The 94,558-nt window shown below is 75.1% G+C and carries 86 protein-coding genes and 1 pseudogene; 44 read left to right on the forward strand and 43 right to left on the reverse strand.

The genetic code is table 11. The features are described from left to right. The first annotated feature begins 143 nt into the window (after window positions 1-143). Genes RM780_RS16775 through RM780_RS16785 form a run of 3 tightly spaced genes read left to right on the forward strand, consistent with a single transcriptional unit; the run spans window position 144 to window position 4,660 of the window. Window positions 144-2,291 (forward strand): MMPL family transporter, encoded by a 2,148-nt coding sequence (locus RM780_RS16775; RefSeq protein WP_311631540.1) that lies wholly within the window; start codon window positions 144-146, stop codon window positions 2,289-2,291. 7 nt (window positions 2,292-2,298) lie between these two features. Next, entirely contained in the window at window positions 2,299-3,885 is a 1,587-nt protein-coding gene (locus RM780_RS16780; protein WP_311631542.1) for a histidine kinase, read from the forward strand. 31 nt (window positions 3,886-3,916) lie between these two features. Next, window positions 3,917-4,660 (forward strand): response regulator transcription factor, encoded by a 744-nt coding sequence (locus tag RM780_RS16785; protein ID WP_311631543.1) that lies wholly within the window; start codon window positions 3,917-3,919, stop codon window positions 4,658-4,660. Here RM780_RS16785 and RM780_RS16790 read toward each other — a convergent pair. Next, complete coding sequence (locus tag RM780_RS16790) at window positions 4,579-5,823, reverse strand: PP2C family protein-serine/threonine phosphatase (RefSeq protein WP_311631544.1); 1,245 nt, start codon at window positions 5,821-5,823, stop codon at window positions 4,579-4,581. The genes RM780_RS16785 and RM780_RS16790 overlap by 82 nt on opposite strands. Before the next feature lie 104 nt (window positions 5,824-5,927). Between RM780_RS16790 and recO the strand changes: the two genes are divergently transcribed. Then, window positions 5,928-6,677, forward strand: coding sequence for a DNA repair protein RecO (gene recO / locus RM780_RS16795; protein WP_311631545.1), 750 nt, complete (start codon window positions 5,928-5,930; stop codon window positions 6,675-6,677). 67 nt (window positions 6,678-6,744) lie between these two features. Here the strand turns inward: recO and RM780_RS16800 are convergent, their stop codons facing one another. Next, a complete protein-coding gene (locus RM780_RS16800; RefSeq protein WP_311631546.1) occupies window positions 6,745-7,965 on the reverse strand; it encodes a PP2C family protein-serine/threonine phosphatase in 1,221 nt (406 codons plus the stop codon). A gap of 197 nt (window positions 7,966-8,162) precedes the next feature. On the opposite strand from RM780_RS16800, the gene RM780_RS16805 reads away from it, so the two are divergent. From RM780_RS16805 to RM780_RS16830, 6 genes are all read left to right on the forward strand, one after another. After that, entirely contained in the window at window positions 8,163-9,008 is an 846-nt protein-coding gene (locus RM780_RS16805; protein ID WP_311631547.1) for an isoprenyl transferase, read from the forward strand. 22 nt (window positions 9,009-9,030) lie between these two features. Further along, complete coding sequence (locus RM780_RS16810; RefSeq protein ID WP_311631548.1) at window positions 9,031-10,350, forward strand: DUF7224 domain-containing protein; 1,320 nt, start codon at window positions 9,031-9,033, stop codon at window positions 10,348-10,350. Next, complete coding sequence (locus RM780_RS16815) at window positions 10,347-10,952, forward strand: hypothetical protein (RefSeq protein ID WP_311631549.1); 606 nt, start codon at window positions 10,347-10,349, stop codon at window positions 10,950-10,952. The genes RM780_RS16810 and RM780_RS16815 overlap by 4 nt, the downstream gene beginning before the upstream one ends. Then, window positions 10,942-11,682: an ABC transporter ATP-binding protein gene (locus RM780_RS16820; RefSeq protein ID WP_311631550.1), complete on the forward strand. Its 741-nt coding sequence runs from the start codon at window positions 10,942-10,944 to the stop codon at window positions 11,680-11,682. Before RM780_RS16815 ends, RM780_RS16820 begins: the two co-directional genes overlap by 11 nt. A 116-nt stretch (window positions 11,683-11,798) precedes the next feature. After that, the gene (locus RM780_RS16825) at window positions 11,799-13,259 is read left to right on the forward strand and encodes an AAA family ATPase (protein WP_311631624.1); all 1,461 of its coding nucleotides are present in this window, start codon (window positions 11,799-11,801) and stop codon (window positions 13,257-13,259) included. 103 nt (window positions 13,260-13,362) lie between these two features. Continuing rightward, complete coding sequence (locus RM780_RS16830; RefSeq protein WP_311631551.1) at window positions 13,363-14,136, forward strand: DUF899 family protein; 774 nt, start codon at window positions 13,363-13,365, stop codon at window positions 14,134-14,136. A gap of 13 nt (window positions 14,137-14,149) precedes the next feature. Here RM780_RS16830 and RM780_RS16835 read toward each other — a convergent pair whose 3' ends face one another. From RM780_RS16835 to RM780_RS16845, 3 genes are all read right to left on the reverse strand, one after another. Then, window positions 14,150-14,380: a hypothetical protein gene (locus tag RM780_RS16835; protein ID WP_311631552.1), complete on the reverse strand. Its 231-nt coding sequence runs from the start codon at window positions 14,378-14,380 to the stop codon at window positions 14,150-14,152. Between the two features lie 90 nt (window positions 14,381-14,470). Next, a complete protein-coding gene (locus RM780_RS16840) occupies window positions 14,471-14,635 on the reverse strand; it encodes a hypothetical protein (protein WP_311631553.1) in 165 nt (54 codons plus the stop codon). After that, the gene (locus RM780_RS16845; protein WP_311631554.1) at window positions 14,587-14,871 is read right to left on the reverse strand and encodes a hypothetical protein; all 285 of its coding nucleotides are present in this window, start codon (window positions 14,869-14,871) and stop codon (window positions 14,587-14,589) included. The genes RM780_RS16840 and RM780_RS16845 overlap by 49 nt, the downstream gene beginning before the upstream one ends. 189 nt (window positions 14,872-15,060) lie before the next feature. Here RM780_RS16845 and RM780_RS16850 point away from each other — a divergent pair, with 189 nt between their 5' ends. The 5 genes from RM780_RS16850 (at window position 15,061) to RM780_RS16870 (ending at window position 18,828) form a co-directional block, all read left to right on the forward strand. Continuing rightward, window positions 15,061-15,879, forward strand: coding sequence for a helix-turn-helix domain-containing protein (locus RM780_RS16850; protein ID WP_311631555.1), 819 nt, complete (start codon window positions 15,061-15,063; stop codon window positions 15,877-15,879). Next, window positions 15,861-16,136: a DUF397 domain-containing protein gene (locus RM780_RS16855; protein WP_311631556.1), complete on the forward strand. Its 276-nt coding sequence runs from the start codon at window positions 15,861-15,863 to the stop codon at window positions 16,134-16,136. The genes RM780_RS16850 and RM780_RS16855 overlap by 19 nt, the downstream gene beginning before the upstream one ends. Before the next feature lie 201 nt (window positions 16,137-16,337). Continuing rightward, window positions 16,338-16,610 carry a hypothetical protein gene (locus RM780_RS16860; RefSeq protein WP_311631557.1) on the forward strand — a complete coding sequence of 91 codons (273 nt, stop codon included), beginning with the start codon at window positions 16,338-16,340 and terminating at the stop codon, window positions 16,608-16,610. Next, window positions 16,607-17,014, forward strand: coding sequence for a hypothetical protein (locus RM780_RS16865; RefSeq protein WP_311631558.1), 408 nt, complete (start codon window positions 16,607-16,609; stop codon window positions 17,012-17,014). Before RM780_RS16860 ends, RM780_RS16865 begins: the two co-directional genes overlap by 4 nt. 191 nt (window positions 17,015-17,205) lie before the next feature. Continuing rightward, window positions 17,206-18,828: a serine/threonine-protein kinase gene (locus RM780_RS16870; RefSeq protein WP_311631625.1), complete on the forward strand. Its 1,623-nt coding sequence runs from the start codon at window positions 17,206-17,208 to the stop codon at window positions 18,826-18,828. Here RM780_RS16870 and aztA read toward each other — a convergent pair. Then, window positions 18,744-19,553, reverse strand: a complete 810-nt coding sequence (aztA, locus tag RM780_RS16875; protein ID WP_311631559.1) for a zinc ABC transporter ATP-binding protein AztA — start codon at window positions 19,551-19,553, stop codon at window positions 18,744-18,746. The genes RM780_RS16870 and aztA overlap by 85 nt on opposite strands. An 82-nt stretch (window positions 19,554-19,635) precedes the next feature. On the opposite strand from aztA, the gene aztB reads away from it, so the two are divergent. The 5 genes from aztB to RM780_RS16900 all read left to right on the forward strand — a co-directional run bounded on the left by aztB (window position 19,636) and on the right by RM780_RS16900 (window position 27,200). Next, on the forward strand, window positions 19,636-20,448 hold the full coding sequence (gene aztB / locus RM780_RS16880; RefSeq protein WP_311631626.1) for a zinc ABC transporter permease AztB: 813 nt from the start codon (window positions 19,636-19,638) through the stop codon (window positions 20,446-20,448). Continuing rightward, on the forward strand, window positions 20,448-21,680 hold the full coding sequence (locus RM780_RS16885) for a WD40 repeat domain-containing protein (RefSeq protein WP_311631560.1): 1,233 nt from the start codon (window positions 20,448-20,450) through the stop codon (window positions 21,678-21,680). Before aztB ends, RM780_RS16885 begins: the two co-directional genes overlap by 1 nt. After that, window positions 21,677-22,672, forward strand: coding sequence for a zinc ABC transporter substrate-binding protein AztC (aztC, locus tag RM780_RS16890; RefSeq protein ID WP_394812994.1), 996 nt, complete (start codon window positions 21,677-21,679; stop codon window positions 22,670-22,672). Before RM780_RS16885 ends, aztC begins: the two co-directional genes overlap by 4 nt. A 110-nt stretch (window positions 22,673-22,782) precedes the next feature. After that, a complete protein-coding gene (gene aztD, locus RM780_RS16895) occupies window positions 22,783-24,009 on the forward strand; it encodes a zinc metallochaperone AztD (protein ID WP_394812995.1) in 1,227 nt (408 codons plus the stop codon). 65 nt (window positions 24,010-24,074) lie between these two features. Beyond that, a complete protein-coding gene (locus RM780_RS16900) occupies window positions 24,075-27,200 on the forward strand; it encodes an ATP-binding protein (protein WP_311631562.1) in 3,126 nt (1,041 codons plus the stop codon). Here RM780_RS16900 and RM780_RS16905 read toward each other — a convergent pair. The 5 genes from RM780_RS16905 to RM780_RS16925 form a co-directional block, all read right to left on the reverse strand. Further along, entirely contained in the window at window positions 27,181-27,972 is a 792-nt protein-coding gene (locus RM780_RS16905) for an ABC transporter permease (protein ID WP_311631563.1), read from the reverse strand. The genes RM780_RS16900 and RM780_RS16905 overlap by 20 nt on opposite strands. Continuing rightward, entirely contained in the window at window positions 27,969-28,931 is a 963-nt protein-coding gene (locus RM780_RS16910; RefSeq protein WP_311631564.1) for an ATP-binding cassette domain-containing protein, read from the reverse strand. The genes RM780_RS16905 and RM780_RS16910 overlap by 4 nt, the downstream gene beginning before the upstream one ends. A 77-nt stretch (window positions 28,932-29,008) precedes the next feature. Further along, window positions 29,009-29,587, reverse strand: a complete 579-nt coding sequence (locus tag RM780_RS16915; RefSeq protein WP_311631565.1) for a hypothetical protein — start codon at window positions 29,585-29,587, stop codon at window positions 29,009-29,011. A 17-nt stretch (window positions 29,588-29,604) separates the two neighbouring features. Then, on the reverse strand, window positions 29,605-31,944 hold the full coding sequence (locus RM780_RS16920; RefSeq protein ID WP_311631566.1) for a hypothetical protein: 2,340 nt from the start codon (window positions 31,942-31,944) through the stop codon (window positions 29,605-29,607). After that, entirely contained in the window at window positions 31,944-32,369 is a 426-nt protein-coding gene (locus RM780_RS16925; protein WP_311631568.1) for a hypothetical protein, read from the reverse strand. The genes RM780_RS16920 and RM780_RS16925 overlap by 1 nt, the downstream gene beginning before the upstream one ends. A gap of 452 nt (window positions 32,370-32,821) precedes the next feature. On the opposite strand from RM780_RS16925, the gene RM780_RS16930 reads away from it, so the two are divergent. From RM780_RS16930 to RM780_RS16940, 3 genes are all read left to right on the forward strand, one after another. Further along, on the forward strand, window positions 32,822-34,303 hold the full coding sequence (locus tag RM780_RS16930; RefSeq protein WP_311631569.1) for a WXG100 family type VII secretion target: 1,482 nt from the start codon (window positions 32,822-32,824) through the stop codon (window positions 34,301-34,303). 82 nt (window positions 34,304-34,385) lie between these two features. Further along, window positions 34,386-35,528 (forward strand): S8 family serine peptidase, encoded by a 1,143-nt coding sequence (locus RM780_RS16935; RefSeq protein WP_311631570.1) that lies wholly within the window; start codon window positions 34,386-34,388, stop codon window positions 35,526-35,528. 294 nt (window positions 35,529-35,822) lie between these two features. Next, window positions 35,823-36,347 (forward strand): hypothetical protein, encoded by a 525-nt coding sequence (locus tag RM780_RS16940; RefSeq protein ID WP_311631571.1) that lies wholly within the window; start codon window positions 35,823-35,825, stop codon window positions 36,345-36,347. Window positions 36,348-36,372: 25 nt separating this feature from the next. On the opposite strand, the gene RM780_RS16945 is transcribed toward RM780_RS16940, so the two are convergent. From RM780_RS16945 to RM780_RS16960, 4 genes are all read right to left on the reverse strand, one after another. Then, window positions 36,373-36,798: a Fur family transcriptional regulator gene (locus RM780_RS16945; RefSeq protein WP_311631572.1), complete on the reverse strand. Its 426-nt coding sequence runs from the start codon at window positions 36,796-36,798 to the stop codon at window positions 36,373-36,375. 63 nt (window positions 36,799-36,861) lie between these two features. Beyond that, complete coding sequence (locus RM780_RS16950) at window positions 36,862-37,731, reverse strand: metal ABC transporter permease (protein WP_311631573.1); 870 nt, start codon at window positions 37,729-37,731, stop codon at window positions 36,862-36,864. Continuing rightward, on the reverse strand, window positions 37,731-38,537 hold the full coding sequence (locus RM780_RS16955; protein WP_311631575.1) for a metal ABC transporter ATP-binding protein: 807 nt from the start codon (window positions 38,535-38,537) through the stop codon (window positions 37,731-37,733). Before RM780_RS16955 ends, RM780_RS16950 begins: the two co-directional genes overlap by 1 nt. Before the next feature lie 46 nt (window positions 38,538-38,583). Beyond that, window positions 38,584-39,567, reverse strand: a complete 984-nt coding sequence (locus RM780_RS16960; protein WP_394812996.1) for a metal ABC transporter substrate-binding protein — start codon at window positions 39,565-39,567, stop codon at window positions 38,584-38,586. A gap of 220 nt (window positions 39,568-39,787) precedes the next feature. Between RM780_RS16960 and RM780_RS16965 the strand changes: the two genes are divergently transcribed. Continuing rightward, window positions 39,788-41,170: a glycine--tRNA ligase gene (locus RM780_RS16965; RefSeq protein ID WP_311631577.1), complete on the forward strand. Its 1,383-nt coding sequence runs from the start codon at window positions 39,788-39,790 to the stop codon at window positions 41,168-41,170. A gap of 87 nt (window positions 41,171-41,257) precedes the next feature. On the opposite strand, the gene RM780_RS16970 is transcribed toward RM780_RS16965, so the two are convergent. Further along, the gene (locus tag RM780_RS16970; RefSeq protein WP_311631578.1) at window positions 41,258-42,709 is read right to left on the reverse strand and encodes an MFS transporter; all 1,452 of its coding nucleotides are present in this window, start codon (window positions 42,707-42,709) and stop codon (window positions 41,258-41,260) included. A 102-nt stretch (window positions 42,710-42,811) separates the two neighbouring features. Between RM780_RS16970 and RM780_RS16975 the strand changes: the two genes are divergently transcribed. Then, complete coding sequence (locus RM780_RS16975; protein ID WP_311631579.1) at window positions 42,812-43,780, forward strand: helix-turn-helix transcriptional regulator; 969 nt, start codon at window positions 42,812-42,814, stop codon at window positions 43,778-43,780. Then, window positions 43,777-44,961, forward strand: coding sequence for a tRNA dihydrouridine synthase DusB (dusB, locus tag RM780_RS16980; protein ID WP_311631580.1), 1,185 nt, complete (start codon window positions 43,777-43,779; stop codon window positions 44,959-44,961). Before RM780_RS16975 ends, dusB begins: the two co-directional genes overlap by 4 nt. Before the next feature lie 231 nt (window positions 44,962-45,192). Here the strand turns inward: dusB and RM780_RS16985 are convergent, their stop codons facing one another. Together RM780_RS16985 and RM780_RS16990 are read right to left on the reverse strand one after the other, a co-directional pair. Beyond that, on the reverse strand, window positions 45,193-47,127 hold the full coding sequence (locus tag RM780_RS16985) for an amylo-alpha-1,6-glucosidase (protein WP_311631581.1): 1,935 nt from the start codon (window positions 47,125-47,127) through the stop codon (window positions 45,193-45,195). Continuing rightward, window positions 47,124-48,503 carry an MGH1-like glycoside hydrolase domain-containing protein gene (locus tag RM780_RS16990; RefSeq protein WP_311631628.1) on the reverse strand — a complete coding sequence of 460 codons (1,380 nt, stop codon included), beginning with the start codon at window positions 48,501-48,503 and terminating at the stop codon, window positions 47,124-47,126. Before RM780_RS16990 ends, RM780_RS16985 begins: the two co-directional genes overlap by 4 nt. A gap of 208 nt (window positions 48,504-48,711) precedes the next feature. Here RM780_RS16990 and RM780_RS16995 point away from each other — a divergent pair, with 208 nt between their 5' ends. Together RM780_RS16995 and ppdK are read left to right on the forward strand one after the other, a co-directional pair. Beyond that, on the forward strand, window positions 48,712-49,998 hold the full coding sequence (locus tag RM780_RS16995) for an ROK family transcriptional regulator (protein WP_311631582.1): 1,287 nt from the start codon (window positions 48,712-48,714) through the stop codon (window positions 49,996-49,998). A gap of 339 nt (window positions 49,999-50,337) precedes the next feature. Further along, window positions 50,338-53,004 (forward strand): pyruvate, phosphate dikinase, encoded by a 2,667-nt coding sequence (gene ppdK / locus RM780_RS17000; RefSeq protein WP_394812997.1) that lies wholly within the window; start codon window positions 50,338-50,340, stop codon window positions 53,002-53,004. A gap of 208 nt (window positions 53,005-53,212) precedes the next feature. On the opposite strand, the gene RM780_RS17005 is transcribed toward ppdK, so the two are convergent. From RM780_RS17005 to RM780_RS17040, 8 genes are all read right to left on the reverse strand, one after another. Next, window positions 53,213-54,778 (reverse strand): polyamine aminopropyltransferase, encoded by a 1,566-nt coding sequence (locus tag RM780_RS17005; protein WP_311631583.1) that lies wholly within the window; start codon window positions 54,776-54,778, stop codon window positions 53,213-53,215. 4 nt (window positions 54,779-54,782) lie between these two features. Further along, window positions 54,783-55,223: a DUF350 domain-containing protein gene (locus RM780_RS17010; protein WP_311631585.1), complete on the reverse strand. Its 441-nt coding sequence runs from the start codon at window positions 55,221-55,223 to the stop codon at window positions 54,783-54,785. 72 nt (window positions 55,224-55,295) lie between these two features. After that, window positions 55,296-55,784, reverse strand: a complete 489-nt coding sequence (locus RM780_RS17015) for a DUF4247 domain-containing protein (RefSeq protein ID WP_311631586.1) — start codon at window positions 55,782-55,784, stop codon at window positions 55,296-55,298. After that, window positions 55,781-56,311, reverse strand: a complete 531-nt coding sequence (locus RM780_RS17020) for a DUF2617 family protein (protein WP_311631587.1) — start codon at window positions 56,309-56,311, stop codon at window positions 55,781-55,783. Before RM780_RS17020 ends, RM780_RS17015 begins: the two co-directional genes overlap by 4 nt. Window positions 56,312-56,742: 431 nt before the next feature. Then, complete coding sequence (locus RM780_RS17025) at window positions 56,743-57,678, reverse strand: oxidoreductase (RefSeq protein ID WP_311631588.1); 936 nt, start codon at window positions 57,676-57,678, stop codon at window positions 56,743-56,745. 34 nt (window positions 57,679-57,712) lie between these two features. Beyond that, complete coding sequence (locus RM780_RS17030) at window positions 57,713-60,799, reverse strand: DUF6531 domain-containing protein (protein ID WP_311631589.1); 3,087 nt, start codon at window positions 60,797-60,799, stop codon at window positions 57,713-57,715. Between the two features lie 100 nt (window positions 60,800-60,899). Then, window positions 60,900-61,295 (reverse strand): hypothetical protein, encoded by a 396-nt coding sequence (locus tag RM780_RS17035; protein WP_311631590.1) that lies wholly within the window; start codon window positions 61,293-61,295, stop codon window positions 60,900-60,902. Then, entirely contained in the window at window positions 61,292-61,603 is a 312-nt protein-coding gene (locus tag RM780_RS17040) for a ribbon-helix-helix domain-containing protein (protein ID WP_311631591.1), read from the reverse strand. The genes RM780_RS17035 and RM780_RS17040 overlap by 4 nt, the downstream gene beginning before the upstream one ends. A gap of 422 nt (window positions 61,604-62,025) precedes the next feature. On the opposite strand from RM780_RS17040, the gene RM780_RS17045 reads away from it, so the two are divergent. The 4 genes from RM780_RS17045 (at window position 62,026) to RM780_RS17060 (ending at window position 66,741) form a co-directional block, all read left to right on the forward strand. Continuing rightward, window positions 62,026-62,748: a helix-turn-helix domain-containing protein gene (locus tag RM780_RS17045; protein ID WP_311631592.1), complete on the forward strand. Its 723-nt coding sequence runs from the start codon at window positions 62,026-62,028 to the stop codon at window positions 62,746-62,748. 86 nt (window positions 62,749-62,834) lie between these two features. Next, the gene (locus RM780_RS17050; RefSeq protein WP_311631593.1) at window positions 62,835-63,629 is read left to right on the forward strand and encodes an HAD family hydrolase; all 795 of its coding nucleotides are present in this window, start codon (window positions 62,835-62,837) and stop codon (window positions 63,627-63,629) included. Beyond that, window positions 63,626-66,064, forward strand: a complete 2,439-nt coding sequence (locus tag RM780_RS17055; protein ID WP_311631594.1) for a glycoside hydrolase family 65 protein — start codon at window positions 63,626-63,628, stop codon at window positions 66,062-66,064. Before RM780_RS17050 ends, RM780_RS17055 begins: the two co-directional genes overlap by 4 nt. 26 nt (window positions 66,065-66,090) lie before the next feature. Beyond that, on the forward strand, window positions 66,091-66,741 hold the full coding sequence (locus tag RM780_RS17060) for a hypothetical protein (protein WP_311631595.1): 651 nt from the start codon (window positions 66,091-66,093) through the stop codon (window positions 66,739-66,741). Window positions 66,742-66,758: 17 nt separating this feature from the next. On the opposite strand, the gene RM780_RS17065 is transcribed toward RM780_RS17060, so the two are convergent. Next, window positions 66,759-66,968 carry a hypothetical protein gene (locus RM780_RS17065; RefSeq protein WP_311631596.1) on the reverse strand — a complete coding sequence of 70 codons (210 nt, stop codon included), beginning with the start codon at window positions 66,966-66,968 and terminating at the stop codon, window positions 66,759-66,761. Window positions 66,969-67,048: 80 nt separating this feature from the next. Here RM780_RS17065 and RM780_RS17070 point away from each other — a divergent pair, with 80 nt between their 5' ends. Next, window positions 67,049-67,327 (forward strand): ASCH domain-containing protein, encoded by a 279-nt coding sequence (locus RM780_RS17070; RefSeq protein ID WP_311631597.1) that lies wholly within the window; start codon window positions 67,049-67,051, stop codon window positions 67,325-67,327. Between the two features lie 45 nt (window positions 67,328-67,372). After that, window positions 67,373-68,239 (forward strand): GNAT family N-acetyltransferase, encoded by an 867-nt coding sequence (locus RM780_RS17075; protein ID WP_311631598.1) that lies wholly within the window; start codon window positions 67,373-67,375, stop codon window positions 68,237-68,239. A gap of 21 nt (window positions 68,240-68,260) precedes the next feature. Here the strand turns inward: RM780_RS17075 and RM780_RS17080 are convergent, their stop codons facing one another. Next, complete coding sequence (locus tag RM780_RS17080) at window positions 68,261-69,706, reverse strand: FAD-dependent monooxygenase (RefSeq protein ID WP_311631599.1); 1,446 nt, start codon at window positions 69,704-69,706, stop codon at window positions 68,261-68,263. Window positions 69,707-69,794: 88 nt separating this feature from the next. Between RM780_RS17080 and RM780_RS17085 the strand changes: the two genes are divergently transcribed. The 3 genes from RM780_RS17085 to RM780_RS17095 are packed head-to-tail and all read left to right on the forward strand — an operon-like array spanning window position 69,795 to window position 71,626. Then, window positions 69,795-70,394, forward strand: coding sequence for a TetR/AcrR family transcriptional regulator (locus RM780_RS17085; RefSeq protein ID WP_311631600.1), 600 nt, complete (start codon window positions 69,795-69,797; stop codon window positions 70,392-70,394). A gap of 58 nt (window positions 70,395-70,452) precedes the next feature. Beyond that, window positions 70,453-71,094 carry a helix-turn-helix transcriptional regulator gene (locus tag RM780_RS17090; protein WP_311631601.1) on the forward strand — a complete coding sequence of 214 codons (642 nt, stop codon included), beginning with the start codon at window positions 70,453-70,455 and terminating at the stop codon, window positions 71,092-71,094. Window positions 71,095-71,125: 31 nt separating this feature from the next. After that, entirely contained in the window at window positions 71,126-71,626 is a 501-nt protein-coding gene (locus tag RM780_RS17095; RefSeq protein WP_311631602.1) for a DUF3291 domain-containing protein, read from the forward strand. 25 nt (window positions 71,627-71,651) lie between these two features. Here the strand turns inward: RM780_RS17095 and RM780_RS17100 are convergent, their stop codons facing one another. The 3 genes from RM780_RS17100 to RM780_RS17110 are packed head-to-tail and all read right to left on the reverse strand — an operon-like array spanning window position 71,652 to window position 73,312. Next, window positions 71,652-72,029, reverse strand: coding sequence for a nuclear transport factor 2 family protein (locus tag RM780_RS17100; RefSeq protein ID WP_311631603.1), 378 nt, complete (start codon window positions 72,027-72,029; stop codon window positions 71,652-71,654). A gap of 55 nt (window positions 72,030-72,084) precedes the next feature. Beyond that, window positions 72,085-72,612: a GNAT family N-acetyltransferase gene (locus RM780_RS17105; RefSeq protein WP_311631604.1), complete on the reverse strand. Its 528-nt coding sequence runs from the start codon at window positions 72,610-72,612 to the stop codon at window positions 72,085-72,087. A gap of 10 nt (window positions 72,613-72,622) precedes the next feature. Beyond that, entirely contained in the window at window positions 72,623-73,312 is a 690-nt protein-coding gene (locus RM780_RS17110; protein WP_311631605.1) for a GyrI-like domain-containing protein, read from the reverse strand. Between the two features lie 115 nt (window positions 73,313-73,427). Here RM780_RS17110 and RM780_RS17115 point away from each other — a divergent pair, with 115 nt between their 5' ends. Beyond that, the gene (locus RM780_RS17115) at window positions 73,428-74,333 is read left to right on the forward strand and encodes an aminoglycoside phosphotransferase family protein (protein ID WP_311631606.1); all 906 of its coding nucleotides are present in this window, start codon (window positions 73,428-73,430) and stop codon (window positions 74,331-74,333) included. Between the two features lie 113 nt (window positions 74,334-74,446). On the opposite strand, the gene RM780_RS17120 is transcribed toward RM780_RS17115, so the two are convergent. Then, window positions 74,447-74,830: a tautomerase family protein gene (locus RM780_RS17120; RefSeq protein ID WP_311631607.1), complete on the reverse strand. Its 384-nt coding sequence runs from the start codon at window positions 74,828-74,830 to the stop codon at window positions 74,447-74,449. A gap of 108 nt (window positions 74,831-74,938) precedes the next feature. Between RM780_RS17120 and RM780_RS17125 the strand changes: the two genes are divergently transcribed. Continuing rightward, on the forward strand, window positions 74,939-75,418 hold the full coding sequence (locus tag RM780_RS17125) for a MarR family winged helix-turn-helix transcriptional regulator (RefSeq protein ID WP_311631608.1): 480 nt from the start codon (window positions 74,939-74,941) through the stop codon (window positions 75,416-75,418). 109 nt (window positions 75,419-75,527) lie between these two features. Here the strand turns inward: RM780_RS17125 and RM780_RS17130 are convergent, their stop codons facing one another. The 5 genes from RM780_RS17130 to RM780_RS17150 form a co-directional block, all read right to left on the reverse strand. Then, a complete protein-coding gene (locus RM780_RS17130; RefSeq protein WP_311631609.1) occupies window positions 75,528-76,493 on the reverse strand; it encodes a DUF5996 family protein in 966 nt (321 codons plus the stop codon). Window positions 76,494-76,567: 74 nt separating this feature from the next. Next, entirely contained in the window at window positions 76,568-77,452 is an 885-nt protein-coding gene (locus RM780_RS17135) for a universal stress protein (RefSeq protein WP_311631610.1), read from the reverse strand. Window positions 77,453-77,619: 167 nt separating this feature from the next. After that, window positions 77,620-78,021 carry a nitrite reductase (NAD(P)H) small subunit gene (locus tag RM780_RS17140; protein WP_311631611.1) on the reverse strand — a complete coding sequence of 134 codons (402 nt, stop codon included), beginning with the start codon at window positions 78,019-78,021 and terminating at the stop codon, window positions 77,620-77,622. Beyond that, the gene (nirB, locus tag RM780_RS17145; protein WP_311631612.1) at window positions 78,018-80,654 is read right to left on the reverse strand and encodes a nitrite reductase large subunit NirB; all 2,637 of its coding nucleotides are present in this window, start codon (window positions 80,652-80,654) and stop codon (window positions 78,018-78,020) included. Before nirB ends, RM780_RS17140 begins: the two co-directional genes overlap by 4 nt. Before the next feature lie 4 nt (window positions 80,655-80,658). After that, window positions 80,659-81,915: an NAD(P)/FAD-dependent oxidoreductase gene (locus RM780_RS17150; protein WP_311631613.1), complete on the reverse strand. Its 1,257-nt coding sequence runs from the start codon at window positions 81,913-81,915 to the stop codon at window positions 80,659-80,661. 179 nt (window positions 81,916-82,094) lie between these two features. Here RM780_RS17150 and RM780_RS17155 point away from each other — a divergent pair, with 179 nt between their 5' ends. Next, window positions 82,095-82,628 carry a GNAT family N-acetyltransferase gene (locus tag RM780_RS17155; RefSeq protein WP_311631614.1) on the forward strand — a complete coding sequence of 178 codons (534 nt, stop codon included), beginning with the start codon at window positions 82,095-82,097 and terminating at the stop codon, window positions 82,626-82,628. A gap of 10 nt (window positions 82,629-82,638) precedes the next feature. On the opposite strand, the gene RM780_RS17160 is transcribed toward RM780_RS17155, so the two are convergent. The 3 genes from RM780_RS17160 to tnpA form a co-directional block, all read right to left on the reverse strand. Next, entirely contained in the window at window positions 82,639-83,457 is an 819-nt protein-coding gene (locus RM780_RS17160) for a Rossmann-fold NAD(P)-binding domain-containing protein (protein ID WP_311631615.1), read from the reverse strand. 128 nt (window positions 83,458-83,585) lie between these two features. Then, entirely contained in the window at window positions 83,586-84,806 is a 1,221-nt protein-coding gene (locus RM780_RS17165) for an RNA-guided endonuclease InsQ/TnpB family protein (RefSeq protein ID WP_311631616.1), read from the reverse strand. Continuing rightward, complete coding sequence (gene tnpA / locus RM780_RS17170; RefSeq protein ID WP_311631617.1) at window positions 84,803-85,237, reverse strand: IS200/IS605 family transposase; 435 nt, start codon at window positions 85,235-85,237, stop codon at window positions 84,803-84,805. The genes RM780_RS17165 and tnpA overlap by 4 nt, the downstream gene beginning before the upstream one ends. Window positions 85,238-85,391: 154 nt before the next feature. On the opposite strand from tnpA, the gene RM780_RS17175 reads away from it, so the two are divergent. Continuing rightward, a complete protein-coding gene (locus RM780_RS17175) occupies window positions 85,392-86,351 on the forward strand; it encodes an AraC family transcriptional regulator (RefSeq protein WP_311631618.1) in 960 nt (319 codons plus the stop codon). Here the strand turns inward: RM780_RS17175 and RM780_RS17180 are convergent. The 3 genes from RM780_RS17180 to RM780_RS17190 form a co-directional block, all read right to left on the reverse strand. Further along, window positions 86,308-88,008 carry a bifunctional phosphatase PAP2/diacylglycerol kinase family protein gene (locus tag RM780_RS17180; protein WP_311631619.1) on the reverse strand — a complete coding sequence of 567 codons (1,701 nt, stop codon included), beginning with the start codon at window positions 88,006-88,008 and terminating at the stop codon, window positions 86,308-86,310. The two genes, RM780_RS17175 and RM780_RS17180, sit on opposite strands and share 44 nt — an antisense overlap. Before the next feature lie 221 nt (window positions 88,009-88,229). After that, a complete protein-coding gene (locus RM780_RS17185; RefSeq protein WP_311631620.1) occupies window positions 88,230-88,601 on the reverse strand; it encodes a cupin domain-containing protein in 372 nt (123 codons plus the stop codon). Between the two features lie 140 nt (window positions 88,602-88,741). Then, window positions 88,742-90,964, reverse strand: coding sequence for a molybdopterin oxidoreductase family protein (locus tag RM780_RS17190; RefSeq protein ID WP_311631621.1), 2,223 nt, complete (start codon window positions 90,962-90,964; stop codon window positions 88,742-88,744). Between the two features lie 162 nt (window positions 90,965-91,126). Here RM780_RS17190 and RM780_RS17195 point away from each other — a divergent pair, with 162 nt between their 5' ends. From RM780_RS17195 to RM780_RS17205, 3 genes and pseudogenes are all read left to right on the forward strand, one after another. Next, a complete protein-coding gene (locus RM780_RS17195; protein ID WP_311631622.1) occupies window positions 91,127-91,876 on the forward strand; it encodes a sirohydrochlorin chelatase in 750 nt (249 codons plus the stop codon). A gap of 665 nt (window positions 91,877-92,541) precedes the next feature. Continuing rightward, window positions 92,542-93,831, forward strand: a complete 1,290-nt coding sequence (locus RM780_RS17200) for a deoxyguanosinetriphosphate triphosphohydrolase (protein WP_311631623.1) — start codon at window positions 92,542-92,544, stop codon at window positions 93,829-93,831. Window positions 93,832-93,900: 69 nt separating this feature from the next. Beyond that, window positions 93,901-94,558 (forward strand): annotated as a pseudogene (locus RM780_RS17205) (Acg family FMN-binding oxidoreductase); the annotation flags it as partial.

The raw sequence follows: 94,558 nt of genomic DNA on the forward strand, positions 1-94,558 counted from the left end.
GCGTACTCCCCCGGGAGTAACGCCCGCCCCGCGCCGCCGTCCGCAGTACGGCCCGTCTCGGCCCGGCGGGCGACGCGGCGGGCCCCGCCCGCCGGAAGCCTGGGAGGCGACATCAGGCCATCCCACGCGAGGAGTTGACGACCATGGCCGCCGTAGCCGTGAACAGTCCGCCGGGCCACGCGGACCCCCCGCCCGAGGGCCGGAAACGCCCGCCCGGGCGCCGCCGGATCATCCCCTGGGCCGTCCTGGCCCTGTGGATCGCCGTCCTCGCTGCGGCCGTGCCGCTGGCCGGGCAGCTCGAGGACGCCCAGCGCGACGAGAGCGTCTCCTACCTGCCCGACAGCGCCGACTCCACCCGCGTCGTCCGGCTCCAGGAGGCGCTGCCCGGCGGCGAGGCCACCGAGCTGCTGATCGTCTTCTCCCGCGACGGCGGCCTCACCGACGCCGACCGCCGGGCCGCCGCCGAGCGCGTGGCCGCCATCGCCGGGGCCCACGACCCCGCGGGCGGCGCGCCCCGGGGCGTCCCGTCCGAGGACGGCGGCACCGAGCTGTACCCGCTGACCCTCACCGGCCTGGACGAGGAGGAGCAGGCCGCGGCCGTGGAGGACGTGCGCGCCCTGGCCGCCGAGGGCCTGCCCGAGGGCCTGACCGCTCAGGTCGGCGGCCCCGGCGCCCTCCAGTACGACCAGGAGGAGGTCTTCGGCTCCGTCGACGCCACGCTGATGCTGGCCACCGTCGCCGTCGTCGCCATCCTGCTGATCCTCACCTACCGCAGCCCCGTGCTGTGGCTGCTGCCCCTGCTCTCGGTCGGCGTCGCCACCGTCTGCGCCCAGGCCGTGGTCTACGCGCTGGTGCAGGCGTTCGACCTGACCGTCACCACCATGGCCGCCTCGGTGATGACCGTGCTGATCTTCGGCGCGGGCACCGACTACGCCCTCCTGCTGGTCGCCCGCTACCGCGAGGAGCTGCGCCGCCACCCCCACCCGCTGGACGCGATGCTGCGCGCCCTGCGCGGCTGCGGCCCGGCCCTGCTGGCCTCCTCGGGAACGGTCGCGGCCGGACTGATCTGCCTGCTGGCCGCCGACGACAACAGCGCCAGCGGCCTCGGCCCGGTCGGCGCGGTGGGCATCCTGTGCTCGCTGCTGGTGATGACCACGCTGCTCCCGGCGCTGCTGGTGATGTGCGGGCGGCGGGTGTTCTGGCCGCTGATCCCCGCCCACGGCAGCGAGCCGCGCGCCGGGCGCGGCTGGTTCGGGCGGATGGGCGCCTCGGTCAGCCGCCGCCCGGTGGCGATCCTGGCCGGCGGCGTCGTGCTGCTCGGCGCCCTGTCCCTGGGCGCGCTGGCCCTGCCCGGCCAGCTCAAGAGCGAGGACTCCTTCCGCGACACCCCCGAGTCCGTGCAGGCCATGGAACGCCTCACCGACGCCTTCCCCGAGCGGAACGCCCAGCCCATCCTCGTCATGGCCCGCGACGCCGCCGTGCCCGAGGTGGTCGCGGCGGCCGAGTCCACCGCGGGCGTCGCGGACGCCGAGCCGGCCCGCAGCGGCGGCGGCTGGACCGAGATCGCCGTCCACGCCACCGACCCGCCCGAGTCCGAGGGCGAGGAGGCCGCCATCGAGGCGCTGCGCGACCGGCTGGCCGCCGTGCCCGGCGCGGACGCGGCCGTCGGCGGCCCGACCGCCCAGCAGATGGACCTGGGCGAGACCAGCCGCAACGACCGCATGCTGGTGATCCCGCTGGTCCTGGGCGTCGTCCTGCTGATCCTCATCGCCCTGCTGCGCGGCGCGCTGGCGCCCGCGATCCTGCTGGCCGCGGTCGTCGCCTCCTGGGGCGCGGCCCTGGGCCTGGCCGGGCTGGTCTTCGGGCCGGTGCTGGGGCTCGAGGGCCTGGACCCGTCCGTTCCGCTGCTGACGTTCGTCTTCGGCGTGGCGCTGGGCGTGGACTACGGGATCTTCCTGATGCACCGGATGCGGGAGGAGGCGCTGGGGGGCCTGCCGACCCGGCAGGCCGCGCTGACCGCGCTGCGCACCACGGGCGGGGTGATCGCCTCGGCCGGGCTGGTGCTGGCGGCCACGTTCACCGTGCTGATGACGCTGCCGGTGGTGACGCTGACGGAGATCGGGTTCGTGGTCGCGGTCGGGGTGCTGCTGGACACGTTCCTGGTGCGCACGTACATCGTCACGGCGGCGAGCTGGCTGCTGGGCCGCCGGGTGTGGTGGCCGGGGCCGCTCTCGCGCCGCCCGGAGCCGGCGGAGACCTCCCCGGCCCCGGCGGCGGGGGATGGCCGATGATGGCCGCGTGCCGCGCTCTTCCCGCTCCGCCGCCCGCGCCCCTCGCGCGCCCCGCGCCGTGCCGCGCCTGAACGCGGCCTCGCTCCGGGCGTTCCTGCTGCGGGACCCGGCCTCGCGCCGGGTCCTGCGGCAGGACGCGGTCGTGGCGGCGGCCGTCGCGGCGGTGTGCGCCACGGCCGCCTCGCTGGGCGGGCTCGACGGCCGTTCCCCGGACGCGCTGGGCTGGCCGCTGCTGGCCGTGGCCGTGCTGCCGCTGGTGTGGCGGCGCTGGTTCCCGATGGCCGTGCTGCTGGCCCACCTGGGGTTCGTCGCCGCCTACCACGCGATGGACTACGACCACCTGGCGCCGTTCACCGCCTCCGCGCTCGCCATGTACACCGTCGCCTCGGCCGGGCCGCGCCGCCGCAGCCTGGCCATGGCCGGGGCGGTGCTGCTGATGGTCACCGCGCTGTGGACGGTCTCGGGCAACGACGTGGGCGCGGAGACGCTGCGCACCTCGGGCTGGATCCTGGCGGTCATCGCGCTGGGCGAGGCGGTCCGGCTGCACGGCCAGTACCTGGCCGCGCTGCGGGAACGGGCCCAGCGCGAGGCCGCGCGCCGCATCGCCGAGGAGCGGGTGCGGATCGCCCGGGACCTGCACGACCTGCTCGCGCACAGCATCACGCTGATCGGGGTGCGCTCCTCGGTCGCCTCCCACCTGCTGATCGCGGACCCCGAACGGCTGGACCGGGCGGCGCTGGCCGAGGCCCTGGACGGCATCGCGGAGACCTGCCGCTCCGCCCGCGCGGATCTGCGCACCACGCTCCAGGCCCTGCGCGAGGACGGGGCCCCGGCGGACGGCGAGGACGGCCCGCTGCCGGGCCTGGCCGGCCTGCCCGACCTCGCCCGCACCGCGGAGGCGGCCGGCGCCCGCGTCGACCTGACCGTCGACCCCGACCCGCCCACCGCCCCACCCGTCATCGGCGCGGCGGCCTACCGCATCGTCCAGGAGGCCCTGACCAACGCGGTCCGCCACGCGGGCCCGCAGGTCCACGTCCAGGTCACGGTCCGCCGCACCCCCGACGACCTCCTGGTCACGGTCGAGGACGGCGGCCCAGCGCGAGCGGGCGCCGAGCGTGCCGGGGCCGGGGACACTCCGGCTCCTGCCCGCCCCGCGCCCGCGGGCCGACCTGGCACGGGACTGCCCGGCGGCGCCGAGCCGTTCGGGGAGCGCGAGGCACCCGGCGGAGCCGTGCCCCTCGGCTCGGGCGGAGCCCGTCCCGAACTGCCTGGCGGCGCTGAGTCGTCCGGGGGGCCCGAAGCCTCGGGCCAGTCCGGGGCGGAACTGCCCGGCGGGGCCGGGCGGTCCCGGCTGCCCAGCCAGCCCACCGCGCCCGGCCGGGCCGCGCCCTCCGGGCGGCGCGGGCCCCGCCCGGCCGCCCCCGGTGCCGAGCAGGCTGGGCCGAACGGCCAGGCCGCGCCCGCCGGCTACGGCCTCGCCGGGATGCGGGAGCGGGCGCGCAGCGTCGGCGGCTCGCTGGAGGCCGGCCCGCCGGACGGGCGGCCCGGGTTCGCCGTGACCGCCCGCCTGCCCATCGAGGAGGGGCCCCGATGAGCACGCCGCCGCCCAGGCCGGGAGGTCACCGATGAGCACGCCGCAGGCGAGTGAACGGCCCATCAGGGTCCTGCTCGCCGACGATCAGACGCTCGTCAGGGAAGCGTTCGCGCTGCTGATCGAGTCCGCGCCGGGGATGGACGTCGTCGGGCAGGCCGGGAGTGGGCGGGAGGCCGTCGCGCTGGCCAGGTCCGCGCGGGCGGACCTGGTCGTGATGGACATCCGGATGCCCGACCTGGACGGGATCGAGGCCACCCGCCGCATCGCCGCCGAGGAGGACCTGGCCGGGGTGCGCGTGCTGATCCTGACCACCTACGACACCGACGAGCACGTCGTCGAGGCCCTGCGCGCCGGCGCCTCCGGGTTCCTCGTCAAGGACACCCGCCCCGCCGACCTGCTGGACGCCATCCGCCTGGTCGCCGCCGGGGAGGCGCTGCTCTCGCCCGGCCCCACCGCCCGCCTGATCGCCCGCGCCCTGCGCGCGCCCGAGGCGCCCGCCCGCCGCCCCGCGCCCCCCTCGCTGGCCGGCCTCTCGGACCGCGAGCGCCAGGTCCTCGCCCTCGTGGCGCGCGGCCTGAACAACGCCGAGGCCGCCGACACCCTGGGCCTGTCCCCGCTGACCGCCAAGACGCACGTCAGCCGCATCATGGGCAAGCTCGGCGCCCGCGACCGGGCCCAACTGGTCATCGCCGCCTACGAGTCCGGCCTCGTCGCCCCGGGCGCGGGCGCAGCCGCAGGCGAAGCCGGCAGCGGCACCGCCGGCTCGTCCCGGTAGGGCTCCTCCCCGGCTCCCGCCGGCAGCCGCCGCACCGCGAGCATCGCCGTGTCGTCCTCAAGGCGCCCCTCTGTGTGCGCCTGCACGGCCGCCTGCACGAGCCGCACCACCTCCGCCGGCGAGCCGTCCGTCCCGCCCCGGGCCAGGCGTTCCGCCAGCGGCAGGAACGTCCCCTCCCGGTCGCGCGCCTCGGTCACCCCGTCCGTCACCATCAGCAGCGTCTCCGACGGGTCGAGCGGCACCCGCAGCACCGCCGGCAGCTCGCCCGTCAGCCCCGTCAGTCCCAGCGGCGTGCCCGCGCCCTCCGGCAGCGCCCGCACCTGCCCGTCCGGCCCGATCGCCAGCGGCCCGGCGTGCCCGAAGTTGACCAGCTCCACCCACCCCTCGTCCCGCGGCGGGAACCCCACCAGCACCGCCGTGGCGAACCGCTCCTCCGTCTGCCCCAGCTCCCCGGCGTACACGTTGTGCCGCCGCATCCGGCTCTCCAGCCGCTGCGCGACCACGGCCAGCGCCGCCTCGTAGAACGCGGCCTCGCGGAACGACCCCAGCAGCGCCGCCGCCGCGTCAACCGCCGAGGTGCCCTTGCCCTGCACGTCCCCCAGCAGCACCCGCGTGCCGTGCGGCGAGGGCTGCACGTCGAAGAAGTCCCCGCCCACCCGCGTCTCCACGTCCGCCGCGAGGTAGGCGCTCGCGGACTCAAGGCCCCCCGAGCCCGGCGGGATCGGCCGCAGCACCGCGAGCCGGGTGGCCTCCGCCGCGTCCACCACCCGCCCCAGCAGCGCCTGGGCCCGGCCCCGCAGCCAGGAGGCGATCACGGCCAGGCCCCCGCCCGCGACCACCAGCCAGAAGTCGCCCGCGCCCTCCTCGTACCCGGAGGCGTCCGCGCTGTCGATCAGCTCGTAGACGACCGCCGAGGCCACCGCGTACAGCGCGGTGACCGGCACCCCCGACAGCGCCGCCGCGATGCCCGGCACCAGCACGATCCAGGTGATCACCCGGATGCCGCCCGAGGTCGTGGTGTCGACGAAGGCGATCGCCACCAGCAGAACGGCCGGCAGCAGCCAGCCGACGTTCCACCGGCCCAGGCGCAGCACCGGCTCCCCGGGGAAGAGCAGGCGCCGCCGCCAGGCGGACACCCGGCGCGGCCTCTCGATGCGGTTCACGCCTCCACCTTCCCGAAGCGGGCCCGGCCCCGCCCGGCGGGAACGGCGGGGCTGGGCCGAACGGGGCAACGCCACTGCGGGGCGCATCGGCCAGAATGAACCCCATGAGCCTCTTCCGCGACGACGGCATCGTGCTGCGCACCCAGAAGCTGGGCGAGGCGGACCGGATCATCACCCTGCTCACCCGCGCCCACGGCCGGGTGCGGGCGGTGGCCCGGGGCGTGCGGCGCACCAAGTCGCGCTTCGGCGCGCGCCTGGAGCCGTTCTCGCACGTGGACGTGCAGTTCTTCGCGCGGGGGAGCGCCCTCATCGGCCGGGGCCTGCCGCTGTGCACCCAGACCGAGACCATCGCCCCCTACGGCCGGGACATCGTCGGGGACTACGGCCGGTACACGGCGGGCACCGCGATGCTGGAGACGGCCGAGCGGTTCACCGACCACGAGGGCGAGCCGAACGTCCAGCAGTACCTGCTGCTCATCGGCGGCCTGCGGACGCTGGCCGCCGGGGCGCACGCGCCGGGGCTGGTGCTGGACGCGTTCCTGCTGCGCTCCCTGGCGGTGGGCGGGTACGCCCCGAGCTTCGCGGACTGCGCCCGCTGCGGCCTCCCCGGGCCGAATCGCTTCTTCTCGGTGTCGGCGGGCGGCTGCGTGTGCGTGGACTGCCGCGTCCCCGGCAGCGTGGTCCCCTCGCCGGAGGCCCTGCTGCTGCTGGGCGCCCTGCTGACCGGCGACTGGCCCACGGCCGACGCGGCCGAGTCGCGGCACGTGCGGGAGGGCTCGGGCCTGGTCTCGGCCTACCTGCACTGGCACTTGGAGCGCGGCCTGCGCTCGCTGCGCTTCGTCGAGAAGACGTAGCCTTCCCGGCTGGGTGCGGCCACCGCCGGTCCGCCCGGCTCGCCGGGCACGCCTCCGTCGCGAGGCCCTAGTCCACGCGCTGGTCCATGCCCCGCCGCCCCACCACCGGTCCGCCGAAGCTGTCCGGGGGCGCCCGCAGTGCCGCCGGAGGCAGCCGCACCGCCAGGATCGCCGTGTCGTCCGCGAGCCGGTCCCCGGTGTGCCGCAGCACCGCCCGCCGCACGTGGTCCACCACCGCGCCCGGCTCCGGCTCGCCCCGGAACGCCGCCAGCCGCTCGCCCAGCGGCAGGAACGTCCCCTCCCCGTCGCGCGCCTCGGTCACCCCGTCCGTGAACATCAGCAGCGTCTCCTCCGGCGCCAGCCGCACCCGCCGCACCGGCGGCAGCCCGCCCGCCAGCGCCGCCAGTCCCAGCGGCGGCCCCGTGGCCTCCGGCAGCGTCCGCACCCGGCCGCCCGGCCCGAGCACCAGCGGCCCCGGATGGCCGAAGTTGACCAGGTCCGCCCAGCCGTCCTCCCCGGCCCCGGGGAACGACAGCAGCACGGCCGTCGCGAACCGCTCGTCGTGCTGCCCGGTGGCCGCCGCGTACGCGTTGTGCCGCCGCATCCGGCTCTCCAGCCGCCGCGCCACCTCCGCCGGGTCCCGCTCGTAGTACGCCGCCTCGCGGAACGCGCTGAGCACCGCCGCCGCGGCGTCGACGGCCGAGGTGCCCTTGCCCTGCACGTCCCCCAGCAGCACGCGCGGCCCGTGCGGCGAGGGCTGCACGTCGTAGAAGTCCCCACCCACCCGCGCGGCCACGTCCGCCGCCAGGTACACCGCCGCCGTCTCCAGCCCCCCGGCCCCCGGCGGAACGGGCCGCAGCAGCGCCAGCCGCGTGGCGTCGGCGGCCCGTTCCACCCGCATCATCAAATCCCGGGCCCGCACCCGCAGCCAGCAGGCCGGCACCGCGAGGATTCCGCCGGCCAGCACCAGCCAGCCGTCGGCCGGGCCCTCCCGGTACTGCCAGTCCCAGGAGGTGTCCAGCAGCACGTACGCAACGTCCGTGGCCAGCGCGAACAGCACGGTGGCCGCCACCCCGCACACCGCCGCCGCCAGGCCCGGGACCAGCACCAGCCAGGTGATGATCCGGAAGTCCTGCGGGGCGTTCCAGTCCCCGGCGGAGATGCCCAGCAGCAGCGCGGCCGGCAGCAGCCAGGACACGTTCCGCCCGCGCACGCGCAGCGCCGGCTCGCCCCCGCGCAGGGCGCCGCGCATCCAGGCCGCGCGGCGGGGGGAGACGGGGCGGTCCATGCCTCCACGATCCGGCCGGGCCCGCGCCCCCGCGCGCCGGGCGTGCGCCGAATGGGCCGCGCGGGCGCTCCCGGGCGCTCCCGGCGGTTCGTCCCCCACCCCGCGGCGGCGCTACGCTCGGAGCGGCGCCGCGCTGGGTCTGCGCCGCGCCCCGTCCCTCGTGACGCCCTCACCTCGTCGACTCGGGAGTTCTTGCCATGGCCGTCCGCCGCGCCCTGCTGCCCACCGCACGGCAGCGCCGCGAGTACCGCCCGCCGGACCCGCACCCCTCCGGCGCCCGCCCGCCCAAGCTCCCCGGCGAGCTGGTCCCCCGGCACGTGGCGATCGTGATGGACGGCAACGGCCGCTGGGCCAAGGAGCGCGGCCTGCCCCGCACCGAGGGGCACAAGGTCGGCGAGAGCGTGGTCCTCGACGTGGTCAAGGGCTGCCTGGAGATCGGCGTGCGCCACCTCTCCCTCTACGCCTTCTCCACGGAGAACTGGAAGCGCTCCCCGGACGAGGTCCGCTTCCTGATGGGCTTCAACCGCGACGTCATCGACCGCCGCACCGACGAGCTGGACGCGATGGGCGTGCGCATCCGCTGGGCCGGCCGCGAGCCGAGGCTGTGGAAGTCCGTGGTCCGCAAGCTCCAGACGGCCCAGGAGCGCACCCGCGACAACGACGCGATGACCCTCTACATGTGCGTCAACTACGGCGGCCGAGCGGAGATCGCGGACGCCGCCGCCCGCCTCGCGGAGGACGTGCGGGCCGGCCGGATAGCGCCGGAGAAGGTGACCGAGAAGACCTTCGCCCGCTACCTCTACTTCCCCGACATGCCCGACGTGGACCTCTTCCTGCGCCCCTCCGGCGAGCAGCGCACCTCCAACTACCTGCTCTGGCAGAGCGCTTACGCCGAGATGGTCTACCAGGACGTCCTCTGGCCCGACTTCGACCGCCGCCACCTCTGGGCCGCCTGCCTCGAATACGCCTCCCGCGACCGCCGCTTCGGCGGCGCGATCCCCAACGAGGCCCCGCAACCCCCGGAGGAGGAGGCCACGCCGTAAGCTCCCTCCCGGGGGGATCGCATTGACATTACTGACGCGCTTACGCGCGAGCAGCGCCCTGTGGGCGGCGCCTGTCGCCCTGGGGCTCGTGCTGCTGTACTTCTTCGGGGCCTTCGCCGAGAACTTCCGTTACGTGGCCGGCCAGCCCGACTACGCGCCCATGGTCGCCTCGTACGCCCTGACCAACATATATGCGCTGCTCTACGCCACGGCGTCCTGCCTGGCGGCATGGGAGAGCGGAAGGCTCAAGCGGGACGGCGTGTGGCAGCTCGCGCCGGCGCGCAGCCGGATGCGGATCGCCGCCCAGGCCCTGCTGCCCGTGCTGGGCCTGGCGTGGGCCATGGCGCTGCTGCCCGTGGCGATGGCGCTGATCAGGGAAGGCGTGGCGCCGACGCCCGGCAGCGCGATCCTGCCGCTGCTCGCGATGACCGTCGCCTGCGCGCACCTGGCGATCGGCTTCGCCGTCGGCCTGGTCGTCCCCCGGCTGTTCGCAACGCCCGTGCTGGCGTTGGTCGTCTTCTACGCGGTCGCCGTGTCCTGGTCCCAGGAACCGTTCTGGCACCGGCACGTCTCCGGCCAGTTCCCCGTCGATCTGGGCTACGCCGAGCTGCCGACGCCGGAAGCGCTGGTTCCCCACGTGCTGTTCGCGGGCACCATCGCCCTCGGCGCGATCCTGCTGTGCCTGCCGCTGCGACGCCCGCTCCTGCGGGCCGCGGTGGCGCTCGCCGCCGTCGGGATCGCCCTCGCGGGCACCCTGACCGCCCGGGGAATCGTCGAGGACTGGGGCCCCGTCCCGCCGCTGTCCACGGGCAACGTCGCCGTGGAATGCATGGGGCGGACCCCTCGGATATGCCTCCCCGCTGGCGCCGCCGCCGACGAGTCCGCCATCGCCGCGCACGTCACGGACGTTTTCGAGGGCCTGCGGCACGCGGGCGTACCCGTCCGGGCTCCCGAGACCATCACCGACAGCATGCTTCGGTGGCGCGAAGCGCCCGCGTCGACGGAGAGCGAGTGGTGGGTGCCCCTGACCGAGTCCTTCGGGGACGACAGACTCGCCCTCGCGCTCGTCAGCCGCGTCGTCGACTTCCCCTGCCGGGACGCGGACGCGGACCCGGTCGCCGGACGCAGCGCGATGCTGTGGGCCGCGGGGGCCGTTGGCGCGGACCAGGCTTACCTGGAGTGGCAACGAGGCGAGGTGCAGCAGTTCGGCGACGGCCAGGAGCTGCTCGAACAGGTTGTCAGCCGAGTCGCCGAGGTGCGCACCCTGCCCGCGGCCGAACAGGCCGACTGGTACGCGGCGGAGACCGAGCGCGCCTGCCGGAGCGGAGGTGACGCCCCGTGATCTGGTGGCTGAAGGCCCGCCGCGTCCGCTCGGTGGTGCTCGGCGGGCTGGGCCTGTTCCTCGTCGCGCTCGCCGTCCTCCAGGACGCCGTCGTGGATCTGCCGTCGTTCGTCACCAGCTCCGCCAACCCGGTGCTGTTCGTGCTGATGGCGCCGGTGCCGGTGTGCGCGGCGCTGATGACCGCGCTGGAGTCCCGGCTGGCCGAGGCCGAGGAGACCGGGACGCGGAACGTTCCGCTGCTGGACGCGGCCCTGATCCTCGCCACCGTCGCCTCCGCCGTCGCGGTGGGCGGGGTCCTCGGGCTGGCGGTGGACTCCGGCGCCGCGCAGGCGGCGGGCCGCAACGTGGCGTTCCTGACCGGGCTCATGCTCTGCGTGCGGACCGTCGCCGGGTCAACGGCCGTCATGGCGCCGGTCGGCTGGATCTTCGCCGTCATCTTCCTCGCCCTTCCCGGCCAGGGCCGCGCGGACCTCTGGGCCGTCCTCCCCGAGCCCGCCGGCCACGCCCCGGCCGCCGTCGCCTCCGCGACGGCCCTCGCGGCGGGGCTCGCCCTCCACCTCACCCTCGGCTCCCGGAACGGAGAGCGCCCCCATGTCCCTTGAGCTCCACAACTGCACCTACGCGTACCGCCCCTGGGCCCCGCCGGTGATCGAGAACCTGGACTACGCGCTGCCGCCCGGCCTGACGATCCTCCTCGGCCCCAACGGCGCCGGAAAGTCCACCCTGCTGAGGCTCGCCGCCTCCGTCACCCGCCCCCGCGCGGGCACCGTCACCGTGGGCGGCCTGCGCGCCGGGAGCCGGGCCTACCGCCGCGCCGTCGCCTGGATGCCGCAGCAGATCACCGCCATGACCGCCCTGACGGCCCGCGAACAGGTCGCCTACACCGGCTGGCTGAAAGGCATGAACCGCCGCGAAGCCTGGGACGCCGCCGCCCGTGCCCTCGACCGCGTCGGCCTCGCCGCCAAGGCCGGCACGAAGGCCCACCGCCTCTCGGGAGGCGAGCTGCGCCGCGTCGGCGTGGCCTCCGCCCTCGTGCACGAGGCCCGCCTGCTCCTCCTCGACGAGCCCACGGCCGGCATGGACCCCCGCCAGCGCCGCGTCTTCCGCGACATCCTCCGCACCCTCACCGACGACATCCCCGTCCTCCTCTCGACCCACGACGTCGCGGACCTCGCCGAGGAGTCCGACAACGTCACCGTCGTCGAACACGGCCGCATCATCTACCACGGCACCACCCCCGGCTTCCTCGCCCACGCCCCCGCCGACGTCGCCCCGGGAAGGCTCGCGGAGGCCGCCTACACGGCTCTCAGCGAGTCCGGCGGCCACCTCTGAGAACGGGCCCGGCTTCGCCGCGCGCCCAATGAGAAGTCGATGCATAATAAGTACGCTTCTCATTGATGCGAGGCGAAGCAAGGAGGCGAGGCGCGGTGCCGGACAAGCCCCCGGAGATGTTCGACCGGGACTTCGAGTGGTCGGAGCTGGTCAGGTTCGCCTCCTACCCCGGACCGGAGGCGACGCTCGGCGTCGTGTCCGGGCGTCGGCGCCAGGGCAAGACCTTCCTCCTCGACGCCCTCTGCCGCGCCACGGGCGGCTTCTTCTTCGCCGCGAGCGAGGCCACGGAGACCGAGTCGCTGCGGCAGTTCGGCGCGGCGCTCGCCCGCTTCGAGCAGCGGCCCGTGCCGTATCGCTTCGCGCACTGGGAGGAGGCCGTCGAGGCCCTGATGGCCGTGGCAGCGCCGGGCGGGCCGCCCGTGGTCGTGGTGCTGGACGAGTTCCCCTTCCTCGCCCGGACCTCGCCCGAGCTGCCCTCGCTGCTCCAGCGCGCCCTCGGCCCGCAGGCCCGGCGTGAGGTCGGCCCGGTCCGTCTGCTCCTGTGCGGCTCGGCCCTGTCGTTCATGGGCGCCCTGCTCGCCGGAACGGCCCCTCTGCGCGGCCGGGCCAGCCTCGAACTGATCGTCCCCACCCTCGACTTCCGGCTCGCTGCCGGCTTCTGGGGCATTGAGGACCCCCGCTTGGCGCTCCTGGTCAACTCCGTCCTCGGCGGCACCCCCGCCTACGGGCGCGAGTTCGTGCTCGGAGATGCCCCCGCCGACCTGGACGACTTCGGGCCCTGGGTGGTGCGCAACGTCCTCAACCCCGGCCGGCCGCTCTTCCGCGAGGCCCGGTTCCTGCTCGCCGAGGAGCCCGACCTGCGGGACACCGCCCTCTACCACGGCGTGCTGGCCGCCATCGCCCAGGGCAATCACACCCGGGGCGGCATCGCCGGCTTCCTGGGGCGCAAGTCCACCGACCTCGGCCACGCCCTGACCGTGCTGGAGGACACCGGCATGATCCTGCGCGAGCCCGACGCGTTCCACAGGAAGCGCTCCGCCTACCGCGTCGCCGAGCCGATCCTGACCTTCTACCACGCGCTGATGCGCCCGGAGTGGAGCGACCTCGAACGCCCCGGGCAGGGCACCGCCGTCTGGGAGCGGTCCGGCACGACCTTCCGCAGCAAGGTCGTCGGCCCCCACTTCGAGCAGGTCTGCCGCACCTGGGCCCGCTGGTACGCCGGCCCCGAGACGCTCGGCGGCCTGCGCGGCCGCATCGGCTCGGGCACCGTCCCCGACCCGGCGGCCAGGACCGGCCACGAGCTGGACCTCGCCGTCTTCGGCCGGGACGACCAGGGCCGGGAATCGCTGCTTGCCATCGGCGAGGCCAAGTGGAACGACGTCATGGGCCGGGCCCACCTCCGGCGGCTGGAGCACATCCGCGACCTGCTCCGGGCCCGCGAGGGCGTCACGCTCGCCGAGCGCCCGAGGCTGCTCTGCTTCAGTGGCGCGGGCTTCACCGACGAGCTGCGCGCCCTGGCCGAGAAGGACCCGGCCGTGCAACTCGTCGGCCTCGACCGGCTCTACGCCGGGACCTGAGACCGGCAAGCGATGAGTTCCGGCGCGAGCGGGAGTCTCCACTGGTGACCGTCGCGGGGCGCCCCGCGACGGTGGCCCGTAACGAGCGATCGCGGAGGACTCCATGACGAGCACGCCGGACGACACCCAAGCCGGGCGGCCGGAGGTCGTTGAGATGGGCGCGTGGCAGGCCGCGCGGGATGAGTTGCTGGTGCGGGAGAAGGCGCACACGCGGGCGGGGGACGCGCTGGCCGCGGAGCGGCGGCGGTTGCCGATGGTCGAGTTCGACGGGACGGTGGAGGTCGTCGGGCCCGACGGCCCGGTCCCGTTCCTGGACCTGTTCCAGGGCCGCGACGAGCTGGTGGTCTATAAGCACATGTGGTGGGACGGCGCGCCCCACCAGGGCCAGTGCGAGGGCTGCACCACCACGGCCTGGCACCTGAAGGACGCGGTGTACCTCAACGCTCGCGGCGTCTCGTTCGCCGTCCTGACCACGGGCGCGTGGGAGGAGGTAGCCGCCTACACCGCGTTCATGGGCTACACCCAGCCGTGGTACTCGGTGCGCGGCGTGGAGGGCCCGGCCGGCGGCGAGATGGGGTACCTCACCTGCTACCTGCGCGAGGGCGACCGCGCCTTCCTCACCTACGCAACGACCGGCCGGGGCACCGAGCGGGTCAACGGCTCCATGGGCCTGCTCGACATGACCCCCTACGGCCGCGGCGAGGCCTGGGAGGACAAGCCCGAGGGCTGGCCCGAGGGGCACCACCCCTGCTGGACGTGGCGCACGGACGCGCAGGGCACCCCCACCTGGGGCCCGACCAGCCGCCCCGTCCCCCAGTGGACCCGCCCCGGCGCCACCCCCGAGGACACCCTCGGCCGCCACGGCGCACACCACTGACGCGCCCGCCGCGCTACCGGAACCGGCGGGCCGGGACGCGGCGCATCGCGTAGAGGACGGTGGTGCTCCGCATGAGGAACGCCTCGCCGCTCTCGAACGCCAGCCGCCGCCCGCCGCCGGGCAGCACGGTCAGGTCCGCGACCGTGAACGCCTGGCCGGCGAAGAGCATTTGGTCACCGACCCGGACCGTGCCCGGGTCCACCGTGACGCCGACCACCGTGCCGGGCTGCTCCTTCGCGTGCATCGTCCGCTCTCTCCTTCTTCTTCCGTCGGAAAAGGGGGGCCCGCCCGCGCCGGGTGCAGTCGGCGCGGGCGGGCCGGTTCGTGGGGCGGGTCACCGCAGGGGGAGGCAGAGGGCCGTCACGGCGCCCGCCGCGTAGGCCACCCCGATGACCGCCAGGGTTTCGGCGTGCCCGGCCAGGAAACGCCCGGCGCCGCCGAGCGCGTCGATCAGCGACGCGCCGGGTCCGGAACGGCCACGATGCCGGCCGCCGGGCACGCCTCCGCCTCCCCGTCGTCGTACCGCTCCAACAGCGCGAGGAGCTGCCCGCACAGCCGCTCCACCTCCGTGCGCCCCAACGCCATGGCGGTGTCCGCCATCGACAGCTCCGGCGCGTGATGCAGGCCGTAGACCGCCACGGGGATGAGGAACTGCCCGTCGGTTTCCCGCACTTCCGGTCGGCGGTTGGGGATCATTTCGACGCGCAGATGAGGCTGCGTCAATCCGATGGTCATCTGGTGTCCTTCTGGGGGGTGGCTGGATCGCTGAACCACTGCCAGCATGGCGGGCGTTCACCTATGGTGACCAGGAGGTAGCTGTAGGCAGCCGAGGTGGGGCGTTGGCGTCTTCCCGAAGGGGCGTTGCCAGGCCGCGTCGGCCGAAAAACGACGAAGAGGTGTGCCATGCCGGAGGGAAAGGGACCCGTGCGCGAGCGGTCGCCGCGCAGGGCGTTCGCGGAGGAAATGGCCCGGCTGCGGGCCGAGTCGGGGCTGTCCCTGCGGGACCTGGGCGAGAAGGTCCGCTGGGACTTCACCCACCTGCACAACATGGAACGAGGCCACACGCTTGGCGGCCCGGACGTGGTGGCCAGCCTGGACACGTTCTACGGCACAACGCCCCACCTGACGCTGCTCTGGGAACTGGCCAAGGGCTGGCGGGCCTTCCGCGACCGCTACCAGCGGTACATGGAGCTGGAGTCCGAGGCCGTGATCATGCAGCAGTACTCGGTCAGCATCGTCCCGGGGCTGCTCCAGACCGAGGCTTACGCCCGGGAGCTGCTGAGCGCGGCCCAGCACCGGGACAAGGAGGGCGTCGAGGACCAGGTCATCGCCAGGGTGGGCCGGAAGGAGCGGCTGTTCGGCCTCGGGCGTGCGGAGTTCCGTGCGATTCTGAGCGAGGCGGTCGTCCGCGCCCCGCTGGCCGACCCCGAGGCATGGCGCGAGCAGCTCGACCACCTCATCACCATGGCTCAGGAGCCGAACATCGCCGTCCAGGTCTTCCCCTTCTCCCGGGGCCTGCACGGGCTCTCGACCTCGGACGTCATGTTCCTGACCTCGCCCAGCGGCACCACCATGGCGTACGTGGAGACCGGGTACTCCGGCGAGCTGGTCGAGTCACACGCCGAGGTCGAGCGGCTGCGGGTGCTCTACGATCGCCTCCGAGACCTCGCCTGGTCGCCACGTGAAACCGTGGCGTTTCTACGGAAGTTGATGGAGGACCCCGCATGCGTTCCCCCGCAGTAGACCTGACCGGCATCGTGTGGAAAAAGTCCAGCTACTCCAACCCGGACGGGGGCAACTGCGTCGAGGTCGCGGACCGCCTGTGGCGCAAGTCCAGCTACAGCAACCCGGACGGCGGCGAGTGCCTCGAAGTCGCGGACGGCTTCACCGGCATCATGCCGGTCCGCGACAGCAAGCGCCCCGAGTCCCCGGCCCTCTTCATCCCCGCCCCCGGCTGGTCCTCCTTCGTGACCGCCGTCAAGACCGACACCCTCGCCTGACTCCACCCCACAGCACCACCCCGGCCGCCGCACCCCCACGGGCGCGGCGGCTCTCCCATGCACCGACGCTGGCACCGAGCGCACGCCGGGCGTTCCGCTGGCGCCCCCACCTCGGCGTGCCTGGTGCACCGGGGACCTGAACCTGGACTCGGTCCGGGCGTCAGACTGGGCGTCGACGGCCACCGGAGTATGATTCTCAGTATGACTGCGAAGCGGGTGACTGTCACCATCCCCGAGGAGCTCCTGCGCTCTATCCGTGAGCGCGTCGGAGAGCGCGAGCTGTCGGCCTACGTCACTGAGGCCCTGGCTCATCAGGACCGGATCGATCGCCTCGGTGAGCTGTCCGACTGGCTCCAGAGGGAGCACGGCGCCGTGACGGACGAGGAGCTGGCCGAGGCCCGCCGGGTGCGCGAGGCGGCCCAGTCCCGCATCGCCGCGCAGATCACCGCAGCGCAGCAGGACGACGCGGCGTGAGCGCCGCCCCTCTGGTCTATGTCTTCGACAGCGAAGCGCTCTCCAGGGCCGTGCGGGGAGACCGGACGGTCATGGCTCTCATCGAGGAGGCCCGACGCGAGGGCATTCCCGTTGTCGTCACGCCCATGACGGTGGTCGAGGCCGATGACGGACGCGTTCAACAGGCCCGATGGCACTGGATCATGTCGCGCCTGGTGATCCATCCCCTCGGAGCGGAACAGGCCAGATCGGCCCAGCAGCTACGGCGAGCCACCGGCATGCACGGCCACAAGTACGTGATCGACACCTTCCTTGCCGTCACCGCACTCGATCAGCCGGGTGCCGTGATCGTGTTCACCTCGGACGTGGACGACCTGTCCAAGCTCCTTGCGGACCGGCCCCTGGTGACTGTGCAGAGCATCTGATCGGCAGGTCACGCCCAGTGTCAGACCCCTCCCTCACACTGGGTTCATGACATTGTGTAATCAGACCACCGCATCGCGTGTGCGGTCCGTGCTTCTATGCTTGCCCACGCGCCGCCGGACGGCGGCGTCATGTTCCTCGGGGGGTAATCGAGTTGAGCGTCGAGCCGCTGACCGGTGGCGATCCGCGTCAGGTGGGGCCGTTTCGTCTGCTGTCCCGGCTGGGGGAAGGGGGGATGGGGCGGGTCTACCTCGGGCGTTCGCCGGGTGGGCGGACCGTGGCCGTGAAGATGGTGCACTCCGGGATGCTGGGCATGCCGGGCTTCCGCGAGCGCTTCGCGCGCGAGGTGCGGGCCTCGCAGGCCGTTTCGGGGACGGGCACGGTGCCGGTGGTCGCGGCCGACCCGGACGCCGAAGTGCCGTGGCTGGCCTCGGCGTACGTGCCCGGGCCCTCGCTGGCCGAGGCCGTCGCGCGGTACGGGCCGCTGCCGCCCGCCTCGCTGCGGCGGCTGCTGGCGGGGCTCGTGGAGGCCCTGGGCTCGGTGCAGGCCGCCGGCCTGGTGCACCGGGACCTGAAGCCCTCGAACGTCCTGCTGTCCCTGGACCGGCCGCGCCTGATCGACTTCGGGATCGCGCGGGCGGCGGACGACAGCGGGCTGACACGCACGGGGGCGGTCATCGGCTCGCCGGGGTACATGTCGCCGGAGCAGGTGCAGGGGCAGCAGCTCACCGTCGCGAGCGACGTGTTCTCGCTGGGCGCGGTGCTCGCCTTCTCCGCCACCGGGCAGTCGCCCTTCGGGGACGCCACGGGCGTGCAGATGCTCTTCCGGCTCGTGCACGACGAGCCGGACCTGACGGGCGTTCCCGAGCCGCTGGCCCCGGTCGTGCGGGCCTGCCTGGAGAAACGGCCGGAGCTGCGGCCGTCGTTGAACGACCTGCACGCCCGCGCGGCGGCGGAGGCGGGCGGCGGCGCGGACGGGCGTTCCGACTGGCTGCCCGCGCCGATCGCGGCGGCCATCGCGCGCAAGGCGGAGGAGCTGCTGAACCTGGACGTCGCGGAGGAGGCCCCCGCGCAGGCGGCCCCGGCCGAGTACCCCGCACCGGCGACGCAGACGCAACCCGGCTTCGCGGCGACGCCCGCGCCCGGCCACACGCCCGCGCCCGGCCACACGCCCGTTCCGGGCCACACGCCCGTGCCCCAGGGGTTCGGGGAGCCCACGCGTGGGCCGTGGAACCCGTACGGCACTCCGCCGCCCGGTGGCGGGCCGACGCCCGCGTGGCCCGCGGCCTCCGCGCCCCCGCCGGCCCGCCGCAGGCGCGGGCCCGTCGTGGTGGCGGTCGCGGCGGCGGCCGTGCTGGTGGCGGGGATTCTGGTGGCGGCCAACCTCGGGGGCGGGGACGAGGAGCCGAGCGGCGGCGAAGGGCCGTCGGGACTCTCGGCAAGCTCCGACGCGCCCTCGCAGGCCGCCGAGGGCACCGCCGCCGTGGCGGGGGAGTGGACCGGCAGCTACACCTGCACCCAGGGCGAGACGGGCCTGACCCTGACCATCGAGGAGGCCGGGGGCGACGCGCTCACCGCGACCTTCGCGTTCTACCCGCTGCCCTCCAACCCCGAGGCGGAGCAGGGCTCGTTCGCCATGACCGGCACCCTCGCCGGGGGACAGCTCGACCTGCGCGGCGACCACTGGATCGACCAGCCGGGCTCCTACCTGATGGTCGACCTCACCGCCCCCTACCCCGGCTCGGACCCGAACCGCATCGAGGGCGAGGTCGTCTCCACGCTCGGCGCCTGCACCTCGTTCACCGTGACCCGCTGAGGCCGGGGGACGGCCCAGGCGCGGTCCAGGGCCGCCGGGGTCAGGACGGCGGCGGGCGGGCCCTCGGCCAGCAGGCGGCCCCCGGCGAGCAGCAGGCAGTGGTCAGCGGCCAGCGCCTCGTCCAGGTCGTGGGTGGCCTGAACGACCGTGGTCCCGGCGGCCGTTGACTCCGCGAGCACGGCGCGGATGCGGTCCTGGGCGGGCCGGTCGAGGCCGGCCGCCGGTTCGTCCAGGAGGAGGAGGCCGGACTCCTGGGCCAGCCCCTGGGCGACCAGGGCGCGCTGACGCTGGCCGCCGGAGACCGCGCCGAGCTGCCGCCCGGCCAGCTCGCGGATGCCCAGGCGCTCCAGGCAGGCGTCCACGGCGGCGCGGTCGCGGCGGGTCAGCGGGCGCCAGGGCCCGCGCCGGGCCCAGCGGCCCATCGCCACGGCCTCGCGAACGGTCAGGGGCAGGGCGTCGGAGGCGGCGCTGCGCTGCACGACGAAGGCCGGGCGCCCGGCGCCGGGGCGGCGCTCGACCGTGCCCGAGGCGGGGCGGATCACCCCGGCCAGCACGCCGAGGAGCGTGGACTTGCCGGAGCCGTTCGGCCCGACCAGGGCGGTGAGGGCGCCGCGCGGGACGCGGGCGGTGAGGCCGCCGAGCGCCGGCGGGCTGTGGCGGCCGTAGCCCGCGCGCAGATCACGGACGGTGATCTCGGCGGGGGCTTCGGCGGCGTTCGGAGGCATGGCGGCGATCCTTCGCGGTCTGGTTGCCGGACTGGAAACCGGGCTGGACATGAAAATGATTGTCACTATAGTCTGCCTGGCCATGGAGTGGTTGCTTGAGCCGTTCGCGGTCTCCTTCGTTCAACGGGCGCTGTGGGGCGGCGTGTTCGTGTCGCTGATCTGCGCTCTTGCCGGGACGTGGGTGGTGCTGCGGGGCATGGCCTTCCTCGGGGACGCCATGGCGCACGGGATGCTGCCCGGCGTCGCGCTCGCCTCGCTGCTCGGCGGGAGCCTGTTCCTGGGCGCCGCGCTGAGCGCGGCGGCGATGTCACTGGGCGTGAGCGCGCTGGGGCGTTCGCGGCGGCTGTCGCAGGACACGGCCATCGGGCTGCTGTTCGCCGGGATGCTCGCGGCCGGGGTGATCCTCGTCTCGCGCTCGCAGTCCTTCGCGGTGGACCTGACCGGCTTCCTCTTCGGTGATGTGCTGGCGGTCCGCGACCGCGACCTCGCCCTGCTCGCCGGGGCGTTGGCGCTGGCCGCCGCCATCGCGGCGGCCGGGCACCGGGCGTTCACCGCCCTGGCCTTCGACGCCCGCAAGGCGCACACCCTCGGGCTGCGGCCGGCGGTGGCGCAGGCGCTGCTGCTGAGCCTGCTGACCCTGGCGATCGTCGCCTCCTTCCACGTCGTGGGCACGCTGCTGGTCTTCGGGCTGCTGGTCGCGCCGCCGGCCGCCGCGTGGCTGTGGGCGCGGCGGATTCCCCTGGTCATGCTCGGCGCGGCCGGGCTCGGCGTCCTCGCCACGGCCGTGGGACTGCTGGTGTCCTGGCACGCGCAGACGGCGGCGGGCGCCACGATCGCCGCCGTCGCGGTGGCGCTGTTCTTCGTGTCGGCGGGCCTGCGACGGGCGGTGGCGTGATGCGGCGGCGGGGAGCGGGAACGGCCGTGGCGGGCGTGGCCCTGCTGCTGGCGGTGGCCGGGTGCGGCGCGGACGGGAACGGCCGCGGTCCCGAGGGCGCGGACGCGTCGGCCACCGACGGCGTTCCGCACGGCTACGTGCCCGGGGCCGAGGAGGCCGCCGAGCCGCAGCACCGGCTGGTGCTGGCCGACCCCGGCGGCGGCGAGGTGCGCGTGCTCGACCTGCTCACCGAGGAGGTCACGGACGTGGCGCGCGCCGAGGGCGCCGAACGGGCGCTGACGGACGGCCGGTTCGCCTACCTGGCGGGCGCCGACGGGACCGTGCGGATCGTGGACAGCGGCGCGTGGACCGTCGACCACGGGGACCACGCCCACTACTACCGCGCGGGAACGGGGCCGCGCGAGGTCGGCAGCGTGTCCGGGGCGGGCCCGGTGGCCGGGGTGTTCGCCGGGCACGAGCGGGTGGCCGTGACCTTCGGGGACGGGACGGTGCGGCTGCTGGACCGCCCGGCGCTGGAGGCGGGGGAGGTCGCGGAGGCCGAGGGCGCGGGCACGGTGGAGGCGGCGGCCGGGACCGCGGCCGTTCCCTACGCCGGGCACGTGCTGGCCGTCGCCCCGGGCTCGGACGTTGTGCGCGCCTACCCGGAGGAGGGCGGCGGCGGGGACGCCGCCGAGGCCGGAAGCTGCCCGGGGGCGCGCGGCGCCGCGGTGACCCCCCGCGGCGTGGTCTTCGGCTGCGCGGACGGCGCGCTGCTGATCGCGGAGAACGACGGGGGCGGGGACGGGGCGTTGGCCCAGGAGCGGATTCCCTACCCCGAGGGGACGCCGGCCCCGGAGCGCGCCGGGGAGTTCGCCGTGCGGCCGGGCAGCGCCACGCTCGCCGCGCCCGCCGGAGAGCGCGGCGTGTGGACGCTCGACCTGGCCGAGCGCGCCTGGACCCTGACCGAGACCGGCCCGGTCGTGGCCGCCGTGGCGGTCGGGGACGGGCGGACGCTGCTCGCGCTCGGCCCCGAAGGCGTGCTGCGCGCGTACGACATCGGCAGCGGCGAGCGGACCGCCGAGCGCGCGCTGGGCGGCGGCGCGGCCGGCATCGAGCTGGACACCAGCCGGGCCTACGTCAACGACCCGGAGGCGGGGCGCGTGTACGAGATCGACTACAACGACGGGCTGCGGGTGGCCCGCACCTTCGAACCGGGCCTCGCGCCCGGCCTGATGACGGAGACGGGCCGATGAGGGCCCGGGGCGCGCGCAGGGCGCGCGGGGTGCGTGGCAAGCACGGGGTGCGCGGCGGGCTGTGCGTGCTGGCGCTGGCCCTGGCGGCCGGGTGCGGGCTGCTGCCCGCCGATCAGCAGTCCGGCTCCTCCGGGATCGTCGTGACCACGAACATCCTCGGGGACCTGACCCGGAACATCGTCGGCGACGAGGCCGAGGTCACCGTGCTGATGGGCCCGGGCGCCGACCCGCACTCGTTCGCCATCTCGGCCCGCCAGGCCGCGCGGATCGAGGACGCGGGGCTGCTGATCCACAACGGCCTGGGGCTGGAGGAGGGCGTCGCGCGCAACGTCCGCGCCGCCGAGGAGGCGGGGGTCCCGGCCCTCGCCGTCGCAGAGGAGGCCGATCCGCTGCCGTTCGCGGAGGAGGCCCATGAGACCGGGGGAGGTGCCGAGGAGGGCGGGGACCTGGACCCGCACTTCTGGACCGACCCGGCGCGGGTGCGCACGGCCGTCGGCCTGATCGCCGACCGTGTGGTGGCAGCAGTGGACGGCGTGGACGCCGACGCCGTGCGCGCCAACGCGCAGGAGTACGCCGCCGAGCTCGGGCGGCTGGACGCCTGGATGACCGAGGAGTTCGAGGCCATCCCGCCCGAGCGGCGCAGCCTGGTCACCAACCACCACGTCTTCGGCTACCTCGCGGAGCGCTACGGCTTCGAGGTCGTCGGGGCCGTGATCCCCAGCGGAACGACGCTCGCCTCGCCGAGCGCCGCGGACCTGGAGGCGCTGGCCGGGGCGATCCGGGAGGCGGGCGTTCCGGCCGTCTTCGCGGACTCCTCGCAGCCGGACCGGCTGGCCCACGTGCTGGCCGACGAGGCCGGAGTCGAGGCCGAGGTCATCTCCCTGTACTCCGAATCCCTCACCGGGCCCGGCCAGGGGGCCGCCACTTACCTGGAGATGATGCGCGCCAACACCGAGGCCATCGTCGCCGGGCTCGGGAGCGGCAGCGGCTGAACGGCCGTGCACAGCAGACGACTTCGGGCGGCGCCGACCGCGTCGCCCGCCCCCCACCCCACCCACTTCGCCCACCCCACGCACGACCGAGAGAGAGCGGGACGACCCGAATGCGGTACCGAACGACGCAGCACAGAGTGAAGCAGTACAGAAGGAGCGCCGCGGCGCTGACGGCCGCGGCGGCCACGCTGGCCGCGCTCAGCGCGTGCGGGGACGAGTCCGGGGACGGACGCGACCCGGGCGCGGACGCCTCCGGCTCGCCGGCCGCGGCCACCGTCGCGGAGCCGCTCGTCGTCACCTACGACGGCGGCCTGCTGGTCATCGACGGCGAGACCTTCGAGGTCGCGGAGAACATCCCCCTGGAGGGCTTCAACCGCGTCAACCCGGCCGGGAACGACCGGCACGTCCTGGTCTCCACCCCCACCGGCTTCCGGGTGCTGGACGCCGCGGCCGGCGAGCTGACGGAGGACGAGTTCGCGGCGGCCGAGCCGGGGCACGTGGTGCGGCACGCCGGGCGGACCGTGCTGTTCGCGGACGGCTCGGGCGAGGTCACCAGCTTCGACCCGGCCGCCCTCGGCACCGGCGACGGGCTGCCCGAGACCGAGACCCACACCGCCGCCGACCCCCATCACGGGGTGGCCATCGAGCTGTCGAACGGCGAACTGCTCCTCACCCTCGGCACCGAGGAGGAGCGCTCCGGCATCCTCGTCCTGGACGAGAACCGCGAGGAGATAGCCCGCAGCGAGGACTGCCCCGGCGTGCACGGCGAGGCGACGGCCCAGGGCGAGGCCGTCGTCATCGGCTGCGAGGACGGCGTCCTCGTCTACCGGGACGGCGTCATCACCAAGGTGGACAGCCCCACCGAGTACGGCCGGATCGGCAACCAGGCCGGCTCCGAGGAGTCCCCGGTCGTGCTGGGCGACTACAAGCAGGACGCCGACGCCGAGCTGGAGCGCCCGGAGGTGGTCTCGCTGATCGACACCGAGGCCGGCACCCTCACCCGCGTGGACCTCGGCACCAGCTACACCTTCCGCTCGCTGGGCCGCGGCCCGCACGGCGAGGCACTGGTCCTCGGCTACGACGGGCACATCCACGTCATCGACCCCGAGAGCGCCGAGGTCGTGAACACCATCCCGGTGCTCGACGGGGAGTGGCAGGAGCCGCTGGAGTGGCAGCAGCCGCGCCCGGCCCTGTTCGTGCGCGGCCACGTGGCCTACGTCTCCGATCCCGGCGCGAACGAACTGCACGCCGTGGACCTGGAGTCCGGCGAGGTGACCGACACCCTGGCCCTCCCGGAGACCCCCAACGAGCTGAGCGGCGTGGCCGCCGGCGAGTGACCGCCGGGCCGCCGGGCCCTGGCTGTCCCGTCGGGCCCCGGCTGTGCCTTGGCTACCCTGCACCGGTGACCACCGACCTGACCCTGCTGCCGCGCGTCGCCTACCGCGGACAGGAGGTCACCGCGCCCCGGCTGCGCGGGCTGCTCGCGCTGCTCGCGAGCGACCTGCGCACCGGGGCGAGCACCGAGCGGCTGGTGGCCGGGCTCTGGCCCGAGGAGCTGCCCGAGCGGCCCGGGAAGGCGCTCCAGGTGCTCGTCTCCCGGGCGCGGGCGCTGCTGGGCCCGGACGTTCTGGTGAGCACCCCGACCGGGTACCGGCTCGCCCTCGCCCCCGAGCAGGTGGACAGCTCCGCGCTGGCGCTGCACGCCGCCGCGAGCGCCGAGCGGGCCAGGGCCGGGGACCACGCCGGGGCGCTGGCCGAGGCCGAGGCCGGACTCGCGCTGTGGGAGGGCACCCCGGACCCCGGCGACCCCGGCGATCCCGTGGCCGCGCTGCGGGCCGAACGCACCCCGGCCGCCCGCGCGCTGGCCCGCTCCCGGGCGCTCGCCCTCGCCCGCCTCGGGCGGCACCGCGAGGCGGCCGGGCCCCTGGCCGAGGCCGCCGCGGCCCACCCCCGCGACGAGGAGGTCCTGGCCGGGCTGCTGCGCGCCGAGGCCGCCACCGCCGGACCGGCCGCGGCGCTGACCCGCTACGAGACCTACCGCCGCGCGCTGCGCGACGACCTCGGCACCGACCCCGGACCCGCGCTCAAGGCCGTCCACCAGGAACTGCTCGGCGGCCAGGCGCCCGCCGCGCGCCACGGCGTGCTCCACGAGCCCAACCCGCTGCTGGGGCGGGAGAAGGACCTCGCCGCGGTGGAGGCGTTGCTGCGCACCTCCCGCGCCGTCACCGTCCTGGGGCCCGGCGGGCTCGGCAAGACCCGCCTCGCGCACGCCGTCGCCCGCCGCGCCGGACGGCGCGCGGTCTACTTCGTGCCCCTCGGGGGCGTCACCGCCGACGCCGACGTCGCCGCGCAGGTGGCCTCCGCGCTCGGCGCCGCCGAGGGACGGCACGCCGCCCTCGGTGGCCACGCCCCGGCCGACCCCCTCGCCGCCATCCGCGCCGCGCTCGGCCCAGGACCCGCGCTGCTGGTGCTGGACAACTGCGAACAGGTCGTCCGCGGCGCCGCCGCCCTCGTGCACGCCCTGGTCTCCGCAACGGCCGACCTGCGGGTGCTCGCCACCAGCCGGGCCCCGCTCGGCCTGGGCTCCGAGGCGGTCTACACCCTGCCCGAGCTGGACGCGGACACCTCCGCCGAGCTGTTCGCCCAGCGGGCGCGGGCCGCGCGGCCCGGCGTGGACCTGCCGCCGGAGGCGGTGGCCGGGCTGTGCCGCCACCTCGACGGGCTGCCGCTGGCCGTGGAGCTCGCCGCGGCGCGGGTGCGGGTGCTGTCCGTGCCGGAGATCGCCCGCCGCCTCGGGGACCGGTTCGCGCTGCTGCGCGGCGGGGCGCGGGACGTTCCCGAGCGCCACCGCACGCTGCACGCCGTCGTGGAGTGGAGCTGGAACCTCCTGGACGAGGACGCGAAGGCCGCGCTGCGCACCCTGTCCGCCTTCCCCGGCGGCTTCTCCGCGGAGGCCGCCGAGCGGGTGCTGGGCGAGGACGCCCTGCCGCTGCTGGAGGCGCTGGCCGGCCAGTCGCTGCTCACCGTCGCGGACACCCCCTCCGGGGTGCGCTTCCGGATGCTGGAGACCGTGCGGGAGTTCAGCGCGGCCCGGCGCGCGGAAGCGGGCGAGGACGAGGCGGCCACCGCCCGGTTCCTCGCCTGGGCGCGGGACTTCGGCGTCGCGCACCACGACTGGCTCTTCGGCGTCGAGCCGCGCCGCGCCTGGCTGCTGATCCGCGCCGAGCAGGACAACCTCGTCACCGCCCTGCGGCACGCCCTCGCGCGCGCCGACCACCCGGCAACGGCCGCCCTGACCGCCGTCCTCGCCGCCCTGTGGTCCACCGACGTCAACTACCACCGCCTCACCGCCCTGGCCGCCGACACCGGCCCGCCGCTGTCCCACTACCGGCCCGAACCGGCGTACGTGGAGGTCGCCCGCGCCGCCGCGGTGGTGTGCGCGGTCGGCCTGTTCGTCGGCCAGGGCCCGCACGCCGTGCGCCAGCTCGCCACCCTCCGCCGGCTGCCCCCGGCCCCGCCCGACACGCTGCTGCGCGCCATCGCCGTCGTGATCGCCGCGATCCCCGGGATGAGACCCCCGGACTACGGCGCGTTGCGTCAACTCTGCGCGGACGAACGGCCGCTGATCGCGGGAACCGCCGAGTGCGCGGCCAGCTACGTCTGGGAGTACGAGCACGACATCGAGGCCGCGCTCGCGTCGGGCCGCCGGATGCTCACCGCCCTCGGCCCGGCCGCGAACCCGACCATGCTGCTGATGGGCCACGCCCGGCTGAGCGAGCTGTGCCTGAAGACGGCGCGCGGCCAGGACGCGTACGCCCACCTCAAGGCAGCCCTCGCGGAGCTGCCGCGCATCGGGGACGAGCAGGACTACCTCGGCCTGCGCTGGGGCCTGGTCCTGGCCTGCCTCCAGCGCGGCGACCCGGAGGAGGCCGGGCACTGGCTGCGGCAGGCCGAGGGCGAGGGCGCCGTGCGGGAGGACGCCGTCTACAGCCCCGACCTGGGCGCGCGGGCCGAGATCGCGCTCTCCCGGGGGCTGACGGAGGTCGGGCTCGGCCTGTGGCGCAACGCGGTCGAGCGGATGGCGGGGGCCGGCTCGGCGTACGGTGGCGGCGACCCGTGGCTGGACCCGTGGGCGTTGCAGATCCAGGCGGCGGCGGTGACCGCGCACGCGCACGCCGGGCGCCTGGCGCTGGTCGCGGAGCCTGTGGAACGGCTGCGCCGCCGCCTGCCGGTGCTGCTGGCCGATTCCCCCTCGCCCCTGGCGTTGCCCCTGATCGGGACGGTGCTGCACGCGCTGGGCGCCACCGGACTCGCGTCGGGCGACGCCTCCGCAGTGCGGATGCTCGCGCTGGCCGAACGGCTGCACGTCCTGCGGGAGTTCCAGCCCACCATGTCGGCGGAGCGCGCCCGGCGGGCGGCCGAGGACGCCGACCGGGCGGCGTACGCCGACGCGGTGTCGGAGTACGCCGCCCTGGAGCGGGACGAGCTGCGGGACGCGGCCCGCGCGCTCACCTCGGGTCGCGGTTGAACAGGGCCGTGGCCCAGCGGTAGCCGAGCGCGGCCAGGACCAGGCACCACGCCACCGCGATCCACCCGTCGTTGCCGATCTCGCTGCCCAGCAGCAGGCCGCGCAGGGTCTCGATGGCCGGGGTGAACGGCTGGTACTCGGCCACCGGCCGGAACCAGCCCGGCATCGCGTCCACCGGGACGAAGGCGCTGGAGATCAGGGGCAGGACGATCAGCGGCATGGCGTTGTTGCTGGCCGCCTCGGCGTTCGGGCCGGCCAGGCCCATCGCGACCGCGATCCAGGTCAGCGCCAGGGCGACCAGCGCCACCAGCCCGAAGGCCGCCAGCCACTCCAGGGGTGTGGCGTCGGCGGAGCGGAAGCCGATGGCCACGGCCACCGCGCCGACGAGGACCACGCTGGCCATCGACTGGAGCACGCTGCCCAGGACGTGCCCGATGATCACCGAGCCGCGGTGGATCGCCATCGTGCGGAAGCGGGCGATGATGCCCTCGCTCATGTCCATCGACACGGACACCGCGGCCCCGACGACCGTGCCGCCGATGGTCATCATCAGGATGCCCGGAACGATGTAGGCGATGTAGTCGGAACGGTCCGCGCCCCCGCCGCCGATGCCGGCGCTCATCACGTCGCCGAAGACGTAGACGAACAGCAGCAGCAGGACGATCGGCGTCAGCAGCAGGTTGAGGGTGAGGGAGGGGTAGCGGCGGGCGTGCAGCAGGTTGCGGCGCAGCATCGTGGAGGAGTCGCGCACGGCGAGGGCGAGGGTGCTCATCGGACGGTCTCCTCGGTCTTGTCGGTGCCGCCGGTCAGGGCGAAGAACACGTCATCCAGGTCGGGGGTGTGCACGGTCAGTTCGTCGGCCTCGACGCCGGTCGAGTCGAGCCAGTCGAGGATGGAGCGCAGCTCGCGCTGGGTGCCGTCGCTGGGGATCTGCAACGCCAGCGCCTCGTCGTCCCGGCTGACCTCGCGCAGCGCCGTGGCGGCGGCCCGGTACGCGTCCGGGTCGGAGAACCGCAGCCGCACGTGCCCGCCCGGGATGAGCCGCTTCAGCTCCTCCGCGCTGCCCTCGGCGGCGATCCGGCCGTCGTTGAGCACGGCGATGCGGTCGGCCAGCTCGTCGGCCTCCTCCAGGTACTGGGTGGTGAGGAAGACGGTGACCCCGCCGGAGACCAGCTCGCGGATGACGCCCCACATGGTGTGGCGGCTGCGCGGGTCCAGGCCGGTGGTCGGCTCGTCGAGGAAGATGATCCGCGGGCCGCCGACCAGGGTCATGGCGATGTCCAGGCGGCGCTTCATGCCGCCGGAGTAGGTGGCGGCCGGCTTCTTCGCGGCCTCGGCCAGCCCGAAGCGTTCCAGCAACGCGGCGGCGGCCCGGCGGCCCTCCTGCTTGGGGAGGTGGTGCAGGTCGGCCATGAGGAGCATGTTCTCCTCGCCGGTGATCAGCCCGTCCACGGCCGAGAACTGGCCCGTCACGCCGATCGCCCCCCGCACGGCCTGCGGCTCGGCGGCGAGGTCGTGCCCGCCGACCCGTATCTCCCCGCCGTCGGCGGAGGTCAGCGTGGAGAGGATCTTGACCACGGTGGTCTTCCCGGCCCCGTTCGGCCCGAGCAGGGCGTACACCGACCCCTGCGGAACGGCCAGATCCACCCCGCCGAGCACGGCCTTCCCGCCGTACGCCTTCCGCAGCCCCCGGGTTTCGATGGCGAGTTCACGCGATGTTGTCGTCGTCATGGGCCCCACTGTGCGGCGGCCCGCTTTCAACGCGCCTTCACGCGGGTTTCAGCCCTCGGCCGCGCCCACCGGCCGCATCACGTGCCGGGGCAGGCGCCGGGCTCCATGTGGGCCAGGAAGGCTTCGGTGTAGGGCCCGATCACCTGCGCGAGGGTTTCGCTGTGATCCTCTTCCTGGCCGGTGGTGTCGATCGCTACCCCGAAGCCGACGTAGTCCGGGAGGTCCCCGGGGCAGGGAACGTACGCGATGGCCCGGTCGCTCCACACTTGAGCCTCAAACGGGCCGTCCGGAAGGGATTCCGAGCCCTCGGATCCGCCTTCCCAGTTGAGCTCCTCGATGACCGCCGCCACTCCTTCGGATCTCGTCCTCTCAGCAGTAACAGCGACTGCGCTGATCTCATCGACCCACACATGACAGCCTAGTGCGGGGTCGAAGCTGCCGTCTCCTGCCGCATCCAGGAATTCGCCGTCCTCCTCGATCGCTTCGCCCGGGGGAAACAGCGGATCGAACAGGTCCCTGTCGATTTCTACGCCGCAGAGCGCGTCGGGGATTTCGTACGATCGCTCCTCCTCCGAGGAGGGTTCTCCCCCTGAACAGGCCGACGCCAGAACCAGTATGGGAACGAGCAGCCAGGCGTCTGCGAACCTTTTCTTCATCGATCACTCCGAGCTTCCTAGGGCGCTGAGAAGTTCCGTGTCGTGCCGCCGTCGTAGCCATCGCCGGCCCGGTCGACAAGACTCTGGCTGATGGCCTCGATATCGTCCGGGCGGTGTTCAGCCCGGGAAAAGGCGGAGGAAACGGCCTCCCATGCGATCTCCTGATAGCGCGTCCGGGCCCGGCCGAACTGGTTCTCCGAGTCTTCCTGTGCGGCGGCCGAGTTGTCCTCGTGGTACATGTCCCGGACGGCATCGACCACGTCCGATTCCAGCGCGTCCATCAGTGACGCCGTTCCAGGCGCTGGGCCGCCCATGCCGGCGTAGATGGCCGTGTTCAGGCCGCGGTCCACCCACATCGCGATCTCGTCCACGCGCGCGTTGTGCGCGGCGTCGGCCTCGATCCGGTCCGTGTACAGCGCCGTGGCATGAGCGTCCGACAGGATGCCCGCGACCTGGCCGCCGCGGAACACGACGCTCTCCAGCGCGTCGTTGCGGAAGGCGTCGTCCGAGTAGTCACCGTTGGCCGCGATCTCCGCCGCACCGAAGAGCTGCGACACATTCGCCGCCGTCAGCCGCTCGTACGCCTCCTGGTTCTGTCCCAGATCCCACAGCAGCGAGCCGCTGTGCTCGATGTCGAGGGCCACCTCGGGATCGGTGACGGCGACACCGTCCGAGCTGCCGTTGACCGCGTTCTGAAGGTCCGCGATGTACTCCGCGCCGATGTGGCCGAGCATCGGGGCGAATTGGCCTCCGTTGTCGGCGACCCGCGGGCGGTCGGCGGCGAAGGAGTTCCAGACGTGTTCGGCGATGTTCCGGTTGGCCTGGGAGTGCTGGTCGTCGGGCCAGACGGGATCGCCGGGGAGGACGCCCGTCGCGGCGACCTCCACGGCCGCCACCAGGCCCGGCGACTGGGGGAACTGGCCCTCGAACATCGCCGCGAAGTCCTGGGGATCGCCCAGGCGTACGGCGCGGCGGCCTCCCTCCTCGCCCTCCGCCGGGTCTCCGCCGAGAAAGTAGTCGAGGCGGCTGGTGTCCCCCTCGGGACCGGGGTCGAACCAGGCCGTCACCGCGTCCGGGCTGCGCTCGGCGCCCAGGCCCAGGAGCCGGTCCACGGGGTCGTTGCGCGGGTCGAGGCCGCCCTCACCCTCCTCGCCGGTGTAGCGGTTGCCCGCCCACGCCATCGGGTTGTCCCGCTCCTGCTCGATCATGCCGTCCAGCACGTCGGTGAAGAGATGACCGTCGAGGTCCCCTTCCGCACGGTCGAGGAGGTCGAGGGCCACGTCGTAGCCGATCCGCTCGTCGCCGACGTCCGGCAGCCCGAAGGGCATGGCCTGCCAGTGGAGCTGCCGTGTGCCCGCCTCCCGCAGATCCTCCAGCCGCTCCTGGTAGCGGTGGCCCTCGCCCGTCCGGAGCCAGGCGTTCCACGCCTGGGAGCCGTGCGGCTCGGAGGCGAGGTGGTCCGGCGGCTGCATGGCCGTGGAGAACGCCGTGCCGAGCCGGTTCTGAAGGTCGCCCACCGGGACGTCGGCGCTGTCCAGCCTCGTGGCGCTGTCGTCGACGCGCTGCGAGAGGCGCAGGAACTCCTCCATGCCCAGGGAGTCGATGACGGCCTGCGCGAACAGCGGGTCGTCACCGTGCTCGATGAGCAGGTCGCGCATGGCCGCGGCGTTCGCGGCGGTGACCTGCCCCTCGCCACCTGCCAGGCGGGCGAAAGTCTCGGCATCCGCGAGGGTCTGGACGCGCTGCGGGTCGTCGCCGTCGTTGTAGGCGGTGTCGCTGAACGAGCCCCGATCGGTCGCGATGATCTCGCGCAGGGCGCGGACGGCCACCTCGTGCGCCTCGGTCGCGGTCTCCAGGGCGCGCCGGATGCCGTTCTCCGTGGCCCCCAGGGCGTCGATCTGCTCCGGCGTCAGCTCACCGTAGTTGCCCAGGCCCACCACAGCGCCGCCCACGGCACCCGACGCCTCGGCCAGGCTCTGGTGCGGCGGGTCCATCGTGCGGGCCACGCCCTCCGCGTCCACCCGCACCCGGCGGCCCCCGGCCTCGGCGACCACGCTCTCCAGCGCGCCGCGGCTCTCCCTCAGCGTCGACCACAGGTCCTGGAGCAGGGAGTGGATCGCGCGCGCCTGCTCGAACCCGAAACGGTACTTTCGGGATGTCGTGGCGATGAACGGCCGGGTAACGCTCGCGTTCTCCCCGCGCCACTCGGCGCCCTCCGCCGCGCCCACCATGTCGCGCTGGGCCCGGCCGGCCATGTCCTCGAAGGAGTCCCGCACCTGGGCCCACTGCCGCACCGCCTCCTCCAGGGAGCCCAGCCGCAGGGAACTGAGCTGCCGGAAGGCGATGGGCCCGGACATCAGTGGCCACCCCCGCCGGCGCCGCCTCCGCTGCCCTCGCCGTTCCCGGCCAGGCCGAACAGGCGCAGCACATCCTGGTTCGCCTCGATGCCGTCCGCCCCGGCCGGGCCCTCGGCGATCCGCAGGACTGAGGAGCTGATCGCGCTCTCCGTATCCGCGAAGGTCCGTACCGTGCCATCGAGGTGGCCGGAGATCCGGGCCGTGTCCCGCTGGAGCTCGGCGCACTGGCGCTGCCAGCCCCGCGCCAGCTCGGCCAGCGCCCAGCCCGCCTTCAGCTGCACCTGGTCGAAGTCGCCGGCCGCCGCCTGCGTTTCCGGCACGGCGGCAGGCCCCCGCGCCGTCAGGTCCTCGTACAGCGCGCTCGCGGCCGTTCGCACCGGCTCCAACTCCCTGGCACTGACCGCGAGATCAGGCTGCTCCGCCATCCCCTCCCCCTTCCACCCGCGCGGACGGCGCACTCCGCGTCGAGCGCTCTTGTTCCCCACCCTGCATGGCCGTTGACGTATGTGCGTTTGCTTACCGTAGCAAGGGGGCTCCTTTGCACGGTGAGTGACCGTACGCGTCGGTGCGGACCGTAACACCTTGCACCGGTGAGTGACCGGCGTCGTAGGATGGCGGGGATTCCCGGGGGGTGTCGGTGGTTCGGGAGGGGAGGGGCGCGGTGACGAACGATCGGAATACGCCCGGCTCGCGGCCGGACTTGGTCGTCTCGGACCTGGCGTTGAGCGACTTGCGGACCCGGCTGTCGCGAACCAGGGAGGCTTTCGAGTCAGCGTCGCCGCCTGAGCGAGATCATGACTCCTTTCGAGGAGTTGTACGCCCTTCCGCCCGCGGTGGGGCCCATCCTGCCCGGTCACATGCCCCGGAGGGGTGAGGGATGAGCGAGTTCGAGGGGATGACGCACGAACAGCTCTCGGCCCTGGTCGCCTCCGGCCGCCCCGACTGGGCGCTTCACCAGGGGGAGTTGATCGCCGGGCTGCTGCCGTTGCTGGCCGAGACGGGACGTGAGGTGCATGCGCGCTTGATGGCCGTGGAGTGGGAGGGCGAGTCGGCCGAGGGCTTCCGGGGCTGGGCGCGCCATTTCCGGGAGGAGTCCGCGCGGCTGCGCAACTACGGCGCCGCCGTCGTCCAAGGACTCCAGCAGGCCGGCCAGGCCCTCGCGGAGGCGCAGCGCACGATGCCCCCGCCGGGACAGCTCCCCGAGCTGCGCGGCTCCCTCGGAGAGGCCCTCACCGAGGTCGTCACTGAGGACGCAAACGGCTACGCCCGCCAGGAGGCGATCCGTGTCCTGGAGCGGCTGTCCTCGAACTACAACGCGGCGGCCGAACGCCTGGAGACGGCGGAGGAGCCCAACTTCCAGCCGGTCGAAGTGCCCCCCGACCAAAGGTCGGTGATGCCTGACGGCACGGCCGGCGGCCCGGCGTCGCCGGTGGGCTCGGCAGGCGAGGGCCGGGTCAACGGGAGTGCCGTCGCGCCACCGCCGTTTTCGGCGGTAGACGAAACCGGACGCGGGGTCGACATGACGGTGCCCGCCGACTCCTTTGCGCCGCCGGTCGTCCCTCGGCCCGACCACTTGGTGCAAACCTCGCTCGATTCGGTTGCGCCGCCGGAGACCGTTGCCCCGCCGCGCGCGACGGGGGAGTCCGCCCCGGCCGGGACGAGGGTGCCTTCGGGGCCGGGCTTTCCCGTGGGGCTTCCTGGTGTGCCGTCGGTGTCCGGGCCGCCGGTGGGCGGAAGGCGGGGCGGGCCGGGAACGTTCGGGCGTGGGCCTTCGCCGGTCCCGCCGCGGGGGCCGCTGCCTGTCTCCCCGGCGGGCGGTCCTGCCGGGCCGCCGAGCAGGGCCTTTGTGGGTCCGCAGGCTCTTCACGATGCGACGGCTGCTGGTTCGGTGCGTCCGCCTGCTGGTGCTGTGGGTGGGAGCGCGCCGGTGGGCAGGCCGCCGCTGGCCGGGGGGCCCTTGCGGGTGGGCGGGCCGTCCCCGGCGGTGCAGGCGGCGCCGCCGGTGTCGGGTGGGCGGCCCGTGCCGCGGGGGCCGGAGCATGTCCTGCCGCGTGGCGTGGTGATCGGCGGCGGGACGCCCAGCGTCCCGGCGAGCCCGGCGCCCGGCCGTCAGGAGGGTTCCGCCGCCCCGTTGGGGCGGGCGGTGGGTTCGCCGCAGGGGCCGGGTACGCTGCTGCCCCGTCAGGGACAGGCACGGCCGCCGGTGGAGCGTGTCGGTTCCGCTGCTGGGGGTGGCCAGTTCGGGCGCGCTGTCCTGGAGCCGCGCCCGGAGGGTGCGCGGGGAGGGGCGGGCCGCTCCCGGCGTCGGCGGAAGCGGGCCGGGGATGAGACGGGCCGCAGCGGGGAGCGGAATGACTGATCCAACAAGGCGTCCGGCGCGGTCGGCTGCCCGGGTGCTGGCCGTTGTGCTGGCCTGCGCGCTTGGCTGGCTGGGACTGGCAATGCCTGGCGCTACTGCCGCCGTCGCGGGCCAGCCCTGGTACCTCGATACGCTCCGGGCCGAGGAGATCTGGCAGGAGACCCGGGGCGAGGGGGTGACCGTCGCCGTCATCGACAGCGGCGTGGACGCGTCCCGGCCCGAGCTCGACGGGCAGGTGCAGGGAGGCGCGGATTTCACGGCGGGTGAGCGCGGGGCACACGTCGACAATTCAGGCCACGGAACGACGATGGCCGGCCTGATCGCGGGCACCGGGTCAGGCGACGGCATCCAGGGGCTGGCGCCCGAGGCTTCCATCCTGCCCGTCCGGGTGATGAACGACGAGCAAACGGTCTCCTTCGGCGGTCAACAGCGGGTCGCTCAGGGCATCCAGTACGCCGTCGAGCAGGGCGCGAGGGTCATCAACATCTCCGTGGGACCCGGGTTCGCCCCGGCGTACAGCCCGGAGACGGACGCCGCCGTTGCCGAGGCTACGCGTCAGGGCGTGCTCATCGTTGCGGCGGTGGGCAACGACAGCACGGTCGATGACGTGCCGTACCCGGCCGACCGACCGGGCGTTGTGGGCGTTGCCGCAGTCGGTCAGGATGCTCGGCGCCTCGATTTCTCCAACGTGGGCTCCACCGTGGCCCTGGCTGGCCCCGGCAGCGCCATCCCGTCCTATTGCCAAGGCGTGGAGCAAGCCATCTGCCCCGGCGCTGGCGGTACGAGCGCCGCCAGCGCCCTCGTCTCCGCCTCGGCCGCGCTCGTGTGGTCCGCGCATCCGGAGTGGACGAAGAATCAGGTGCTGCGGGCGCTGTTGGAGACGGCCGAGCGGCCGGACGGCGCGGAGCGGGACGATGAGACCGGCTACGGCATGGTCCGGCCGGACCGGGTCATTCTGGACGGCGAGGGGGACCCGGGGGAACCGGATGTCAGCCCGCTGTTCGCGGACTACGAGGCGGGGCTCGACCCGCCGGCGACTCCGGCGCCCCGGCCGGAGAGCCCGGACGCGGAGCCGTCCGGGAGCCCCCTGCCCCAGGCGGGCACGGGGGAGGGGGACTCGGGCTCCTGGCCGTGGATCGGCCTGCTGGGCCTGGCCATCGCGGGGGGACTGGGCACGGTGGCCTGGGCCGTCCGCAGACGGCGGCGGTCGGCCGGCAGGGTCTGAGAGGGATTACGGCAGGACACCGAAAGTTCCCTCGGGGCACCGTCATCGAGAGGTGAACCGGGCGGCGGAGTGGGAGGGGGCCGTGCAGGCCAGCACTGGGCCGCACCGCACTGGACGGCAACGCCGGCTGCTCCGGCGCCGACCGGCCCGGCACCGTACCCGGCGCCCCGCATTCCGAGTTCCGCACCCGGCACGGCCGTTGACGCGGGCGTGTTGGCTTACGGTGGCCGGGGGGCCGCGGGGCGCTCCGTGTGGTCCGGCCCCCTGTCGCTGGAGGGCGTGAGAGGGGGCGCGGTGAGGGTTCGGGGATTCGTCGCCGGGTGTGGCCTGGTGGTGGCCGGCCTGCTGCTGCTCGTTCTGGGGGCGGCAACGATCGCGGTCGGCACGGGGGCGCCCGGACTGGAGACGCGGACCTTCGGCCGCATCAGCTGCTCCTCGGTCACCACCAGGAGCGGCGTCGTGTGGCACTGCTCGGGCGAGAGCCCCGAGCAGGCCCGCGCCAACGACGAGGCCGAGCGGCAGGCGGAGTACGACGCGCTGCGGGCCCACCGCGAGAGCATGGGGCCGCCCCACAGGCGCCAGCACACCGATCTGCGCTTCGTTCCGCACGACGGGCAGCGCGACCCCGGGCGCGTGACCGCCTCGCGCCTCCCGGTGAACGGCTGGTGGATCGCCCACTCCGGGAACGTCGTCGCCACCGGCGTTCTGCTGACGCTCGCGGGCGGTGGCGCCGCGGGATGGGGCGGCTACCGGCTGCGCGGCGCGCGGCGTATGGCCGGGCGCCGGCCGCCGACGGCCGAGGGCGCCGGGGCCGCGTGACGGCCCCGCCCGCGATCAGGGCGCCTCAGTCCTCCGCCGGGTCGCTGTTCGCGCAGTCGCCGCAGGTGCCGAAGATCTCCACCGTGTGGGCCACGTCCACGAAGCCGTGGTCGCGGGCGATCGTTTCGGCCCAGGTTTCGACGGCCGGGCCCTCGACCTCGACGGCCTTGCCGCAGGTGCGGCAGACGAGGTGGTGGTGGTGGTCGTCCGTGCTGCAGCGGCGGTAGACCGCCTCGCCGTCGCTGGTGCGCAGGACGTCGACCTCGCCCGCGTCGGCCAGGGACTGGAGCGTGCGGTAGACGGTCGTCAGGCCGACCGAGTCACCCCGGTGCTTGAGCATGTCGTGCAGCTCCTGGGCACTGCGGAACTCCTCGACCTCCGCGAGGGCCGCCGCGACCGCGGCGCGCTGCCGGGTGGACCTGCCGCGCACCGGCGGCTGAACCGTCCCCACTGTGGCCTCCTTGGCGTTATGGCGTCGTCCCCGCCCCGGCCAGGGTAGCCCCTCGCCCTCCGGTCACGGACGGGCGCCGGCCGGTGCCGGGGCGGGCTCGGGGGCCTCGGCGGCGCGGGCCCGGCGCCTGGCCAGGGGCAGGGCCAGCACCGAGACCAGCAGGAACACGCCCAGCGCGTACAGGACGATCGTGGCCCCGGGCGGCACGTCCGCGTAGTAGGACGTGGTCGTCCCGGCCAGCGAGACGGCGACGCCGATGGCGATGGACAGGCCCAGGGTGGCGGCGAAGCCGCGCGTGGCCTGCTGGGCGGCCACGACCGGGATCACCATGAGGGCGCTGACCAGCAGCAGCCCGACGACCCGCATGGCCACGGTCACGGTCGCGGCGGCGGTGATGGCCAGCAGGAGGTTGAGGGCACGCACCGGCAGCCCGGTGACCCGCGCGAACTCCTCGTCCTGGCAGACCGCGAAGAGCTGCCGCCGCAGCCCGAGGCTGACCAGCAGGACGAACGCCGAGAGCACCGTGATAGCGGTGATGTCCTCGGGCGAGACGGTGGTGACCGAACCCCACAGGTAGGAGGTGAGGTTGGCCGTGGAGCCGCCCGGCGCGAGGTTGATGATCATGACGCCGCCGGCCATGCCGCCGTAGAAGAGCATCGCCAGCGCGATGTCCCCGCGCGCCCGCCCCGAGGAGCGCAGCAGCTCCATCAGGACGGCCCCGGCGGCGGAGACCACGACGGCCGTCCACACGGGGCTGGTGGACAGCAGGAAGCCCAGCGCCACGCCGGTCAGCGCGACGTGGCCGATGCCGTCGCCCATGAGGGCCTGGCGGCGCTGCACGAGGTAGATGCCGACGGCCGGGGCGGCGACGCCGATGAGCAGCGCGGCCTGGAGGGCCCGCTGCATGAAGGGGTAGTCGAGGAGTTCGAGCATCACAGAATCCCCGTCCTGAGCGGGTACCCGGCGGCGGGCTCGGCCTCGTCGGCGGGGTGGCAGGGGTGGTGCTCGTCCTCGCCCGCGGCCAGCTCCGGGCGTTCCACCGTGCGTTCCACCCGGCCGCCGGAGAGGACCACGGCCCGGTCGATCAACGGCCGCAGCGGGCCGAGTTCGTGCAGCACCAGGAGAACGCCCGTGCCGCGCGCGGCCAGGGCCCGCAGCGTTTCGGCCAGCAGGCGCTGGCTGGCCAGGTCGACGCCGGCCAGCGGCTCGTCCATGACCAGCGCCTCGGGGTCGGAGGTCAGGGCGCGGGCGATGAGCACGCGCTGGTGCTGGCCGCCGGAGAGGGCCCCGGCGGAGTCCCCGGCGCGGTCGGCCAGGCCGACCAGGTCCAGGGCGCGGTGCACGGCCTCGCGGTCGGCGCGGCGCAGCGGCAGCAGGCGGCGGCGGGCCAGGCGGCCGGAGGCGACGACCTCGCGGACGGTGGCGGGGACGCCGGAGGCGGCGGTGGAGCGCTGGGGGACGTAGCCGAGCCGGGCCCAGTCGCGGAAGCGGCGCACGGGTGTTCCGAAGAGGTCAAGATCGCCGCCCGCCAGCGGCACCTGGCCGACGGCGGCGCGCACGGCCGTCGACTTGCCGGAGCCGTTCGCCCCGAGCAGCGCGACGACCTCGCCGGGGCCGACGCTCAGGTCGATGCCGTGCAGGACGGGTCGCCCCCCGAGCGAGGCCCGCACGCCGCGCAGGGCGATCAGGGGCGTGGCCGCCTCGCCGGGCGGCTGCGCTTCGTGCGGCTCCTGCTGCATGGGACGCTTCCTCGCTGTCACTCGGTCACTTGTCACTCGCTCGCTGTCACTCCGCGCCGAGGGCCTCGCGGAGCGCGGCCAGGTTGGCGCGCATGACCTCGAAGTAGTCAGCGCCGGGGGAGTCCTCGGTGATTCCCTCGACGGGGTCGAGCACGGCCGTGCGCAGGCCCAGGTCGCCGGCCAGGGTGCGGGCGGTCTCGTCGCTGACCAGGGTCTCGAAGAAGACGGTGGTCACGCGGTCCTCGCGGGCCACGTCCTGGAGCTCGCGCATCCGCTCGGCGCTGGGCTCGGACTCGGGGTCGAGGCCGGTGATGGCCTCCTCGTGCAGGCCGTAGCGCTCGGCGAGGTAGCCGAAGGCGGCGTGCGTGGTGATGAAGGTCTCGGTCTCGGTGGCGGCCAGGCCCTCCGCGAACTCCTGGTCCAGCGCGGTCAGTTCCCCGGCCAGGGTCTGGGCGTTGCGCTCGTAGGCGGCGGCGTTGTCCGGGTCGGCCTCGGCCAGCGCGGCGCCGACGCCCTCGGCGATCTCGGCGTAGCGGACGGGGTCGAGCCAGACGTGCGGGTCGGTGCCGCCGTGGTCGTGGTCGTGGCCCTCGTGCCCGGCCTCGCCCTCCTCGGCGTGCTCCTCCTCGTGGCCCCCGTCCTCGCGGAGGGTGGTGAACGACCCCGCCTCCGCGACGTGCTCGGCCCCGGACTGCTCCACGGCCTCGTCCACGGCCGGCTGGAAGCCCTCCAGGTACAGCACGAGCCCCGCCTCGCTCAGCTCGACTGTCTGCCGGGGGCTGATGTCGAGGTCGTGGGGCTCGGTGCCCGGCTCGGTGAGGCCGGTGACGCCGACGTGCTCGCCGCCGATCCGCTCGGCCAGGAACTCCAGGGGGTAGAAGGAGGCGACCACGTCCAGACGCCCGTCCCCGCTCCCGTCGTCGCCTGTGCCGCAGCCGGCCAGGGCGGTCATGCCCAGGGCGGTGGCCGCGCAGGCGGCGAGGACGGGTATTCGGGAGCGGGAGCGGCGTCTCGTGGTCATGACAGCCATATTCACTCTAATTGGAAACCGTTGTCAAATTCGTCAACTTCATTGTCATCATGATGTGACCGGAGGCCGCGCCGCGCACCCCGGGAGCGGTTCGGCGGGGAGAGCGCGCCGGGGCACACCTGGGCCCGGGCGCCGCCCCTCAACCGATTTGCTGCCGCCCCCTCGTCCGCCGGTAACCTTCAGGGACTTCCATCTCGTCCTTCGTCCCGAAGAGAGCACCGTGGCCGCCGACAAGATCGACACTATCGTCAGCCTCTGCAAGCGCCGTGGCTTCGTCTACCCCAGCAGCGAGATCTACGGCGGGCAGCGAGCCGCCTGGGACTACGGACCCCTGGGCGTGGAGCTGAAGGAGAACATCAAGCGCCAGTGGTGGCGCGCCATGGTCACCTCGCGCGACGACGTCGTCGGGATCGACTCCTCCGTCATCCTGGCCACCGAGGTGTGGGAGGCGTCCGGCCACGTGGCCACCTTCACCGACCCGCTCACCGAGTGCACCTCCTGCCACAAGCGTTTCCGCGCCGACCACCTGGAGGAGGCGTACGAGGCCAAGCACGGCCACGCCCCCGCCTCCGGCCTGGCCGACATCAACTGCCCCAACTGCGGCAACAAGGGCGGCTTCACCGAGCCCAAGCAGTTCTCCGGCCTGCTCTCCACCCACCTCGGCCCGGCCCAGGACTCCGCGTCCATCGCCTACCTGCGCCCCGAGACGGCCCAGGGCATCTTCACCAACTTCGCCGCCGTGCAGCAGACCTCGCGCCGCAAGCCGCCCTTCGGCATCGCGCAGATGGGCAAGTCCTTCCGGAACGAGATCACCCCGGGCAACTTCATCTTCCGCACCCGCGAGTTCGAGCAGATGGAGATGGAGTTCTTCGTCAAGCCCGGCGAGGACGAGCAGTGGCACGGGTACTGGATGGAGCAGCGCTGGAACTGGTACCGCGACCTCGGCCTGTCCGAGGAGAACATGCGCTGGTACGAGCACCCCAAGGAGAAGCTCTCCCACTACTCCAAGCGCACCGCGGACATCGAGTACCGCTTCAACTTCGCGGGCAGCGAGTTCGGCGAGCTGGAGGGCGTGGCCAACCGCACCGACTACGACCTCAACGCCCACTCCAAGGCCTCCGGCCAGGACCTGAGCTACTTCGACCAGGAGGCCGGCGAGCGCTGGACCCCCTACGTCATCGAGCCGGCCGCGGGCGTGGGCCGCACCATGCTGGCGTTCCTCCTGGACGCCTACCGCGAGGACGAGGCGCCCAACGCCAAGGGCAAGCTGGAGAAGCGCGCGGTCCTCGGCTTCGACCCGCGCCTGGCCCCGGTCAAGGTCGGCGTCCTGCCGCTGTCCCGCAACCCGCAGCTCTCTCCGAAGGCCCGCGGCCTGGCCACGGCCCTGCGCCGCCACTGGAACATCGAGTTCGACGACGCGGGCGCCATCGGCCGCCGCTACCGCCGCCAGGACGAGATCGGCACGCCGTACTGCGTGACGGTCGACTTCGAGACCCTGGACGACAACGCGGTCACCGTCCGCGAGCGCGACTCGATGAAGCAGGAGCGCGTCTCCCTGGACCAGATCGAGTCCTACCTGGCCTCCCGCCTGATCGGCTGCTGAGCCGCACCGGTCCCGCGACGAGGGCCCGCCCCCGGCCGGGGACGGGCCCTCGCCCGCAACGTCAGGCCGTGCGTTCGGCCCGCAACGTCAGCCCGTGCGCCCGCCGCCCAGGCGCAGGCTGAGGGCGGTGGTCACCGCGACCGCCGCGAGCTGGACGGTCAGGGTGATCGCCAGGGCCTCGCGCATCGCGCCGGGGGAGTCGGCCAGGGCCAGGAAGAGCGCGCCCAGCAGGGCCACGCCCAGCGCGATGGCGGACTGCTGGGCCGTGGCCATCGCCCCGCCGCCCACGCCCGCCTGCTCCGGCGGGATGTCGGCCAGCACCAGCCGCATCAGCAGCGGCAGTTGCAGACCCTGCCCGAAGCCGGCCACCGCCAGGCCCGGCGCCAGGTCCAGGAAGCCCAGGTCCGGCCAGCCCCGCAGCACGGCCGCCACCAGCGCCACCACGCCCACCGCCTGGACCAGGCCGCCCGTGGTCACCAGCCGCGGCCCGAAGCGGGCGGCCAGCCGGGGCCCGGCCAGCGAGGCCGCGAAGAACGCCAGGGCGTAGGGCACCAGCGCGGTCCCGGCCCGCACCGGCCCGAAGCGCAATCCCTCCTGGAAGGTCAGGGCAACGACGAACATGAACCCGCCGAAGCCCCCGATGCACAGCATCATCGGCGGCATCGCCCGCCGCATACCCGCCGTCCGCAGCAGCGAGGGCGGCACCAGCGGGACGGTGGAGCCCGAGCGTTCCGCCCGCCGCTCCACCGCCACGAAGGCCAGCGCCGCCACCGGGAAGAGCGCCAGCAGCACCCAGGACCAGGCCGGCCACCCGGCGGCGCGGCCCTCGGTCAGCGGCACCAGCAGCGTGGTCAGTGCCGCCGCCAGCAGCGCGGTGCCGGGCAGGTCGACCGGGGCCGGGCGCTCGGCCCTGCTCTCCGGCAGCACCCGCCACACCAGGACCAGCCCGGCCAGCACCACCGGGATGTTCAGCAGGAACACCGACCGCCAGCCGGAGCCCGCCAGGTCGGCCGCCGTCAGCAGGCCGCCGAGGATCTGCCCGGCCACCATCGCCAGGCCCGCCACGGCCGCGTACATGCCGATGGCGCGGGCCCTGCGCTGCCCGGTCGTGGTGGCCTGGATGATGGCCAGCACCTGCGGCACCATCAGCGCCGAGGCAGCGCCCTGCCCCACCCGCGCGGCGATCAGCGTCCACGCGTCCGGCGCCAGGCCGCAGGCCAGCGAGGTCAGGCCGAACGCCGCGAGCCCCGTCAGGAACAGCCGGCGGCGGCCGTAGGTGTCGCCCAGCCGGCCGCCGAGCACCAGCAGCACGGCGTAGGCCACGCTGTACCCGGCCACCACCAGCTCCAGCAGCGCCGGGCTCGCGTCCAGGTCCCGGCCCACCGAGGAGAGGGCGACGTTGACGATGAAGAAGTCGAGCTGGGGGAGCGCGCTGCCGATCAGCACCGTGCACAGGCCGAGCGCGCCGAGGCCCGCCGCCCCGGGCGGCGCGGCGGGGGGCGTCCCCGTCGGGGACGTGCGTATCAACGATTCGGTCACGCCATCGAGCGTCCCGCCCGCCGGAGCCTGGTACCAGAGTGTCCTTATCCTGGTAGAAGCGGTACCCGGCAATACCCTGCGGGCCGGTGGCATCCTGGACCCATGACCACGGCCGACGACATGGGCGCGTGCAGCCGCCGCGGCGAGCTCGCCGCCTTCCTCCGCAGCCGCCGCGAGCGCATCCCGCCCGAGCGCGTCGGCCTGGCCCGCGGCCGGCGCCGCCGCACGCCCGGCCTGCGCCGCGAGGAGGTCGCGCAGCTCGCCAACGTGGGCGTCACCTGGTACACGTGGCTGGAGCAGGCCCGGAACATCCAGGTCTCGGCCGGGGTGCTGGACGCCATCGCCCGCGCCCTGCTGTTCGACGCGCACGAGCGCGCCCACCTCTTCGTCCTGGCCGGGGCCACCGACCCCGCCCCCGGCGCCGAGTCCACGGGCGTGCCGCCCGTGCTCCACGCCATGCTGCGGCAGCTCGAACCCGTCCCGGCCTGCGTGCAGAACGCCCGCTACGACATCCTCGCCTACAACCGCACCTACGGGCGGCTGCTGTGCGACCTCGACGCCCTGCCCCCGGAGGACCGCAACTGCATGCTGCTCGCCTTCACCCACGAGGGCTGGGAGCGCGGCGTCGTGGACCGCGAGGAGACGCTGCGGATGATGGCGGCCAACTTCCGCGCCGCCATGGCCGAGCACCTGGCCGAGCCGGCCTGGCGGCACATGGTGCGGCGGATGCAGCGGGAGTCGGAGGAGTTCCGCGCGCTGTGGGAGCGGCACGAGGTGGCCCGCGCGCCGGTCCTGAAGGTCAAGCGGTTCCGCAACGAGGACGTGGGCCTGCTGCACGTGAACGCGGCCCGGCTGTGGCTCGGCCCCCAGGCCGGCTCCCGGCTGATCGCCTACTTCCCGGACGACGAGGAGACGCGCGAGCGCCTGGAGCGGCTGGGGGATCTGGCGGGCGTCCGCGCGGGCCGTGGGGCCGGGGCCGGGAGCCCGGGCCCGGAGGCCCTGGCGGAGCTGGGAGAATGGGAGACCGCCGTCCCCCTGACCGTGCCCGCCGCGAAGGACCCCGCCCGATGACCAGCCGGCCGCAGCCCCCGCCGACGCCCGCCGCCGCGGCGCCCCTGCCCGGGGCGTTGCAGATCGGTCCGCACACCGTGGACCCGCCCGTGGTGCTCGCGCCGATGGCCGGGATCACCAACGCGCCCTTCCGGACGCTGTGCCGCGAATTCTCCGGCGGGCGCGGCCTGTTCGTCAGCGAGATGATCACCACCAGGGCGCTGGTGGAGCGCAACGACAAGACGATGCGGCTGATCCGCTTCGACGCGGCCGAGAAGCCGCGCTCCCTCCAGCTCTACGGTGTGGACCCGGCGACCGTGGGCCGCGCGGCCCGCATGATCGCCGAGGAGGACCTGGCCGACCACATCGACCTCAACTTCGGCTGCCCCGTGCCCAAGGTGACCCGCCGCGGCGGCGGGTCCGCGCTGCCGTTCAAACGCCCGCTGCTGCGCGCCATCCTGCGCGCGGCCGTTGCCGGGGCGGGCGGCCTGCCCGTGACCATGAAGATGCGCAAGGGCATCGACGAGGACCACCTCACCTATCTCGACGCGGGCCGGATCGCGGTGGAGGAGGGCGTCAGCGCCATCGCCCTGCACGGGCGGACCGCCGCGCAGCACTACGGCGGCGAGGCCGACTGGTCCGCCATCGCCCGCCTGAAGGAGGCCGTTCCCGAGATCCCCGTGCTGGGCAACGGCGACATCTGGTCCGCCGGGGACGCGGCGCGGATGATGCGCGAGACCGGCTGCGACGGCGTCGTCGTCGGCCGCGGCTGCCTGGGCCGCCCCTGGCTCTTCGCCGACCTCGTCGCCGCCTGCGACGGCCGCGGGCCCGAGGCGTACGCCCGGCCCTCGCTGCGGGAGGTGGCTCAGGTGATGCTGCGGCACGCGCGGCTGCTGGGGGAGTGGGCGGAGGACGAGGCGCGCGGCGTGATCGACTTCCGCAAGCACGTCGCCTGGTACACCAAGGGCTTCACCATCGGCTCCGAGGCCCGGCGGCGGCTGGCCGTCGCCTCCTCGCTGGAGGAGCTGGCGGCCCTGCTCGCGGACCTCGACCTCGACCAGCCCTGGCCCCCCGGCGCGGACGGCCCCCGCGGCCGCACCTCGGGCCGCAACCGCGTCGTCCTCCCCGACGGCTGGCTGGACGACCCGGAGGACGCCACGTCCCCGGCCTGCGAGGCCGAGTCCGACATCTCGGGCGGCTAGGGCGCCAGGGGCGCGGCGGCCCCGGCGCGGGCGCCCGCGCCGGCTCCGGGCTCTCCCGCCCCGCCGCCCCGCGCAGCTCCGCCTCCGGGCGCAGCCGTTCGTGCGCCCCAGCATCTCGCACGCCGAGCGGGTGCCCGGCAGCGGCAGCAGCCGGTCGCTGCCCCGCAGGAAGGGCGCGAGGCCGCGCCCCCGCCCCGGCCGGTGGGGCCGGGGCGGCGTGCGGGAGGGCCGTTACGCCGTCGCCGGCTCCTGCTCGCCCGTCACGGCGGTCAGCAGCGCGAAGGGGGAGGCCGCCGACCAGGACTGGGGGGAGCAGGCGTGGGGGTAGGGCACGGGCTCGGGGTGGTCGGCGCGGGCGTAGCCGCCGATCACCTCCGGCATCCGGTACTCGTGGCGGGCCGCCATCTCCAGCAGGCCCCGGGCCACCGTCGCGGCCTGCTCCCGCAGGCCGTACCGGGCCAGGCCCAGCGCGGCGATCGCGGAGTCGTGCGGCCAGACGCTGCCCCGGTGGTAGGACAGCGGGTGGTACGCGTCCTGGCCCGAGGCCAGCGTCCTGATGCCCCAGCCGGTGAAGAACGCGGGGGAGAGCAGGCGTTCCGCCACCGCCTCGCCGCGCTCCTGGTCCAGGATGCCCGTCCACAGCAGGTGCCCGGCGTCCGAGCCGAGGGCGTCCGCCCGCCGGCCCCGGCCGTCCACGGCCAGCGCGGGGAACTCGCGGTCCGCCAGCCAGAAGTGCGACAGGAAGCGCGTCCGCAGCCGGTCCGCCTCCTCCTCCATGCGGTCCGCGTACGCCGGGTCGCCCCAGGCCGAACGCGCCAGCGACGCGGCCTGCCGCAGCGCGTCGTAGGCGTACCCCTGGGCGGCGGCGGCCGTCACCACGCCCTTCACCGGCGTGCCGTCGGCGAAGCAGATCGCCCCGGCCGAGTCCTTCCAGGACTGGTTCGTCAGGCCGCCCGCGTCCCCCCGGTACAGCAGGAAGCCGTGGTCGGCCAGCCCGCCGAAGCGGAACATCCACTCCACGGCGGCCCGCGCGTGGCGTTCGAGGCGCTGGGCCAGCTTGTCGTCTCCGGTCACCCGCGCGTGGGCGCCCAGCAGCATCAGGAACAGGGGCGTGGCGTCGACCGAGCCGTAGTACCGCCCGTAGGGGACCTGGCCGAAGTAAGCCAGCTCGCCGTGCCGCATCTCGTGCACGATCTTGCCCGGCTGGGCGACCCGGTCGGCCTCCTCGCCGCGGGCCTGGGCGGCGGCCAGCGCCAGCAGCGTGGCGGCGGCGAGCTCGGGGCGGGCGGGCAGCGTGAAGAGGGAGGTGATCAGCGCGTGGCGGCCCAGCAGCGCCAGGAACCACGGCACGCCCGCGCCCGGCACGCGCAGGGTCTCCCCGTCCGGCCCGGTCGCGGAGACCCGCAGCGCGGACAGGTCGGCCAGGCCCTGCGCGCAGGCCCGCCCCAGGTCCGGCCAGTCCTCGGGAATCTCCACCCGCTCCTCGTGGGCCGGGGCCGGGAAGACGCGGGCCGAGCCGGCGGCGGGCTCGGCGCCGCCGTGCGGGTGCGCCTGCACGCGCAGGAACAGCTCGGCCGAGCCGTGCGCCTCCAGGTCGAGCAGCCAGCACAGGCGCCGCGCGCCGCTGCCCAGGTCCTCCACGGCGTCGGGCGCGGGGTCGGCGGTGACCACGGTGCGGGAGTGCCACTCGCGGCGGTGGTAGGCGAACTCGACGCCGTCCGGCAGGGCGGTGCGCGTGCGCACGGCGTGCGGCTTGTCGTACCAGCGGTGGTCGGAGCGCAGCTCGAACTGGTCGGCGAAGTCCGCGTTGACCGTGATCGCGACCAGCGTGGTGGAGGCGTCGCCGCGGTTGCTGCTGAGCCGGATGCGCTCGGCCAGCGCCCCGTCGGCCACGGACTGCTCGCGGAAGACGGTCAGCGCCGGGGCCTCCGCGCGGCTGCCGCGCGGGGTGAGAACGCTGGTGCTGCGCGAGCCGGTGGACGCGGCGGGCACGAGCACGGTGGGCACGCCGCCGTCCACCGTGAGCTGCCAGCGGCTGAGGTGCCGCGCGTCCCTGGCGAAGAACCCCAAGGGGTGGATGCCCCGCTCGTCGGTGATGTCCCCCGAGGGACCGACGGCGGCGAAGACGCCGTCCTGAACGAGCAGACAGGGCTGGGTACCGCTCACCGTGCCTCCTGCAGCGCGGGTCGAAGCGAATGATGAGCCGATGCCGTGTACTCCTCGCGGAGCCGGGCGCGCTCGCCGGGGGCGAGCAGGTCGACCGTGACGGCCGCGGTCCAGCTGAAGTCCCGGGTGCCGCGCGCCTCGCCCGTGAAGGGGTCGACGTACTCGGCGTACCCGGAGCCGGCCGCCGAGCGCACCAGGGAGTGGCGCAGCGCGTCGGCCTGCAGGTCGGCGCCGTACCGGCGCAGGCCGCGCTCGACCAGCCAGTTGACGTTGAACCACGCGGGGCCGCGCCAGTACCGGGCCGGGTCGAAGCCCTTGCCGGCCAGGTCGTAGCTGGGGACCAGGCGGGTGGTGCCGCCCAGGCCGAAGCGGGGGCCGGCGGCGGTGCGCAGCAGGGCGCGGGCGACGTCGTCGGGCAGGCCCGGCAGGATCAGCGGCAGCAGCCCGGCGGCGCTGCGCTCGGGGATCGTCTCGTTCGCGACCACGTCCCGGCACAGGAACATGCCCTCCTGCGGGCTCCACAGACGCTTGAGCAGGGTGGTGGTGAGCTGGGCGGCGCGCACCTGGTGGTCGGCGGGGTCCTCGCCCAGCTCGGCGGCGATCTCGGCCAGCGCGTGCTCGGCGGCGATCAGCAGGGCGTTGAGCCCCGGGTCCTCCACGGCGAACGGCTGGCGGCCGGGGTCGTCGGCGTACCCCTGGTCGCGGTAGTGCTCGGCCAGGCGGACGTAACGCCCGTAGTCGAGGTCGGTGGGCCGGTCCGCGGGGCAGCCGTGGTCGAGGTCGGCGCGGTGGAAGGAGGCGGAGGCGGCCGGCTCGATGCGGGCCAGCGGCGGGTCCCAGCACGGACTGTTGTCCATGCCGGACTCCCAGGGGTGGACGATGGACGCCAGGCCCAGGCCGCCGAGGTCGCGGCGCTCGGTGAGGTACCGCTGCCAGGCGACCAGGCGGGGGTAGACGCGGCGCAGGAAGCCCCGCCGCTCGGAGGCGGCGGGGTCGGCCTGGTGCACCAGCCAGGCGGCGAGCGCGTGGATGGGCGGCTGGACGATCCCGGAGGTCTCGGCGCCGGCGGGGGCCCCGGCCGCGCTGCCGGCGGTGGAGGAGCGCCAGAAGTCCGGACTGGGGAAATACGCCGTCAGCGGGACGGCCGGATTGAACACGATGTGGGGGATGCGCCCGTCCTCCCACTGGGAGGCCAGCAGCGTCTCCAGCTCGCGCTGGGCGCGGAAGGGGGAGAGGTGGCGCAGGCCGATGGCGATGAAGCCGGAGTCCCAGCTCCACTGGTGAGGGTAGAGCGTCCGTGAGGGCACCGTGGAGGAACCCGTCCAGTTCTGCGCGAGTACGCGGCGTGCTCCGCTGTATGCGATCGAGGTTGCGATCGAGTCAGGACGGGGGGACTGGCCAGCGCTTTCCACGTGAGCTCCGAAGTACGTTGGTTATGCCGCTTTGGGGCAGCTGCACCGTTTGTTTTGTCGAAGGTACCGTAGAGTTACGTCTACTTAACAAGCAAAAGTACCGCTGTAATATCTACTTCACAAGCTGAAGGAGGGCAGGAATTCGGGGCGGCGCCCGGGGAAGGCGGCAGGCATGAGCCAGGCGAGCCAGGCCAGCGCGGGTCACCTGCTGCGGCTGATCCGCAGCGGCGAGGCGAGCACCCGCGGCGAGCTCCAGCGTGTGACGGGTCTCTCCCGCTCGACCGTCGGCCACCGCCTCGATCAGCTCTTCCGCGCCGGCTGGATCCGCGAGACCGCCGGGGACCCCGTGGACGCCCCCACGGGCGGGCGGCCCTCCCTGCGGCTGGAGTTCGACGCCTCCCACGCGGTGGTCCTGGTCGCCGACCTGGAGACGCGGCACGCCCGCGCCGCCGTCCTGGACCTGGGCGGGTCGATGCTCGCCGAGCACTCCGGGGCCCTGCTGATCAACCAGGGGCCGGGCGAGGTGCTGGACCGGCTGGGGCAGTGGTTCGCGATGCTGCTGGAGAAGGCGGGCGTCGGCGCGGCGGCTGTGTGCGGCATCGGCCTGTCCATGCCGGGCCCGGTGGACCCCGCCTCCGGCCTGGTGATCCAGCCCCCGATCATGCCCGGCTGGGACCGCTACCCGGTGGTGGAGGGGATGCGGCGCTCGTTCGCCGCTCATGTGAGCGGCGCCGGGCAGGGGGTGGAGGCCGTTCCCGTCCTGGTGGACAACGACGCCAACCTGATGGCCCTGGCCGAGCAGCGGCACGGCTTCCCCGACTGCGCGGCGTTCCTGCTGGTCAAGGTGTCCACCGGCATAGGGGCCGGGGTGGTGGTGCGCGGCGAGCTGTACCGGGGGATCGACGGCGCGGCCGGTGACATCGGGCACATCCGGCTGAGCGAGCACGCAGGGGCGCTGTGCCGCTGCGGCCAGTACGGCTGTCTGGCGGCGGTGGCCAGCGGGCGCGCGCTGGCCGAGCAGCTGACGGCCGCCGGCATCCCGACGGCCTCCGGCTCGGGGGTGCGTGACCAGCTCGCGATCGGGCAGCCGGACGCGGTGCGGCTGGCCCGGGACGCCGGGCGGCTGGTCGGCGAGGTGCTGGCCACGGTCGTCACGCTCCTCAATCCCGGGGTGCTGATGATCGCGGGCGACCTGACGGGGCCGCCGTTCCTGACCGGGGTGCGGGAGTTGCTTTACCAGCGTGCCATGCCCCGGACAACGGCCTACCTCCAGGTGGTCACCTCGCGGCTGGGGGACCGGGCGGGCCTGGCCGGGGCGGCGGCGATGGTCGTGGAGTCGCTGTACGCGCCGGACCGCGCCGACGCGCGGCTGGCGGCGCTCGCCGGGGGCGGCCCCGGGGGCTCCCCGGCGTTCGAGGCGGGGTCCGCCCCCGGCCCCGCGGCGCCTGGCACTGAGTGACTCCGGGCGTGGCCGAGGGCGTTCCCGGGTAGGTGATTCCGGGGGCGGAAGGCCGCTCATACCCCCCGGATCGACCTCTCAGCGGCACGGAGTGCCGCGTGAAATCGACTTTTGCGCCGCTGAACGGCCGGAATTTCGTAGGGAATCCGCCCTTCGTGTCCGTTTTATCAGCGTGATGCCTGCCACGTATGATGACGGAAACGCTCAGATGAGCGGCTGGCGGGGTAATCTCCCGCTGTCAGGGCAGCCGTTCACGAGGAGTCGAGTCCCGTGCCGGATACACACACGTCAACCCTCATCACTCCCGCGCCCACGGCGCAGCCTGGGACGGCGACCACTGTGAAGTACGTGTACGACTTCACCGAGGGCCACAAGGACCTCAAGGACCTGCTGGGCGGCAAGGGCGCGAACCTCGCCGAGATGACCCGGCTCGGCCTTCCGGTCCCACCGGGCTTCACCATCACCACGGACGCGTGCCGGGAGTACCTGCGCACGGGCTCCGAGCCGGCCGCCCTGCGCGAGGAGGTCAGCGCGCACCTCGCCGCACTTGAGCAGCGCATGGGCAAGCAACTGGGCCGCGGCGACGACCCGTTGCTGGTCTCGGTCCGCTCCGGCGCGAAGTTCTCCATGCCCGGCATGATGGACACGGTCCTCAACATCGGCCTCACCGACGACTCGGTGGGCGCGCTGGCCGCGCAGGCCGGCGACGAGCGATTCGCCTGGGACTCCTACCGGCGCCTCATCCAGATGTTCGGCAAGACCGTGCTCGGCATCGAGGGCGACCTCTTCGAGGACCGGCTCGACGAGGCCCGCGCCCGGGCCGGCGTCACCTCCGACGTCGAGCTGACCGCCGACGAACTGCGCAAGCTGGTCGACCAGTTCAAGGACATCGTGCGCGAGCACACGGGCCGGGAGTTCCCCCAGGACCCGCGCGAGCAGATGGACCTGGCCATCCACGCGGTCTTCGACTCCTGGAACGGCGAGCGGGCCCGCCTCTACCGCCGCCAGGAGCGCATCCCGCACGACCTGGGCACGGCCGTCAACGTCTGTTCCATGGTCTTCGGCAACCTCGGCCCCGACTCCGGCACCGGCGTCTGCTTCACCCGCGACCCCGCCACCGGCCACCAGGGCGTCTACGGCGACTACCTCCAGAACGCCCAGGGCGAGGACGTCGTCGCCGGCATCCGCAACACCGTGCCGCTGGCCGAGCTGGAGCGCCTGGACCCCGCCTCCTACGCCGAGCTCCTGCGCATCATGGAGACCCTGGAGAATCACTACCGGGACCTGTGCGACATCGAGTTCACCATCGAGCGCGGCAAGCTGTGGATGCTCCAGACCCGCGTGGGCAAGCGCACCGCCGCCGCGGCGTTCCGCATAGCCGTCCAGCTCATCGACCAGGGCCTCATCGACGAGACCGAGGCGCTGGCCCGCGTCACCGGCGCGCAGCTCGCGCACCTGATGTTCCCGCGCTTCGACGCCGACTCCGGCGCCGACCACGTTGCCGGCGGCATCGCGGCCTCCCCGGGCGCGGCCGTGGGCGCGGTGGTCTTCGACTCGGCAACGGCCGTGGCGCGCGCCGCCGAGGGCGAGCGCGTCATCCTGGTCCGCCGCGAGACCAACCCCGACGACCTGGACGGCATGATCGCCGCGCAGGGCATCCTCACCTCCCGGGGCGGCAAGACCTCGCACGCCGCGGTCGTCGCCCGCGGCATGGGCAAGACCTGCGTCTGCGGCGCCGAGGAGCTGCGGGTGGACGCCGCCGCCCGCGAACTCACCACCGCCGCCGGGACGGTGATCCGCGAGGGCGAGGTCATCTCCATCGACGGCACCAGCGGCAAGGTCTACCGCGGCGAGGTACCCGTGGTGCCCTCTCCGGTCATGGAGTACTTCGAGGGCACCACCCGGCCGGGCCCCGAGGCCGACGACCTCGTCAACGCCGTCCACCGGCTGATGAGCCTGGCCGACGACGCCCGCCGCCTGGCGGTGCGCGCCAACGCCGACACCGCCGAGGACGCCGCGCGCGCCCGCCGGTTCGGCGCCCAGGGCATCGGCCTGTGCCGCACCGAGCACATGTTCCTGGGCGAACGCCGGGAGCTGGTCGAGCGGCTGATCCTGGCCGAGTCGGACGGCGAGCGCGAGGCGGCCCTGGCGGCCCTCCTGCCGCTTCAGCAGGGCGACTTCACCGAGCTGTTCACGGCGATGGACGGCCTGCCGGTGACCGTGCGGCTGATCGACCCGCCGCTGCACGAGTTCCTGCCCGACCTCACCGAGCTGTCGGTGCGCATCGCGCTGGAGGAGAAGCCCAGCGAGACGGACCTCAAGCTGCTGGCCGCCGTGCGGCGCCTGCACGAGCAGAACCCCATGCTGGGCCTGCGCGGCGTGCGCCTGGGCCTGGTCGTCCCGGGCCTGTTCACCATGCAGGTGCGGGCGATAGCCGAGGCCGCGGCGCGGCGGCGGCTGGCCGGCGCCGACCCGCGGCCCGAGATCATGATCCCGCTCGTCGGGACCGTGCAGGAGCTGGAGATCGTCCGGGACGAGGCCGAGGCCGTCATCGCGGAGATCTCCCGGGAGCACGGCGTCGAGCTGAACATCCCCGTCGGCACCATGATCGAGCTGCCCCGCGCCGCTCTGACGGCCGGTCAGATCGCCGAGAGCGCCGACTTCTTCTCCTTCGGCACCAACGACCTCACCCAGACCGTCTGGGGCTTCTCCCGCGACGACGTCGAAGCCAGCTTCTTCGGCGCCTACTTGGAGAAGGGCATCTTCGGGGTCTCTCCGTTCGAGACCATCGACGCCGATGGCGTCGGCTCCCTGGTCCGGGCAGCCGCGACCGCAGGCCGGGCGACCCGCCCCGACCTCAAGCTCGGCGTATGCGGTGAGCACGGCGGCGACCCGGAGTCGGTGCACTTCTTCCATCGGGTGGGCCTGGACTACGTGTCCTGCTCACCGTTCCGTATCCCCATCGCCCGGCTCGAAGCCGGCCGGGCGGCAACGGCGGTCTCCTGACCGCCGGGGACGACCGGGCCACCTCTCCCCGCTCCCCGGAAACCCTCACCGGCGGAGAGCCCCGGACGTCCCTTGGGGACACCCCCCGGGGGCGGCGTCTGTGCGGAGGCGCCGCCCCCGGCCTACCGCGGCCGGCCCCCCGGGGCCGGCCGCGGCCCGGCCCCCGCTGGCCGGGGGCACGCCGCGCGCGGCCCGCCCGCTCCGACGGCTAGTCCAACTGCCACTCGCCCTGGGCGTATTCCAGCACCGCCGGGTCCATCAGCGTGCTGGACCGCACCTCGCGTTCGCGCCGGTCCAAGGGAAAGACGGTGGAGGCCCGCAGCACCGCCTCGTCCAGGAACCGCAGCGGCGGAACGTCCCGCGCCAGCCGCAGCGCCGGCCCCTCCGCCTCGGGTCCTCCCGGCGCGGCGAGCACGAAGCCCCAGTTCCCGAAGCTGGGCACGTCGACCTGGTAGGGCGTCGTCGCGAAGCCCGAGGCCCGCAGCGTGGCGTCGATCGACCAGTAGGTGCGCGGCGCGAAGAACGGCGACCCGGCCTGCACCACCACCCGGCCCTCCGGCGCCAGGGCGCGGGCGAGCATCGAGTAGATCTCCACCGTGTACAGCTTCGCCGTGGCCGTGTCCTCCGGGTCGGGGAAGTCCACGATCACCGTGTCGAACCGGGCCGCGGGCGCGGTGTCCCGTAGCCAGGCGAAGGCGTCCGCGTGCACCACCTCCACCCGCGGATCGGCGAAGGACTCGTCGTTCAGGTCCCGCAACGGGCCGTAGGAGGAGGCCAGTTCGGTCACCGCCGGGTCCAGCTCCACCAGCGTCACCCGCTCCACGCCCGGGTAGCGCAGGATCTCCCGCAGCGCCAGCCCGTCCCCGCCGCCCAGCACCAGCACCGAGGACCCGCCGCCGGACAGCGCCGGGTGCACCAGCGCCTCGTGGTACCGGTATTCGTCCACCGAGGAGAACTGCAGGTCCCCGTTCAGGAACAGCCGCAGGTCCGCCTCCCGGTTGAACGCCAGCGAGCGCGTGAGGACGATCTCCTGGTACGGCGTGCGCTCCGCGTGCACGATCGGGTCCCGGTACAGCCGCTGACGGGCCGTCACCTCAACGTCCCCGGCGTACACATAGGCCGCTCCCAGCAGCGCCAGCACCCCCACCATCCCCGTCAGCAGCCCGGCCCGCACGTGCCGCCTGGTCTGCCGCCGGAAGATCCACAGCACCGCGCTCACACCGACCAGGGCGTTCACCGCGCCCACCACCAGCATGCCCTTGAGCTGCCCGAACGTCGGCAGCAGCACCAGCGGGAAGCTCAAGCCCCCCACCAGCGCGCCCAGGTAGTCCACCGCGAACATGTCGGCGACCGCCCCGCCCGCCTCCTGCCGCCGTATGCGCTGGAGCATCGTCATCAGCAGCGGGATCTCGGCCCCGATCAGCAGGCCCACGGCGAAGGCGACCAGCGTCATCGCCGGGGTGTAGATCCGCGCCCAGGCGAAGACCACGTACAGCACCAGCACCGACAGGCCGCCCACCAGCGCCAGCAGCGCCTCCACCAGAGCGAACGCCCCCACCGCGCGCCGCTGCAACGGCTTGGCCGCCAGCGAGCCGACGCCCATCGCGAAGACCATCACCGAGAGCACCAGCGAGGTCTGGAAGACGGTGTTGCCGATCAGGTAGCCGCCCAGCGCCACCAGCGCCAGCTCGTAGGCCAGGCCGCAGGCCGCGCACAGGAAGACGGTCAGCAGAAGCAGGAACCGCGCCGCACGGGGGCGCGCTATCACCGGCACGCCGTCACGAGAGCGCCGCGCCGACCATCAGCGCCGTGCCGACGTACGTCGCGCCCTGTACCCAGGCGGCCGGGTGCGGCCGGTTGTCCCGGTCCTCCAGCACCGCGGCGCCCATCGGCCCCGGCGTGATGAAGCCGACCACCGCGAAGACCAGCGTCATCACCACCACGCCCGCCAGGCCGTACACGCCCGTGCTCAGCAGCCCGTAGCCCAGGCCGTCCTCCGATTCGCTGGCGCCGATCGCGGCCTCCACGACCAGGCCCACGCCCAGCATCTGCCCGGCCAGCACCACGGCCGCGCCCTTGTTGCGGTCGGTCCACACCACCCGGGCAAGCTGGCCGGGGGTCACCAGGTCCAGCGCCACGAAGGCGACCGCCATCACGGCGAAGCCCACCAGCCCGTACAGCAGGGCCTCGCCCGCCGACTCGAAGATCTCTGCCACCATGTGCCTTCCTCGCCGTCTTCCCGAATCCCCCCGCCTGCCGCGCCGCCTGGCTCATCCGCCGCCCGGCGCGGGCTACTTGCCCGAGCCAGGACCCCCGCCCCTGAACTCCTCGCCCGTCCCCGAGCCCGCCGGCCACCGGTGCGCCACGTGCGCGCTGTAGCGGGTGCGGCCCGTGGCGTAGGGCTCGATGTCGATGCCGCTGCCGCCGCCCGAGTGCGGGATCACCGCGACCAGGTCCTCGTCGTAGCGCAGGAAGACCATCCCGTTGCGGTCGATGCGGTCCCGCGCGCCCCGCTCGCCCTCGATCTCGTCCGCCACCCGGGCCGGGGCGTCCACCGGGTCGCGGTAGTCCGCGTTCCCGGACAGCGCGGCCGGCTCGTAGGTGGAGGCGATCCAGCCCCGCGGCACCTGCGGGTCGGAGCCGCCGCCGCAGCCCGTCGCCACGGCGGCCAGCAGCAGCGCCGCGCCCACCGCCGCCCGGGCGCGCCGCCCTGCCCGTGGGCGGGCGCCGCCTCCGCGTCCCTGTTCGCGCAACCGTCCGCGCCGCTGTCCGCCGCTCACGCCGCTCCAGCCCCTTCCATGTCTATCCGGGTGCGGGTCTCCACGATCTGGCCGGTCTGCGGGTAGGCGTGCCAGGTCCGCCAGACCAGAAGGTGATCCGCCGCTCGCCACGCTGCGAGGGCCGTAAGGGCGTCCGGCGAGCCGGGGAAGACCCCGCACAGCGCCCCCGGCCGCCCGGCCAGGGCCCCGCGCAGCCGTCCCGCCCGCCCGGAGAACTCCTCCGCCGGCAGGCGCCGCACCCGGGAGGTGAACCGGTAACGCCAGCCCGCGATGTCCTCGTCCACCACGGCCGGCGGCCCGCCGTCGCACCGCCCGGCCAGGCACGCTAGCGTCTCCCGCACCGGTCCCGCGAACACCTGGTGCGAGGCTCCCAGCAACCGCAACTCGACTGTTATTCCGTCGAGTTGCACCTCCGCCGTCGCCAGGGGCCGCTGGGCGGGAAGGCCGAGTGCGAACGAGAGCTGCTCGGCCCGCGTGTCCAGATAGGGGGTCGCCAGCGGCAGTGCGCGGGCATGGCCGGGCCCCACCTCCGTGCCCCGACCCCTCATTGCCTTGCCCTCGCCGTGCGTCCCCGATGACCGGGCGAGTATGCCACGCCCGCGCGCGCCCCGCCGACCGGGCGCCGCACGGCCCCGCGGGTGAACGGCCGTGCCGGGGACGAGGGTTGAGGCCGGGCGTGGAGGGCGAGGGGTGCGTCCGGCGCCCGCTCGGGTGGCCTCGCCGTGGGCGGAGGGGGCCGCTGACGCGGATGCCCGCGGGAGGCCAGGACCAACAGCGTTCGCCGGAGCGGTCCGCTGATCCCCCCGTTCCCGAGCGGCGCCGAACGGGCCCCACCTTGGCGGAGAACCACCCGCTCAGGCGAGCGATTTCGTCCAGGGATGAAACTCCGCGCGCGCAAGTGCGGCGAGGTGCAAGTGAATTTGCGCGAAGGTTTGCGGTCCCTGGCATATGCCTCGGCTCAGGGCCGCCAGTGCACGCCCGTCAGCTCCTCCGAGGCCCGCCACAGCCGCGCCGAGAGCAGGTCGTCCCGCGTCCACGGCGCCCTCCAGCGCCCGCCGGGGCCGCCGCGCAGCGTGCGCGCCCCCAGGGCCGCCGGGCCCGTGAAGGAGTCCGGCGCCACGTCCGGCGCGGTCGCCGCGTAGAGGGAGGGCATCGCGCCCACCTCGGCCGGCGCGGCCAGCAGCCGGTTCGCCAGCCGCGCGGCCCGCTCCCGCCCCGGGGAGCCCGACAACCGCGCCCCGCGCGCCTGGAGTTCGGTGGCCGCGTACCCGGGGTGAACGGCCGCCGCCACCACGTCCCGTCCGCGAAGCCGCCGCGCCAGCTCGTGCGTGAACAGCAGGTTGGCCGTCTTGGACCGCGCGTAGGCCACCCACCGCCCGTACCGGCGGCGGGAGTTGAGGTCGCGCAGGTCCACGTTGGAGGCCAGGTGCAGCAGGCTGGAGACGGTCACCACCCGCGCCCCCGGCGCGGCCAGCAGCCGGTCGAGCAGCAGCCCGGTCAGCGCGAAGTGGCCCAGGTGGTTGACCCCGAACTGCGACTCGAAGCCGTCCACCGTCCGCGCGCGCGGCACCGCCATCAGCCCGGCGTTGTTGATCAGCACATCCAGCGGCCGTTCCCCCCACTCCCCGGCGAACGCCCGCACCGAGGCCAGGTCCGCCAGGTCCAGCAGCCGCAACTCGGCGCGTGCCTCAGGCACTTCGCCCAGCAGCCGCTCCAGCGCGGCCTGCCCCCGCTGCTGGCTGCGGCAGGCCAGCACCACCCGCGCCCCCCGGCGGGCCAGCTCGCGCGCGGTGACGAAGCCCAGGCCGCCGCTGGCCCCCGTCACCACGGCGCTGCGGCCCACGAGGTCGGGGATGTCGCGTACCGTCCAAATCCTGCCGGCTCTGCCTGCCATGTCCCCAGCGTAGGCCGCCCGCCGCCCCGCGCCGCTACGACCGTGGCGGCGGATACCCGTACGGTGACGTCCCCGGCCGGGGCAGGACCCCGCCCACCAGGCCCGGCCCCGCACCCGGCGCGGGGCCGCGCGCCGGGGTGAGGTAGCGCGCGTGCACCGGGTCGAACGCCCGGTGCCCCGCGCCGAATCCGTACAGCAGCCCCGTCTCCGGGTCGGCCAGGTGCCCCGGCAGCGCCGGCACCCGCCGCTCCGGGTCGGCCACCGGCCCCGGCACCGCGCCCAGGAACGGCGCCGGCCCGCGCCAGGCCACCCCGCCCTTGGCGTCCAGCAGCTCGGTGGGCACGCCCGTCGGGTCGGCGACCACCGCGCAGGTACCCTCGCTGCCCGGGTCGGTCCGCGCCAGCGGCACCTCCGCCCCCGGCGCCCAGTGCCAGGACGTGGCGGCCCCGCCCGGCGCGATCACCTCGGCCGGGCGCTCCCCCTCCCAGACCCAGATCGTCTCCTCCACCGCCGCGCCGAAGTCGTCCAGCAGCCGCTTGGCCGCCCGCCGCCCCAGCGCGTCGTACACGTAGTGCCAGTGCTGCCCCTGCGGCGTGACCACGTCCGTCAGCCGGTCGTGCGCGTCGTAGGTGAAGCCCCACCCCGCCGCCCCCGGCCCGGCCCCGGACACCGAGACGACGCGGCCCGCCGCGTCGTGCCGCCACGCCGCGCCGCCCGGGCCCTCGGCGGGGAGCGTCCCCTTGTACCGCAGGCCCACGCCCAGGGCGTTGCCCGCCGCGTCGTAGCGGAAGCCCCGTGCCTCGGCCTCGCCCGGGGCGCGCGCCGCCACCAGCCGCCCGGCCGCGTCGCAGGCCGCCTGGATCACCGTCGCCTCCGCCGCGGCCCCGTCCGCCGCCGTCACCGCCACGGCCGTTCCGCCCGCGCCGTCCTCGCGGTAGGCGTACGCCCGCCGCCGGCCCGAAGGCAGCACGAGCTGCACCGGCCGCCCCGCCGCGTCCCACACCTGCCGCAGCAGCACCACCACGCCCAGGCGGCGCTCGGTCTCCCGCCCGGCCGCGTCGCGGGTGAACTCGTACCGCCGGTTCCCCGCCCGCAGCGCGGTGGGCCGGCCCGCCGCGTCGTACTCCCAGCCGGTCACCGTGCCGCCCGGGGTGCGGCGCTCCACGGGGCGGCCCAGCGCGTCGTAACGCAGGCGCAGCGTGCGGCCGTTGCACGTCTCGGAGAGCACGGCGCCGCGCGCGTCCAGCTCGCGGGTGAGGGACGTTTCCCCGTTGGCGGCCTCGACCAGGCGGCCGGCCGCGTCGTACTCGAAGCGGGTCACGTCCGTCTCGGTACGCTCCTCCACGACGCGCCCGCGCGCGTCGAAGCTGCGGGAGACGCGCTGCCCGGCGGCGTTGGTGAACCCGCTGTGCCGGCCGGCCGCGTCCCAGCGGTGCGTGGTCGGCTCGCCCGTGGGGCCGCTCTCCTCGGCGAGCCGCCCGGCCGGGTCCCACGTCCAGGACCAGCGGCGGCCGGCCCCGTCGGTCGCCCCGGTCAGGCGCAGCTCGGTGTCCCACTCCAGACGCAGCCCGTCGTTGCGCGCGACGCGCACCCCGAACGGCCCCGTCTCCCACCGCTCGCGGCGCCCGGCAGCGTCCACGTACTCCACCAGGCGCCCGGCGGCGTCGTAACGCCGGCGCTCGGCGCCGCGCGCGGCGGGCAGGCCGGTGGGCGTCCAGGTCAGGGCCAGGGCCGTGCCGTCCGGGCGCAGCACGCGCACCACGCGGCCCAGCGCGTCGCGCTCGTACCGGACGGGCGCGCCGGCCTCGTCGGTTCCGGCCAGCGGCAGGCCGGCCGGGTCGGGGTCCAGGCGCCGCAGGGTGCCCAGCGCGTCGGTGACGGCGGTACGCGCGCCGCGGGCGTCGTAGGCCCAGGTGGTGACGGCGCCGGTGGGGTCCTGTTCGGTCAGGAGGTTGCCGCGCTCGTCGTAGGTGTACCGGTGGCGGGCGCCGTCCTCGGCGGTGCGGGTGGTGGGCAGGCCCAGGTCGTCGAACTCGGCCGTGGCGGTGGCGCCGTCGGGGTACGTCACGGCCGTGGCGTTGCCGCGCTCGTCGCGGGCCCAGCGGGTGGTGCGGCCCAGCGGGTCGGTGCGGGTCAGCAGGCGCCCGGCGTGGTCCCACTCGCGGCGCCAGGTGTGGCCCAGCGGGTCGGTGACGGCCAGGGGAAGGCCGCGTTCGTCGTGCTCGTACACCGTGGTGTGGCCCAGCGAGTCGGTCACCCGGGCGATCCGGCCGCCCTCCTCGTAGGCCAGGGTGCGGTCGAGGAAGCCGTCGGTGCCCGTCACGCGGACCACCCGGCCCGCCTCGTCGTAGGCGTACCGCAGGCGCCCGGCCCCGCCGCGCGCGGTCCAGGCGGTCAGGCGGCGGCGCGCGTCGTACGCCAGGTGCTCGGCGTTCCCGGCGGCGTCCTCGGCCACGGCGAGGTTCCCGGCCGCGTCGTAGCGGTAGCGGGCCAGGGGCAGCGGGCCGTGCTGGAGCGGGCCGCCAGGGCCGCCGAGCAGGGCCAGGGCCGTCACCCGTCCGGCCTCGTCCGAGCGCACGGCGATCCGGTAGCCGCAGGAGTGCACCAGCTCGGTGAGGGCGCCGTCGGGGGCGTGGGCGAGGCGGATCGCGTTGCCGTTGAGGTCGGTGACGGCGGTCAGGGGCAGCTCGGAGCCGGGCCGTCCCGGCACGGGCGCGAAGGTCAGCGTGCGGGGCGGGGCTCCACCCTCGGCTTCGCCCTCCTCGGCGGGCAGCGTCACGGTCAGCGGGCTGCCGGGCCTTCCGTCCCAGGACAGCGGCCAGTGCGGGCCTTCCTCCCCGGCGGGGAGCACCGCGGCGCCCGGCGCGGGAACGGGGTAGGCCACGACGCGCCCGTCGGCGGCCACCAGCCGCACGCCGTCCGCCCCCAGCAGCAGCCGCTGGTCCAGCGTCGAGACCCAGGCCCGCCCGAACCGGCGCCCGGGACCCGGCCCGCCCCGGTAGCGGCGTTCCACCACCAGCGGCAGCACGCCCGGCAGCCGCACGTCCACCACGGCGTACACGAGCCGCCCGCTCCCGGGATCGACTTCCCCCGGCACCGCGACCGGCCCTTCCGCGTCCATCCGCGCTCTCCCGCTCTCCACGCACCGGCCCCACCCGATCAAGGCGCCCATTCAATCAGGCGATTGACAGGCGAAAACGGGGGACGGGGGCGGTGGGCGATTACAGCTTGACGACGGGCACTTGCGGCGGGAGCAGCCGCTCCATGTCCCCGGCGTCGGAGGAGAAAACCGTCACCTCGCCGCGCTGGCCGCGGGCGATCACCGCGAGCACGGCCTCGATGGCGTGCTTATGGCCGTGCATGCCGGCGTGCTTCAGCAGGAGGCGCGCCTGCTTCGCCTCCTGCTTCCCGACGGAGGTGACCGTCACCCGGGAGAGCACCCAGTCCCAACGCCGTTCCGGAACGCGGCCGTCGTAGGCCTCGACCAGCGTCATCGGAGAGGTGACCAGCCGGGCCTCGCCCTCGCCGGCCAGCTTCAGGAGCAACGCCATGCGCCGGTCGCCGCGGACGGCCCGCGACAGGGCCTCGCAGTCCCAGACGAAAACGCGCGGTGTCACGCTGCCTGTCCCCCTGCCCTCTCGTCGGCGACGGCCTCCCGGGCCGCCTCGGGGTCCGCGTCGGCGCGGCGACGCGCGTGCTCGGCGTCGATGGCGTCCAACTCGGCCCTCGCGGCGGCCAGTTCCTCCTCGGTGAAGGGGCCGTACTCCTCCTCCAGCCAGGCGGCCACTTCCGCCAGCCGGTCCTGCTCGTGCTTCATGCGCAGCGCCTCCGCCACATAGGCCGACAAGCCGCGTTCGGCGGCCTCTCCCCGGATCTCTTCGAGCAGGTCCTCAGGGATGGTCACCGTGATCTTCTTGGTCGCCATACTTTTCACCATACTCCCGTCCCGCTTCTGCGGATTCACCTGTGCAGAACGGGGCGGATGTGATGTTCCCATGGATTGGTGAGCGGATCTTCGTTACTGGGCAGAGCTTCACTGTGCGGGACATTTCGCGAATCACCCCAAGACTTTTCACGTTGAACGCCGCGGCCGACCGGGTTGCCGATCCTCCGGGGGATGGGGGCGGGTCGTCGTGATACGGGCGCGGGCGGCGGAGTTCGGCGCGCTCCGGCCGCGGCAGCTCACCGGGATCGAGTGCGCCCTCTGCGGGCGGCACCTGGGGCCCCGGGCGCGTCCGGCCGGGGTCGTGCGGCATCCGCGCTGGGGGTACACCTACCAGCTGTGGGCGTGCGCCCCGGACTGCCCGGCGCGATCCTTGGAGCCGGGGGTCCGGAGGTGAGGTGCGGGTGGCCGGTCGGGGACCGGGCCGGCGGAGCCGGTCCGACCATCGCAGCGACCTGGGGCGCCGGGTCGCCCTGCGCAGGGAGCAGCTCGGGCTCAGCCGCGAGACCGTCGCGGACCGGGCCGGGGTCGCGCCGCAGTACCTGCGGTACCTGGAGGAACGCCCGGCCTCGCCCAGCGCGGCCTCGCTGACCCGCGTCGCCCGCGCCCTGGAGACCACCGTCGCCGAGCTGACCGGCTCCGAGGTCCTGCCGGGCGCCGGCGCCCGTGCCCCCGGCGGCGGAACGCCCGAGCTGATCGAGCTGGACACCGACCAGTGCTACCGGCTGGTCGCCGCCCACACCCTGGGCCGCGTGGCCGTCGCCGCCCCCGAGGGCCCGGCCATCGTCCCGGTCAGCTACGTGGTGACCGACGGCACCATCCTCTTCCGCGCCCCGGCCGACATCGCGCGGGCCGCCGGGGCGGCTGCGGAGACGGCGTTCGAGGTGGACCACCTGGACGAGGCCCAGGGCCTGGGCTGGAGCGTCCTGGTCCGGGGCGAGGCCGAGGTCACCGGCCCCCCGGACGCCGGGGAGGCCGCCCGCGCCCCGGCCGTGCGCGGCCCGTCCGCCCGCGCCCGCAACGCGCCCGGCCCGCCCGGCGTCCCCGCCGGGAACGCGCACGGGCACAAGACCTGGGTCCGCCTGCGCCCCTCCCGCGTGACGGGCAAGCGCCTCACCCTGGGCTGACCGCCCGCCCCGCGGGCCGCCCCGCGCCGCCGCCGTTTGCGGCCCCCGCCCCGCCGGGTTCCCATGGGAGGAGACGGAGGAAGGCGGTGGGGACCGTGCCGGTGCCGGAACTGTGGGCGTGCCGGGCCGTCGTGTTCGACACGGACGGGGTGATCACCGACTCGGCGCGCGTGCACGCCGCCGCCTGGGCGGAGGCGTTCGCGCCCGTGCCCGGCCTGGACCCGCCGTTCGACGCCGAGGAGGACTACCGCCGGTACGTGGACGGCAGGTCCCGGCTGGACGGCGCGGCCTCCTTCCTGGCCGCGCGCGGCCTCCACCTCCCGCCCGGCGGCCCCGCCGACGCCCCCGGCACCGGCACCGTCCAGGCCGTGGCCGCCCGCAAGGAGCGCGCGTTCCTGCGGCTGCTGGCCGAGCGCGGGGTGGAGGCGTGGCCGGGAACGGTCCGCCTGCTGCTCGCCCTCCACGGCGCCCGCGTCCGCTGCGCCGCCGTCTCCGCCTCCCGGCACGCCCGCGACCTGCTGGCCCGGGCGGGCGTGCGCTCCCTGCTCCAGACGGTGGTCGACGGCAACGACGTGGCCCGGCTCGGCCTGCCAGGCAAGCCCGACCCCGCCCTGTTCCTGGAGGCCGCCCGCCGGCTGGGCGTCGAGGCAGGGAACGCGGCCGTGGTGGAGGACGCGCGGGCGGGGGTGGAGGCGGGGCGGCGCGGTGGCTTCGCCCTGGTCGTGGGCGTGGACCGCTCGGGCGGCGGCCCTTCCGGCGGCGCCGGCTCCGGCCGTTCGACCGCTGATTCCCCCGCGGCGGAAGCCTTGCACGCCCACGGCGCCGACCTCGTCGTCACCGACCTCGGCCGGCTGGTGGCGGACACGGGGGAGGGGCCGTGAGCGGCGACGGCTGGACCTGGGAGTACGAGGGCTACGACCCGGACACCGAGCGGCTGCGCGAGGCGCTGTGCACGCTGGGCAACGGCTACCTCGCCACGCGCGGCGCCGCCCCCGAGACGCCCGCCGGGCCGTACCACTACCCCGGCACCTACGTCGCCGGCCTCTACAACCGGCTGACCACCACCCTGGCCGGGCGCGACCTCTCCCACGAGGACCTGGTCAACCTGCCCGACTGGCTGCCCCTCCGCTTCCGCCTGCACCCCGAATCCGCCCCGGCCGGCGACTGGTTCAGCCCCGACGCGGACCCCGACGCGCTGCGGGACTACCGCCAGGTGCTGCACCTGCGGCGCGGAACGCTCACCCGCACCTTCCGCCTGCGCGACCCCGCCGGGCGGCACCTCGCGGTGGAGCAGACCCGCCTGGTCCACCAGGCCGACGCCCATCTCGCCGCGCTGCGCGTGACCTTCACCGCCGAGGACTGGTCGGGCAGCGTGGAGGTGGAGTCCGCGCTCGACGGCGCGGTCAGCAACTCCGGGGTGGCGCGTTACCGCGACCTGGCCGGGCACCACCTCACCCGGATGACCACCGGCGCCGCCGAGGACGACCCCGAGGTGCTGTGGCTGCGCTGCCGCACCAGCGAGTCGGACGTGCGGATCGTGCTGGCCGCCCGCACCCGCAGCGACCCGGAGCCGGAGCCGGGCGCCGCCACCACCCGGCTCTCCGCAGGCCGCGCCGCCCGCCTGCTGGTCCTGCCCCTGGCGCCGGGGCGGCCGGTGACCGTGGAGAAGACCGTCGCCCTGCACACCTCGCGCGACGCCGCCCTCAGCAGCCCCCTGCACGCGGCCGTCGAACGCGCCTGCGGCGCACCGGACTTCGCGACGCTCCTGGCCTCCCAGTCCTCGGCGTGGGAACGCCTGTGGTGTCAGGCCGAGTTGAGGGTGCCGGGGGAGGCGGGGCGCATCCTGCGGCTGCACCTCTTCCACCTCCTGCAGACGCTCTCGCCCGCCCACACAGCCGAGTTGGACGTCGGCGTCCCGGCGCGCGGCCTGCACGGCGAGGCGTACCGGGGGCACGTCTTCTGGGACGAGCTGTTCGTCCTGCCCTACCTCAACCTGCACTTCCCCGAGCTGTCCAAGGCGCTGCTGACGTACCGTCACCGCAGGCTGCCCGCCGCCTGCCGCGCGGCCCGCGCCGCCGGACTGCCCGGGGCCATGTACCCGTGGCAGAGCGGCAGCGACGGCCGCGAGGAGACGCCCGAGGTCCACCTCAACCCCCGCTCGGGACGCTGGCTCCCCGACAACTCCCGCCTCCAGCACCACGTCGGCTCGGCGGTGGCGTACAACGTCTGGCGCTACGGGCAGGCCACGGGCGACACCGAGTTCCTGCACGCCAAGGGCGCCGAGATGCTCTTCGAAGTCGCCCGGTTCTGGGCCGGGTTCGCGCGCTGGGACGCGGAACGCGAGCGGTACCGCATCCTGCGGGTCGCCGGCCCTGACGAGTACCACGACGCGTACCCGGACGCGTCGGAGCCGGGCCTGGACGACAACGCCTACACCAACGTCACCGCCGCCTGGGTCCTGGCCCGCGCGCTGGAGCTGGCCAGGACCCTGCCCGTCTCGCGCCGCCAGGGCCTGCTCGCCCGCACGGGCGTGGACGAGGAGGAGCTGGAGCGGTGGGAGGAGGTGTCGCGGCGGCTGCACGTGCCGTTCCACGAGGGCGAAGGCGGGCGGGTGGTCAGCCAGTTCGAGGGCTACGGCGAGCTGCGCGAGCTGGACTGGGAGGGCTACCGGCGGCGTTACGGCGACATCCGCCGGCTCGACCGCCTGCTGGAGTCCGAGGGCGATACCGTCAACCGCTACCGCGCCTCCAAGCAGGCCGACGTGCTGATGCTCGGCTACCTCTTCCCGCCCTGCGAACTCGCCGCGCTCTTCGAGCAGTTGGGCCACCGGCTGGACGAGGCGGCCTGGTGCAGGACCGTGGACCACTACCTGGCCCGCACCAGCCACGGCTCCACCCTCAGCGGCGTCGTCCACGCCTGGGTCCTGGCCAGGGCCCGCAGCGGCCGGGCCTGGGACCAGCTCAAGGAGGCCCTGGCCTCCGACGCCGCCGACCTCCAGGGCGGCACCACGGCCGAGGGCATCCACCTGGGCGCGATGGCCGGAACGCTCGACCTGGTCCAGCGGGGCCTCACCGGCCTTGAGGTCCGCGACGGCGCCCTGTGCCTGGACCCCGCCCCCCTCCCCGAACTCTCCGAGTTCTCCTTCCGCATCCGCCACCGCGGCGCGGCGGCCGAGGTCCTGATGACCCCGGGACACGTCCGCATCGCCGTCCCCGAGTGGGAGAAGTGCCCCGTCCCCGTCACCCTCGCCGGCGAGTCCGCCACCGAGATCCGCCCGGGCGAGGTCCGCGAACTCCGCCTGCGGGACCCTGCTTGAGTCGTGAGCCTCTTAGGCTGTCGCCCATGGCCAGGGCGGAGAGCCGCTACCGGGTGCTGGACGCGGACGAGGCGGAGAGGCGGTTCGCGCTCGCCTCCCGCAGCGGGTTCCCGTACCTGGGGCCTGCCCGGCAGGAGATCCGCCTGTACGAGGGCGGTTGGCACGTGCGCGGTGACCTGCTCTCGAACTTCGCGCCCGAGAACAGGCCCTACCACGTGATCGTGGACGGGGACCTGACCGTCGAGGGCACTTTGGACTGGGCCACCGAGGACCACCCCTCCGTGATCCTCGTGACCGGAGATCTCCGGGCCCGGGCCGTGCTGCTCTCCGGCTCCCCGGCGGCCCCGGAGCTGGTCGTTCAGGGCACGCTGCGGGCCGACCACGGCGTGCTCGGCTACCTCAGCGGCCCCCGCGGCGGTCGCCTGCGCGTGGCCGGACGGACGGAAACGCCGGTCGTTCTCGCCATCGAGGACTTCACCATGACCTTCGCCCACCCGCCCGCGGCGGCGGTCCTCGGCGACGCGGGCTCCTACTCCGGACCGCCCCAGCTCGCCCTGCGCCCCTTCGACGAGGCCCTGCACGAGAACCTGCTGCGCGCCGACGGCGAGCCCGACCCCCACGAGACCGGCTCGGCCCTGGCGTTCGGCAGGCCGGTGCTGCGCGCCGCCGGGGCCTGAGCGCGACGCACCCCGCGTCAGGCCTTCGCTGGGGAGGCGTGGAAGGCCCGGGCGGCCGAGGCGATCCACTCGGGGCGTTCCCAGGTGCTCCAACGGGCGCGCGCGAAGCGGTCGATCGTGGCGGCGGCCTCGTCGGCGGAGGCCCCGGCGCTCCGCAGGCGCTCGGTCTCGTCCCGGACGTACGTCAGGAAGTCGCGGACCTCGCGGATCAGCGAGGCGTCGGTCACCTCGCCGTGCCCGGGGACGACGATCTCGGGCTTCAGGGCGGCGAGTTGATCGAGGACGTCGATCCACGCGTGCGGGTACGGTGGAGGTCCGCGTCGGCTATCCCAAGATCCGCAGGATCACGGCTGGCGACACTCTGCGGATTCTCTGCGGAGACGAGGCGCTGACCCACCGCGTCAGCGCGGTGAAGGAGTACGACTCCTTCACCGCGCTGCTCGACGCGGAGGATCCGGCCGCCATCGGCGGGATGGACATGACACGCGACGAACTCGTCGCCGCGATCCGCGAGATCTACCCTCCCGAGAAGGAGGCACTCGGCGTCTTCGCGCTCCACCTCGCCCCCACCCGCGCGGTCGGCTGAGAAAGCCGGGTGCGGGCCGCCCGCGCCCTGGTGTGGGATCGGGGGATGGTGCTCGTGATGGGGAGGCCCGGGGGCGGGGAGTTGGGGGCGGTTGTGGGGGTGTTGCGGGAGTGGCAGCGGGAAGGGGCGGTGGCGCAGCTGCATCCGGGGGATGTCGGGTGGTTCTGGCGGTTCGGGGCGGAGGCGGTGGGCGGGGCCGTCAGGGTGTGGAGGCGGGGCGGGCGGGTGCTGGCCGTGGGGCTGCTCGACGGGGAGCGGCTGTTGCGGCTGGCGACCGCGCCGGAGGTGCGGCGGGATGAGGCGGTGGCGCGGCGGCTGGCGGAGGATCTGAGCCGGCCGGAGCGCGGCGTGCTGGGGGAGGGGCGGGCCTGCGTCGAGGCGCCCGGGGACGCGCTGGTTCAGGAACTGCTGGCCGAGGAGGGCTGGGGGACCGACGAGCCGTGGACGCCGCTGCGCCGGGAGCTGGGGGAGCCGGTGGAGGAGCCGGGCGTGCGGATCGAGGTGACCGGGCCCGGGCGGGCGCACGTGCGGGCCGCCGTGCAGCGGGCCGCGTTCGACAACTCGACGTTCACGGAAGCGCGTTGGCGCGCGATGGCGGCAGGGCCGCCGTACGACGACGCCCGGTGCCTGGTCGCGCACGACGAGCGGGGCGCGGCGGTGGCGGCGGTGACGGTGTGGTCGGCCGGGCCCGGCAGGCCCGGCCTGCTGGAGCCGATGGGCGTGCACCGGGAGCACCGAGGCCGCGGCTTCGGCCGGGCGATCGCGCTCGCCGCGGCGGCGGCCCTGCGGGATCTCGGCGCGTCCAGCGCGTTCGTCTGCACCCCCAGCGCCCACCGCGCCGCCGTCGCCACCTACGTCTCGGCCGGATTCCGGCCGCTGCCCGAGGTCAGGGACCGGCGCCGGGACGGCTGAGAGCGCGGCCGGGGGGAGGGGCTAGCCCAGGTGCCGGGCCAGTGCCTTCTCGACGGCCGTCGTGTCCGCGTCCTCCGCCGCCCAGGCCGCGTAGCCGTCGGGGCGTACCAGGAGGGTCGTGCGGCGGTCGGTCGCCCAGTGCTCCACGGTCAGGCGGCCCTCGCGGACGCCGGGGCCCTCGTACGCCCCGGGCGTTATCAGGACGAAACGGCCGCCGCGCAGGGCCTCGTAGAGGCGGCCGTCCCTCAGGGCGACGTCGGGGACGCGGGTGCCGGTGAGGGGGTGGGCGCCGCGGGGGGCGGGGTAGGCGTGGCCGATTCCGGTGATCTGGGCCAGGGCCTTGCGCTGGGCGGGCGGGGCGATGCCGACGAAGGCGGAGACCAGGGCGCGGGCGGCCCGCAGCAGCGGGTTGCGCGCGCGGGCCAGCCGGACCAGTCCGCCGCTGCTGCGCAGGACCGCCCTGCCGACCGGGTGGCGCTCGGCCTCGTAGCTGTCGAGGAGCCCTTCGGGCGCGCGGCCCTGGACCTCCGCGGCGAGCTTCCAGCTCAGGTTGGCGGCGTCCTGGAGGCCGGTGTTCATGCCCTGCCCGCCGGCCGGGGAGTGGATGTGCGCGGCGTCCCCGGCCAGGAAGACGCGGCCGACCCGGTAGTGCGGGGCCTGGCGCTCGTCGCTGTGGAAGCGGGAGAGCCAGCGGGCGTCGTGCATGCCGTAGTCGGTGCCCAGGGCGCGGCGGGTGATCTCCTTCACCTCCTCCAGGTCGAGCGGGGCGTCGTCGGAGACCTCGTTGCGGCGGTTCCAGCCCATGACCCGGTACCAGCCGTCGCCGAAGGAGGCGATCATCGCGAAGGCGTCGCCGCGGCCGTTGACGGTGAGGACGCCCTCGGGCTTCTCGGCCAGCCGGACGTCGGCCAGGATCAGCGACTTGATGACGGAGACGCCGGGGAAGTCCAGGCCGATCGCCTCCCGCACGGCGCTGCGGTGGCCGTCGGCGCCGACGACGTAGGCCGCCCGGCGGGTGAGGACCGCCCCGTCCGGGCCGCGCACGTCGAGGTCGACGCCCTCGTCGTCCTGCCGCAGCCCGACGACCTCGCTCTCGTACGCGAACTCGACGCCGGCCTCCCGGGCCCGCCGCTCCAGGAGCCGCTCGACCTCGTACTGCGGGGTGATGAGCAGGAAGGGGAAGCGCGAGGGCAGCGTGCTCAGGTCGAGGGAGAGGCGGCGGAAGAGCCGCAGGCCGGTGATGGTGTCGCCGGTGGCGAGGAGTTCGTCGGCGAGGCCGCGGGCGTCGAACTGCTCCAGGGTGCGGGCGTGCACGCCGAAGGCGCGGGAGAGGTTGCTGATCCTGCGCGGGCGCTTCTCGACGAGGGTCACGGGGACGCCGGCCGAGGCCAGGTCACCGGCGAGGAGGAGGCCGGTGGGGCCGGAGCCGACGACGATCACGGGCCGGGGGGTGGGGGTGCCGTTCATGGGGGGCCTCCTTGGTGTCGATGCCCTGTAGCCAACGAATGTGGGCGAACGCTTGGTGACCCACGTGCGTTGGCCTACGCTTGTTGGCGTGAACGACAGTGGCAGCACCTCCACGGCACCCGGCGCCCCCGCCCCCCGCCGCTCCGACGCCACGCGCGGCGCGATCCTCGCGGCGGCCCGCGAGCGCTTCGCGACCGACGGCTACGAGCGGGCCACCATCCGCGCCATCGCCAGGGACGCGAACATCGACCCGTCGATGGTCATGCGGTACTACGGCAACAAGGAGGGCCTCTTCGCGGCGGCCGTCGCCATCGACCTGCGGCTGCCGGACGTGAGCGGGGCGGAGCGCCGGAAGGACGCGGGGCGGATCCTCGTCGAGCACTTCCTCGACCTGTGGGAGAACGACGAAGTCCTCACCGCCCTGCTGCGGGTCGGCGTCACCAACCAGGCCGGGGCGGAGCGCATGCAGGGCATCCTGCGGGACCAACTCCTGCCGGTCGCCCGGCAGGTGTGCCCCGACCCCGAGCAGGTCCCGGCGCGCGCGGCGCTGATGGCCTCGCAGCTGCTGGGGCTGGCGCTGACGCGGTACGTGCTGCGGATGCCGCCGGCGGTGGGGCTGGCGCGGGCGGAGCTGGTGGCCTGGCTGGCGCCGACGATCCAGCGGTACCTGACCGCGCCGAGTCCCTGAGGCCGGCCGGGCGGGCGGGCGCTGTTTGGCCCATGGGCGTTGGTCTTAGACTCGGCGCGTGAGTGCTGAGGATGCCGCGTTCGCGGTGCTGGGCGTTCTGGGCGACCCCGTCCGGCGGCGGCTGTATCGACATGTCGCCGCCCAGCCGGGGGATGTGGGGCGGGACGCGGCGGCGGAGGCCGTGGGCGTTTCCCGGTCGCTGGCCGCGTTTCACCTGGACAAGCTGGTGGAGGCCGGGCTGCTGGCCGTGTCCTTCCGGCGGCTGTCCGGGCGCAGCGGGCCCGGGGCGGGGCGGCCCGCGAAAGTGTACCGGCGGGCCGAGGGCGAGCACGTCGTCTCCGTGCCGCCCCGGTCCTACGGCGGGGCCGGGCGGCTGCTCGCCGAGGTGGTGGAAAACGCCGGTCTGGACCGGGAGTTGCAGGCCGCGGCGCGGGCCGCGGGGGAGGCCGATCCGGAGGCGGCGGCCTCCGGCGACCTGGTGGAGCTGCTGCGGGAGCGCGGCTACCAGCCCTACTGGGACGGCGAAACGCTGCGGCTGCGCAACTGCCCCTTCCACGCGCTGGCCGAGGAGTTCCCCGCCCTGATCTGCGGGATGAACCTCGCGCTCCTTGAGGGCCTGGCGAGCGGGGAGTGGGCGCCCGTGATGGACCCGTGCCCCGGCGGGTGCTGCGTGGCCCTCTCTAAAAAGGAAAGCCATTGACTATAGAAGCGGGCCGGGCCATGCTGGGCCCATGACTGGCTTTCATCTCGCGCAGGTCAACATCGGCCGCATCCTCGCCCCGCTGGACGGCCCCGAGTTGGCCGGCTTCGTCGCCCAACTGCCCGGGATCAACGCCCTCGCCGAGCGCAGTCCGGGGTTCGTGTGGCGGATGGTCGACGACGGCGGCGAGGACGCGACCGGCTTCCGCCCCGACGAGGGCGACGACATGCTGCTGATCAACTGCTCGGTCTGGGAATCGGTCGAGGCCCTGCGGGAGTTCACGTACCAGACCGACCACCTGCGGGTGCTCAGCCGCCGCCGCGAGTGGTTCCACCGCATGGCCGAGGCGCACCAGGCCCTGTGGTGGGTCCCGGCCGGGCACCGCCCGTCGATCGCCGAGGCGATGGAGCGCGTCGCGCTCGTGCGCGAACACGGCCCCGGGCCACGGGCGTTCACCTTCCGCGAGCCGTACCCGGCCCCGGCCGCGTCGGAGCCGACCGAGACCGAGCCGACCGAGGCCGCGCGAGGCTGAGGCCGGTGCTGTGACCGCGGCCGGCTCAGGAGGCGGCCGGCTCGATCTCCCCCGCGAAGACGATGACCTGGTCGATGAGGCTCCGCCGCAGATGGACGATGTCCGTTCCCGCCAGGCGGTGGTCTCCGTCCGGCGTGGTGAAGACCCACTGGTACCGGGCCCACTCGTGCGGCATGTCCACCTCCGAGCAGCGCACCATCGTGCCGGCCCCCGCCGGGTGGCGCCGGATGTCCAGCACGAACCGCTCGACCGCCGCGATTCCCTCGCTGCGGCCCAACGGCCCCCAGAAGACCACGTCCGAGGTCAGGGCCTGGGAGAGCAGGGCAGTCACATAGGTGTCATCCGAGGCGTTGAACGCGGAGATGAACGTGTCGATCGCGGAGCGTGCCGTCTCTTCCTCCATGCCTCAGTAATACCAGCCAATACCAGCCGTCGCGGGCGCTCGTCCCGCGAGCCGCTCAGCGGTCCTGGGCGGTCAACTCCTCGGCCAGCAGGTCCATCAGGAGCCCGTCGTGCCAACTCCCGTCCGGCCCGCGCTCGTAGGAGCGCATGACGCCGACCGGCCGGAAGCCGGCCTTGGTGTAGCAGCGGATGGCGGCGGCGTTGTCGGCCGCCGGGTCGATCACCAGGCGGTGGAAGCCGTGGTCGGCGACGAGGTGCCGGGCCAGGGTGCGGACCGCGTCGGTGCCCAGGCCGCGGCCGTGCACCGCCGGGTCCAGGTAGAGGTCGATGTTCGCATGCCGGTAGTCCGGTTCGGTCTCCGCGCCCCACTGGATGGCGCCGACCGTGCGGCCCTCCCACTCGATGGCGAACGTCCTCACCTCGGGATCGCCGAGGTCGCGGGCCACCTCGGCGGCGAGGTCGTCCGCGTCGCCGCGCCAGCGGGCGTACACCTCCGGCGTGGCCCGGATGGCGGCCAGCGCGGGAACGTCCGTGGGGACGGCGGGCCGGAGGGTGACCTCGGCGCCGTGCAGAGTCGTCTCCATGAGGACGAGGCTAAACGACCGGCTCCCGGTGGGTTTCCGGCGCGTCCGCCGCCCGGACCGGCTGGCGCAGGACGGTCCTCAGCCGGGCGGGGGCGGTGCGGCGCGGGTCGCTGAGGTAGACCTCGTGGTGATGGCCGGACGGGCGCAGGCCGTTCGCCGCCAGGTACGCGTGGTGGAGCCGGGCGAGGGCGGGGCCCTCGTCGTCGTAGGAGCCGAGGTGCAGGAGCTGCGCGCTGGTGCCCTCGCGCAGGGTCTCGGGGCGGACGGCCTCGATGGCGGGGAGCCCCTTCTTGGCCAGTGCCGCCTCCTTGGCCTGGGCCACCTGCTCGTCCGTGATCCAGTCGGGCAGGCTGATCAGCATCCGCCACTGCCAGGCGTCCTTGTCCCGGGTGACGAACACCTCCGGGCGCTGGGACCACCACAGCCCTTCGAGCGGCCCGACGACGAAGTCCCGCCCGAGGGCCCGTTTGCTCGCGAACTTGATCGTGTAGGCCGTGGCGTACAGCGCCTCCACCGCCCGGGCGTAGTCCGCGCTGGTGTTGGGGTTCCCGCGGCCGTCCACGGCGAGGAAACGCTGCGGCGGGACCTCGACCAGCGCCCAGTCGGCGGTGTTCCTGGGCGCGTAGCACTCCTTGAGCGCTCGCTTGACGTCGTACTTCGCGGGCGCGGCGTCGGTGCTGTCGTCGCGGGTCGGTGCCATCGGTCTTCCCGGGCCGGATCAGGGGGGCGGACGGCCCAGGGTAGGCCGTTGCGCCCGCGCCGCGAACCACCGGGCGGTGATTGACTCCGGCGGGCGCGCGGCGTCGGATGAGGTCATGAGCTCAGGACGGCCGTACCCCCGCCCGCACCCCGTGGACGAGCACCTCGTGCGGCGGCTGATCGCCGTGCAGTTCCCGGCGTGGGCGGGGCTTCCGGTGCGGCGCTTCCCCTCGGCGGGGACGGTCAACGCGCTGTTCCGGCTCGGCGAGGACCTGGTCGCCCGGCTGCCGCTGTACCAGGGCGGGGCGGCGGACGTCGAGCGGGAACGCACGTGGCTGCCGCGGCTCGCGCCCCGCCTGCCGGTGCCCGTGCCCGAGGTGCTGGGGGAGGGCGAGCCCGCCGAGGGGTACCCGTGGCCGTGGTCGGTGTACCGGTGGCTGCCCGGGGAGAACCCCGAGGCGGGGGCGCTGACCGAGCCCGAGGGGCTGGCCCGGGACCTGGCCGGGTTCGTGGCGGCGATGCGGAGCGCCGGCCTGCCCGGGGCGCCGCCGGCCTACCGCGGCGGGCCGCCGGCCGCGCTCGAGGCCTCCACCCGGGCCGCGATCGAGGAGCTGCGCGGCGTCCCGGAGGAGGGCGTGGACTGCGACGCCCTGACCGCCGTCTGGGAGTCGGCGCTGCGCGGCCCGGCCGCGCGTTCCGTGCCGCCGGTGTGGCTGCACGCCGACCTCATGCCGGGCAACCTGCTGGTCGACCGCGCCGGCCGGCTGGCGGCCGTGATCGACTTCGGCTGCGCGGGCACGGGCGACCCGGCCTGCGACCTCTTCCCGGCGTGGAACCTGCTGCCGCCCGCCGCCCGGGACACCTTCCGCGAGGCCCTGGCCGTGGACGACCCCACGTGGACCCGCGGCCGGGCCCGCACCCTCTCCCAGGCGGTGATCGCGCTCCCGTACTACCGCCGCACGAACCCGTCGATGGCGGGGAACGCCCGGCATGTGATCCGGGCGGTGCTCACCGGAGGCTGACGACCCGGACGCGTGGAAAGGGGGCCGCGCCTCCGGCGCTGAGGGCTGTGCCCGGCGCGGCGCGGCACCGCCCGTGAGCGTCGGTCGCCGGGCGTCGAGCGGCGCGGCCGGGCTCAGGCCAGCGAGCCCGCGACGCCGGAGCGGCCCTCGGGGGTGCCGGTGAGGGTGACGACGGTGTGCTCGCGGGTGGGCTCGCCGAGGGCGTTGGCCACGGCGTCGGTGATCTCGGCAACCAGGCGGGCGGGGGCGTCCGGGATCTGGGGCAGGTGGAACGCGGCCTCCCGCAGGCTGAGGGTGACCAGGGGGGTCTCGTGCGCGGCGGGGGCGCCGCCCAGGCCCCGGCGGTGGGTGGGGATGCCGATCAGGTCGACGCCGACGAGGCGGCGGAAGTTCTCGCCGAAGACGGCGCCGACCGCGTCGGTCAGGGCGGCGATCAGGCGGGGCTCGACCGTTCCGTCGAGGGTGTCCTCGCGGAGGTGCACGCTGAAGTGGGGCATGGGAAGGCTCCGTTCACGGGCGTGGGCAGGGGAGTGCGTACGATGGAGAGCACTGGCTTTGCCGGCAAAATAGCTTTGAGATCAAAGATAAATGGTGAGGGGTGCGCGATGTCAAGCCCGGAGGCGGCGGCAGGGGTCGACGATGCCGTCAGGGAGCTGCTGCTGCTCATGCCCCGGATGGTCGGCCGGGTCAAGAAGCTGCCCGTGCCCGAGGCGCTGCGCTCCCTCGACCTCGCGCCGCGCCACCTCTCGCTGCTCTCCTGCCTCCTCCTCGACGGGCCGATGACCGTCAACGAACTGGCCGCCCGCCTCCGCGTCGCGCCCACCACCGCGAGCCTGCTGATCGGCGACCTGAGCAGGAAGGGGGTTCTGGAGCGCCGCGAGGACGAGGCGGACCGCCGCCGCCGGATCGTGGCCATCGCCCCGGCCCAGGAGCCCGCCATCACCGCCTGGCTCGCCCCGGGCGCGGCGGCGTGGCGCAAGGCCCTCGCCCCCCTGACCCCGGAACAGCGAAGGCTCTTTGTCGACACCCTGCTGGCGTACGAGGCCGCGGTCGGCGGCGAGGGGCCGGGCGCCGCGCCGCACTAGTGCCGTGACCGCAGGGGGCGCAGGGGGAGGAGGGGGAGGAGCCGCCGGACGGCGGCATGAGCGTCGGGCGGCCCGTCCCCTGGGGACCTCCCGAGCGCCGGGCCGTCGTTCAGCGGGACAGCCTGTGCGGGCCCAGGAGCACGGGGTCGGTCACGCCGTCCGGGCACTCCCGCTCCGGGGGCCACCCCGCCAGCTCCGCGCCCGCCCGGTAGCTGCTGTCGTAGAACGCCTGGATCGCCGCGCCGGGGTCCGGCTCGGCCCGGACGGCCTCGTAGGGGAGCAGCGCCAGGTGGGAGCCGCCCCGCTCCAGCCAGCGGGCGGCGTCCGGGGCCAGCGGGCGGTTCGCGAGACCGTCGGGTTCGGGCGCGGTGTACGCGTAGAAGGCCGGCTCGGGGGTCTCGTCGTCGCCGAACCAGAAGCCCGAACTGATGACTTCGCGCGAGTACGCCTCGCGGGTCACGGGATCGACGGCGGTGCCGGTGTCGACCTGCCGGTCGGAGAAGCGGGTGACGGCGATGTCGAAGGTGTGCCAGAAGTGGTGGACGGGGCTGATCTTCCCCGCGTAGCGGGCGGCGGCGACCTCGAGTTCCAGGGCCACGCGGCTCAGGATGCGCCAGTAGGTGGAGACGGCGTCCTGGTCGTAACTGCGGTGCTCGGTGTCCTGGGCGAACGGCCGGTCCGCGTCCGGCAGGCCGTAAGGGCGGGAGATGCGGGGCCTGACTCCGAGGCCCAGGTCGCCGAGCGCGGTCGTCGTCAGCGCGTAGAAGTTCGCGACCGAGTGCCCGGCCAGCGGGAAGGCGATCTCGTTCCCGGCCAGGGTGCGGACCAGCAGCCTGTGGCCGACGAAGTCGAAGTCGATGGCGAACAGCTGTCGGCTCGCCGGGTCCCGCGTCGGCCGGGTGGTGATGCCGCAGCCGGTGAGGTGGAACGGCACGTGCCACCAGTGATTCCGCCGCGGCCCGGCGGCCAGCCGGATCTTGCCGACGATCTGCAGGAACCGGTGCACGGTCTCCTTGGTCGGCCGCCAGGCGTCGAGCGGGAAGGCGGGGTACTCCACGGCGGTCGCGGGTTTCACACCCCTCACGGTGGACCCCGCTGACCCCACCCGCAACCCGGGCCGAGGAGCCGCGTGAGCGGCCGGCCGGTCCGCTACGCGTTGTCGTAGGGAACGACCGCAACCGGGCAGCGGGCGTGGTGGAGGGCGGCGTGGGCGACGGGGCCCGTGCGCATGCCGAGGACGCGGCGGTTGAGGCGGCGGCCGACGACGACCAGGCCGGCGCGGAAGGCGGCGGCGGAGAGCAGGGCCTCGGAGGCGTTGCCGAAGCGCAGGTAGTCGATCACCGGGACCCGGGGGTAGCGCTCGCGCCAGGGGGCGAGCGCGGCGGACAGCTCGGCGGCCTCCGTCGCCTCCAGGTCGCGGGCCTCCCGCGTGCCCTCCTCGATCGCGTCCGGCATCTCGGAGCCGAACAGGGAGGGCGCGCCCCAGGCGCGCACCGCCCGCACGGCCGCGCCGCGCGCCGCCGCCGTGGTGAAAGCGAAGTCGAGCAACGGCCGGGCGTCCGGGCCCGTGTCCTTCAGGCCGACGACGACCTCGTCGCCCTCGTCCGCCCGCTCCCGCGTGCCGGAGCGCACCATCACCACCGGGCGCTTGGCGTGCGCGATCACCGGCAGGCCGACCGAGCCGAGGAGGAAGCCGACGATGGCGCTGTGGCCGCGCGAGCCCAGGACCAGCATCTCCGCCTCGGCGGCCTTCTCGATCAGCCCGGCCGAGGCCACCTCGGGCAGCAGCTCGGTGGTGATGTCCAGCCCCGGCCGGCGCGCGGCGATCCGGCCGCGCGACTCCGTCAGCAGGGCGCGGGCCGCCTCCTCGTCGGGCATGGGCGGCACGTAGATCGGCTCGGTGATCCAGGCGTGCACCAGGCGCAGCGGCAGCCCGCGCTGCTCCGCCTCGCGGGCCGCCCAGTCCGCCGCCGCCTGACTGTCCTCCGAGCCGTCCACGCCGGCGATGACGGGGCGCGTGGTCGGGCGCGTCATGGTGAATCCCTCGCTCGTGTCGCGGCACATGGAGCCAACAGCTCCACTGTCGCGCGTGCGCGCCGAAACGGCGCGGCGAGACGCCGGCCGGCCGCTGCCCGTCCGGGGCGGCCGGCCGGCTCCGGCCCGCCCCGGGGGACGCGGGGCGGGCGCGTCGGGCGTCCGGGTCACACCAGCCGGGTGGCGTACACCGGGACGGACTTGGACGGGTCCGGGTCGTCCAGGCAGCGGCCCGTGGCCAGGTCGAAGCGCTGCTTCAGCAGCGGCGAGGCGACGAACGGCCGGCCCTCGTTGCCCGTGGAGCCCAGCAGGCCGCGGGAGAGGACCCGGGCCCCGGTGAACGGGTCGCGGTTGCCGATCGCGTAGGCGCGGCCGTTGCGGTCCAGGAAGACCGCCGCCTGCGTGCCGTCGGGCAGCAGCGCGCCCACCCCGCGCCCCGGCTCCAGCGCCGCCACCTCGCAGACCGGGACCCACTCCCCCGGGCCCGCCTCGATCTCGATCGTCGCCGTGGGCGCGGCGGCGGCCGTGTCCGTGCCAGTGTCCCTCGCGGTGCTCATCGCGGTGCTCATGCGTGGTTGCTCCCTTCGAGCGTGCGGCGCACCGGCAGCTCGGGGCCGGCGGCCAGGATGGCCAGGTCGGGCTTCATCTGGTCCCGCTCGGGGACGAACTGCACGGTCGGGTCCGGCGCGCCGGGGGCGTTGACGAAGGACACGAAACGCCGCAGCTTCTCCGGGTCGTTGATCGTCTCGGCCCACTCGTCGCGGTAGTTGGCGACGTGCGCGGCCATCAGGGCCTCCAGCTCGTCGCAGATGCCCAGCGAGTCGTGCACCACCACGTCCCGCACGTGGTCCAGGCCGCCCTCGATCCGCTCCAGCCACACCGAGGTGCGCTCCAGGCGGTCCGCGGTGCGGATGTAGAACATCAGGAACCGGTCGATCAGCCGCACCAGTTCGGCGTCCGAGAGGTCCTGGGCGAGCAGGTCGGCGTGGCGCGGGGTGGCGCCGCCGTTGCCGCCGACGTAGAGGTTCCAGCCGTTGGCCGTGGCGATGACGCCGAAGTCCTTGCCCATCGCCTCGGCGCACTCGCGGGCGCAGCCGGAAACGGCCGACTTCAGCTTGTGCGGCGAGCGCAGGCCCCGGTAGCGCAGCTCCAGGTCGATGGCCATCCGCACGCTGTCCTGCACGCCGTAGCGGCACCAGGTCGAGCCCACGCAGGACTTCACCGTGCGCAGCGCCTTGCCGTAGGCGTGGCCCGACTCGAACCCGGCCTCCACCAGCCGCGCCCAGATCATCGGGAGCTGGTCCACCCGGGCACCGAAGAGGTCGATGCGCTGGCCGCCGGTGATCTTCGTGTAGAGGCCGAAGTCCCGCGCCACCTCCCCGATCACGATCAGCTTCTCGGGCGTGATCTCGCCGCCGGGGATGCGGGGGACGACCGAATAGGAGCCGTTCTTCTGGAGGTTGGCCAGGAAGTGGTCGTTGGTGTCCTGGAGGGCGGCCTGTTCGCCCTCCAGCACGTAGACGTCCGCGCCGATCGAGGGGGCCAGCGAGGCGATGATCGAGCCGACGGCCGGCTTGCACACCTCGCAGCCGTCCCCGCCGCGGGCCGCCTCGCGGCCGTGCCCGTCCAGCAGCGCGCGGTAGCTGGTGATGCGCAGCGCCCGCACGATCTCGTACAGCTCCTGCCGGGTGTGCGAGAAGCAGGGGCACAGGCCCGTGTCCACCTCGACGCCGCCGGCGGCCAGCTCGTCGTTGACGAGCTGGGTGAGGACCTTGACGCAACTCCCGCAGCCCGTCCCGGCCTTGGTGCAGCGCTTGACGTCGGGGACGGTGGCGCAGCCGGAGTCGGTGACGGCGGCGCGGATGGCCCCCTTGGCCACGTTGTGGCAGCTGCAGATGATGGCCTCGTCCGGCAGCGCCGAGGGGCCGATGGCGGTGGGCGGGGCCAGGCCCGCGGGCAGCACGAGCTGCTCGGGGGCGGCCGGGGGCACCGAGCCGGTCAGCGGGCGCAGCAGGCCGTAGGAGTCGGCGTCGCCGACCAGGACGCCGCCCAGCAGCGTGCCGTCCGCGCCGATGACCAGCTTCTTGTAGACCCCCGAGCGCGAGTCGGCGTACACCACGTCCAGACAGCCCTCGGTGCGGCCGTGCGCGTCGCCGAAGGAGGCCACGTCCACGCCCAGCAGCTTCAGCTTGGTGGAGGTGTCGGCGCTGGTGAACGAGGCGTCGCAGCCGCCGTCGCCCGCCAGGGAGCGGGAGATGGCCTCGGCGGCGGTGGTGGCCATCTCGTAGCCGGGGGCCACCAGCCCGTAGACCATGCCGTCCGCGGCCAGGGCGCACTCCCCGATCGCGTAGACCTCCGGGTCGCTGGTGCGGCAGCGCTCGTCGATGACCACGCCGCCGCGCTCCCCGACGGCCAGGCCGGATTCGCGGGCGAGCTGGTCGCGGGGGCGCACGCCGGCGGAGAACACCACCAGGTCGGCCGCCAGCGTCGAGCCGTCGGAGAGGACCATCCCGGTGACCGCGCCCGCGTCGTCGGCGGTGATCTCCTGCCCGGCCACGCCGGTGTGGACCTGAAGGCCCATCTCCTCCACGGTGCGGCGCAGCGCGGCGCCGCCGCCCTCGTCCACCTGGATGGCCATCAGCCGCGGGTTGAACTCCACGATGTGGGTGCGCAGCCCCAGGCCCTTCAGAGCGCCGGCGGCCTCAAGGCCGAGCAGGCCGCCGCCGACCACGACGCCCGACTCGGCGTTCTTGGCGTACTCCTCGATGGCGCGGACGTCCTCGATGGTGCGGTAGACGAAGCAGCCCTCGCTGTCCTTGCCCGGGACCGGCGGGACGAAGGGGTAGGAGCCGGTGGCGAGCACCAGCCGGTCGTAGGCGAACGTCCGTCCCGAGGCCGTCGTGACGGTGCGGGCCGCGCGGTCCACGGCCGCCGCCGGGTCGCCCACCAGCAGCTCGATCCCGTGCTCCTCGGCGAAGCCCTCGGGGAGCATGGACAGCTCCTCGGGCGAGGTGCCGGAGAAGTACGACGTCAGGTGGACCCGGTCGTAGGCCGGGCGCGGCTCCTCGCACAGCACGACCACCCGGGCGCGGCCCGTGACGCCGCGCTCGGCCAGTTCCTCAAGGAAGCGCTGGCCGACCATGCCGTGGCCGATCAGGACGATGGTCTCCTCGGACATGCGCTCGGTCATGCGGTCGGACATGCGGTCAGTACCCTCCGTCGTGGGTCAGCAGGTGGAGCAGCGGGGTGGCGGCGGGCAGCGGCTCGTCGTCCTCCCAGGCGCGGGCGAGCGTTCCGACGCTGGCGAGGTCGCCCACGAGGATTCCGCCGCGCAGCCGGTCGCCGCGGACGACGAGCTTGCGGTAGGCGCCGCGGGTGGCGTCGGCCAGTTGGACGACGTCGTCGCCGTGGCCGGGGACCGTCTCGCCGAAGGCGGCCAGGTCCAGCGGGCCGTCCGCGCCCTCCCCGGCCCCGGCGTGGGAGAGCGTCAGCCGCACCAGCGCCCGGGTCCCCCCGTAGCGGGCGGCCTCGTCGCCGCCCAGGACCCTCGCCAGCACGTCCGCCTGGTCGCGGGCCGCGCCCGCGAGCCCGTAGTGCACGCCGTCGTGCTCGGCGCAGTCGCCCAGGGCGTGGATGTGCGGGTCGCTGGTGCGCAGCCGGTCGTCCACCAGCACCGCGCCGGAGCGCGCGCCCATCTCCAGGCCCGCGGCGCGCGCCAGCCCCGAGCGCGGGCGCACGCCGCAGGCCAGGACGACCAGCCCGGCGTCCAGCCGGAAGCCGTTGGCCAGCTCCACGCCCGGGTCCCGCAGGGCCCGCACGCGGCACTCGGTGTGCACCTCCACGCCCTGCTCGGCCAGGTGGGCGCGCAGCAGGGCGGCGGCGCCGGGGTCGAGCTGGCGTTCCATGAGGTGCTCGCCCTGGTGGGCCAGCACGACGCGGGCGCCACCGGCGGCCAGGGCCCGCGCGGCCGAGACGCCCAGCAGCCCGCCGCCGATCACGACGGCGGGCACGCCCTCGCGCTCCGCGATCGCCGCGCGCAGCGCCAGGCAGTCGTCCAGCGTGCGGAACGCCCGCACGTGGTCGGGGAGTTCACCTCCTCCGGGGCCGGGCCCGAACAGACCCGACAGCGGCGGCAGGACCGCGTTGGACCCGGTGGCCAGCACCAGCGCGTCATACGGCAGGACCGCGCCGTCGTCGCATACGACCCGCCGCTCGGCCCGGTCCACCCGCATCACGCGCACCCCGCCGCGCCAGGTCACGCCCTCGGGCGGCCCGGGCAGCGCGATGACCTCCGGCGGGTACCGGCCCGCCAGCACCTCGGCCAGCAGCACCCGGTTGTACGGAGCGTGCGGCTCCTCGGCGAGCACGGTCACGGCGGCGGTGCCGCCGTTCCCGAGCTGCTGCGCCAGCCGCGCGCCGGCCATCCCGCCGCCGACGATCACCACACGCGTTCTCGAACCCATGTCTAGAGAGTGCGGGCGGGCTGTTACCCATCCGCATCACGTCCGTTTCCCGAAGGCAACGCTGACCTCAGCGTGGCGGGGGAGGCCGTGTGAGTCCCGCGGGGCGGGCCCCTGCTTGTCAACCGCGTGAGTCTGCCCCATGCCGCCCGCGCGGGGGCGCCAACTGCAAGGATGACGATATGACCGAGGTGCGCACGGCTCACACCGCCGATCTGGACGCCGCGACCCTCACCGCGGCGCGCGTTCTGCTCGACGAGGTCTTCGAGGGGGACCTCTCCGACCAGGACTGGGACCACGCCCTGGGCGGGGTGCACGCCCTGCTGTGGGAGGGGGAGCGCCTGGTCGGCCACGCCTCGGTGGTCCAGCGGCGCCTGCTGTACGGCGGCCGGGCCCTGCGCGCCGGCTACGTCGAGGGCGTCGGCGTCCACCCGGACCACCGCCGCCGCGGCCACGCCACCCGCCTGATGACCGCCCTCGAACACACCATCCGCGGCGCCTACGACCTGGGGGCCCTCTCCGCCTCGGACGAGGCCCGCCCCCTCTACACTGCCCGCGGCTGGCGCCCCTGGCAGGGCCGGACCTTCGCCCTCACCCCCCTCGGCATAGCCCGCACCGAGGAGGAGGACGCCGGGGTCCTCGTCCTGCCCGTGCGCGTCCCCCTCGACCTCGGCGGCGAGCTCGTCTGCGACTGGCGCGACGGCGACGTGTGGTGAACGCCCCGCCTCAGCCCGCCCAGACCCCCGTCGCCGCCGTCGCGCGGGCGTAGGCGGCGAACTCCCGGGGCGGGGCCGGGAGAAGGCCCGCGAGGTCGGGGGCGGTGCCGGCGTTGCGGCCGTCGAGGACCTCCGTGAAGAGGCCGGTCAGGAGGGCCGCCACCTCGGGCGGCAGGGGAAGGGAGGCCGCGTAGGCGGCGGGGGAGACGGCGCGGAAGCGGATCTCGCGGCCGGTGGCGGCGGAGAGCTCGGCCGCGGCCTCCTCGAAGGTCAGCGGGCGAGGGCCGGTCAGCTCGTACGTTCCCGGTGCGACCTCCCCGGCCAGGGCCGCGCGGGCGGCGTCCGCGATGTCCTCGGCGTCCAGGAAGGGCTCGGCCACGCCCGGGGCGGACGGCAGCGCGACCTCCCCGGCGCGGACCGCCTCCACCAGGAACTCCTCGCTGAAGTTCTGCGAGAACCAGCTCGCCCGCAGCACCGTGCACTCCGGAACGCCCGCCCCGCGCACCGCCTCCTCCGCCTCCGCCGCGCGGGTCATGCCGCGCCCGGAGAGCAGCACGATCCGCCGCGTGCCCAGGTCGGCGGCCCGCCGGGCGAACGCCCCCAGGACGGCCGCCGCCTCCGGCGCGGTGATGTCGGGGTGGTAGGCGAGGTAGACGGCCTCGGCGCCGGTGAGGGCCGGGGCCCAGGTGGCGGGGTCGGTCCAGTCGAACGGGGTGGCGGAGGAGCGGGAGGCGACCCGGGCCCCGGGGAGGCGGGCGGCGAGGCGGCGGCCGGTCTTGCCGGTGCCGGAGGTGATCAGGATGCGGGAGGCGTGCGTCGTTTCCGTCATGGGGACAGTCCACCGCCGGGGCGGGGGCCCGGGACATCGCCGAGGGGCTCGCCCGCATGCGCGTTCGTCTACGCTCTGCCCGCGTGACTCCACCCACGCGTAAACGCGCGGGCTTCCTGCGTCGGTGGCTAAGCCGCCGCGCAGAGGACCAGCCCGGCCCTGTCGAGGATGTTCGTCGCGCCGACGTGGTCCGCGTTCGCGGTGAAACCGCACGCCGTGCACTGGAACTTCGCTTGGGTGACGCGGCTCTTCCCGTCCACGTGTCCGCAGCCTCCGAGGCTTGGCGGGCACGTGCGGGAGGTGTTGCGGGGGTCCACTGGGATCGTGAGGCGACCGGCACTCTCAGCCTTGTTCGCCAGGATCGCGAGGAACTGTCCCCAGCCCGCGTCGAGGATGCTCTTGTTCAGCCCGGCCTTGGCGCCGGCACCGTTCGGGAGGAACGCGCCGTCGTTGTCGGGGTCGGGCTTGGGGGCCGGGCTCTTGGTCATCCCGGCGGTGTTCAGGCGCTCGTGCGCGATCACGTCGTTGTCGGCGATCAGCGCGCGGGCCGTCTTGTGGTGGAAGTCGAGTCGTTTCCTGCGCACCTTCGTGTACAGCTTGGCGACCTTACGCGCGGCGGCGCGGTGCTTCTTGGTGCGCTGACGGGTGCGCTTGGGGAACGTCGCGAGGTGGCGTTGCGCCTCGGCCAGCTCCTCCGCCACGGTGCCGAGGAAGCGCGGGTTCGGCTCGTGCTCGCCCTCGGACGTGGTGAGGAAGTGTGTGGTGCCCCTGTCGATGCCGATGATCGCGCCCGTGGGGAGCAGTTCCTCGGCGGGCACGTTGTCGCAGGCGAGGACGACGTACCAGCGGTTCCCCTCGCGCTTCACGGAGATCGTCTTGACGCGGCCCTGCACTGGCCGGTGCTGGTGCACGCGGACGTGCCCGACACCTTGGAGGCGGACGCGGGTCTGACGGTCGTTAGGGGTGGAGTCCCAGCGACAGCCGTCGCCGTCCTTGGGGAAGGTGACGGCGTCGAAGTGCCCGACGCCCTTGAACCTGGGGTATCCGGGCGTCTGTCCGGCCTTGACCCGCTTGAAGAACGCCTGGAAAGCCTTGTCCAACCGGCGCAAGGTGGCCTGCTGCGAGGAGAACGACCAGCGCCCTTGACGCTCGGGGTCGAACGCCCGGATCTCCTTGAGTTGCGCGGACTGGTCGCCGTACCGCACGGACGTCTTCGACACGTGCCGGTAGGCGTCCCGGCGCTCCTGCAACGCCCCGTTGTACAGGGAGCAGTGATCCCGCAGCATCTCGCCAAGCGCTGCCGCCTGCCGGGCCGTGGGGCGCAGGAGGAACTTGTACGCCCGTATCACGAGCCGCCCCCCTTCTGCTTCTTCCGCGGACGCTCCCACTGGGTGTCGATGTACTGGCGAACGGTGTCCGCCGAGACTGCGCCGACCGACGCTGCGAAGTACGACGATGACCACAGCGTGGGGAGCTGCGTCTTGAGGTGCGGGAACTCCGCGCGCAGGACGCGGGAGGTGAAGCCCTTGAACTGGTTCGCGACGTATGAAGCCGAAGACTTCGGGTCGTGCTTGACGAACAGGTGCACGTGGTCGGGCATGACTTCGAGCGTCACGATCTCCCACCCCCGTTCGTCGGCCTTCTGCCGGATCAGTTCGTCCAGGCGTGCCGCAACCCGCCCGCCGAGGACCGGACGGCGGTACTTCGGGCACCACACGATGTGCAGTCCGAGGTCGTACACGCCGCCGGAGAACCGGCGAACCTTCCTGGTCACAGCCATGCGCCGATTATACATGCGGCGCGTGTCTAACGGAGAGGGCGTGCCGTGGCCGAGGTGAACAGTGCAGACCCATGCACACAGCCGAGGTCAGAGTGGACCAAAGAAGCAATTCCCCCACCGGCTAAAGCCGGTGGTCCCCTTGCTAGGAGATCTGATGGACGCGCTGATCAGCCTGCTGGAGGGGCCCCGGGCCCGTGGGGCGTTTCTGCTGCGGGCGGTGCTGGAGGCCCCCTGGGGGGTGCGGGTGCGCGACGAGGCGGCCGTGACCGTGCTGTGCGTGGTGCGCGGCGGCGCGTGGATCCTGCCGGAGGGCGGGGGCGGTGGGGAGCCGGTGGAGGTCGGCCCCGGGCGGGTGGCCGTGGTGCGCGGCCCGCGCGCGTACGTCGTGGCCGACGACCCGGCGACCGCGCCCCAGGTGGACGTGCTGCCGGGCGGGTGCAGCGTCGCGGCGGACGGCACGGACCTGTGCGAGGCGCTGGACCTGGGCGTGCGCGCCTGGGGCACGGGCGGGGAGGGCGGCACCGAGCTGCTGATCGGGACGTACCAGGTCGCGGACGCGGTCGGCGGGCGGCTGCTGCGGGCGTTGCCGGATGTACTGGTCCTGGAGGAGGGCGAGTTGGGCGGCGGCGCGCTGGTCGGGCTGCTCGCCGGGGAGATCAGCAAGGAGCAGCCGGGCCAGGAGGTGGTCCTGGACCGGCTGCTGGACCTGCTGCTGATCTCCGCGCTGCGCGCCTGGTTCGCCCGGCCGGAGACCGAGGCGCCCGCCTGGTACCGGGCGCAGGGCGACCCGGTGGTCGGGCCCGTGCTGCGCCTGATCCACGAGCACCCCGCGCACCCGTGGACGGTGAGCGCGCTGGCCGCCAAGGCCGGGGTCTCGCGGGCCGCCCTGGCCCGGCGCTTCGCCGGCCTGGTCGGCGAGCCGCCGATGACCTACCTCACCGGGTGGCGCCTGGACCTGGCCGCCGGGCTGCTGCGCGGCGAGGCGGAGCTGACCCTGGAGGCGGTGGCCCGCCGCGTCGGCTACGGCAGCGCGTTCGCCCTGAGCACGGCGTTCAAGCGGGAGCGGGGAGTCAGCCCGAGCGAGCACCGCGCCGGGCCGGCGACGCCCTCTTGAGAACGGCGCCCGGCGCCGCCGTCAGCCCGGGTCCCGGCGCGGGCTCCGCGGCCTCGTCGTCGCCCTCACCCTCGCGGAAGGGCCGGTAGACGGCCAGGCCCCCCGGCCGTTTCTCCAGCACCAGCGCGGACGGCGCGGGCCCGGCCTCCCCGTCGAACGCCAGCGCCTCCCCGTCCCCGAGCCCGGCCAGGTGCAGGCGCGGCAGGCGCGCGGTGGCGTAGACGGGGGAACGCGCCAGGGTGCCGGTGAGCGCCGAGAGCACCACGCGGGTGCGGGCCAGGGGGCGGTCGGCGCTGACGGTGCGGACGTCGATGAGGCCGTCGTCCAGGTGCGTGCGGTGGGCGGGCGCGAACCCCTCCGGCGAGTAGAGGCCGTTGCCCGCGAACAGCAGCCACAGCCGGTAGGGGCGGCCGTTCAGCTCCAGCGTCAGCGGCCGGGCCGAGCGCAGCACCAGGGCCAGCGAGGCGGCGGCCACCGGCCACTTGAGCCGCGCGCCCCACCGGCCCAGGCGGGCCTCCAGCGCCTCGCGGGTGCGGACCAGGTCGGGGTAGAGGCCGACGCTGAAGGTGTTGAGGAAGTGCCGTGCGGGCGCGTCCTCCCCCGCGGCGCCCGCCGCGTCCTCCGGGTCCGGGCGGACGCGGGCCAGGTCCACGGCGATGGCCTGGCCCCCGGCGACCGCCGCGGCCGTGTCCTCGAAGCCGCCGATGCCGGCGTCCAGCGCGAAGTGGTTGAGGGTGCCGCCGGGGAAGACCGCCAGCGGCAGGCCGTGCGCCGCCGCCCGTTCTGCCGCCGCGTTGACGCTGCCGTCGCCCCCGCACACGCCCAGCGCCCCGCCGCGCCCCGCGGCCCGCCCCGCGGCCTCGTCCAGCAGCGCGCCCAGGTCCTCCCCGTCGCCGCACCGCACCACCTCGGCCGCCGGCAGCAACTCGGCCAGCCGCTCGGCGGGGCCCGCCCCCCAGGGCTCGGCGCCAGCGTCGTCGTTGACCACCACGACCAGGCCCTCGCCGTCGGGCAGCGCGGGGGCGGGCGCGCGGTGCTGCACCAGCCGGTCCTGCGGCGGGCGGCGCGGCCACCAGTGGCCGGTGGCCAGCGCGGCGCCGACGCCCAGCAGGCAGCCGGCGACGACGTCGGTGGGGTAGTGCACCCCGACGTACACCCGGGAGAGGGCGACGGCCGCCGCCACGGGGGCGACGGCGGCGGCCAGTCGCGGGGACTCCAGCGCGACCCCGGCGGCGAACGCGGCGGCCGAGGCCGAGTGCCCGGAGGGGAAGGAGCTGGTCAGCGGCAGCTTCAGGGGGCGCCGGGCGAGGGGCACGGCGTCCAGCAACGGCCGTTGCCTGGCGGCGAGATACTTCATCAGCGTGTTCGTGGTCAGGGAGGCCAGGCTCAGGGCCGCGACCCCGCGCAGCGCGGCCCGCCGCCCCTCCCTCCCGCCCACCGAGGCCAGCCCGGCGGCGGTGGCGAACCACAGCCGGCCGTGGTCCGCGGCCCGGCTCAGCCTTGGCAGCACGGACTGCGCGACCGGCGGCTCGGCGGCGGCCAGCCGCCGGAACAGGTGCCGGTCCAGGCGGCTGATCGCCCCCAGCGAGCCCCTGGCCCGCCGCACGTCAGAAACGCCCGGCAGCCCCGGGCTGCCCTGCGGTACCGGAACGTCCATGCCCCGCCCACCTCCGAACACTCGTGTGCCCGGACCGTCTACCCCCTTCCCCCGCCCCGAAGCGTGGCCGCACCGCCTCGCGGCGGTCCGGCGAGCCGCTGCACCCGGCCGCGTCCGGGCGCCCGCCGGGGGAGAATCGCGTGCGTCGCAAGCCCGCGAAGCGGCGGGCCGCGTGGCGCGGGCGGGGCGGCCGGCGGGCGTCGGGTGCGAACGCGGAGTGCCTACGCAGTGTGGGGCTCGCGGCGGGTGTCGTATACGACCACGGGCTCGGGGGTGGCCGTGACGGAGGTGAGCATGACCGCGGAGTCGTCCAGCGCGGTCAGGCTGTGCCGGGTCTGCGGCACCCGCATCACCTGCCCGCTCGTCAGCTCCGTGGCGCGGCCGTCCGGCGCGTGCAGCCGCACCCGGCCGCGCAGCACCTGGAGGCTGGCCGCGGGCGGCGCGCTGTGCTCCTCCAGCTCCGCGCCCGCGACCAGCGCGATCACGGACTGCCGCAACGGCCCGTCGTGCAGGAACAGATGGGCGCTGCGGCCGTGCTCGGCGCGGTGGGCCAGGGACAGGTGGTGCTCGGCGAGGTGGATCAGGTCGTCCATGCATCCATGGTGAGGCGCCGGGCGCACTCCGCAACCGGGACGGACACAGGGACGACACCGGGGCGCCCGGGGCGGCGGCGCGCGCCGTCCCGCGCCGCGCGCCGCCCCGGACGCCCCTTCCGCCCCCCGACCCGGCGGTCTCAGTCCCCGGCCAGCTCCACCCGCACCGCGCACACCTTGAACTCCGGCATCCGCGAGGTCGGGTCCAGCGCCGGGTTGGTCAGCGAGTTCGCGCGCCCCTCGCCCGGCCAGTGGAAGGGCATGAACACCGTGTCCGGCCGGATGTCCCGCGTGATCCGCGCCGGCGCCACCGCCCGCCCGCGCCGCGAGGTCACCGCCAGGCGGTCCCCCTCCGCCGCGCCCAGGCGCTCCGCCAGCCGCGGGTGGAGCTGGACGAACGGCCCCGGCGCGGCCTCGTTCAGCCGCGCCACCCGCCGCGTCTGCGCCCCCGACTGGTACTGCGCCAGCACCCGGCCCGTGGTCAGCAGCAGCGGGTACTCCTCGTCCGGCTCCTCCGCCGAGGGCCGGTGGCTGACCGGCGCGAACCGCGCCCGCCCGTCCGGCGTGGCGAACCGGTCCAGGAACAGCCGGGGCGTCCCCGGGTGCGGCGCCGGCGCGTGGTCGTTGGACGGATCGTCGTTCAGCTCCTCCGGCGCGGGCGCCCGCGTCTCGGGGCAGGGCCAGAAGACCCCGTCCTCCTCCACGATCCGCCGGTAGGTGATGCCCGAGTAGTCCGCCTTGCCGCCCGCCGAGGCCCGCCGCAGCTCCTCGAAGACCTCCTCCGGGTCGGTCGGGAAGCCCTTCTCCCAGCCCAGCCGCGCCGCCAGCAGGTTCAGCACCTCCAGGTCGCTGCGGCACCCGGCCGGCGGCTCCACCGCCTTGCGCCGCAGCAGCACCCGGCCCTCCAGGTTCGTCAGCGTGCCGGTCTCCTCCGCCCACTGCGTCACCGGCAGCACCACGTCCGCCAGCCGCGCCGACTCCGAGAGCACCACGTCGCACACGGCCAGGAAGTCCAGCGCCCGCATCCGCTCCTCCACGTGCGCGGCGCGCGGCGCGGAGACCACCGGGTTGGAGGCCAGCAGCAGCAGGGCCCGCACCCCGTCGGGGGTGTCCCGGCCCAGCGCGTCCAGGAGTTCGTAGGCGCTGCGCCCGGGGCCGGGCAGGACCCCGGGCTCAACGCCCCACACGCGGGCGACGTGCTCCCGCGCCGCCGCGTCGGCCAGCATCCGGTACCCCGGGAGCTGGTCGGCCTTCTGCCCGTGCTCGCGCCCGCCCTGGCCGTTGCCCTGCCCGGTCAGGCAGCCGTAGCCGGACAGCGGGCGGCCCGCGCGGCCGGTGGCCAGGCACAGGTTGATCCAGGCGCCGACCGTGTCCGTGCCCTTGGACTGCTGCTCGGGCCCGCGCGCGGTCAGCACCATGGCCGCCTCGGGCTCGCAGAACATCCGCACCGCCTGCCGCAACTGCGGCACCGGCACGCCCGTGACGCGCTCCACCAGCTCCGGCCAGTGCGCCATCGCCGCCGCGCGCGCCTCCGCCCAGCCGCTGGTCCGCTCCGCGATAAACGCCTCGTCCACCCGCCCCTCGGCCACCACCAGGTGCAGCAGGCCCAGGGCCAGTGCCAGGTCGGTGCCCGGGCGCGGCGCCAGGTGCAGGTCGGCCTGCTCGGCGGTGCGGGTGCGGCGGGGGTCCACCACGATCAGCGTGCCGCCGTTCTCCTTCAGCTCGGTGAAGTAGCGCAGCGCGGGCGGCATCGTCTCGGCCAGGTTGGAGCCGACCAGGATCACGCAGCCGGTGCGCGGGATGTCGGCCAGCGGGAACGGCAGCCCGCGGTCCACGCCGAACGCCTTCGTCCCGGCCGCCGCCGCAGAGGACATGCAGAACCGGCCGTTGTAGTCGATCTGCGAGCTGCCCAGCACCAGGCGGGTGAACTTGCCCAGCGCGTACGCCTTCTCGTTCGTCAGCCCGCCGCCGCCGAAGACGCCCACCGCGTCCGGGCCGTACGCCCCCCGGGCGCGCGCCAGCCCCCCGGCGACCCGGTCCAGCGCCTCCTCCCAGCTCGCCGGCCGCAGCTCGCCGCGCTCCCCGCCGGGACCGGGATCGCGCACCAGCGGCGTGGTCAGCCGCACGCCGTGGGCCAGCACCTCGGGCGCGGTGCGGCCCTTGCCGCACAGCGCGCCCCGGTTGACCGGGAACGCCGTCCGCTCCACCACGTCCAGGCCGCCGGGCGCCCCCTGCGCCGGGCGCAGGGACATCCCGCACTGGAGCGCGCAGTACGGACAGTGGGTGTCGGTGAGGACACCGCCGGTCGTGAGGACACCGCCGGGCGCGGCGGGCGTCGCGGCGGGCGTGGGATCGGCGTTCATGCCCCCCATCGTGCGTCGCGCGTGTTACGCGCCCGCGCCCTGCGCGTTACCCGGCCGAAGCAACCGGCTCAGCCCCGGCCGTTGCCCGGCGTGAGGAAGGGGGCGGGCACCCGTGACACCTCGGCAACACGAACGCAACGCGCGGGGCTCAGGCTGGCCGTCATGAGCCCAGCCCCCACCGCCCCGACCCTGGTCGCCGTCGCCCACGGCTCGCCCGATCCGCGCGCCCGGCGCAGCGTCCAGGCCCTGCTGCGCCTGCTGCGGGCTTTGCGCCCGTCGCTGCGCGTGGAGCTGGGGCACCTGGAGACCGATCAGCCGCTGCTGGCCGACACGCTGGCGCGGCTGCGCGGGCGGGCGGTGCTGGTGCCGCTGCTGTTCAGCCGGGGGTACCACGTCAAGCACGACATCCCCTCGGTGCTGGCCGGCGCCCGGCACCTGGACGTCGTGCAGGCCGGCTGCCTGGGCCCGCACCCGCTGCTCGCCGAGGCCCTGCACAGCCGGCTGGCCGAGGCCGGGTACCGGCCGGGCAGCGCCGTGGTCCTCGCCGCGGCCGGGTCGCTGGACCCGGAGTCGGCGGCCGGCACGGCGTACACGGCGCAGATGCTCTCGGCGCGGCTGGGCGGCGTTCCCGTGGTGCCCGCCTACGCCTCGGCCGCCTCGCCCACCGTGGAGGAGGCCGTGGAGCTGCTGCGGGCGCGCGGCGAGCGCGAGATAGCCGTCTCCTCCTGCTTCACCGCGCCCGGCCTGTTCGCCACGCGCTGCGCCCAGGCCGCGCCCGGCGTGGTCGCCGCCCCCCTGGGCAGCCACCCGGCGCTGGCGCGCCTGCTCCTGCACCGCTACGACCGCGCCCGCGGCGCCCGCCCCCCGGCCCTTCCCCGCCTCCCGGCGACCGCCCTGGCCGCCACCCGCTGAAACGTCCCGGGCGGGCCGCGCACCCCAGCCCTGACTGCCGCGACCCGCCCGGGAACCTCCTCGCGGTGCCTCCTGGGGCGCCGCTTCGCGCTGCGTCGCGCTGACGCGCGGAGCCCTGCGGCGGCTTCGCGCCGGGGCGCCCTCCGGGCGGCCCGGCCGTGTCCGGCTTCGCGCAGCCCCACGGCTGCCGCCCCGGCTGCGCGCCAGCGTCCGGGCAGGACGCGCCGCTCACCGCTCCGCCGAGGCGACCGGCTCGCCGATGCGACCGGCTCGCCGATGCGGCTGGCTTTGCCCATGGGGCCGGCTCGCCGATGCGGCTGGCTTTGCCCATGGGGCCGGCTTCGCCGATGCGACCGGCTCGCCGATGGGGCCGGCTTCGCCGATGCGACCGGCTCGCCGATGCCGTCGGTGCCATCCGCCGCGCGCTCGCCGCCGCGTTGCCCGCCGCCGTCGGCCTCGGGGCCGCCCCCGGGCCCGTGGAGCCGCGCCGCGGGTCCGCGCCCGAGCGTGGCGAAGCCCTCACCGCGGCGGCCGGTCGGCCGCTCCCAGGCTCGCCGCGCCCGCCGCGAGGCGGGCAACGGCCCCGGGCCCGCCCGCCGCGAGGCGCCGGTGCCGTCGCCGGGTGCGCGAGCACCCCGGCGGGCCGAGGGGCTACCGTTCGACGCATGCGAGAGACGGCGGACGCGCGGGAGGGCGGGACCGGGCCCGGGACGGGATACGGGGCGGCGGACGCCGAGCGCTGGGATCCGGAGCCGGACAAGCGGCCCGGCCGGACTGCCTTCCAGCGCGACCGCGCCCGCGTCCAGCACTCCGCCGCGCTGCGCCGCCTCGCCGGCAAGACCCAGGTCGTCGCCCCGGAGGCCCCCGTCGGGGAGGCCGCCCCGCGCACCCGCCTGACCCACTCCCTCGAATGCGCCCAGATCGGCCGCGACCTGGGCGCCGCCTTCGGCTGCGACCCCGACATCGTCGAGGCCGCCTGCCTGGCCCACGACCTGGGCCACCCGCCCTTCGGCCACAACGGGGAACGCGTGCTCGACCGCGTCGCCGAACCCTGCGGCGGCTTCGAGGCCAACGCCCAGTCCCTGCGGCTGCTCAGCCGCCTGGAGCCCAAGCACTTCGGGCGCGGCGGCCGTTCCGTCGGCCTCAACCTCACCCGCGCCACCCTCGACGCCGCCACCAAGTACCCCTGGCCGCGCGGCGGCCACCCCACCGACCCGGGTTCCCCGAAGTACGGCGTCTACCCCGACGACCTGCCCGTCTTCTCCTGGCTGCGCCAGGACGCCCCGCCCGGCGGCGCCCGCTGCTTCGAGTCCCAGGTGATGGACTGGTCGGACGACGTGGCCTACTGCGTGCACGACCTGGAGGACGGCCTGCACGCCGGCCACCTCGCCCCCGCCGCCCTCGCCTCCCCGCCCGAGCGCGCCGAGATCTTCGCCGTCGCCGCCCGCCGCTACGCCCCGCCCGGCACCGAGGCGGACGAGCTGGCCGCCGCCCTGGACCGCCTGCTCGCCCAGGACTGGTGGCCGCGCCACTTCGACGGAACGGCCCTGGCCCTGGCCCGCCTGAAGGACGCCACCAGCCAGCTGATCGGCCGCTTCTGCCTCTCCGCCGAACGCGCCACCCGCGCCCGCCACGGCCCAGGACCCCTGCGCCGCTATGCCGCCGGGCTGGTCGTGCCGCGCGAGACCCGCCTCGAATGCGACGTGCTCAAGGCCGTCGCCGACGTGCACGTCATGCAGCGCCCCGACCAGGAGCGGCTGCGCACCCGGCAGCGTGCCCTGCTGACCGAGCTGGCCGAGGCCCTGACCGCCCGGGCGCCCGAGGGCCTGGATGCCCAGTTCGGGCCGCTGTTCGAGGCGGCGGAGGACGAGGCCGCCCGCCTGCGGGTGATCGTGGACCAGATCGCCGCCCTGACGGACGGCGCGGCCCGCGCCCTGCACGCCCGGCTCACCTGACCGGGGCGTGCCGCGCCGTTCGCGGCCCGGCAACGCCCGGATGATGGTGGCTCCCCCCAAGGAGCCGCCATGCCCGCAACGCCCCCCACGCCCGCCGCCGTCCCCGACGCCGACACCGTGACCGCCCTGGTCACCGCCGCCACGTCCGCGCCCTCCCTGCACAACGCCCAGCCCTGGCGTTTCCACTACCACCGCGAGAGCGGCGCCCTGCGGCTGCGGGCCGCCCTCGACCGGGCGCTGCCGCACTCCGACCCGCACGGCCGCGCCCTCCATCTGGGCTGCGCCGCCGCCCTGTTCAACCTCCGCGTGGCCGCCGCGGACGAGGGCTGGCGGGTGCCCGCCGCGCTGCTGCCCGACCCGCACGACCCCCGGCTGCTGGCCGTCGCGCGCCTGGAGCGCACCGGCGGCGACCAGGCCGGGCGTTCGGAGATCGCGGACCTGGCGCGGCTGCACCCCTTCCTCGCGCGGCGCCGCAGCAGCCGGCTGCCGTTCGGGCCCGAGCGGGTGCCGGACCCGGTGCGCGAGGCGCTGCGCGCCGCCGCCGAGGCGGAGGGCGCCCAGCTCCACCTGCCCTCGGCCTGGCACGTGCCGTCCGTGCTCGACCAGGTCCACGACGCGGAGGGCCGCGACCTGGCGGACCCGGGCCGCGCGGCGGAGCTGGCGGAGTGGACGGGCCCGGTGGCGCCAGGCCCCGGGGGGCCGTCCGCCCCGAGCCCCGCCCCCGCCG

The organism is Streptomyces boetiae (genome assembly GCF_031845405.1).
GTDB classification, from domain to species: Bacteria; Actinomycetota; Actinomycetes; order Streptomycetales; family Streptomycetaceae; genus Streptomyces; species Streptomyces boetiae.

Bases quoted from the DNA above. Each gene is read 5' to 3' on its own strand.
- RM780_RS16820 (WP_311631550.1), top strand. From the start codon at position 10,942: ATGTCCCTTGAGCTCCACAACTGCACCTACGCGTACCGCCCCTGGGCC.
- RM780_RS17040 (WP_311631591.1), bottom strand. From the start codon at position 61,603: ATGGCGACCAAGAAGATCACGGTGACCATCCCTGAGGACCTGCTCGAA.
- RM780_RS16825 (WP_311631624.1), top strand. From the start codon at position 11,799: ATGTTCGACCGGGACTTCGAGTGGTCGGAGCTGGTCAGGTTCGCCTCC.
- RM780_RS16800 (WP_311631546.1), bottom strand. From the start codon at position 7,965: ATGGACCGCCCCGTCTCCCCCCGCCGCGCGGCCTGGATGCGCGGCGCC.
- RM780_RS16995 (WP_311631582.1), top strand. From the start codon at position 48,712: ATGAGCCAGGCGAGCCAGGCCAGCGCGGGTCACCTGCTGCGGCTGATC.
- RM780_RS16910 (WP_311631564.1), bottom strand. From the start codon at position 28,931: ATGACGACGACAACATCGCGTGAACTCGCCATCGAAACCCGGGGGCTG.
- RM780_RS16925 (WP_311631568.1), bottom strand. From the start codon at position 32,369: ATGGCGGAGCAGCCTGATCTCGCGGTCAGTGCCAGGGAGTTGGAGCCG.
- RM780_RS17175 (WP_311631618.1), top strand. From the start codon at position 85,392: ATGGACGCGCTGATCAGCCTGCTGGAGGGGCCCCGGGCCCGTGGGGCG.
- RM780_RS16785 (WP_311631543.1), top strand. From the start codon at position 3,917: ATGAGCACGCCGCAGGCGAGTGAACGGCCCATCAGGGTCCTGCTCGCC.
- RM780_RS16775 (WP_311631540.1), top strand. From the start codon at position 144: ATGGCCGCCGTAGCCGTGAACAGTCCGCCGGGCCACGCGGACCCCCCG.
- RM780_RS17150 (WP_311631613.1), bottom strand. From the start codon at position 81,915: ATGGGTTCGAGAACGCGTGTGGTGATCGTCGGCGGCGGGATGGCCGGC.
- recO (WP_311631545.1), top strand. From the start codon at position 5,928: ATGAGCCTCTTCCGCGACGACGGCATCGTGCTGCGCACCCAGAAGCTG.
- RM780_RS17010 (WP_311631585.1), bottom strand. From the start codon at position 55,223: ATGGTGGCAGAGATCTTCGAGTCGGCGGGCGAGGCCCTGCTGTACGGG.
- RM780_RS17105 (WP_311631604.1), bottom strand. From the start codon at position 72,612: ATGGAGACGACTCTGCACGGCGCCGAGGTCACCCTCCGGCCCGCCGTC.
- RM780_RS17025 (WP_311631588.1), bottom strand. From the start codon at position 57,678: ATGGCAGGCAGAGCCGGCAGGATTTGGACGGTACGCGACATCCCCGAC.
- RM780_RS17180 (WP_311631619.1), bottom strand. From the start codon at position 88,008: ATGGACGTTCCGGTACCGCAGGGCAGCCCGGGGCTGCCGGGCGTTTCT.
- RM780_RS17095 (WP_311631602.1), top strand. From the start codon at position 71,126: ATGACTGGCTTTCATCTCGCGCAGGTCAACATCGGCCGCATCCTCGCC.
- RM780_RS17185 (WP_311631620.1), bottom strand. From the start codon at position 88,601: ATGGACGACCTGATCCACCTCGCCGAGCACCACCTGTCCCTGGCCCAC.
- RM780_RS17100 (WP_311631603.1), bottom strand. From the start codon at position 72,029: ATGGAGGAAGAGACGGCACGCTCCGCGATCGACACGTTCATCTCCGCG.
- aztD (WP_394812995.1), top strand. From the start codon at position 22,783: ATGCGGTACCGAACGACGCAGCACAGAGTGAAGCAGTACAGAAGGAGC.
- RM780_RS17125 (WP_311631608.1), top strand. From the start codon at position 74,939: ATGTCAAGCCCGGAGGCGGCGGCAGGGGTCGACGATGCCGTCAGGGAG.
- RM780_RS17190 (WP_311631621.1), bottom strand. From the start codon at position 90,964: ATGAACGCCGATCCCACGCCCGCCGCGACGCCCGCCGCGCCCGGCGGT.
- RM780_RS17160 (WP_311631615.1), bottom strand. From the start codon at position 83,457: ATGACGGAAACGACGCACGCCTCCCGCATCCTGATCACCTCCGGCACC.
- RM780_RS16805 (WP_311631547.1), top strand. From the start codon at position 8,163: ATGGCCGTCCGCCGCGCCCTGCTGCCCACCGCACGGCAGCGCCGCGAG.
- RM780_RS17075 (WP_311631598.1), top strand. From the start codon at position 67,373: ATGGTGCTCGTGATGGGGAGGCCCGGGGGCGGGGAGTTGGGGGCGGTT.
- RM780_RS16935 (WP_311631570.1), top strand. From the start codon at position 34,386: ATGCCTGGCGCTACTGCCGCCGTCGCGGGCCAGCCCTGGTACCTCGAT.
- RM780_RS17120 (WP_311631607.1), bottom strand. From the start codon at position 74,830: ATGCCCCACTTCAGCGTGCACCTCCGCGAGGACACCCTCGACGGAACG.
- RM780_RS16960 (WP_394812996.1), bottom strand. From the start codon at position 39,567: ATGGCTGTCATGACCACGAGACGCCGCTCCCGCTCCCGAATACCCGTC.
- nirB (WP_311631612.1), bottom strand. From the start codon at position 80,654: ATGTCCGACCGCATGACCGAGCGCATGTCCGAGGAGACCATCGTCCTG.
- RM780_RS16915 (WP_311631565.1), bottom strand. From the start codon at position 29,587: ATGAAGAAAAGGTTCGCAGACGCCTGGCTGCTCGTTCCCATACTGGTT.
- RM780_RS17135 (WP_311631610.1), bottom strand. From the start codon at position 77,452: ATGACGCGCCCGACCACGCGCCCCGTCATCGCCGGCGTGGACGGCTCG.
- RM780_RS17200 (WP_311631623.1), top strand. From the start codon at position 92,542: ATGCGAGAGACGGCGGACGCGCGGGAGGGCGGGACCGGGCCCGGGACG.
- RM780_RS16855 (WP_311631556.1), top strand. From the start codon at position 15,861: ATGCGTTCCCCCGCAGTAGACCTGACCGGCATCGTGTGGAAAAAGTCC.
- RM780_RS16885 (WP_311631560.1), top strand. From the start codon at position 20,448: ATGCGGCGGCGGGGAGCGGGAACGGCCGTGGCGGGCGTGGCCCTGCTG.
- tnpA (WP_311631617.1), bottom strand. From the start codon at position 85,237: ATGGCTGTGACCAGGAAGGTTCGCCGGTTCTCCGGCGGCGTGTACGAC.
- RM780_RS16975 (WP_311631579.1), top strand. From the start codon at position 42,812: ATGACCACGGCCGACGACATGGGCGCGTGCAGCCGCCGCGGCGAGCTC.
- aztB (WP_311631626.1), top strand. From the start codon at position 19,636: ATGGAGTGGTTGCTTGAGCCGTTCGCGGTCTCCTTCGTTCAACGGGCG.
- aztA (WP_311631559.1), bottom strand. From the start codon at position 19,553: ATGCCTCCGAACGCCGCCGAAGCCCCCGCCGAGATCACCGTCCGTGAT.
- RM780_RS16905 (WP_311631563.1), bottom strand. From the start codon at position 27,972: ATGAGCACCCTCGCCCTCGCCGTGCGCGACTCCTCCACGATGCTGCGC.
- RM780_RS16920 (WP_311631566.1), bottom strand. From the start codon at position 31,944: ATGTCCGGGCCCATCGCCTTCCGGCAGCTCAGTTCCCTGCGGCTGGGC.
- RM780_RS16950 (WP_311631573.1), bottom strand. From the start codon at position 37,731: ATGCTCGAACTCCTCGACTACCCCTTCATGCAGCGGGCCCTCCAGGCC.
- RM780_RS17155 (WP_311631614.1), top strand. From the start codon at position 82,095: ATGACCGAGGTGCGCACGGCTCACACCGCCGATCTGGACGCCGCGACC.
- RM780_RS17140 (WP_311631611.1), bottom strand. From the start codon at position 78,021: ATGAGCACCGCGATGAGCACCGCGAGGGACACTGGCACGGACACGGCC.
- RM780_RS16860 (WP_311631557.1), top strand. From the start codon at position 16,338: ATGACTGCGAAGCGGGTGACTGTCACCATCCCCGAGGAGCTCCTGCGC.
- RM780_RS17060 (WP_311631595.1), top strand. From the start codon at position 66,091: ATGGCCAGGGCGGAGAGCCGCTACCGGGTGCTGGACGCGGACGAGGCG.
- RM780_RS16930 (WP_311631569.1), top strand. From the start codon at position 32,822: ATGAGCGAGTTCGAGGGGATGACGCACGAACAGCTCTCGGCCCTGGTC.
- RM780_RS17115 (WP_311631606.1), top strand. From the start codon at position 73,428: ATGAGCTCAGGACGGCCGTACCCCCGCCCGCACCCCGTGGACGAGCAC.
- RM780_RS16835 (WP_311631552.1), bottom strand. From the start codon at position 14,380: ATGCACGCGAAGGAGCAGCCCGGCACGGTGGTCGGCGTCACGGTGGAC.
- RM780_RS17080 (WP_311631599.1), bottom strand. From the start codon at position 69,706: ATGAACGGCACCCCCACCCCCCGGCCCGTGATCGTCGTCGGCTCCGGC.
- RM780_RS17195 (WP_311631622.1), top strand. From the start codon at position 91,127: ATGAGCCCAGCCCCCACCGCCCCGACCCTGGTCGCCGTCGCCCACGGC.
- dusB (WP_311631580.1), top strand. From the start codon at position 43,777: ATGACCAGCCGGCCGCAGCCCCCGCCGACGCCCGCCGCCGCGGCGCCC.
- RM780_RS16830 (WP_311631551.1), top strand. From the start codon at position 13,363: ATGACGAGCACGCCGGACGACACCCAAGCCGGGCGGCCGGAGGTCGTT.
- RM780_RS16955 (WP_311631575.1), bottom strand. From the start codon at position 38,537: ATGCAGCAGGAGCCGCACGAAGCGCAGCCGCCCGGCGAGGCGGCCACG.
- RM780_RS17030 (WP_311631589.1), bottom strand. From the start codon at position 60,799: ATGGACGCGGAAGGGCCGGTCGCGGTGCCGGGGGAAGTCGATCCCGGG.
- RM780_RS16845 (WP_311631554.1), bottom strand. From the start codon at position 14,871: ATGACCATCGGATTGACGCAGCCTCATCTGCGCGTCGAAATGATCCCC.
- aztC (WP_394812994.1), top strand. From the start codon at position 21,677: ATGAGGGCCCGGGGCGCGCGCAGGGCGCGCGGGGTGCGTGGCAAGCAC.
- RM780_RS17110 (WP_311631605.1), bottom strand. From the start codon at position 73,312: ATGGCACCGACCCGCGACGACAGCACCGACGCCGCGCCCGCGAAGTAC.